The sequence below is a fragment of the Shewanella inventionis genome (genome assembly GCF_014641855.1).
Classification (GTDB): domain Bacteria; phylum Pseudomonadota; class Gammaproteobacteria; order Enterobacterales; family Shewanellaceae; genus Shewanella; species Shewanella inventionis.
Map to the genome: position 1 here is coordinate 1 of NZ_BMII01000014.1, position 115,343 is coordinate 115,343.

The window sequence follows — 115,343 nt, forward strand, 5'->3', positions numbered from 1 at the left end:
TTGTCTTGATACCTAGGTAAAACTGAGGGATCATCAAATTGATTATTATTCACTTCACTAGGCCTAATTGTTACTCATAACCGATTAGGGTTATTGAAGTATTTCAGCTAATTCAATGCTGCCGTCTTTAGTTGGCTTTTGGGGTTCAAAGGGGATTCCCCTTGCCCGAGTTTATCTCCCATCTTTTTGGAACAAAAAGTGGGAGATAAACGTACCGGGTTACGTACTGGTCCCACATAATTGTGGGCTGCTTTTTGCTTCGCAGTCACTGACTGCGAAGCTGTATTTTTTCGCACTCAACGAGTGCGAAGTTAAGGTCTGTTTAGGCTAAGTCTAAACATTATCACGTTGTAAAAAACAAATGGCCATGCGGGTTTTATACTCTCACCATATACGGTAATTTCATTTCAATACTAATGGGCTTCAAACATACATGTTGTTCAAACCTCAATTTATCAAATCGATATTTTGACTATTTCGCCTCATCCGTTTGCTCTATAAAACGACCACTGACATCTTTAATGCCGCCACTGGCAGCGTAAGTGCCATCTGTGGCAGCAGTGCTGCCAATTAGGGCTCGATAGCGCTATTGCCACAAACTACACTCCATAACTCGATACAAGCATAACCTCATGCCTAGCCGTTAATTTAAGTCTTACACTCTCAGCGATTAATAAAAAATCGGTCATCACTTTATAAAAGTAATGACCAATCCTCTGCTTAATTTGCGAGCAACTTATATTGTATTGACTCTAATCTGATAGAATACCGTTAACGCATCATTAAACGAATATTGAACGCGTGCTTTATCACATATCCAATGAGTCGTTAATCTGACTGTCTTTGCGTGTTAACGCGTTTTCAAGCTCCGTATCGCCCGTATTATTCGCAATTTTTATTAGTATTTTTCGGAGCTCAGCTGGCAAATCTGCACTAAACGCTTTAATGACATATTGCATGAACTCTGCAGCCCCCGATCTTCCTTTAAGTATCAATCGATTATTCATATGCTCTAACATTTTGTGCACTGGTAACAATGCCTGGGTTGTCATCACGCTAAGTCTGTCTAAAATTGATTGTTTTTCAGCTATAGCGTTATCTAATTCTGTGTGTTTTTGCTGTTTAAGCCAAATCGATGCATCTAATTTCTTTTCTTTCTCTACCTTTACGTTCAAACGCTCATCAACTTCTTGTTCAAGCAGCATTTTTTTACTGAGTCTACGCTGCTTTTGTTGAACAACTATCTCAATATCAGATAGTCTTTCTTCTTGCTGAATACATTGTTGTTCAAGTGCGTCATGTTTTATTGTCAAAGCGTCATAACTTTCACTCACGTTAATAATTTTGCTCTCTACATCGTCAAGCACTTGTTTTCGCTCAGAAATTTTATCATCAAAACTTTTAAGCTGAATTTCTAAACTGTTTACATTTTCAAGCAGTCGAGCATGATAGTTGAATGCTCTATCACGCTTAGCCAATTTCGCTTCTCTGCGCATTTGCTTTCGTTTTTCAGATTTACGAACCGATTCCGGATGAAATGCAGCATTGATGTTCTTCGGATGAAAGAGATGTTCGTTGACGAACTCATAGAACATCTCTTGCATATGCTTTGCCACATCGCCTGCCTGCTCATAATTCAAACGTCCAATTTCAGAAAATAAAGTCGCTGACATACCATCACGTTTGAATAGAAACTCATTCACTTTTTTAATTTGTGCGATACGTAAATCGTATTGATGCGTTAAAGCATTTTTCCCCGAAATAAAAGCATGCACATGACCGCCAGTTACTTCACCGGGTAGTCGTTCATCATGATGTAACACCATGAGTTTAATTGGATAATCAGGATAATAACGCTGTAAGAAACTTTTCATTGCGTGCATCATTTCTTCATTGCTCACAATGTCTGTACCTATCTGATTATTTATCGGGATTTTGAATAATAATTCTTCAAAATTGACAGAGTTAAGTGAATTAGGCTTATCTAACAATGTATTGTGGGCTTTGATATAATTCACCAATTGCTCAACTCGCTGAGCTTTACGCTTCATATCAAGCAAATTCAATCGATATGCAGCATGATGCACATTTATTAAGCTATCACTCGAGAAAATTTCATCGACTAACTCAATACCTTTCTTGCAAAAATGACCTGCCTTTATCCACTCTTTAAGTTTGTTTTTTGAGCGTGCTTTGTCTTGCCCCAATTTACGCGCATCAGCACTCTTCATTGTTTCGGGTTGCAAAATTTCGAACATCATTTGCTCTCTTTGCTCTTGTGAAAAGTTATCTAGAGGGACAATTCCATCAGGGGTATCAATCAAATTAGTGTGCGATAGCGAGCTATCCCATTCAATTTCGATCTCATTCTTTGAGCGCATCAGCTTCTGTGACTTAGTCAAATACTTTTGTTTAAGCGCCATTTCTTCTGTGAGACGTAATGAATGAAACAAGGTAGCTTTGCCAGCTCTGCGCCCCTTGTCATTAAATGCATAGTTAACAAATGCAAAGAAGAGAGTCGTTAATCTCATATCAACATCTCCCCAACATTCTGACTTAAAAGCATTTTTAGATGCTGTGTGATTAAATGAGGGTGACTAATGAGCAGTTGTGATAATTGTTGCTCTGAAAGCTGAATATCAGCTCCTGTTGGAGTATTTGAAGGTGCAGGTAATTCTGATGCGCAGGTATTTACTGTTGCTTGCTCAAATGCCTGTATTGGCGTAAATATCCCTTGAAACTGCTGCTCAACTTTATTAACAAAGTCTGGTGCATCTGCACACATCCACCTCGCGTAGTGAATATCAATCATGGCAGTGCTTTCGTGTCCCATTTGCCTTGCCAGCCATTCTTTTGAGATGCCTGATGTCAGGGCTTGACTTGCAAACGTATGTCGCAGCTGTCCGGCTCCGCGGTGCTTCACTTTTGCAGATGCTAAAAATGGTGTAAAAAACGTTTTGTTAAATTGTTTTGCGCTAATGAAAGGTTGATTCGTCTGAGTGTTGTAGAAAACGAGTGATAAATTTTCTATTTTTTTCGTTTTATTGTCGCGTTGAAGCACTGATATTTTTCTAGCTTTTCGATGTCCAGTTATCAGTTTTTGTTGTGTTAATATACTAATAGCAGAAGCACATAACTCAACTGTACGTTGAGAACCTGGGGTTTTTGGAGTTTTATATTGCTTATCAACTAACGCGATTTTGACTTTGAGTTTTGCATTAATAAAGTCAATATCTTCCCAGCTTATTGCCAACAACTCACTTATCCGAAGCCCAGTTAGGGCGCATAACTGAAAAGCATTTTTCCCTGACAAACAAAGCACTTCTGTTTGTGCTAACGCTGTTAATTCAGCTCGAGAGAAAGGATTAGGCTCTGCGTGACAAACCGATAGATTTTGAACACCATCCATTGGATTTCTAACGATTACTCCATCTCGAGACGCATTGTTAAATATTGCACGCAAAATGATATAAAACTCATTTATCGACTTGTTTGCATAGCTTTTATGCAATTTTTGACGCAGCTGAATGATGTCACTATGAGTGACAGAATCAATATAGCGCTGTCCAATCAATTTAATGATTTTTGATGCTTTACAACGCTCAGAACGTAAAGTCGATGGTGCGACTTCGTGTACTCTTGAAGATAAATATTGCTTCACATAATGTGAGACTGTTAAATCTTTCATTGCTTAACCTTGGCGAGTCTTTGCCCGCTTTTCTTAAGCGAAGATTAACATATCCTTGAACATATACAATACTAAAAAATATAAAAACTTTATATATTTCAATTGCTTATATACATCCAACATTTTAAAAAGTCAATATTACAACGTCATGAACAAAATAAAACATTACATAATCACAGTGTTAAATGTCATAGCGAACACGTTTAACATGACTGAAATCATCGACAAAATTTATATTATGAGTAAATTATTTTTTGAATATGTAGAAAAAAAGGCTGAGGAGGAGGAAGCATCAACGGTTCGTCATGACACAGTAATGTTGCCGACATTATTGAGCTATCATCGCATGCAGTAACTTAGTCAACTTTACAGTCATCACTTTCAATACAAACAAAGTATCGCTAAATGACATTGTGTGTTGATGGGCAAAAATTATATTTGGCAGCTTTACCCACCTTAGCCGTTTATCTTGTGCTTAAGTGGCTTTTGCAAGTTTGAATCATAAATAAAAAGCATTGATAATCGATATACCGCAAAATACTGTCATAGAGTTGTTCTAGACGTGCTTCGATAAGATTATTCTCGTAACTGCATTACGCAGCATATCGCCTCTTCTAAGGTTAAATAAACCTTCACTTTACTCAACAATCTTGTGTCTCAAGCTATTCAACCTCGAGTAAGATCGCTTTCTCGTCTGGGATTAAATCATGCACTGAGCATTCAAGAATCGCTGCAATAACATACACTTTCTCTAAGCTGATGCTTTTCTCACCGCGCTCTACGATACCAATATAGTTGAGGCTAAAGCCGCATTGCTGTGACAGGTCTTTCTGAAGTATGTCTTTTTCTTTTCTTTTTTCTGCGAGTTTTTTTCCAAACTCAATCGCAATCTTTTTTTTCATTCTTATCTTGTAGATTAAATTAAAACACACTATAGTGTGTTTTGTGGTGATTAATCACTTAGCTAATATCAGTTTGCCGCTGCCTTATTAGCTAAACGCTCGCCCAGGGATGCTAGCATCCCTGGGTTTATTTACTCACAACTCGAATCCTTCAAAATGACACAAGTTGATTTTATAGACATTATTAATAAACATTGCCCCGTCGTGTTTACTACGGAATATTTGTTACAAGCCCTTATCTATACGTATGAGACTGAAGATGCTGCCATTCTTCGAAAATGCATGCATAACCACTTGTATCAATTAGAAAAACACCGCTTTGTGAAACGGCTTTCTCCTAAAAGAAGTCGCAACGCACAATATGAACAACGATTCAGTCTACAAGCCCCAATTCATATGCAGCCCAAAAGGCCAGACGGTACTTTACATAAGCACACTGATAATCAGAGCATGGTAAAAAACCACTATAATGTACTTCAGCAACATATCAAGCAGTTAACACATAAACTCAATGCTTTTAAATTGCTTAGTCATAAGTTTCATTTATATAGCCCCATCATCAATGGCAAAATCAAGGTGTTAGATACCGAGCTATATGCAAAAGGCATTGAGCTCAATGCCGTCAATGAATTGATAGATGAAATCAAAAAGTGCAGTAGAGGTTGAACGTAAGTTAGCAAAAGTGATTATTGACTAAACTATACTATACTATTCGCACCGTAGGGGAAATCGTCATTAGGCTAACGGCATTTGCCGTTGAAAATGTTGGGTGGAATAGAGCTTGGTAATTAAAATTGTCGTCAAGGCGCTGTAAAGTCACCGGCGTTGTTACGCTGTCATGCCATAAGATAACTTAATTATCGTCGCATTAATCATGTCCAAACCGATAATGGTATCTAGCAGCGTTATCGGTTGTTGATTAGCAAACGCCTGGTTGGGTGTCTTTAGCCATAAAAGCATTCTATCTTGCGTACCAAAGTACTCTGTTCCTGCTTGAATAGTACTGATGAGCATCAACACACGCTCGGTCGCGATGGCTGGCAACAGCTTATCGTAAAGTCTTAATTTTACCCCTAATACTGTTTCTAATTCACGCCTAGATAAACCCGTAAACGTCATCGCATTAGCTAGCATGTCAGCGGTTACCCCCTGCCGAATAAGCTCTATATCGCTATATGAGTCACGATTAAGGTGCTCGATGCTTGTACCAACCAATACTGAAAACGCTTCATTTAACATATAGAGCAACTCCAACAGAAAATGGTATTTGATAGCAGTATAAGTGAAATTCAAAAGCCTGAAGACCTAATTTATTAATGCATCAATAAGGTTAAACTTCGTGTATTGCTTCAAACACATTTTTGGACAGAAATGCGTTAGATCTAATACCTAATTTAGGCCATTAAGAGGCTGTCACTGAGCTCATACAACAGCTTTGTCCTTCTTGAATTGGTGGACATTTAACTGTTCCATAGGAGCAAAATACACAACAGTCGCCCGTCAAGGGCTTTAGAAGAACTTTGCAAGATTCACATTCATAATACCACTGGCAAGCGTTGGTTGGCATTTTTTCAGTTTTACTGAAGCCGCATTCAGGGCAAGTAATGGTAGAATTTAACTCAATATTTTGCATGTTTGCTCCTTCAAAGGTTTAACAATGTCTAATACGGACATGACAATCATCAAACAAATACCTACATAGAATAAATAAGTGCTCCAATCGTATTGCCATAACGGATAGAGGGTTAACAAAACCGCTATAGGGCCAATAACTCCAAGAGTACCTCTCGTATGATTTTTGTTTTTATACCAGTTATACAAATTTGCCAACAATGCCAGTGTTGCAAATATAGGTAATACGGTATTTACAGCAATCCCCTCAAAGTGAGAGAGAAAGCCTAATCCCAATGCTGATGATAATGAGCCTAGAGCAGGAAAACACCCTGTGCAACTAAGGGCTGCAATCCAAACTCCACCTGAGCCAACTTTATCTAAAATCTTATTAATCATTTTTTGAACATCTAACTTTATTTGAATGATTTGAGTGTAAACTCCGTAGGTAGATACGGAGTCAATACTATTTTAGCGAATCTATTATTGGGCAGTGAGATTGGTCGTTATTGTTGCGGCATGAATTAGTCATTTCTTTTATGACGACTTCTAAACGTTGAAGGTCATCTATCTTACTTTGAATTATGCTCAATTTCTGCAAGCTTAGAGACTCAACTTTGGCACAATCGCCATCCATTGACATCAACGAAGCCACTTCTTTTAGAGTAAAGCCAAGTGCTTTGGCCTTACTAATGAATTGTAATTGTTTAGTGATCGAGTCGTCATACACACGATAACCATTTTGAGGTTTTTGAGGCTGATTTATCAAGCCTTCTCGCTCATAAAACCGTATAGTTTCTATGCCTAAATCAAGTTCTTTAGCCAACTTGCCTATTGTTCTCATCGTCTGACCACAAAATCAACTTTAATCATGACATGAGTATATCAATACGAATTATAATTGCTCGAATTACAATGAGTGCTTTCCGCTCAAAGCTGCCGTCAACATACACTATGCCTTAGTCAGACTTCACGTCAATTGTTTTGGAATAGATATGCAAAAGTGAGATCTGGCAGGAATTGCTACAAGATGAACGCTTTTGGGAGTTTCCTTTCATCGTTTCTTTGCGGCCACGCATGAGAAAATGTAGAACGAATTGAAGCGATATTTATCAGCCGAAAATCTCGCTAGCAAGGTTTGGGGCATAAACGTTTTAGCTGGTTTCATGCAGAATCCCTATATATCTCCCAAAATAGAGATACAGTTAAAACTACTTACTCACTCTTTTATACAAACTAATTTCGCTCTCAGTGAGAGCGAAAAGGTTTGTTTCGCACTACCCTATAGCTGATGAGTGCTGGGTTGCAGAGCATTTATGACAATCTATTAAAAAAGCAATGTTTGAAACGCTTGTTTGATTTATAAGTTTTTCTTCGCACTCACTGACTGCGAGCCATTTTCAATAACATTATATTTCGCTCTCTGCTGTAGCGAAATAATTACAGCTTTGGCAGTATTTGTGCCTCAACTGACACTGTTACTGCCAATCGAGACAGATTGTTAATTTAGGTTTAAAGTTTATTTATTAACCACACCCGATCATCAAATTTGATATTCAATTCTCTCAATATCCTTAAGCAATGCGGCAACGTTTATATCTTTGCCGTAACGACTGAAAGTGATGTTGGGATTAGCGTGGCCAACGATTTGCGCCACGATGTGCTCGCTGATATCTAATTGCTTCATTTCATCAATAAACGTGTGCCTAAGGCTGTATGCGGTTGGACGCTTATTCGCTTGCATGCCGATTTCGGTTTGAAGCTTAGCGAGCTGTTTACAGTAGGTTTTTGACCAATCTTCAATGATGCCAACAGGTTTATAGTCAAACAGCTGTATTTGTTGTGTTTTGCGTTGAGTCACAAAGGCCATAAAGCCTTGTTCGAGTAATGCACTATGAATTGGTACATAGCGCTTAGCATTGATGTTTTTTATTCGTTGCCCTGCACCGCTGTCATCAACGCTTATGCAGTCAACGCCATCTACTTGCTTGATATCACTTAATAACAGCTGGCACGCTTCAGATGGCCTTAAACCGCCATAAAGCATCATGAGTGTGACCCACTTAAAATCGTCGGTTGAGTCGTTAAATGCAGTCGAGCGTATTAATCGTTTTAATTCAGATGCAGTCCAGCGGTTGCGACCTTGATTCGCTTTGGCTTTCGGTTTTTGACCGACGGTGACACTTTCGAATGGGTTGTGATTTGAGTAGTTCATTAGCTGACACCATTTAAAGAACTGAAATATGGCGGCTAAGTATTCTTTATTGCTTTTGTAGCTTCGGCCTTGAGTCAGCAACTCATCGCGATAGGTCATCGCATCAGCGCTGGTGATATCGTGCACACATTTATCATCAGTTTTAAACTTGGTTTTAAGAGCGGATTTTGATGATACGGTATCAATAAAATGTCGAGTACGCTGCTCAAGCTGCTTAATAGATAGAGGTCTGATGGCTGATTTTTGTTTTGAAATAATAAATGCGCTTAATGCTTCGTTTAACCCAATAACAGGCTTTGCTTGCGCAACAGCTGTGGTTTCACGATATTCCGACAACTTAGTGTCTCTGATTGGAATGGAATGAGGTTTTTGCGTGGTGTTGAACGTAATATCAGAATCATCAGCATCAAACTGAGCTCTAAGATGGTTAATGACTTCATCGACGTAACGAATAAAGTCGTTAATACGTGTTTGATGGTCAATAGACTTGATGATTTTTTTGAGTGTTCCGGCAACATCAATGTTGCGGATAACCGCTTCTGCTCTGTCACGAGTCAGTAAGGAGACTTTTACGTCAAAGGGGAAGCCCTTGTCGCGTAAATATTTGGATAAACAGATACGTGTAAAGTATACGTTGTTGGGTGCTCGATAAAGATACATTGTCTGAGTCAATCCTTATGGAGAGCCCCTCAAACGCCAGAAACAAAAAAAGCCGTTGATAATCAACGGCTTTTCTCGTATTTAATGTGGCGGAGGGATAGGGATTTGAACCCTAGAACGGGGTAAACCGTTGCCGGTTTTCAAGACCGGTGCATTCGACCACTCTGCCATCCCTCCGAGCGGGCGAATAATATGACAATGACCGTTTTGTGTAAAGCGTAAATTGCAAATAACCTATCAACTGCTTAATAAACACTCAGCCATTTACCTTTGCTGCCCTAGAACTAATTATTGTTATCATCTGAAAAGTGAATGCGCTCCACTTCTTTAGGTGCCTTATTTGGGCAGTGTGTATGTAAAACACAGTAAATCACATAACCAACTGCGAGATAAAACAGCTGATAACCTAGACTCTGCTTGATTTGATTTCGCTTAATGATTACCTTTAACAGCAAGTATTTATAAACTATGCCAAGGATAGCGTAATGCTTTCAGAACAAGCATTCGAGATGATCGACATTGTTGCCAGAGTGGGTAGTTTTACCGCTGCGGCCAACAAAATGAATAAAGTTCCTTCTGCTGTTAGTTATGCCGTTAAACAAATTGAAGATGACCTTGGCGTTATCTTATTTGAACGTCATCATCGCAGTGTCAGTTTAACGCCTGCGGGTGAGCATTTTGTTGCGCAGTCACGTGAAATAATGACCAAGCTTAACAACATAAAACGTGACACCCAGAAAGTCGCTAATGGTTGGCGCCCTTCGTTGTCGATTGCCATTGATAACATGGTGCGTGCCGACAAAATCAGTGTGTTAATTGCCGACTTTTATCGCCACTTTACTGATATTGAATTAATCATTCGACTTGAAGTGTATAACGGGGTGTGGGAGTCGTTGTCGACAGGAAAGAGTGATATAGCCATTGGTGCAACGTCAACTATCCCTGTTGGTGGTGTGTTTAAATTTAGAGACATGGGTATGATCCCTTGGCGCTTTTTGGTGAGTAAAAACCATCCTTTAGCTAAAGCGGAACACTTACTCACTGATGCCGAGTTATTGCCCTACCCATCTATTTGCTTGCAAGATACTGCCAGTAATATTGCTCATAGACCCAATTGGCTGCTTAACAATCAACGCCGCATTGTGGTGCCTGATTGGATCCGCGCATTAAACTGTTTTCGTGAAGGTTTAGGTATTGGCTATATGCCTTACCATTTAGCTGATGTGTTTATTAAAGCAGGTGCATTAATTGAAAAACAATTAGACAAACCAAAACAAGATACCGCCTGTTGCTTAGCCTGGAATAGCGCCAATATGACACCGGCAATGCAATGGGTGTTGGATTATTTAGGTGATACGCCCAAGCTTAAAAAAGAATGGTTAAGCTAAAAGAAGCTATTGAAGATGATAAGGTTATATTAATCTTAACTTTATGGTAACGTAGCGCCATTAATCGATGTGATAAATTAATTTATATTTAATGTACATTGCTTACGCTGGATTTAATGTCAGAGTGAAAATAATAGGTTTTCACCTTGAACAAATCATTGAGTTAATCTCAGGAGACAATAATGAGCCAACAATCCGTTTTATCACCTAGTCTATCGACTACTGAAGTCAATAAACTGCTAAAAAACACTTATATGCTACTGTCTATGACATTGGCATTTGCCGCTGTAATGGCTGGTTTAAGCATGCTGTTTGAAATTGGTCGCTGGCCTTCACTCGGTTTATCCATTGGTGGTTTAGTATTGTTGTTTGTGACTTTGAAAAAAGCTGACACTGCCGCGGGTCTTTTTTGGGTATTTGCCTTTACCGGTATGGAAGGTGCGTCACTGGGTTATATTCTTAACCATTATGCTGGCATGGCTAACGGCCCAGGGCTTATTATGCAAGCGCTTGGTTTAACGTCGGTTATCTTTGTTGCCTTATCGGCTTATGCTCTCACCACCAAAAAAGATTTCTCGTTTATGGGCGGGTTCTTATTTGCAGGTATGCTGGTGATGATTGGCGCATTAGTGATTAATTTATTTGTGCAAAGCTCTGTGATGTTTATGGCGATGAACGCGGGTATTGCGCTATTGATGACCGGTTTTATTTTATACGACACTAGCCGTATCGTGAACGGCGGCGAAACCAATTACATCCGCGCAACTGTGTCGCTGTTTTTAGATTTCTTAAACTTATTTATGAGCCTTTTACATTTAATGGGTATGGGCAACGACGATTAATCGCCGATAGAGTTCAGCGTTAAATTACGATAAAATGGCCCTAATTTAGGGTCATTTTTTTTATCATGAGCAAATTCATTATTCAGGTTAACGGCAGTGTTTACGGTACCAGTGCCAGTTTTAGAGCATTGTCTTTTTGCCAACATGCACTCGCCAATGGCCATGACATTATCACGGTATTTTTTTACCAAGACGGCGTGACCAACAGCAATGCCCTTACCTGCCCAGCTTCTGACGAAATAGACATGCATGCAAAATGGCAAGCCTTTGCACAGCAATACAACATCACACTCACTAATTGCGTATCGGCCGCGCTTCGCCGTGGGGTTCTGTCGCAACAAGAAGCTGTTGAAAATGGTAAAAAGCATTGGAATAGTGATGAGACCTTTACCATGGGCGGCTTAGGTGAGTTAGTCGTTGGCATAGAAAAAGCCGATCGTTTAATCAGCTTTTAAAATCGATAGGATAAATAATGAAATCTGTGGCCATTGTATTTCGCCATGCCCCCTTTGGAGCCACTAGTGGCCGTGAAGGATTAGATTTAGCCATGCTTAGCGCCAGCTTTGAACAACAAGTCAGTCTCATTTTTACTGATGAAGCGGTGTTGCACCTTATTGGCGGACAAACCCCAGAGCAAGCTGGAGCAAAGGATTATTTATCCGCGCTAAAAGCACTGCCGTTATATGATATTGATACGGTTTTAGTGTGTAGCGATTCGATGCAGCTATTAGGGCTCAAAGCCAGCGAACTCAATATTGAGGCTGAAGTGGTGAGTGCCGATGTGATCACCAAAACACTGCAAGCGGTTGATGAGGTATTCGTATTTTGATTTTGCATCATATTCAAACGTCAGTAACAACCGACAACGCACTCGCTACCTGTTTACGCTTTATTCACCCTAGCGACAGCATTATACTGGCTGGCGATGCAGTTAACTGTTTATTGCAAATGCTATGGCAACAACGGTTAGCCTCGGTTAACGTATTTATACTGCAAGACGACGTGCACGCACGTGGCTTACAACAGCATATAGAAACAATTGCGACGCGTATGTCGCCTGAGCTTTTTCATATTATTGATTACTCATCATTTGTTGAGCAATCGCTTAAGCATAACAAGGTCATCACTTGGTAAACTCTTTTGAATTTAACGGTCAGCAAATTGAAGTTGATCATCAAGGTTATTTAAAAAATGTCGCGGATTGGCAAGAGTCGATGGCGCCAGTTATTGCGGCAACTGAAAACATTGAACTCACAGAACAACATTGGGAAGTGATTCGGTTTGTGCGCAATTTCTACTTAGAATACAAAACTAGCCCGGCTATCAGAGTATTAGTAAAAGCCATTGGCCAAAGCTTGGGCGCAGATAAAGGCAACTCTAAATACCTTTATACTTTATTTCCTGTCGGCCCTGCCAAACAAGCCACTAAAATTGCTGGACTGCCCAAACCGGCTAAGTGTTTATAGATAAAAAAGCCCAGTTAGCTTATGTTAACTGGGCTTTACGTTATGACTATGGAACCATATTATCTACAAAAATGAGTACAACTTGAGCAAGCAGTACCATTACTAAAATAACAAAAAACATTCCAATTGAAGACGATACAAATTTTCCGTTATTACGCTGACCATTAGCCACCGCGAGTTACCTTTTACAATACCCAACAACAAAACAAACTGAGATAAGTGCCTCAAGTATAGGTACTTAACTAAAGTGCTTAGCCAATAACACTCAAACCACCCATGTATGGACGCAATACTTCAGGTACAGTAATGGTGCCATCTTGGTTTTGGTAGTTTTCTAGCACGGCCACTAATGTGCGGCCAACTGCTAGGCCAGAGCCGTTTAGTGTGTGTAATAATGCTGGTTTATTGTCTACCTTGCTGCGGTATCTGGCTTGCATTCTACGCGCCTGGAAATCTTTCATGTTTGAACACGATGAAATTTCACGATACGTATTTTGTGCAGGTAACCACACTTCAATATCAAACGTTTTGCTCGAACCAAAACCCATGTCACCGGTGCACAACACCATTGTGCGGTGCGGTAAACCCAATAACTGCAATACTTTTTCAGCGTGAGCGGTAATTTCGTCTAGTGCTGCCATGGATTGATCTGGGTGAGCAATTTGCACTAGCTCCACTTTATCAAACTGATGCTGGCGAATTAAGCCACGGGTATCACGACCGTATGAACCTGCTTCGCTTCTGAAACATGAGGTTAATGCTGTCATTTTCATTGGCAATTCGCTTTCATCCACAATCATGTCGCGCACATAGTTAGTTAATGGCACTTCAGCGGTAGGAATAAGCGATAACCCTTGGCCTTCTTCAGTAGCCGGTTTAGTGTGAAATAAGTCTTCACCAAACTTAGGTAACTGGCCCGTGCCAAGTAAGCTGTCTTCGTTCACTAATAACGGCACGTAAGCTTCTGTGTAACCGTGTTCGTTAGTGTGAAGGTCTAGCATAAACTGACCTAGAGCACGGTTTAAACGGGCAATTTGGCCGCGCATAATAATAAAACGAGAGCCTGTAATTTTAACTGCACTTTTAAAATCTAATCCACCAAGCGCTTCGCCAAGGTCTAAATGATCTTTTACTTCAAAATCAAATACCTTAGGGGTGCCCCAACGTCGTACTTCAACGTTTTCGGTTTCATCTTTACCTACTGGCACAGACTCGTCTGGCAAGTTAGGTACGCTCATGGCGATTAAGTTGATTTGTTGTAAAAGCTCAGCAAGCTCGGCTTTTTTCGCGTCTAACTGAGCACCCAAATCCCCTACTTGCGCCATAATGGAGCTGGTGTCTTCGCCGCGTGCTTTAGCTTGGCCAATCGACTTAGAAATTGCGTTACGCGACGCTTGTAAGTCTTCGGTTTCTACTTGAAGCGATTTACGCTTTTCTTCAAGCTTGGTCAAATTATCAACATCAAGAATAAAACCACGAGTGGCTAAACGCTCGGCAGTGACTTCCAGTTCATTACGCAAAAATTTTGGATCTAGCATGTTGTCAGTTCTTTTTAGTTAAACGCGAGAAAATACAAGTTGTTGACCAATGTACACCATAAAAAGACACAAGGTGACATTCAACAACACATTTAAAACAGCCTTATGCCAGTGGCCTTCCTGGAGCAGCAATAAGGTTTCATTTGAGAAAGTCGAAAACGTAGTTAACGCACCTAACAGACCAACGCCAATTAGGGCTTTAATTTCTGGGCTTACATGACTCAGTTGCCCGAGCGCATATACCACACCCATTAAAAACGATCCCAATAAATTGACTAACAGTGTACCAAAAGGAAAACTGCTTCCAAATAGCTGGATCATAAATATTGACAGAAGATAGCGTAAAACTGCACCAATTGAGCCGCCTAACGCCACAAGCAACACATTAGTCATAACGCTTAACCTCACTTTGCCGATCAAGCTCATTAAGTTGGGCGAGTTTATCTTGAATGCGTTTCTCAAATCCACGATTAGTGGGTTGATAAAATTGGCTATCTTGCAAAGACTGTGGAAAGTAGTTTTCGCCCGCGGCAAAAGCGCCTGGTTCGTTATGGGCATAACGGTATTCTTTACCAAAGCCAATTTCTTTCATTAACTGAGTTGGGGCATTACGAAGGTGATTAGGTACCGGTTCGTGACCAGTTTGTTTCGCTAACTCACGGGCAGCGTTAAAAGCGATGTAAACTGCATTACTTTTAGGCGCGCTTGCCAGGTAAAGAATGGCTTGAGCAATGGCGCGCTCACCTTCTGCAGGTCCCACTCTGTGATAACAATCCCACGCATTAAGTGCAACAGTCATGGCCACTGGGTCGGCATTGCCTATGTCTTCAGATGCAATTGCCAGTAGGCGTCTTGCGACATACAGTGCATCACCGCCACCTTCTAATATGCGGCAAAACCAATATAAGGCCGCATCGGGCGCTGAGCCTCTAACAGATTTATGCACAGCAGAGATTAAATCGTAAAATTGATCACCATTTTTGTCGTAACCCGCCGCTTGATGGCCAGCCACTTGAGTGAGCATATCAGAGGTAAACTCGCCGCCGTCGCTCACCAAATCACTCATGAGTTCCAGCAAATTAAGGGCTTTACGAGCATCGCCTTCACTAATGTCTGCCAATTGCTTGGCAACTTGCTCAGGCAAGGTTAACTGGCGTTTACCATAGCCGCGTTCAATATCATTAAGTGCCTGGGCAACAATTAATTGGATTTCGTCGCTGGTTAAGCGGTTTATCAGATAAACCCGTGCTCGCGATAATAATGCATTGTTGATTTCAAATGAGGGATTTTCGGTTGTGGCACCAATAAAAATGACCGTACCGTCTTCAATAAACGGTAAAAAGGCATCTTGTTGGCTTTTATTAAAGCGGTGTACTTCATCGACAAAGAGTAAGGTGCGCTGGCCACGACTTTGAGCAATGGCTTTAGCTTGTTCAATGGCGGCGCGAATGTCTTTTACACCTGAGGTAACCGCTGAGATACGCTCAACATGAGCATTAGCGTAATGTGCTATCAGCTCTGCTAAGGTGGTTTTACCTGTACCTGGAGGCCCCCACAATAACATTGAGTGTGCCCGATTTGCCTCTAGCGCTTTTCGCAGCGGCTGGCCTTCACCAAGCAAATGCGCTTGGCCTATATATTCACTGATGTCCCTTGGTCGCATTCGTGCAGCCAAGGGCCTAAAATCAGGTGCAAAATCAAACCCTAAATTAGCCATTGACCGACTTACTTAACTTGCTTTAAACGTTGATCATCAATGTCGACATTGTCTGGCACTGCAAATTTAAACAACGACTTTTCTGCAGGAGTGACAGCACGTTGAGCTGACAATTGAAATTGGCTTAAATTGCCTTGCTCATCGGTCAGGTTAAACTGGGTTAACAGTGCGGCTTTAAAGCACACACTCACGGCCACTACACTGCTATTGAGTTTTTTTGGCTGAATATCAAAACAATTAGATTGTGCATCATTTTGACGTTTTATAACTGTGTATTTATTCCATGTTTCATCGTCGCGATGAACCAATAATGCCATAGGTGATGCATCAACGGCTTGCGATACATCCATTACGGTGACTTCTTCGGCAAAGGGATTATATACCCATAAATTTGCACCATCGGCAACAATCAATGACTCATCAGGCTCTGTTAAGTGCCAATAAAACTGATTGGGATAGGCCAATGCAAACACACCATTTCCACTTTGGATAGGCTTGTTATTGATGTCGGTCACTTGCTGAGAAAATGTAGCATGCAAATTGTCAACTTTAGCTAATTTAGCACGTAACTCTGAGGCATCATCGGCCCTTGCAGCAAGCGATAGCAGGCTTGTGGCTAATAATAGGCCTAACACTGTAATACGTTTGTTCATCATTATTCCTATTAGTTTCTTGGTGGTGGCGGAGCCAACACTTCTCGGTTACCGTTGTGACCTTGAGAGCTAACAATGCCCTGGCCTTCCATCATCTCTATAATGCGGGCGGCGCGGTTGTAACCAATTTTAAATTTACGTTGTACACTTGAAATAGAGCCTCGGCGAGTTTCGGTTACAAACGCCACGGCATCATCATAAAGCGCGTCATATTCTTCTTCGGTGTCTGAGGTTTCACCCGGCAGCAATACTTGCTCACCTTCTGACACCCCATTTAAAATTTCATCTATGTATTGAGGTTGGCCACGTTCACACCAGTCGGCGACCACTTTATGCACCTCGTGGTCGTCAATAAATGCGCCATGCACCCGGTTGGGTACGCTGGTGCCGGGCGGCAAATACAACATATCACCCATGCCTAACAAGGTTTCGGCGCCTTGTTGATCTAAAATGGTGCGCGAGTCGATACGTGACGACACCTGAAACGCAATGCGTGTTGGAATGTTGGCTTTAATCAAACCTGTGATCACATCAACCGATGGGCGCTGCGTTGCTAATATTAAATGAATACCTGCGGCACGGGCTTTTTGAGCAATACGGGCAATGAGCTCCTCAACCTTTTTACCCACAATCATGATCATGTCGGCAAACTCATCAACCACCACCACAATGGATGGCAATTTTTCTAATGCAGGCGCTTCATCTAACATGCTCTCAGATGATTTCCATAATGGATCGGGAATGTACTCACCTTTAGCTGCCGCGTCTTTAATTTTGTAGTTGTAACCTTTTAAGTTACGTACACCTAATGCCGACATTAATTTGTAGCGACGTTCCATTTCGCCCACACACCAACGAAGTGCATTGGCGGCTTCTTTCATGTCGGTGACCACTTCACACAATAAATGCGGAATGCCTTCATATACAGACAGTTCCAACATTTTAGGGTCAATCATGATAAAGCGTACATCATCAGGGCCCGATTTATACAGTAAGCTGGTGATCATTGCGTTGACCCCGACAGACTTACCAGAACCCGTGGTACCTGCAACTAATAAATGCGGCATTTTGCCCAAATCAACCACAACAGGTTCACCAGCAATGTCTTGACCTAGCACCATAGACAGAGTCGATTTACTGTCATTAAAAGCAGCGCTGTCAAGCACATCACGCATGTAGACTGTTTCACGGAATTTGTTAGGTAATTCAATACCCACATAGGCTTTACCTGGAATCACCTCTACGACTCGCACGTTTTCGGCAAGCAATGAACGGGCTAAATCTTTTGCAAGATTGGTGATTTTTGATGCTTTAACTCCAGGGGCCAGTTCAAGCTCAAAACGGGTAATGACAGGCCCTGGGAATACGCCAACCACATTGGCAATAATATTAAAGTCGGCCAACTTGGTTTCAACCAGCCTTGCAACTTGGTCGAGCTCTTCTTCGCTTATCGGGGTTTTCTTACGATCGGGTACATCAAGCAAAGTAATACTCGGCAAAGGATCCATTTTGCGTTTTTCTTGTGGAGCCTGGCCATCTATCACCACTAGTCCGTCTACAATTTTGGCTTCTTTTTTAGGTTGTTTTTGCGCTACCAAAGCACCGTTTGAGTGAGGCTTTTCAAATGCATCATCAAAAGTATCTGTTATATCAACATCGTCGCTAATATCGTCATTAGCGCTAAAGCCAATTTCATCATCGTTTTTAGTGGCTACCCATGGGGCAAATGTTGGTTCGTCATCTTCAAGGGTAATTGACGGCTCGAGGCGATCATCATAATCGATTTCATCATCGTCTATGGCAGTTGGTTCTATTGCCTCTGCCACTTTAGGTTTACGACTGAAGAAACTGCGTTTTTTCTCAATCACTGGCTCGATGTCATCAGTGTCTAGCTTGCTTGTTGCATTGTCTTTTAACGGTTGTGGGATGTCATTTTGCTCAAATGGCGATTGCTCGTCTAATTCATCGCGGCGTTGTTTAAATTTATCAACCAATGACATAAAGCCTTTGGTGTCTTCTGTTTCGCGTTCACGTTTAAATAAGCTCGGCAATGTCCAAATACGCTTAACACACCAAATTGCAGCAAAGCCTGTGAGCTCAATAATGGTAAGCCAGCTGATGCCTGTGGCTAAGGTAAAACCGGCACAAATAAAACACATTAACAGCAGCGTTGTGCCTAATGTATTAAAGTATGGCAGCATCGCCTGCCCTATTACATCTCCGGCTACACCTCCGGCCGAAAACACAAACATGTTTTCGGCATTCATGCTCACTAAAGCGGCTAGTGCCAGCAGCATTAACATAAAGCCTATGATACGAAGGCCCACTGAAAAATAATCGATCTCAAAAATTCGGTGAGCCCGATTGAAGATAAACCAACCCGTTGTGGCAATAATCACCGGGATTAAAAATGCAATAAAGCCAAAAAAGTAAAACAGCACATCTGCTGTCCAGGCGCCAACCGCACCTGTCCAATTATGTATTTCGCCTTGATAATGCGATTGACTCCACCCCGGATCGTTCGGGTTAAAACTCGATAGCGCCAATAGAATGTAGGTTGCAACCATGCAACAAATAATTAAACCACCTTCGAGCAAGCGTTGTAGGCCGCTGAGTGTTTTTAGACTATTTTCCTGAGTCAAACGAAAACATCCATAAAAGAGTGAAAAATAAGGGTTAAGATAACAGAATATCACTGTATTTGCAGTGATTATGCACCTTGATTTAATGAAGCTCAATGGATTGTTATCGGGAATTAATCCAGCCAATCAAAAGTCATGTACGTCTGTAAAATAATGGGTGTTTTATCGACAAAAACAACTCCTGATGAATCTATAAAATGAAGCAATAATCGCAATTTTATAGTCCATCAAGATTGCGTTAACCGTACTCTGATCTTTGTGTTTTACTCACGCTAACAGGTTTTACCACTTACAGAGGAAGATAAGGTTATCCTAGATTGTACAACGCCACTTTATTGGTTTGTTTTACCTCTTCCATCACCACATAAGTACGAGTATCTGACACTGAAGGTAATTTCAGTAGGGTTTCACCTAATAAACGGCGATATGCAGACATATCTGACACTCTAGTCTTCAATAAGTAGTCGAAATCACCAGAGACCAAATGACATTCTTGAATATCATCAAGCAGTTGTACCGCTCGATTAAAGCGATCAAATATGTCGGGTGTGTCGCGATTTAAGGTGATTTCTACAAAGACAAGTAATGATGCACCTAAATAATGAGGGTTAACGAGTGCAGTATAGCCATTTATAAACCCTTGTTTTTCTAAGCGTTTAACTCTTTCCAGACAAGGTGTCGGGCTCAAACCAACTCTTTTAGACAGTTCTACATTAGAGATGCGCCCGTCAATTTGTAGTTCGTGGAGGATGTTGCGATCAATACGGTCTAAATCTTTAATTGAAACGTTTTTATTACTTGCCATATATTTAACCTTGTTTTGTCCCTAAAACAATATTTAAACCTTTTTAAAGGAAATCTTCAGCAGCATAATCTGCTTAACCAGCACTATACTAGAGTTCCCTGAAATAAGCACGTTCAGGTCACAATTAATAACAACTATACCCACTAAAAGTGGGTTTTATGCAAATTGAGGCTCAAAAATGATTATTGGTGTACCAACAGAAATCAAAAACCACGAATACCGTGTTGGCATGGTTCCTTCCAGCGTGCGCGAATTGACCATCAAAGGTCATGAGGTTTTTGTGCAGTCTGATGCAGGTGTCGGTATCGGGTTTACTGATCAAGATTATATTGATGCTGGTGCTTCAATTTTAGCAACTGCTGCAGAGGTTTTTGCTAAAGCTGAAATGATTGTAAAAGTAAAAGAGCCGTTAGCTGTTGAACGCGCTATGTTGCGTAAAGATCAAATTTTATTCACCTATTTACACCTTGCGCCAGATTTAGCGCAAACCAATGACTTAATCGCCAGTGGTGCTGTGTGTATCGCTTACGAAACAGTCACTGATGACCGTGGTGGTTTACCACTACTTGCACCTATGTCTGAAGTTGCGGGCCGTATGTCTATTCAAGCCGGTGCGCGTGCACTTGAGAAATCACTTGGCGGACGCGGTATGTTATTAGGCGGCGTACCAGGAGTTGAACCGGCTAAAGTTGTTATTATTGGCGGCGGTATGGTAGGTACAAATGCAGCGCAAATGGCTGTCGGTATGGGTGCTGATGTGGTTGTGTTAGACCGTAGCATTGATGCATTACGTCGTTTAAATGTGCAATTTGGCTCAGCGGTTAAGGCTATTTACTCTACGGCTGATGCCATTGAGCGCCACGTGCTAGAAGCGGATTTAGTGATTGGTGGTGTGTTAGTACCGGGTGCAGCGGCGCCTAAACTCATTACTAAAGACATGGTTAAGCGTATGAAGCCTGGCAGTGCCATTGTGGATGTGGCAATCGACCAAGGCGGCTGTGTTGAAACGTCACACGCTACCACTCACCAAGACCCAACATATATTGTTGATGACGTAGTACATTACTGTGTTGCTAACATGCCTGGTGCTGTTGCTCGTACTTCTACGTTTGCACTAAACAATGCAACATTACCTTACATCATTAAGTTAGCTAATCAGGGTTACAAACAAGCTTTATTAAATGACAAGCATTTATTAAATGGCTTAAACGTTATCCATGGCAAATTGGTATGCAAAGAAGTCGCTGAAGCATTGAGCCTTGAATTTACTGATCCAAAAAGCATGCTTAACTAATCGCTGTTGAAATAGTAAGTTTGTTTAATAAAAATGCCGCATTAGATGCGGCATTTTTCTGTATCAACATAATAGGGTTAATTTAGTTTTGCTTGCTTGGCTAAGAGATCAACAAAGACATCTGCTGCCATAGGCTTATAGAAGAAGTAGCCCTGCACAGCTTCAATATCTTGCTGTTTTATAAAGTCCAATTCATATTGAGTTTCAACTCCTTCAGCTACAATCGATAAATCCAAAGCTCTACTCATACTGACAATCGCTTCAATGAGTGCTTCATGCCTGGCACCCATCGAAATCTTTTGGATAAACGATTTGTCTATTTTAACTTGATCCACAGGAAAATTAGCTAAATAAGACAGTGACGAATACCCAGTACCAAAATCGTCTACTGAAATCTGTACGCCACGTCGGCGAAGTTCAATAAGCAACTGGCTAATACTATCTTGTTGTTTCATCATTAATGATTCTGTGATTTCTAGGGTCAGTAGATGATAAGGCAATTGATTTGATTCAAACTCTGTTTGCTTATTATCGAAATACGCTAAAAACCGCTGTTGCAAATCATCGGTCCAAAATTCAATGGTCGACACATTGATTGATAAGGGGACTGCAAGTTGTTTATTTTGCAATCGCGTTAACATATTTAAGGCTTCAGTTCTTACCCATTCACCTATTTGCACAATAAAGCCAGACTCTTCTGCAATAGGAATAAACTCATCTGGAGAAATAAATTGGCCTTTATATTGCCAACGTAATAACACTTCAGCTTTAACAATTTTACCGCTGTTAGGATTGACAATCGGTTGATAATACAAGGCAAATTCATTTCGACTAATGGCTGACTTTACATGCAAATACAGCTCTGCATTACGTTCGGCATTCTTTTGTATTTGTTGGTTGAAAAATTGAAAACCATTACGACCACGCGATTTAGCATTATACATTGCTTGGGTAGCACAATTGAGCATCTGCTCCACTTTATCCGCATCGTCAGGATAACGCGCAATACCGGCACTGAGTGTTAATTTAAGGTGCTGACCTCCCACCGAAAAAGGATTATCGAGCACAGCAATAACATCGTTAACCATGTCGACTAATGACTCTGTTGTCATCTGGCCAGGTACGACTAAGGCAAACTCATCGGCGGCAATACGAGACAGCAACACATTTTCAGGGATTGTACTGGATAAACGTTTAGCAACCAGCTTTAACACTAAATCACCCTTATCATGACCTAAAGTATCGTTAATTTGTTTAAAGTGGTCTATATCTAACAAAATCAAATTAAACGCCTGCTCGACTTCATGATGAATGTCTTTTGCATCGACTAGGCTTTGAAGACTATGAAACAAATATTTACGGTTAGCTAAGCCCGTGAGTTGATCATAGTTTGTTTGAAAATGTATGGTGTTCTCTGCGGTTTTTCTAGAAGATATATCATTGATTAACCATGCAAAACAATTTTGTTGGGTGAAAGAATCACGGATAACAGCAACCGTTAACGATATATCAATAATATCATTGTCGGTTCTTAAGCCTCGTAATTCACCTTGCCAGGCATGACCTCGAGATAAATGCTCAAATAAATCGTCAACCACCTCTTTAGGTGAGTGGCTTAAAAAGCGCTGAACATCAAATAACTTAAGATTGGCATAATAAGTCGACGTTAACGCCCTAAATATAGGGTTGGCCAGTATGACCGAATTATCTTCACTGGTTATCACCAACGCTATAGGTAAACTATTGAAAATTTTACTGCTTAATCGCTGAACGTGCATTCCCCGACTACGTTCTATCGCTAAACTTGCTAGCCTAGCGGCTTCTTGGATTAAGATTAAATCTTGCTCTGTAGGGGATTTTATCGTGTCGTAATACATGGCGAAAGTGCCTAACACCTTACCATCACTGTCTTTAATCGGCTCTGACCAACATGCCTTCAACCCAGACTTAATAGGGATTTCTTTATATGCTTGCCAGTTAGGGTGACTGTCGATATCTTCAACAATAACGCGTTGGCACAAAAAAGCCGCCGCACCACAGGAGCCAACTTCTGGACCAATTTCAACTCCATTTATTACCTTGTTATAGGCATCTGGCAAATTAGGCGCGGCACCTGCAATAAGGCGTTTACCATCATCACTGAGTAATAAAACCGAGGCTCGAGTACCAATTTTTTGTGCTTCGATTAGCAACACTAACGCATTGAGCATTTCGCCTAACGGCAGACCTTGCAGCACCATGTTCAAAATAGTGCTGTAACGCTCCAGCCGAGAATCGTGATAGATATCTTGCGGGGATTTTTGCGATGGATTGTCGATATTCGGTCCTATATCCATGATGCTCCGTAATGATGTGAACTGGTTCACACAACAACAAACTATGTTAACAAGATTATGCATTTGTTGCGCGTTTATCAATGCTAAATTTGTATTTAATTTGCTAACGCTCTATAAAATCTAAATAATATTGTACAAATAAAAAAACAGCGCCTTAATAGGCACTGTTTAACATGAGTAAATATTTAAACATAGGTTATCGGGGTCAAATCTTAATTGGATATTTAACACCGCAAAGGACTATTCAGCAATCCGCTCCATTTTGGCAAGATAAAAACCGTCGAATCCACGTTCAGCAACTAAAATATTCTCATCTTCCAGTAGTTTGAACTGCGGGTTTTCAGCTAAAAAAGCATCCACTTGATGGCGGTTTTCTTCTGGCATAATTGAACAGGTCGCGTAAATCAACATCCCGCCCACTTTGACCATACGGCTGTAGCTTTGCAAAATATGTTTTTGCAATTCAATCAACACAGGTAAGCGATCTGGAGTATCTCGCCATTTTGAGTCTGGATTACGCTTTAACACACCTAAGCCTGAACAAGGCACATCGAGCAATACTCTATCTGCCGTGAGCTTTAATCGTTTAATGGTTTTTGAACTGGCAATAATACGGGTTTCAACGTTATGCGCACCCGCACGTTTTGCACGCGCTTTTAGGTTGTCGAGTTTCCATTGCTCAACATCCATGGCCAACAAACGCCCTTTACCTTGCATTTGTGCTGCAATATGTAGCGTTTTACCACCCGCGCCAGCACAGGCATCGACCACGCGCATGCCAGGTTTTGCACCAACTGCGTCAGCCACTAATTGCGAGCCTGCATCTTGTTGTTCAAACCAACCATCTTTAAACGCATCGGTACGAAATAATGCAGAATCTGAGGTCACTTCAACCGCAGTGCTTACATCAGGCAATGCAACGGCGGTTACCCCTTCTTTTTGTAATCGTGCAATCAGCTTATCGCGATCGCACTTTAGCTCATTAACTCGAAGGTAACGCTTAGGTTGCTCAGCTAATGCGGCGCGCTCTGCCGGCCATTTTTCGCCTAACTGGGTTTGGCCTAACTCGTTAAGCCATTCTGGGCAGCCATCCCATAACACAGGATCGGCTTTTGCTTTTTCAAGGTTGGCATCAAATGATGCTTGTTCAATTTTTAGGGAGTACTGCATTTTGGGCAAATCAAGGCCATGAAATACATGCCAGCCATTAAGCAGCTTTGATCCTTGACGGTCAAACTCATCTGGGGTGATATCAACTAAAAAACAATACAAATTAAGTCGACGTAAGATATCGCCAGTAACTTGGGTGATCCGCGCTTGTTCTGATGGGTTAAGTGATAAACCGGAAAAGTGCTCTGAATAAGCTCGGTCTAATGGTTTTCCTCGAGTTAACACCATCGTCAGTACGTTTAATACTAATTCAGATGAACTGCCAGACAGCGGATAAGTTAACATGGGCTCTCTCATAAAATAACAATCAGTGTAAAAACGTGCCGATCATAGGGATTAAGGGCGCTGATAGCAAGAAAAAGCGACCCGAAGGTCGCTTAGTGTGTGTGCCTGTAAACGGGTATCACAATTTACATTTTTGACCCTTTAGCGCCATAGAACAAAATAAAGCCATAACACACTACGGGTAATATAAAGGCAAGTTGTAAGCCCATGCTATCTGCCATAACACCTTGTAACAATGGCACAATCGCGCCGCCCACAATTGCTAGACATAAAATACCGCTACCCTGTGAGGTGTGAGGGCCTAAATCTCTCAGTGCTAAGCTAAAAATAGTGGGGAACATAATTGAGTTAAACAAGCCAACGGCCAAAATAGACCACATAGCAATAGCGCCACTGCTGTTCATTGCAATCAAAACTAATACCGCAGCCATTAAAGCATTGAACGCTAACATGGTGCCAGCAGGAATTTTTTGCATGACAGCAGAACCAATAAAGCGACCGACCATCGCCCCGCCCCAATAATAAGTAATGTATTTAGCGGCATCTGACTCTTGTAATCCAGCAATATGCTCTTCACCTAAAAAGTTAACTAAAAAGCTGCCGATAGACACTTCTGCGCCTACATACACAAAGATACCCACTGCACCTAATACCAAGTGAATACTTTGCCACGCACTGGTTTTACCGTTATGGGTAACAACACCATCGCTGTCTGACGATTCATTATGTTCAGCAATGGTGGGTAAGTTTAGTTTGGCAAAAATTAATGCTAAAAGCCCTAACATACCGGCCAAAATTAGGTATGGCAATTTAACCACTTCAGCCTCGGCTTGAGCATGGCTTAGGCCTTCAACTGCGCCAGTGGCTACAGATAAAATCAACACAGCACCAAAATATGGTGCAACCGTGGTGCCTAATGCATTAAAAGCCTGAGTTAAATTTAAGCGGCTCGATGCTGTTTCAACGCTGCCTAACGCATTTACATAGGGATTGGCAGCAACTTGTAAAATAGTGATACCAGATGCCAAAACAAATAATGCGCCCAAAAATAAGCCATAGGTTGCAAAGGCTGCTGCGGGGTAAAACAATAAACAGCCTAAACAGGCAATTAACAACCCACATACTATGCCTTTTTGATACCCCATCTTTTTAACCAATTTACCTGCAGGTAGTGACACCAAAAAGTAAGCGCCAAAAAAGCAAAATTGGATCAACATGGCTTCAGTGTAATTTAGCGAAAACACGGCCTTTAAATGTGGTATTAAAATGTCGTTTAAGCAGGTGATAAACCCCCACATAAAAAACAATGACGTTAAAGACACCAGAGCAAAACGATAATTACCGTTACCTCCGTCTGTTGCCGTGTGTTGTGTACTTTGCATTGTTGAAGCCATATTAGGTCTCTTCTCGTTAGTTATTGTTATATATTTTTCATACTGGCAGTTATCATAAGCACATTGACACTGGCCAATATAACCAAATTTACTCTCAGTCTAGTCATGTTATAGATCACGGGATAAAAAAAGCTGAAACACTCAATGTTTCAGCTTGTTAATATTAGCCAACTTTGCCATAAAAACTGGCATACCCAGGTAAAATTACCGAGGTAGAACCGCCTTGTGATTCAACATGGCCAGACTCGAGCCCATGCCCTTGCACAATGTCAGTTACGTTTAATTGACCTAAATCGAAACGGCATTGTTGTGCTGTAAAGTTAAACAGAACCAACATACGTTGTGCGCCTAATGTTCTAATAAATGCTAATACATTTTGGCCCGCATCGATAAAATTGATGTCCCCTTCAATTAACACATCTTGCTGTTTACGCCAGGCTAAAAAATGACGGTAACTGTTTAAAATTGAGTGGCTATCTGCCTCTTGAACATCTACTGCGCTGTTGATATGTTCAGGGGCAATGGGCAACCAAGGCTGAGTATGGCTAAAACCCGCATTGTCTGCTGACTGAATCCAAGGCATTGGCGTTCTGCAACCATCGCGGCCTTTAAACATTGGCCAAAAAGCGATTCCAAATGGATCTTGTAGTTGCTCAAAATCTATTACAGCTTCAGTTAACCCTAACTCTTCACCTTGATAACTACACACGCTGCCGCGTAATGAAAACAACATCGCGTTGAGCATTTTAATCATGGTCGGGTTAGCTTGCTCTTTACCCCAGCGAGTAGCAACACGTTGAACATCATGATTTCCAATAGCCCAACATGGCCAACCATCACCAATGCTGGCTTCTAACTCTTCTACCGTTTGGCGAATATAGGCGGCGCTAAAATCATCAGTTAATAACTCAAAGCTATAGGCCATGTGTAAGCGATCATCACCTTGGGTATATTCTGCCATGGTGGCAAGCGAGTCTTCAGACGACACTTCACCTAATGTTACCGCACCTGGGTAGCGGTTAATCAATGCACGTAACTCTTCAATAAAGCCCACGGTTTGTGGACGAGTATTATTGTAATAGTGATATTGATACGCATATGGATTGTCTTCGCTAAAACCACGACCTTGTCGTTGATCTTTCGGTTTAGCTGGGTTATCCCGTAGCTGTTCATCGTGATAACAAAAAGTAATGGCATCCAGACGAAAACCATCAACGCCTTTTTTAAGCCAAAACTCGACATTATTTAACACAGCTTGACGCACTTGTGGGCAATGAAAGTTTAAGTCAGGCTGACTTTTAAGAAAGTTATGTAAATAGTATTGCTGACGGCGAGGTTCCCATTCCCATGCGCAACCACCAAAGATAGCGAGCCAATTGTTTGGGGCGCTGCCATCGTCTTTAGGATCGGCCCACACATACCAGTCGGCTTTATCGTTATCACGACTTTGGCGGCTTTGCTCAAACCATGCATGTTGATCTGAGGTATGACTTAATACCTGGTCAATCACCACTTTGATATTACGAAGGTGTGCCTGCTCGATTAGCTGCTCAAAATCAGCCATGGTGCCAAACAAAGGATCAATTTCGAGATAGTCACTAATGTCGTAACCAAAATCTTTCATTGGCGATTTAAAAAACGGCGATATCCAAATGGCATCCACATTTAAGCTCGCAATATAGTCAAGCTTGGCGATAATGCCTTGCAAGTCACCCACACCGTCGCCATTAGAATCCATTAAACTGCGAGGATAGACTTGATATATTACCCCACCACGCCACCAGGTTACCTGACTCATTGCTTCCCCTTGAATTAGTTAACCCAATTTCGACCCGAGAGTTAACTTAATGTTGCGTTCGCGTAATAGAACGCTGTTGTTATTTATTGTCTGTGAGGATACGTGAATAAGGAAATCAGGTTCAATACACCTGCATACGTATGCAAAGAAAAACATTTACGCCAAACATAGGAGAAGAACATATTAAGCTCATAAAATCATAACGTTAATCAACAATTCAACATTTAAAAAGATGTTTAATAAATGTAATAATCCGTCACAGTTTCATCTTCGCAACCTTTGAATACGTATGCATAATATTGTCGGCAAAAGTGTACTGGGAGTAGTATCGTCACTGTTGTGCAACAATTTGGTCATAACTTCAGCACTTATGCAGTCACTTAAAACAGTAATTAAGCATGCTGGAGCATAAACACAATAAAGACTGTAACCAAAATTCAAAAGGACACTAACACTCGACCTAAATCAAGTTGTTAAGCGTTCACTAAAGGGGAAAGATGAATGTTGCTATTTAAACCGAGCTTACTCACGCTAGCATTAGTCGCAGCAGGTGCAAGCATTAGTGCTTACGCTGCAGATGATGTAAACACAACAGAAACTGCAGAAGAAAATATTGAAGTAATCCAAGTGACGGGTATCCGTCGCAGTTTACAAGAAGCTCAAGCAGTTAAAATGACTTCTTCGTCAGTAGTAGAAGCGATTTCTGCTGAAGACATTGGTAAGTTACCCGATGTATCAATCGCTGAATCACTTGCACGCCTTCCAGGTATTGCCGCGCAACGTCTAGATGGTCGTGCAAACGTTGTATCTATCCGTGGTTTAGGCCCAGATTTCTCGTTAGCAACGTTAAACGGTCGCGAGCAAGCGTCAATTAACGACAACCGTGGCGTTGAGTTTGACCAATACCCATCTGAATTGCTTAACTCAGTGGTGGTTTACAAAACACCTGATGCGGCTTTAATGACACAAGCTATTGCTGGTACGGTTGATATGCAAACCATCAGCCCACTAAAACACGGCGAGCAAACCTTTGTTGTTAACTTACGTGGAGAAACCAACTCACTTGGTGCCTTAAACGCTGGCAGTACCGATAAAGGCTACCGAGGCAGCATTTCTTATATCGATCAGTTTGCAGATGACACTATTGGTATCGCATTAGGTTACTCTCGCATGCAGTCACCTAACCAAGAAGAGCGCTGGCAAGCATGGGGTTACCCAGAAGATGCTAACGGCGATGCTATTTTAGGCGGTGCTAAGCCCTATGTACGTTCATCTGAACTTGAGCGTGATGGTGTAATGGCGGTTATAGAATTTCAACCGAATGAACAATTCCGCTCTGTAGTCGATGTGTTCTACACCAAGTTCTATGATGAACAAATTTTACGTGGTATCGAAATCCCTGGTCAATGGGGTGGCGGCTGGGCTAACAGCGGTAGCACCTCAACGACAGTTGAAAACGGTTTAGTGACTGAAGGTTCTTTCCAAGATGCAATGGTATTAGTGCGCAATGATATTAATACTCGTGATGCAGACTCTATCTCAGTAGGTTGGAACAACAACTATATCATCGATGATAACTGGGAAATCGAAGCTGATTTAGCTATGTCAAAGGTTAAGCGTACTGACATTGGTATCGAGACTTATGCTGGTACTGGCCGTGGTAATGGTGTTGGTGCAGTAGAACCTAACCTAGGATTTAAATACACTGGCGATGGCCGTTATTTATTCGACCCTTCATTAGATTACGCAGATCCTGAGTTAATCAAACTAGGCGGCGCATTCAGCTGGGGTCCGTCAATTGATGGCAACATGCAAGATGGTTTTATTAACAAGCCTGAAATTGAAGATGAATTAGCTACTTTACGTTTAAGCACCACTTACAATTTCGATGAAGGCTTTATGCGTAGCGTCGAGTTTGGTGTTAACTACACTAACCGCGAAAAGAATAAAGTAGACAATGGTGAATATTTAACCCTTAAAGGTTATGAAATCGGCAGTGGCGATAACTATATGTTAACCGTGCCAGATGAATACTTACAAAACCCTACATCGCTTGCTTTCTTCGGCATGGGTGACATGCTTTCTTACAATGCTTTAGCATTATATAACGCTGGCATATATAACTCATTAGATGCTTCTACCGTTCAACCTGAACGTTCAACTAACACCTGGCAAGTTGAAGAGAAGGTTTCTACTTTATATGTAAAAGCGGATTTTGAAACTGAAATTGGCGATATGCCATTAACCGGTAACTTTGGTGTTCAGGCGGTTCAAACAAACCAATCATCTAATGGTAAAGCTGTTGAAAATGTCAATGGAACTCTAGAAGTCGTTGATAGCTATGGTGAAGATGATTACCTAGAATGGTTACCAAGCATGAACATCGCACTTGGTTTAACTGACAGTCAACGTATCGTATTATCAGCTGCGCGTACCATGAGCCGTGCTCGAATGGACAAAATGAATGCTTCTGCAAGCTTTAATTATGATCCAAATGGTGCTGGTGGTATCTACTACTCTGGTAGCTCAGGTAACCCGACTCTTCGTCCTTGGATGGCAAATCAGGTTGACTTAAGTTATGAAAACTACTTTAGCGATCAAGGTTATTTCGCTATCGCAGCTTATTACAAAAAGTTAGAAAACCCTGTTTATAATGAAACCATCTTCCTAGATTTTGAAGACGTTATTCCAGGTGTTGAGCCTGGTAAAGGTCAAGGTTCATTTGAAGTTCCAGTGAACGGTGATGGTGGTCATATTGCAGGTATCGAAGCTTCACTCTCTGTTGACTTTGGTTATTTTGCTGATGCGTTAGAAGGTTTTGGTACAATCCTAAACGGTTCTTACAATGACTCTGAAGTAAGAGAAACGGCTGACCGCGACCCAATCGCTTTAGCTGGTCTTTCAGATAAAACCTTTAATGCCACTATTTACTATGAAAACTCAGGTTTCGAAGCTCGTGTCAGCTCTCGCTACCGTAGTGATTTCTTAGGTGAAGTGACTGCAATCAGCTTAAGCCGCGTAAATGTAAACGTTCAAGGTGAAACCGTGGTAGATGCGCAACTTGGTTATGACTTTACTGAAAGTGGTATTGATGCCCTATATGGTTTATCAGTGGTATTCCAAGTTAACAACTTAACTGATGAGCCATTTATCACTTACACAGGTGATGATGCTCGCCATGTTCGTGACTACCAAAACTATGGCCGTAACTTCATGTTAGGTGCTAACTACAAGTTCTAAACCAACTTGGCTAAAAAGAGCCCCTGTTAAACAGGGGCTTTTTTATATCAGAGGGAATGGAATGGATATAATAAATAAAATAGTCATTGTTGGAGGTGGTTCTTCAGGTTGGATGACAGCGGCCATGTTGTCTAGGCTTTACCCTTCGGTACTTGAAATCACGCTTATTGAATCAGATGAAATTGCTACTATTGGTGTCGGTGAAGCTACGATCCCTCCATTACAAGTATTTAACAATGTGTTGGGTATCAACGAAAAGGACTTTATCAATCAGACGCAAGCAAGTATTAAACTCGGGATTCAATTTGAAGGTTGGGGGCTAGCAGAAGACATTTACATGCATGCTTTTGGTGATATAGGGAAAAATATTGGTTACACCTCATTCCATCATTATTGGCTCGCAGACAACCCAATCAAGCCGAAAGATTTATGGAAATTCTCATTCAATTATCAAGCCGCAATGTCTAGCAAGTTTGAGCCTATATCTCGTATTCACAATAATCAATTGGCCGGTTTAACTCACGCATATCATTTTGATGCGGGTTTATATGCACAATTATTACATCAATACAGTATAAAAAAAGGGGTTAAACGCGTAGAAGGAAAAATAGTCGATGTTTCGTTAAATGAATCAGGCAACATTCAATCTGTTTTGTTAGCCAACGGGCAGCACATTAATGGCGATCTATTTATTGACTGCTCAGGCTTTAGTGCTTTGCTCATTGAAAAAACACTCGGAGTTGAATTTGAAAGTTACCAGAAATGGTTAAAATGCGACAGCGCTTGGGCGATACCTTGTGAAAAAACATCTCCAATAAAACCATTTACTCGCTCTATTGCCCATGAGTTTGGCTGGCAATGGCGTATACCACTTCAACACCGGACTGGTAATGGAATTGTATTTGCGAGTGAATATGTTGACAAGGAAACTGCCAAACAAACTTTATTAGATAATTTAGATGCTAAACCACTTGCTGAGCCAAAGTTAATTCGTTTTACCCCTGGTCGAAGAGTCAAGCAGTGGCACAAAAACTGTGTAGCTATTGGGTTAGCTTCAGGTTTTTTAGAACCGTTAGAATCCACCAGCTTACATTTGGTTCAAACGGCAATTATACGGTTAACAAAATTAATGCCTAATAGGCAGATTACTCCTGCAGCTGTCGATGAGTATAATCAACAATCAAAGATAGAGTTTGAACAAATCCGTGACTTTATTATTTTACATTATCACTTAAACCAACGAGACGAGCCACTTTGGCAATATTGTCAAACAATGGACATACCTAAGTCATTAGATCACAAAATTAATTTATTTGCTCAAACCGCCAATATTTTTAGGCAACAAGAAGAGCTATTTTCTCAAGAGGCATGGCTTCAAGTCTTTATCGGTCAAGGTTTGGTTCCTCAAGATGTTAACCCCTTAGCAAACACGCTTAGTGATAAAGACAGAAAGGAATTTCTAGCTAATTTACAGGCCATTTATCAGCATTATTTAACCCCCCTGAAAAGCCATGATAATTTTTTAACCGCATTACGATAGTTGAGGGATACATACAAAATGAACAAGAATACAAACATCTCGAGAAACACTCGCAAAACCATCACATTCGCAGTGGGTGTTGTCTTTTCAAGTATGTTTTGCCCTGTATTTAACGCATGTGCATTAACCTTAGATGCCGAGCCTAAATTTTGGTGGGCAGGCATGCAAAATAGTCAATTACAAATCCTAATTTATGGAGAAAATATTCGACATCATAAGATTGAATTAGCCAAAGCAGAGGGGATATCGCTTATCAATGTTGAAACAACTGATAGTAATAATCACTTGTTTATAAATCTGGATTTGAAAAATGCCAAGCCGCAAACTATCACTTTCAATCTTATTGATGATCAGAAAAACAGTACCAGTATTAATTACGACATACTCGCTCGCGAGCCTAACTCAAGAGAGCGTCAGGGCTTTAGCAATAAAGATGTGATTTACTTAATCACCCCAGACCGCTTTGTTAACGGAAATCCAGATAACGATAATCACCCAAGCATGCTAGAAAAAGCAGATCGCAGCTTTGATGGTGGCCGCCATGGTGGCGACATTATGGGGATCCGCAAAGCTCTACCCTACTTACACGATTTAGGTGTGACTCAGTTGTGGATTAACCCACTGCTTGAAAATAACCAAGAAAAGTATTCTTATCATGGTTACTCTACCACTGACTTTTATCAAATTGACCCACGTTTTGGCACTAACGAAGAGTATCTGGCACTTGTGCAAGAGGCGCGCAGTTTTGGTATTGGGGTGATTAAAGATGTCATCGTTAACCACATGGGTTCTGGGCATCGTTGGATGGCAAATTTTCCAAGCGCCACCTGGCTTAACGGCCAGCAAGCCTGGCAGCAAAACCCTAAAGATATAGTGTACACCAGTCACCGCCGCACCACAGTACAAGACCCATATGCCGTAGCCAGTGACACCGCTGATTTTGACAATGGCTGGTTTACCGACACCATGCCCGACATGAATCAAACCGATCTACACATGGCAACCTATCTCATTCAAAACAGTATTTGGTGGGTAGAGTATGCAGGCCTAAGTGGCATACGCGAAGACACCTACTCTTACGCCGACAAAGCCTTTTTAACCCGCTGGTCTAAAGCCATTATGGACGAATATCCTAACTTTAATATTGTTGGCGAAGAATGGACCAGCAACCCTATTACAGTAAGTTACTGGCAAGCAGGCAAACAAAATAACGATGGTTACACCTCATACACACCAAGCATGATGGACTTTCCACTGTACGACACCTTAATTGCCAGCTTAACCGAGCCAGAAGGTTGGGACACAGGCTTAATTAATTTGTACGAACGCTTAGCCGACGATGTGGTGTATGCCAAACCAACTGAATTAGTGTTATTTGAAGGCAATCACGACACCAACCGCCTATTTAGTTTAATGAAAAACGATATAGGCTTGTTTAAAATCGCAATGGCTTACGTGCTCACCAGCAACCGTATTCCACAGATTTTTTATGGCACAGAAGTGCTCATGCAAAGCCCAAGTGAAGGCAGAAACGATGGCGCTGTGCGCGGTGATTTCCCAGGTGGTTGGCCGCAAGATAAGGTAAACGCATTCACTAAAGAAGGCTTAAGTGTCACTCAAAAAGAAGCATTAGCATTTGTGCGCACACTTCTTAATTACCGTAAAAATTCATTGGCTATCCAGCAAGGTCAATTGCGTCATTTTGTACCAAAAGAGGGCGTTTACGTGCAAAGCCGTCATCATGGCGATGAAACCTTATTGATTATTTATAATAAAAATGACCAGAGTGTTGAGCTCGACTTACCCCGTTTTAGCAGCGTGTTTAATGGTAATACTCAAGGCGTTGATATCATCAATCAGCAATCTTATCAATTAGATGCCCCGCTTAAGCTTGAACAAAAAGGCGTGACGATTTTGTCATTAAAGCAGTAAATTTTTTCATGGCGAGGTTCATGCTCATAAATGAACCTCGCCATGATCTTGCATCAATTGTTCTCAGTGCCATACCAATAAAAAGAGCCATTATGTTATTATCTTTTAAACCATTTTTTATAAAAAAGAGCCCCCTAGCCTGTATAACTGCATTAGGATTGAGTTTAAGCCTCAGCGGATGCCAACAAGCCAATACAGACACTCAAAAGGCTCAACAACCGAGTCAAGCGGCGGCGCCAATGACTCAAACCCAGCAAGTATCAACAGCCGAAAAACCTGTTGTGTACCAGGTGTTTACTCGCTTATATGGCAACACCAATACCACCAACAAACCCTGGGGCACCATTGCCGACAATGGTATCGGTAAATTCAGTGACTTTACCGATACCGCCTTACAAGACATCAAATCCCTTGGTACCACTCACGTGTGGTATACCGGTGTGCCACATCATGCGGTGATTAACGATTACACCCATATTGGCATAAGCGACGACGATCCCGATGTCGTTAAAGGCCGTGCAGGCTCACCTTATGCAGTAAAAGATTATTACAACGTTAACCCAGACTTAGCGACCAATCCGGCAAATCGCCTGGCAGAATTTGAAGCCTTAATCGAACGTACCCACGCCAATGGCATGCAAGTGATAATTGACATAGTGCCCAATCATATTGCACGTAACTATCACTCAGTATCAGCTCCCAAAGGCGAAAAAGACTTTGGTGCCAATGACGACACGACTCAAATTTACAGTAAACATAACAACTTTTATTATGTGATCGGCGAAGATTTTGTCGTACCCGATGCGCCTAATGGCTACGCCCCGTTAGGCGGCGATGTTCATCCTCTGAGCGACGGCAAATTTACTGAATCTCCCGCAAAATGGACCGGTAATGGCTCACGCCTTGCCAAACCTGACGCCAACGACTGGTACGAAACCGTTAAAATAAATTATGGTGTAAAGCCAGACGGCAGCCACGACTTCCCTACTCTGCCAGCAGAGTATGCGACTAAAACAGCAGCAGAACACCTGGCGTTTTGGCAAGCCCAGCCCACAGATGATATTCCTGACTCATGGCGTAAGTTTGAACGTATTGCCCAATATTGGTTAGCAAAAGGAGTTGATGGGTTTAGATACGATATGGCCGAAATGGTACCGGTTGAATTTTGGAGTTACCTTAACAGCCACATTAAACACACAAACCCTAACGCGTTTATTCTTGCAGAAGTTTATAACCCTAACCTGTACCGCGATTATATTCACTTAGGCAAAATGGATTACCTATACGACAAAGTGGATTTATACGACAGCTTAAAAGCCATTATTCAAGGAAAAGCCAGCACAGCGGTTATTGCCAAAGTGCAAGCAAAAGTCAGCGACATTGAACAACACATGCTGCACTTTTTAGAAAACCACGACGAGCAACGTATTAACACTACCGATTTTGCCGGCAATGCATTTAATGCCCTGCCCGCAATGGTGGTGTCGACCACATTAAGCCGCTCACCCACACTGCTGTATTTTGGCCAAGATGTGGGCGAGCAAGGCGCGCAAATGGCCGGATTTGGCCAACCTACTCGCACCAGTATTTTTGACTATGTCGGCGTGCCTGCACACCAACGCTGGATGAATAACGGCAAATTTGATGGCGGGCAATCCACCCAAGATGAAAAGGCATTGCGCGCATATTACCAACGCTTATTAAACCTAAGTCACAAAGCCCCAGCATTAACGGGCGACTATATCGAATTAGACACCTTGCAGCGCCAACTTAATACACAGGGGTACGATGATGAAGTATTTGCCTTTAGCCGTTTTAATGCAGAGCAGCAATTGATTATTGTCAGTAACTTTAGCCGGCAACAAAGTAAAACGTTTAGCTTAGTGGTGCCACACAGTTTGCTAATGCAGTGGAATATCACTAAAAACACGGTATTAACAGACTTACTCAACTCGGATTCGTTAGTCACTCAATTAATATTACACAGCGACAACAACGCCACAATTGATGTGCAGCTTGCCCCGTTACAGTCAGTAGTTATGGCGCTGCAACGCTAAAGTACAATGCTTTAAGCTCTTTCAATAACACTGCAACGTCCTTAGCCAATTGGTAACTGGACGTTGTAGGTTTTATCAAGTCATCTTTTTCACATTGGTATGCAGGGTAAGCAAGTCAACCATTTACGTTTACCTTGCAACCTCTATTTTAATAGCACAACATTTTAGCGGTTCCGGTTGCCATGATCCCTTTAGTTGCAAAAAAAGGTTGTCTTAAATAATTAGACCATGTCCATTACCTATGCAGTGCTTTAACCCCCCATCAACCACAAGCGAACCCGATCATACTAAAGTATTGCTTTATAAATAAAAAAACATCACTTGTGAGTATTGAAAATAAATGACCCAGGTTTCATTATTTTCACGAAAATCCATCGGCTAAAGACACGCGATGAGGTTTTTTAACGTTCGTTTTAATCTTTTTATTGGAGTAGGTAAATGGAATTAACACAAAAATGGCGGCTTTCTATCATTGCGACCGCACTGTCTTTTGTTTTAACAGGTTGTGGATCGTCAGATGATGACGATGACGCAGCCAGCAATAATGTCGCACCGTTAATATCTTCTAGCGCAATTGTGACCGCTATTGAAGATACCCAATACACATATCAGCTAGCCGTTAACGACCCAGATGATGCCAATGATGGCATACAATTGACATACACATTAACAAATGCCCCAAATGGCATGACCATTAGCAATACAGGGCTTATTTCATGGACACCTATTGAAGGTGTATTAACATCTGGTGCAGTGACCGTTTCGGTTAGAGATGGCGGCGAAGATAATGCACAAAGTGCTTCACAAAGTTTTGAAGTACTCGTCACACCCGTCAATGATGCACCTGTGGTGTCTGCAATCGCGGCGCAAAGTGTTGATTCTGGCTCAACATTTACCTACCAAATCCAAGTCTCTGACGTAGACGATACTGACACGGCCAATGACATTCATTTTGAACTGGTATCTGGTCCGAGTGGCCTAACCATTAGCCCTTTGGGTTTAATCACTTACACCTCTGCTGTCGCTGAAACAACCGCAACTGACATTGCTGTGCAAGTTACCGACGGTGGTGAAGATGGCGCTGCACCGGTTCAAGTTACGTTCAATTTAAATGAAAAGTATTTTTATACTATTTCAGGCAGCCTAAATAACTATTTTAATGGTGAAGCTATCTCAGAAGGTGTAGTCAATTTGTCTAATGGTGAGGTCGTTGTTAGTACATCAACGTCTGATACCCAAGGCTTATTCTCAACCAAAGTACAAGATACGCTACTAAGCGACAGATTAACTCTTGTTGCTGATGCTACCGATTATTCTGAAGCAGCATTGAGTATTTCAAGAAATGAATTAACTCAATCGCACAATCTTTTATTACAACCAGTACATGCATCGATTAGTTTCGATGCCACTCAAGCCTCTGAGCTTGCTGTCGATGGTAATGTACTGGTCAACTTACCCGAAAACAGTCTTGTCGACTTAAACGGCAACCTTGTGTCATCTGCGGTTGTTGCTGAGCTAACGGTAATTAACCCTGCGATTGATATCGAAATGATGCCAGGAGATATGCTCACGACAAACAGCGCAAACGAAATTGTACCAATAGAATCTTTTGGGGGTATTACGGTTAGCTTTACCGATGACGCCGGCAACAAGCTGCAACTTGCAACAAACAAAGAAGCGCAAATTCAAATTCCTGTTGCAGGTTCTAACCCTCCCGCCACAATTCCGCTGTATTATTTTAATACTACATCAGGCTTGTGGGTTGAAGAAGGTGAAGCGCAATTAGTGACGATCAATGGCGAGTCATTCTATCAAGGCAATGTAAGTCATTTTACTACCTGGAATGCTGACATGATTTACGACACCATTCTGGTTAATGGTTGCGTACAAGACGAAGAAGGCAACTTATTAAATGGCGCTCGTGTTATTTCAGACGGCCGCGATTATTTAGGTCGTTCTCTGACCTTCTCCAACATGGACGGCACGTTTAGTATCCCGGTAAAGCGTAATTCAACCGTGTTACTCGGTGCAACTATTGGTTTCCAAAGCCGCACATCTATTATTAATACAGATGAAACAGATATCACCCTAGCAGAATGTTTAGTGCTATCTGAAGCGCTCACCAAAATAACCCTAAACTGGGGCGAGGCGCCTCGAGATTTAGACTCACACCTCTTTATTACTGATACTGAAGGTAACCAAAACCATGTTTATTACGGTAATTCTGAAGTAACAATCAATGATACGATTATTTATTTGGATGTTGATGATGTCACAAGCTACGGACCTGAAGTTATTTCAATCCCGCAATTTCCGGTCGAAGGCAGCTATCACTACTATGTCCATAACTACTCAGGCGCTCCTGATATTGATTCAGCGACCACTCGCGTTGAATTTATCTTTAGAAATGAACAACGTATATTTAGTCCGCCAACCGAAGGTGTAACAGAATGGTGGCATGTCGCTAAAATTGAAAAAGATGCCGAAGGACAATTGGTATTGACCTCTATTAACGAATGGGTTGATGAACCGGTAGCGGTTCAATCTGTATCAGCCCAAGCAAGACAAGATGTGCTATCTGTTGTCCCAATCAAACAGATCAACGCTATCGTAAAGGGACTCATTAACAGCAAGTATTACGATAAACAAGTTAACTAAACGCACAAGGGATTAAGCCTACACTTAATCCCTTTTTTATTTATCGCAGCAAAGTGATTAATGACCTATGGCGTGTTTAGTATCTGAAGTGATCGTTACGACATTGCTCATTTGCACTGACTCAGTGTTATTGAACACCGCAGCCATCTTTTATGTCTAATCGTTATCCGAACGACATTTAGTGGTTACAGATTTTATCTGCCGCGGTAGTGATACCGTTATCGCTTGCGATAAATTTGCCCTTGTTTTCTAAAAATGTAATCAACATATCAGCATCCATCTCACTTGCAGAGCAAGTATGGTAACGAGTATCTTCACCGAATGCGCAATGCATCATATTTTTAAGCTCATGTTTTGTAAGGGCGCTGCCGTGTTCTAGCATCATCTGCATCACTTGATGACCATGAATTGAGTCTGACATTGTATTTCCAGTTAAGATGTAAATTATTTATGCTTTATATCTTATTTTTGTCCACTGAACTCTGATCTCGCACACAACTTCAACAAAGCGGTGCCTAAAATGATATTGCTAAAAATAGAAGGCAATCAGGGTAAATAAGTGATCAGTGATTGCGTAGCAAAAATCGCTCAGAAAAAGGCTGAAATGACAGCGAGCTCGTTGTGCTAACTTTAACGTTTACAACGACGTTATAAGCGATGTTAACCAGTAACAACGCTCACATTCTTGGGCTGGCTGGCAAAATAGTCAGATTTAAATAGTTGAAGCGTCACATGTTACAAGTGAAATTAATCGCATTACAGTCAGCATGAAAACTGTGATAATAGGCAACATACTTTGTCATTATCCAAACCAAGCACTTAAACCAATCAAGTCACAGATTGTTGATGATTATTTCCAATAGGATGTACCAATGCGCGCATTTGTAGTTAGAGCCAGAGCAGCCCCCGTTGACAGTGAACAATTTTTAGCAGGTATTGGCCAATCAGCCCACACTGAAATATTAGCCCACACACTCATGAACACCATTTTTGTGGCTCAGTCACATCGCGACGACGTTGTGGTGTATTTAGTATTAGAAAGCACCACAGATTTTTCACGTACCATTTGTTTTCGGTCAAATGAGTTGGGGCATATTGGCGGGTTTCATGAGCAAAACCTCACACATAAAATAGCCAAAGCGCTAACGGTATCTATAGGTATGGCAAAAGAACAGTTACGTGAAGTCGAAGCCGGAATTACCATTCGTACCGTTAGCTTTGAAAAGCTAGTACAAGAGTTAGCCGAAGATTATCAACTGTATATGTTAGAGAAAAAAGGCACCCCAGTTCGCGATATTGAATTTGCCGCAAACCCATGCTTTTTACTAACCGACCACATCCCTATGCCTAAAAAGAGCTTTAACAGCTTAAAACGCCTAGGTACACAACACATTAATTTGGGCCCCAAAATGCTGTTTGCATCGCAATGTGTGGTGTTAATTCATAATGAATTAGACATGAGATTGTAGGTATTAGCGGTGTTAACCTCACTTGTTTTTATTGATTCGCGTACATCATTTATGCTGCACTCAAGTCTTTAGGGGAAAGTTAACACCGCCTTTTATTTTTGTTGTGGCTTAGTTCCGCCATTCACGTTCTGAATACGTATGCAGATCTTTGCGGTAAAATTGAAAAGCGTCATATATTACTTGTTGAAAACGATATAATAATAATCAACAAGGATACCGTATGACACCCTCATACCCACAGACAACGGCGTTGAGTCGTCACACTCAGACCAAAGCCAAGTTTAATAAGCAATTGATTGCTTTAACCTGCGCCGCCGCGCTATCAGGTTTGGTATTGACTAACACAGCGCACGCCAAAACCGTCAATGTCACATCACCAGACTCACACATTGACATCAGTTTATCTGATGATAACGGCCGCCCTGAATACCAAATACACTTTAACGGCAAACCCGTCATTAGCCCGAGTAAGTTAGGCTTAGTTTTTGTCCAGCTAGGTGAACTTGGCAGTGAATTTACCATTAAGAATGTCACCCGTAACAGTGTCGACCAAACCTGGCAACAACCCTGGGGCGAACGAGAAAACATACGCGATCATTACAACAGCATTGTCGCGACGTTATCTAACGGAAAACTTGATTTTGACATTGAATTTAAAGCCTTTAACGACGGGATCGGTTTTCGCTACGTGGTACCCAAACAAGCCGGCTTGACGAGCACTGCTAAACTGGATATTACCGACGAACTCACTGAGTTTGTGATCCCCAATCCTCAGCTCACCACAGCATGGTGGATCCCCGGGCGAGGCTGGAACCGCTACGAGTATTTATATCGCACCACGACGCTAGACAAAATTGATCGCGCCCACACACCAATGACATTCAGAACAGCTGATGGCGTGCACTTGAGTATCCATGAAGCCGCACTAACCGATTATGCCGCCATGGTATTAAACCAAGGCCGCGATGGCACATTACGCGCAGATTTAACTCCGTGGTCAGATGGTATTAGGGTAAAAACCCAACCGGGATTTTCAACACCTTGGCGCACCATTCAAATCGCTAACGATGCTCCTGGATTATTAAATTCAGATTTAATCCTTAATCTAAACGAACCAAACAAACTTGGCGATGTGTCTTGGGTACAACCGGGTAAATACGTGGGTATTTGGTGGGGTATGCACCTCAACGAAAACACCTGGGGTAGCGGGCCTAAACACGGCGCAACCACCAGCGAAACCAAACGCTACATGGACTTTGCAGCACAATATGGCTTTGATGGCGTATTAGTTGAAGGTTGGAATGAAGGCTGGGACGGCAGCTGGTTTCACAATGGCGATGTATTTAGCTTTACTCAAGCTTATCCTGACTTTGATATAAACGCGATTAGCCAATACGGCAAGAGTAAAAACGTTCGCTTAATTGGCCACCATGAAACATCAGGATCTGTCACTAACTACCGCAACCAAATGAGCGATGCTTACGACTTGTATAAAAAGCATGGCGTCACTCAAGTCAAAACCGGTTATGTGGCCGATGGAGGCGACATAAATCGCGTTGATGAAAACGGCATAATAAGACACGAATGGCATGACGGCCAGTTTATGGTTAATGAGTATTTACACAGCGTAACCGAAGCGGCAAAACGGGGGATTAGTATTAATACACATGAGCCGATTAAAGACACAGGTTTACGCCGCACCTACCCTAACTGGATTGCCCGCGAAGGCGCCAGAGGCCAGGAGTTTAATGCCTGGGGCAGCCCGCCAAATAATCCTGAGCACACCGCCATATTGCCCTTTACCCGGATGCTTGCGGGGCCAATGGACTTTACCCCGGGCATTTTCAACTTAGCCCCACAAGGGTTAGATGCCGAAAACCGTGTACAAACCACATTAACAAAACAATTGGCGCTTTATGTTGTGTTATACAGCCCAATCCAGATGGCGGCTGACTTGCCGCGTAATTATGTGCAAAGGCTCGATGCGTTTCAGTTTATACAAGATGTCCCAACCGATTGGAGCGACAGTATCGCTGTGGCTGGTGAAGTAGGTGATTATGTGGCGTTTGCCCGTAAACAACGTGGCGCAGAAGATTGGTATTTAGGTGCACTTACAGACGAAAAGCCACGTAAATTAACCGTTAAACTTGAATTTTTAACGCCAGAAAAACGTTATGAAGCACAAATATACCGTGATGGTAAAAACGCAGATTGGCTAACAAACCCGTATGATTATGTCATTGAAACCCAGGTTGTCACGGCGAAAGACAGCTTAAGTTTGTCACTTGCAGCCAGTGGCGGTACTGCAATCCGCTTTAAAGCACTATAAACGACTTTATGTTGCACAAATGTGCAGGTTAAGTTACCCAAATAGCATGAATACGTATGTAGTAAGTTGTACCAGTATCAGGCTCGAGGCTACTATAAAACCAGCTATTTCGTTCTGGACTAGAGGATGAGAAGGGCTAGGTCGTTTCTGGTGTGTTAACCTTTGTGACCACCAGCTTTAAAGTACCTCCATTGACTTTATCGATAGTTTATTCGGATAAATAAACCATAGATAAAGCTTAGGTCTTGGCGAATACTTGTCTTAGGGAGATGCGTATTCGCCATTTTTTTATCGACACCATTGTCTCAAGTTTGCATTACCACACTTGATCAGTGAACAACATCAGTAACCGTCGTATTAAAAAGTCAGCATAGCGACTGATAAAAAGGGATAAAACATGTCTGCGGATAATCATAATAATGTTACGCAACAGCCACAACTGAGCTTTTGGCAAATCTTTAATATGTGCTTTGGTTTTTTGGGGATTCAATTTGGTTTTGCTCTGCAAAATGCCAACGTCAGTCGTATTTTTCAAACCCTAGGCGCAGCCATCGACGACATTCCTATTTTATGGATTGCCGCACCACTGACAGGCCTAATCGTACAGCCCATTATTGGTTACATGAGTGACAACACCTGGAACGCCCTTGGCCGCCGCCGCCCCTACTTTTTAATTGGTGCCGTGCTAACCACATTGTCATTATTTATCATGCCTCACTCACCTACCCTGTGGATTGCCGCAGGTATGTTATGGATCATGGATGCGTCAATTAACATTGCCATGGAACCGTTTCGGGCTTTTGTGGGCGACAATTTACCTAAAAGCCAACGTACCCAAGGGTACGCCATGCAAAGCTTCTTTATCGGTGTTGGCGCCGTTGTTGCGTCTGCCATGCCTTATATATTAACCAATGTGTTTGATGTGGCAAATACCGCTGCAGCAGGTGAGATTGCCGACTCTGTACGCTATTCATTCTACTTTGGTGGCGCCGTGTTATTTGTCGCTGTGGGCTGGACGATTATTTCAAGTAAAGAGTATTCGCCACAAGAGTTAGCCTCGTTTGAGCAACACGCTAATCATATAAACACCTCAGAAAATACCAACAGCCGTACCAGTAAACAGTACCAAACCGGTGGCATCATTTGGATGCTAGTTGGCGCCATATTTACTGCGGCAATTTTAACGCAAGAGCTTGATAAACAGCTTTATATCCTTAGTATTGGCATTTTTGCTTTTGGGCCACTGCAATTGTTCTGTGCCCGCAAACTGACCCAAACAACCCAAGCAGCAAACAAACAACGTGGCAACAATGGCATGCTGTTTAATGTGGTTGACGATTTATTTCATATGCCAAAAGCCATGCAACAATTAGCCGTTGTGCAGTTTTTTGCCTGGTTTGCCCTCTTTGCCATGTGGATTTACACCACCGCGGCCGTGACCTCACACCATTACGCCACCAGCGATGTACTTAGCCAAGCGTATAACGACGGCGCCGATTGGGTCGGAATGTTATTTGCCTCATACAACGGTTTTGCCGCCATCGCCGCTATCATCATTCCGTTTTTAGCCAAAGCGGTCGGCATTAAGTTCACTCACACCATCAATATGTTTTTAGGTGGCATGGGGTTAATCAGCTTTATGTTTATTGAAGATCCTAATCAGTTATGGATCCCAATGATTGGAGTTGGTTTTGCCTGGGCCTCTATTTTATCTGTGCCTTACGCCATGTTGTCGTCTGCATTACCGGCAAAGAAGATGGGCGTGTATTTAGGTATTTTCAACTTTTTCATTGTTATCCCTCAGCTACTTGCCGCCAGCATTTTAGGCTTGCTGTTAAAAGTCTTTTTTGACAGTCAGCCAATTTATGCATTGGTATTAGGGGGTGTCTTTATGATGGTATCGGGCATTGCCGTACTTTTTGTAAAACAAGATAACTAAATCAATTAAATACAAAAATAACAGTGATCTGTCATCGTCACAGACAATATTTTGGGGATGTTTTATGTTAACACTACACACACAGCGCAGTGCACTTTCGAGTGCCATCACCGCAGGAATTTTAGGCCTGGTGCTAAGCGGATGCTCGCCAGCTGACTCAACAGGTAAGGTTGAAACAGATGCTGCGACATCGTTAAATAAAGTTGCACCCGGCGCACCCGGTGTTGAGCCTACATGGGCCTTTTCGGGCAAAACAGGCATTGGCACATCTTACGAGCCGTATCTCAATGGTCAATATCAAGACCAAGCGACTAATCCTGTCAGCAAAGTATGGTTTTCTGTTGCTCAAGGTATTCTCACCGAAACCATGTATGGTCTTATTCACAACGCCCAATTAAAAGAGCTGCAATTTATTATTAGCGGTAATGGCTTTGTTGATACAGAAAAAGACAACACCATTAGCAGCATTGAATATCTTGACACTGACAGCCAAGGCCGTCCACAGTCATTAGCCTATAAAATCATTAACAAAGATTTTGAAGGCAAATACCAAATCGAAAAGCATATTTTTACCGATCCAGACAGAAATAGTTTAATGATGAAGGTGGTATTTACCGCCTTTGAAGCCGGCATTACTCCTCATCTATACGTTAACCCGCATATTGATAACAGCGGTGCAAATGATATTGCTTTTGTTGACGGTCAAGCCCTTGTGGCACACACCAGTGATACAAACTCAACGGTTATGACCATTAAGGCTGACGTTGATTTTATTCACGCAAGTGCAGGTTTTGTCGGTACATCAGACGGCATTATCGACTTACAAGATAATGGTAAGCTGGACTCACACTATCAAACCACAAGCGACACTAACCAAGGCGGCAATGTTGCCTTAACGGCGCAATACCCAACCCTAACTAATGCCAATGACAGCCTAACGATTAATTTGGCTATTGGGTTCGGCCAAGATAAAGCCAGCAGTTTAGTTACGGCACAGGCTACATTAGATGCTGGTTACGATGCGGTAAAACAGGCCTATTTAGGTGATGACAAGCATGTAGGTTGGAAAGATTATCTCGCCTCACTTACGCCACTTGAAAGCATGAGCAACAACACCACAGACAATGGCAAACTGCTGTATGCCAGTGCATTAGTGTTAAAAGCACAAGAAGATAAAACCCATGCGGGTGCCTTAATCGCATCCTTATCAAACCCATGGGGTGATACCGTGTCTGCTAAAGTCGGCAGTACAGGCTATAAAGCGGTTTGGCCGCGGGATTTTTATCAATGTGCGATGGCATTTTTAGCCATGGGCGATACGCAAACACCTAAAGTAGCGTTTGAATATTTAAAGAAAGTTCAGGTTAATCAACAAACCCCAGGTTTTGCTGGCACACCCGGTTGGTTTTTACAAAAAACCCACGTTGACGGTGAAATTGAATGGGTTGGCGTACAGCTAGACCAAACTGCCATGCCCATTATGCTCGGCTGGAAACTGTGGCAGGCAGGCGTGTTAACAGATGCAGAGATCACAAACTGGTATCAGGACATGTTAAAACCTGCCGCCGACTTTCTAGTCACTGGTGGCAGAGTGAAGCTTGACTGGAATGAGACAAACATTACCCCGCCTAATACACAGCAAGAGCGTTGGGAAGAACAAGCAGGATTTTCTCCGTCGACTACAGCAGCAATTATTGCCGGTTTAGTCGCAGCCAGTGACATAGCGACACTGGCAAAAGATGCTGATGCCAGCACATACCTTGCGCTAGCTCAAACACTGCAAAGCCAGCTTGAAACAAGCATGGTCACCACTAGCGGTTTACTCAGTGCAACTGAGGCGGCACAAATAGAGGGTAACTCGGCGCCTTATTACGTTCGCATTAGTCCTAATGGCAACCCCAACACCGCAGACAAACTACTCGATAACAATGGAAAGCCAGGCTTAGATCAACGACTGATTTTAGACGGCGGCTTTTTAGAGCTAGTGCGTTATGGCGTAGTGGATGCACAAGACCCTGTCATTAAAAACAGCGTAATGCTCATCGATAATCAGCAACTTGAAGATAACTTACGGGTTAAGTACGAGTTTACCGCTAAAGATGGCAGTAAAGTACCGGGGTATCGCCGCTATGGTAACGATGGTTACGGTGAAGATACGGTCACAGGTTTTAGCTATGCTGAAAATGGCAATACCGAGGATCAACGTGGCCGAGTATGGCCCTTCTTTACTGGCGAGCGTGGCCATTACGAATTAGCGCTGGCAAAAGCCAATGGCAGCTTAACCCCAGACACTAAGCAAGGGTTAATAAATACCTATGTTCAGGGCATGGAAACCTTTGCCAACAAAGGGTTAATGTTACCAGAACAAGCGTGGGATGGTGTTGGTAACCCAACTCGCTATAATTACAAAATGGGTGACGGCACGAACTCAGCAACACCACTGGCGTGGACTCATGCTGAATACGTTAAATTGGTCCGTTCGATGACCGATGAGCAAGTATGGGACTTTTATCCTGTTGTCTCACAAAAATTGGCCAAATAACCGATTTGGCTTACTTGTCTCAGCCTATAATAGGCTGAGATTTTCATTAAAGGCCGTTGCTTTTTGCAGCGGTTTTTTTTGTCTAAAATATGAATAACCTCTTGTTAAATCAATAGCATCTTGTTACAACTACATCAGATTAAAAATAGTTAACGTTAAGGAACAACGAATGGATTGGTATAAATACCAACCAAATCTATTTACTGCACAATTCAGAACATCTCAAACTTTTCAATTCAAGGCGCATTAATGCAGGAATGGTTACTCCCTTTCAAATTGATGCAACACAGAAGTGGAATGTTTGAGAAGTTTCCACAGGACGGGTTTCAAATTGCCTTACTCAGCGTAAAAGCCTTTCGACGTAAATCGGCTATGCCTTCAAGACTTCTACTTGATTAAATCAATTTGAATTCCCGCTGAATGAACAGGTAATAGATACGATTGGTATCGAGTATTAAAGCAGTATTTTGATTTTAAAGGACGCGCTCGTCGTAAAGAATATTGGATGTTCGCATTAATAAGCGCAATTATCAGTATATTACTGACGTTAGTAGACATGGGAACAGGCCTGTACAGTGACATTTACGGCACAGGTTTATTAAGCTCGGTTTATTCGTTAGCGGTCATCATTCCTAGTATTGCAGTCAGTGTGCGCCGCTTACACGACACCGATCATTCGGGTTGGTGGTTATTGTTATTACTTATCCCGCTGCTTGGCGCGCTGATCATCTTGGTGGTAATGTGCTTTAACAGTAAAGACGACAACGAGTATGGCCCAAACCCAAAAGCCCAACCAAGCTTTACCGATAACGACAATTTAGCGCTTTAATTAATGCGGTAAAACAAAAAAGAGCAAGGTTAATAACCCTGCTCTTTTTTATATCACTCGTTTACGGCGATAATTTATATCATGCTTTAACGAGCGTTTTAATACTGCTGCGTTAGCTTTTTGAAGGCATCAATTTCATCACGCCATTCATTAATAGCACTGCTAAGCCACCGGCAACAACACCAAATACGGCATTAAGCACGCTTGGCGTTAACAGCCCTAAAACGCCACCTACAACATTAATTTGCTCAACCACCACGGCCGCATGTTCTATCCATTCAAACACAACATGGATGCCGTGAGTTAAAATGCCGCCGCCCACCATAAACATGGCAATGGTGCCAACAAAGGTGAGTATTTTCATTAAATAGGGCGCAGCAGAGACCAGCATTAAACCAATGTTGTGCCCTAACCCTTCAGCTTTACGCTTAGCAAGGTATAAGCCGACATCGTCAATTTTAACGATACCTGCCACTAAACCATAAACCCCTACCGTCATGACAAGTGCAATGACGGACAGGGTTAAAAACTGGCCCATTAAATCCATGTGGGCGGCCACACCAAGACTAATGGCAATAATTTCAGCAGACAGTACAAAATCGGTACGAATAGCACCCTTGATTTTATCTTTTTCATACTTGGCTAAATCATCTATATCTGCTTTGCCTTTGGCGACAATGGTTTCATCGTCAACTGGCGCGGACTTTTTATGCGTCATCGAGTGATAAACTTTTTCAAAGCCTTCATAACACAAAAACAACCCACCAAACATAAGCAACGGCGTAATCGCCCAGGGAATAAAAGCACTGATTAATAATGCCAGCGGCACTAAAATAAGCTTATTGCGAAACGAGCCCTTGGCAACGGCCCACACAACAGGTAACTCACGCTCAGATGCCACACCAGACACTTGCTGAGCGTTTAGCGCTAAATCATCACCTAATACCCCTGCTGTTTTGCGTGCAGCCACTTTACTCATTGCTGCCACGTCATCCAAAATCGTCGCAATGTCATCTAACAAGGTTAATAAACTGGCGCCTGCCATAATCGGTTTTATCCTGTAATCAGTTTGGTATTAGGTTATAAAATGATTTAACTGTATTTAAGGTTATTTAGTAAAACTAGGCTTTTTATAAATCGTCAGCCTTTGTGCCACAGGAGTTTCGCACCACCAAACTTGTTTTAATCAGTCGTTGGCTCACTTCTTGTCCACGAATGAGTTTAAGTACACTCTCTACTAATATTTCACCGGCAAACTGAGTATCTTGTTTAACGGTTGTCAGAGCCGGATTGGCAAAACTGGCAATAGGTATATCATCATAGCCCACAACAGCAACTTGCTCGGGCACGGTAACACCGCGTTTTTTTAATGCGCGCATCGCCCCAATCGCAATTAAATCGCTGCCGGTAAAAATGGCATCGAATAACACGCCTTTATCAAGCAACGCTATCGCGGCGTCATATCCTGATGCCTCTGTATTAATTGCATGATGTTGTAATTGCTTATCCGCTTGAATACCTGCCGCATTTAATGCTGCAACATGGCCTAAATAACGGTCACGAAACTCTGGGCTATGGCCAGATGCATCGCCTAAAAATGCAATTTTTTGACGACCGGCCCCCAATAAATGCTCGGTAGCAATATAGCCACCTTGGTGATTATCACAACCAATCGACAACACCGCTTTATTGTTATGTTCGGCTCCCCAAATCACAAAATGGGTATTCTTTTCAATCAGCTTATCTAGCTTATGAGCGTAATCCATGTAATCGCCATAACCCAATAAAATAATGCCATCGGCCTTATTACTGTCTTCATAATCGGCATGCCAATCACTAGAAAGCTGTTGAAACGAAACCAGTAAATCATAACCTTGGCGAGCAGTTGCACGAGTAATTGACCCTAACATAGACAAAAAAAACGGATTAATCATTGAATCGTCATTGGTGGGGTCTTCACAGATCAACAGCGCTAAAGTTTGACTATTTTGCATACGTAAATTACTGGCATTCTTATCAACTTTGTAATTTAGCTCTTTGGCAATAGCTTGAATGCGCTGGCGTGTCTCTAAGTTTACCAACGGGCTATTACGTAATGCACGAGACACAGTGGATTGAGACACACCAGCCTTGTAAGCAATATCAATAGAGGTCGCTTTAGATGTCATGTTCTGCATCGCCTTTTATCATTATTGTCGTTAACCTTTACTTACTATAAACCAAGCTCACTCAGTAAATCATCGGCATCATCAACCACAATCCCTTTTACATTTGGATCATTTAACACGTCTTTAGTTTGAGGAGATTTTTTATGGGTGATTTTACCATGAGCTTCAAGTAGTGCATCAGCATCAAATTCTTCATCCATCTCAAAATCTGCAGAACGAATAAACTCGGTTTGATCCATGGCAAACTCAAGATAAAAAATATGATTATTTTCAGTCTTAAACGAGACTCGTCTTGCAACGGCATTATCCAGATTGGTATCAACAGAAATCGTTAACTCTTTATTAATGGTTAACATTTTAGGCTGACTTTGGCTGATCGATGTTTGTAATTCTTTGGATATTTTGCCGATAAAATCACCCAATATTTGGTTCATCAATTCGCCCATCACGTTACTTACATCATCTGATGTGTGTGAAAAAGCCAATTCAGATTCTGGCATGCCCATATTGATCATATAGCGACGATAAATCTCAATGGCAGCATCGGCCGAAAAGTTAATCACGACTAAACCTGAAAAGCCGCCATCAAAGATTGAAAAACAGCCTAAATCGGGCTTCAAGCGGGTGCGTGAAATACTTTGTACCATACCAGCATGGCTAACCTGGCTTGCACTGGTACTCGACAAAACATGAGAAACCGAATGGCATAGCTTTAAAAGAATATCGTCATTATTAACAGTGTAACTAGAATTCATCGCGTTAATACCTTTTTGTTATTTAAGCTAATCTTGCGGGTAAAACATAAAAAAATCAAAATTAAAACAAACGATTAGACTATTTAATAGCCAAACACAGTAAAAGTTTGATTAACCGCATGATATACCTCTATTTTATATTCCGATTTACAGATAACTCAGAAATGTCAATAACTGCTGTTTGCTCACAAAAAATGGCAAAAACTGTTAATTTTTTCCTAAATGCCATTATAATTCAAACATTCAAAATGGATGTGAACCTCTGGACTATAAATGATTGATTTATTGAGACGTTTAACGATTTTAAAACGATTATTCATTATGTTGTTATTGGCTGCTATTGGCACGGTTGTGTTTGGCAGTTTTTCTGTTAAAGAACAATACAATCATTTGGTCGAAGAAAAACAAAAACAGCTGAGTGCTCAAGTCTCATTATTGAGCAACACCCTCAGCGCACTACAGCAACAGCAGCCGTTATCTGAAAATCACTTATTGTCTCTAATTAATCAGATAAATTGGCATGATAATGTAGGCTTACTTGTCGTTGACCAGCAACAGCAAATCGTCATTGACAGTCAATTTAATGCCCAAGGTAAATCATTTAACATGATTGTAAGCGGCAATAATCAAACCATAATTAAACAATTATTCATCGATGCACAACACACAGTCGCACAAACACAGTTAACCTTTAACGAGTCAAACAACTCACTGTCAGTTTTAGTTGCGGCAGTTTATTTACCTAGTCATCAGTGGACACTGATCACTCATGCCAATGTAAACGATATTCAACAAAGCATGAGCAGTATCGTTGTTGATTATTTGATCATCATGATGATTATTTCTGTGCCGATATTCACCTTCTTTTTATTGCTCAATCATTCTATTACCCAACCATTAAAAGCTGCAATCAATGCCATGGATAACATAGCCAAAGGCGAAGGTGATTTAACTCAGCGATTATCAACCCAAGGTAACGATGAAGTGGCACAAATGGCCCATGGTTTTAACCAATTTGTTATTAAAATTGCTCACATGGTCGCCCATTTACAACCTCTAGGGCACAGCTTACAAGATGAAGCAGACCATTTACTCAGTACGGTTACGCAATCTAATCAAAGTGCAAATCAAGTCAATAATGAAACCCAAAGCGTTGCCACAGCCATAAACCAAATGCTATCTACCAGCCAAGAGATGGCCCGCAACACGCAAGATGCGGCTCAAGGCGCTAGCAATGTCAAAGAGCAAGCCCAACAGAACCAACAGTTGATGCAACAAACCGTTGAGCATACACAAAGCCTAGTCAGTGAATTAAAACAATCTGAACAAGTGTCGTTAAGTTTAAGCCAATCCTCTGCTGAAATTGGCAGTATTTTGGATGTAATCGGTAGTATTGCAGATCAAACAAACTTGTTAGCTCTAAATGCTGCAATTGAAGCTGCACGCGCAGGGGAACACGGCCGAGGTTTTGCTGTTGTAGCAGACGAAGTGCGCGCGCTCGCCAATCGCACTCAATCATCGACCAATGAAATCAATAAAATTGTGAGCCAAATACAACAAGGCATCAGATCGGTAATTAATAGCAATACACACACCCAACAACAATCGTCACAACTGCAAGTCAAAGCAATTCAGTCTAGTGAGGCGATCGCTGAGATTTTAACTCATATCGATAATATCAGTAATATGACCGCACAATTAGCCAGCGCAACTGAAGAGCAAGCATTGGTCACAGAAGACATTAACCGAAATATCACCACCATTTCAGAGCTAACAGAGTTATCGCTTCGCGCTAACGAAACTCATGCTCTGGCAGCTCAGTCATTGCAAACGGTCAGTCAAGACATGAGCCAAACCTTAAGCCAATTCAAAATTTAACTTCTTCTTATATCAATCAGGATAAATAACTGATCAGAGATTGCGTAGTTAGAATAGGGCAAAAATTGCGAGAGCGAGCTGTTTTACTTTCAACATGTATAACGAAGTGATAAGCGATGTTAACCAGTAACAATGATCACATTCTTGCGCTGATTGGTGTTAAACATGCCAGCCATCTTTGATACTGGCATGGGTTCACTTCGTGATAACCTAGATTGCGGTTTGCATCACTTTTAGCTCTGTATACTTTAGGGTATATTAGGCGCTTCAGATTGAATACCTGAGTATTTCAACCTTGCTTATTACTGTGTATCGATGAGTTGACCACATTATAACCACCTGAAATATAGCGTTAAATGAGTATTTAGTTGTCATTCATTAATGAGTATTTTCTCTATGTATCAAAAAACTGTTACGATTGTTGCTCCACATGGTATTCATACTCGTCCTGCCGCATTATTAGTAAAAGAAGCAAAAGCATTTACATGCGACATTATGGTAGAGTGCAATGGCAAACAAGCCAGTGCGAAAAGTTTATTTAAGTTACAGACACTCGGTTTATACCAAGGTGTCTCTGTGACAGTATTTGCAACGGGAGAGCAAGCGCAAGCAGCAGTCGATAAAATTGCTTCTTTGTTAATAACACTCAGTTAACAGGATTGTATATGTCATTCAACGGAATTGTTGTTTCTGCAGGCATTGCATTTGGTAAAGCGTTAACCATTACCACACACATGCCGCCGCTGGATTTTAAATTGCTTTCTTCTGCGCAAATAAAACAACAGCAACAACAATTGACCCATGCGATTGAATTACTGATCAAGCATTTGCAGCATTGCCAACATCATTTATGTCCAGAGTGTGAAAACTTTCAGCTCATCGATGCAGACATTATGTTGCTTGAAGATGAAGAGCTTCAACAACAATTACATCAACATATTGCACAATTTAACGTCAGTGCAGCAGTCGCAATTGATCGCATATTCAATCAGCAAGCTGCCGAGTTAGCCGCTTTAGATGACCCATATCTGGCCAATCGCAGTGGTGATATTCTGTGTTTAGCAAAACGCTTAATCAGCGCAATTCATGGCCATTTAAAATGGGATTTATCCACGCTAACTGAAGACACCATTTTATTAGCCGATGACTTAACCCCGGCAGAATTTGCCATTTTACCGTTAAAACACATCACAGGTATCGTATTGGAATCTGGTGGACTTACTAGTCACACTGCTATTTTAGCTCGCGCAGCGGGTATCCCTGCATTACTTAACTATCCATTTTCCAAGCTTTCGGTAAAAATTAAAGATGGCGAGCAATTGGTCCTAGATGGGATGACGGGTGATTTGCATATTGCACCATCGGCAACAATATTGGCCCAGCTGAAACAACAGCAAACGCAAGAGTTGCAACGCCGCCAGGCGCTCACCGCATACAAAGATTTACCCAGTTCAACCCAAGATGGTCATAGCATCACCTTATTGGCAAACGTCGGAAATTTAAGTGAAATTTCACATGTTACTGATGTAGGAGCTAAGGGCATTGGTTTATTTAGAACCGAGTTTTTACTTATGAATGCCAAAGCGTTGCCAGATGAGCAGCAGCAGTACAAATTATATTGTGATGCATTACAAAGCTTAAATGGCGAGGTACTGTCAATTAGAACCTTTGACATTGGTGCCGATAAAGAAATCCCCTATCTTGAGCAATCACATGAAGATAATCCAGCACTTGGGATCCGCGGCATACGTTACAGCTTAAGCCACCCCGATACTTTTATCACCCAAGTAAAGGCCGTACTTCGCGCTGCTAATCACGGCCCAATCAGATTAATGTTCCCCATGGTGAACCAAATCGAAGAACTAGAACACGCCATGGTATTCATTGAGCAAGCAAAAGCTCAGTTAATCGAGCAAGAAAAAGGCTTTGGTGAAGTAAGCTTGGGGATTGTGGTTGAAACGCCAGCAGCAGTATTTAATCTCCCCAGTATGTTACCCTTGCTTGATTTTGTCAGTATTGGCACCAATGATTTGACCCAATATACCCTTGCAGCAGATAGAACCAATCCCAATTTAGCTAAACAATTTCCGGTATTATCACCTGCCGTTATTCAATTAATGTCCATGACCATTAGCCACTGCAAGCAAGCGGGCGTTAAAGTATCCTTATGTGGCGAGCTTGGAAGCGATCCGCGGGCATTAGGACTATTAGTTGGCCTTGGCTTAGATGAAATCAGTATCAATCCAAGCAATTTATTAGACGTGAAAGCCGCGCTGGTTAAGGGGCGTTATCAAGATTTTATTATCCATGCGCAGCAGGTTGCATCATTAACGCGCATCGAAGAGATCCACGCTGCGATTCAACAGTGTTAATTACAATTAAAGCTGGTAAAGTTGACAGAGCTGTTTACAATTAAACACATAAAAATATTAATAAAAGGGGCTTTTTCTTATGGGATTTTTAAGCCGCATTAGACGACTAATTTCAGGCCAACCTCAGTTAACTGGCGGTGTCGCTATTTTAGCGCCCGTGTCAGGTGAGATTGTTGCTATTGAAAAAGTACCCGATGTCGTTTTTGCAGAAAAAATTGTTGGTGACGGTATTGCCATCGATCCAAAAGGTGAGTTTATCGTCGCGCCCATTGATGGCACTATTGGTAAGATATTTGAAACCAACCATGCCTTTAGTATTGAATCTCCACAAGGCCTTGAGTTATTTGTTCACTTTGGGGTTGGCACTGTTGAGCTAAGAGGTAATGGCTTTAAACGGCTAGCCGAAGAAGGCCAACAGGTAAAAGCAGGTCAACCCATTTTGTCGTTTGACTTAGCCTTTTTACGCGACAATGTGGAAAGTTTACTAACGCCTGTAGTACTGGCGAATATGGAAGATGTCACCAAATTAGACAAAGCACAAGGCACTGTAATAGCCGGTAAAGATGTTATTTTTACAGTACAAATGTAGCTTAGCCTAAACATTAATACCCCACATTCAGAACGTTATTGACTAGGATGCAGGCAACATATGCTTGCATCTTATGAATTCTATTCAAATCACTCCTTTACCCTTGTCCAGGCTGCAACTCAATGCCACAATGATGCAATAAGTTTACGTTGCTGCTGCCTCATGTTGTTCAAACCACAGTTAATGTAACTGCCAGATGGTATATACAATCTCCATACACAACCGCTAAAAAGGAGCGCTCCTTTGACGTTATACGGCATTAAAAATTGCGACACAGTGCGTAAAGCACGCAAATGGCTAGAAGCAGAAAAGATTGATTACACTTTTCATGATTTTCGTGAAAATGGCTTAACCGCTGACACAGTCAGTCAATGGGTTAGCATGGTTGGCTGGGAAACTCTATTTAATAAACGCAGTACCAGTTTTCGTGAATTAAGCGATAGTGATAAATCTGACCTCACGCAAGATAAGGCGATTGCATTAATGGTGCAATTCCCCACCCTCGTAAAGCGCCCTGTTTTGGTCAAACAAAACAGCATTCTTATCGGTTTTAAAGCTGAACAATATCAAGCGTGGTTTGCATAATGAATGACGTTATTGAGTTAACCAAAGATTTAATTTCACGCCCGTCGGTAACGCCACTCGATGAAGGTTGCCAAACATTAATGGCCAACCGTTTAGCTGCTATAGGCTTTGACATTGAACCCATGGTCTTTGAAGACACCACCAACATGTGGGCTAGACGCGGAAAAGACCTGCCAGTATTTTGTTTTGCCGGTCATACCGATGTCGTGCCCACCGGAGACTTAAGCCGCTGGCATACTCCGCCTTTTGAACCCACCATCATCGACGACTATATTCATGGACGTGGCGCCGCTGACATGAAAGGCTCGTTAGCTGCTATGGTAATTGCAACTGAACGTTTTATAGCAAAACACCCAGACCATAAGGGGTCTATTGCGTACTTAATTACCAGCGATGAAGAAGGCCCATTTATTAATGGCACCACTCGCGTGATCGACACCTTAGAAGCACGCAATGAAAAAATCACCTGGGCATTAGTGGGCGAACCCTCTTCAACACACAAATTAGGCGATGTGGTCAAAAATGGTCGTCGTGGCAGCTTAACTGGCAACTTAACGGTTAATGGTATTCAAGGCCATGTGGCTTACCCTCACCTTGCTGACAACCCTATCCATAAAGCCTCGCCTGCACTAGCAGAACTTGCGCAAATGCATTGGGACAATGGTAACGAGTTTTTCCCGCCGACTAGTTTTCAAATTGCCAATATCAACGGCGGTACTGGCGCATCGAATGTGATACCGGGTGATCTTAAAGTCATGTTTAACTTCCGTTACTCTACTGAAGTGACCGCCGAAGAATTGATTAGCCGAGTGGTGAACATTCTTGATGCTCACGGACTCGATTACAATATTGATTGGGTATTTAATGGCTTACCATTTTTAACCGGCGACGGCCCACTGCTCGATGCAACCCGCGACGCTATTCGTGAAGTCACCGGCTATGACACAGATCCACAAACCTCTGGCGGAACCTCAGACGGTCGTTTTATCGCGCCTACTGGTGCGCAAGTGATTGAATTAGGTCCTGTTAATGCCACCATTCATAAAGTTAATGAATGCGTTAAAGTGTCTGATCTTGAAGTATTAGCCAATTGTTATGAGCGCATTTTGGAAAAACTATTGTGCAATTAACCGCGCCACTCTTGGTCGATATTCCCCAACAGCAATACAAATTGTACGGCTTAGATGCCCAACATTTAGTCGCTGTTGGTGAGTTTTTACTTGAAAAACACACCGCAGCGGCATTTTGCAACATGCAAACTAAAGCAGCAAAATATGGATTAGATTTAAAATTATGCTCTGCTTTTCGCCCCTTTGAGCGACAAGTGCATATTTGGAATGCTAAAGCATCGGGTAAACGACCGTTATTAGATGCCTCATCAAAACCGATTGATTATCAATCACTCACAGATCCACAATTAATCGACGCCATTTTGATTTGGTCAGCCCTTCCTGGTGCCTCTAGGCACCATTGGGGGACAGACATCGATGTATTTGACGCTAATCAAATCAGTAAAACCGCATTGCAATTGATCAGCTCAGAATATCAAGCAAACGGCCCTTGTTTTGCACTGTATCAATGGCTGGTTAAACACGCAGAGGAATTTGGTTTTTATTTTCCTTATCAAGCACAAAAAAGCGGTGTTAGCCCTGAGCCTTGGCATTTAAGTTTCTTTCCTGTTGCCCAAGATTATTTGCGTCAATTTAAGGCTGATGAGTTAGCAAAAGTGTTGTCTCACGCCGAAATATCATTACAATCGCAGCTCGTAGAGCGATTAACAGAGTTAGTTGACCACTATGTATTTTATGTCGCTCCCTCTCCGGCAGAAAGCCAATATGACACCTAAATAAAGAGTTAATCCTTATGCCAACCTTGTCACCTAGTATTATCATCGACGGACAACCACTGCACTATATCGATCAAGGCAAGGGTCCTGTAGTGGTATTTTGTCACGGTCTATTAGCAAACGCTCAAATGTGGCAGGCACAACTGGATGCTTTATCGGCACAGTATCGTTGTATCGCACTAGACTTTTGGGGCCATGGACAAACTAAAAACATACCGACAAACTGTGAAAACCTACAGGATGTGGCGGCTCACGTTCTCAGTTTACTTGATGCACTTAATATTAAAAATGTTGCACTTGTTGGTCATGGCAGTGGCGGAGCCATTGCAGCAGAAATGGCCTTAATTGCCCCTGCCCGAATAAAGGCATTGGTCATGTTAAATAGTTTTGTGGGGTTCGAACCACAAGTTAACTGTGTTAAGTATCAAGGCTTTATGGCACAAGTCGCGAATAATCAAGCCATTCCTGCCGAATTAGCCACAAGCATTACTGAGTTGTTTTTTAGTAAACACGCCAACGAGCTTAGCCAGCATAATACTGATTTAGCACTTGCCATCACACAGTTTAACCAGCAACTTAGCCAAATAAGTAGCGAGCAAATTGCACCTTTACTTAAGTTTGCCAATATGGCTATTTTTAAACGCGATACCCTAGAGTCTGTAGAAGCATTAACCTTACCCACATTGATAGCCGTTGGGCTTGACGGTTACCTTCGCACGGCATTAGAAAGCTACTTAATGCACGACAGTATTGATGGCAGCCAATTGTTACACATCGACAATGCAGGGCATTTAGCTAATATTGAAAAAGCCACGAATTTCAACCAGCATGTGATTGAATTTTTGAATAAAGTGAATTTTAATTAATCAGCCAAATGGATAGACCAGATCAATAAACATTGCTGATATACTCGTAACTTAATGACATATTGTTGGTTAATATCTACCAACATAATACTGAATAATCCGAGCACCAATGAAACTTCTTAAACCATTATTTGATAATAATCGCCGTTGGGCTGAGCGGATCAACAAAGAAGATCCTACGTTCTTTCAACAACTCGCTAAACAACAAAATCCAGAGTATCTATGGATTGGTTGTTCTGACAGTAGAGTACCTTCAAACCAAATTATTGACCTTTTACCCGGCGAAGTATTTGTACACCGAAATATTGCCAACATGGTCATCCACACCGATTTAAACTGCTTATCTGTACTGCAATACGCAGTTGATGTGTTAAAAGTTAAGCACATTATGGTTGTTGGTCATTATGGCTGCGGTGGCGTAAGAGCCGCTATGGGTAACGATCGTTTAGGGTTAATCGATAACTGGCTTGGCCACTTACGTGATGTACACCGAATCCATCAAGCCGATTTAGAACCCTTGACTGAACAACAACGTTTTGACCGTTTATGTGAACTCAATGTGATGGAACAAGTGTCAAATGTGGTTTCTACCACCATAGTGCAAGAAGCATGGGCACGTGGCCAGGATGTGGCTGTTCACGGTTGGATTTACGGCATAAACAATGGTTTATTAACCGATTTAGACGTCACAATCGATCGCGTTCATGGCCGCAATATCCCGTAAATAACTTATCAAGATTAAATTCTAATGGCCTGCTATATTCACTTAGCAGGCCTTTTTTATGCGCCAGCTAAGCAATAATATTAATTGTACTAATACCATACTTTTTAAAATCGTCAGTTTTTTAAACAAGCAAAGCGTGATAAACAGATGATTGAGTAAAATATGCAGATTAAAATATTACCTCGTATATAATAAAGCTCATCAGCTAACCCAAGTTGCGGTTAACTCACAACAAATTTAGTTATTGAGGTGCCTTTATCCTCAATAGATATTGTCTACAACCAGTAAGGCTAATTTAATGAACGTGACTCTCATCATTCCAGCACGATATGGCTCCAGCCGTTTTCCTGGCAAACCCCTCGCCCTCATTGCCGGTAAGCCGATGATCCAACGCGTGTACGAACGTGCAGCACTGGCAAAAGGTATCGACAATATTTACGTTGCAACCGATGATGACAGAATAAAAAATACGGTAGAAGGTTTTGGTGGTAAAGCGGTCATGACCGATCCTGATGCAGCATCTGGTACAGATCGTATCAACGATGCCATTGAGCGTTTAGGCTTAGGAGACGATGATTTAGTCATTAACCTTCAAGGTGATCAACCCTTAATCGACCCTAGCTCTATTGAGCAAATGGTAAATTTGTTTCAGCAACAGCCTGGTGAATTTGAAATGGCCACATTGGGCTTTCAAATTACCGAAGAGAAAGAATTAGACGACCCAATGCACGTTAAAGTGGTGTTTGATAACAATTACAACGCCCTGTATTTTTCACGTGCCCGCATCCCTTTTGGTCGCGACATTAAAGACTATCCCGTTTTCAAACATATTGGGGTTTATGCTTACACCAAACGTTTTATTAATGCCTTTGCTAAACTGCCTTTAGGTAGATTAGAAGACATCGAGAAACTTGAGCAATTACGTGCATTAGAAAACGGCTATAAAATCAAAGTGGTGATCAGTCAATACAACGCACCAGAAGTTGACGTACCAAGTGACATTGAGAAATGTGAACGCATATTAGCGACAAATTAACGCTAATCAAGTCATCACAAATGGAAATCAGGTGGCGTTAAGTCACCACATAGGGAGTCACACATGAGTTTAGAAGGCTATGAAGTTTGGCTAATTATCATATTGGTGCTCGGTGTCATCGCCAGTAACCTTGCCGTACTTAAGTACTCGGCTAAATTTAAAATGCCGCAATTTGGCGACCCTAAAGACAACAAAGCCAAGCCGCAAACAAACGATTCAGAGGAGTTAGCTTCAAGCAAGCACGCCGCTGATACAAAAGCAGATAACGACAAAAAGCCTGATGTTTATACCAATCAAGATAAATAAGTGATCAGAGATTGCGTAGAAAAATCGCTTAGAATAAAGCTGAAATTGCAGCTAGCGAGTTGTTCTAACTTCAAAATGTATAACGACGTTATCAGTGGTTTTAACCAGTAAGAATGATCACATTCTTGTGTTAATTGGTATTAACCCTTAAACGGAAAATAAAAACGCTAGCCTTTATTTGGCTAGCGTTTTTTTATCTAATAGGCATGATCATAGACGCTATTCGTTATCAAGTGCCACTTTAGGTGACGACGCATTAGGCCATGCGTTTATTACAGCTTTAACTAAAGAGGCTAAAGGTATCGCAAAAAAGACTCCCCACACGCCCCACAACCCACCAAACACTAACACCGCTGCGATAATCACCACAGGATGCAAATCAACAGCATCAGAAAACAGTAACGGCACTAACACGTTACCATCTAACGCCTGAATAATGCCGTACCCTAGCATTAAATAACCAAATTCAGCACTAAATCCCCACTGGAAAAAAGCCACAAGTGCAATGGGTAACGTTACTAGCGTGGCACCAACATAAGGAATTAATACTGATAACCCCGTTAACACTCCAAGTAATGCAGAATAACGTAATCCCATTACCGCAAAAAAGATATAACTTACCACGCCAACAATCACAATTTCGATGACCTTACCGCGGATGTAGTTGAAGATTTGTTGATCCATTTCAAACCAAACCGTGCGAGCAAGATCTCGATTAGCCGGGAAAAAACGTTTACTGCCAGACAGTAATTGGTCTTTATCTTTCAAAAAGAAAAACACCAACAAAGGCACTAAAATAGCGTATACCATCAACACTAATAACGACGCAGAATAGCCTAAAAGTTGTTTACCTAAGTCCAACAAATGCTGAGTGTCTAGCATCTTATTGACTTCTTCCATCATAGAATCTAGCTGCGATGCACTCACAAATTGTGGGTAATCGGCACTAAATTCTCTAACGATTAACATGCCTTTATCTATCATGGTTGGCAGATCAGTGACCAGTGACACACCTTGACGCCATATACTTGGCACCAAACCCAGCAACAATATCAACATCAACCCCAAAAAAACAACAAGCACAATTGTGGCCGCCGCCGTACGACTAATGCCTAAACGCGACATTTGCGCCACAGGCCATTCAAGTAAAAATGCTAACACCAACGCAACCAATAAAGGAGCAAGCAAACCCGCACCAAAGTACAGAGCAAGTCCAATACCGATAATAATAAACATCAAGGTAATGGCTTGGGGATCGCTAAAACGGGTTTTGTACCACTCTGTTAAAAATGCCAGCATTGAACAACCTTTATATATAAAACACTAATTAGTTTGTTTTGGTAATCAACATCGATAAACAATGCGGTTCATCGTTGACAATTTCAATACCAAAACCCATTTTTTTCATTAACAAGGGAACATCTCGACGAGAACCGTGGTCAGAGAGAAGAACATGTAACGTTTCACCCACTGCTAAATCCTTGAGTAAAAGTTTCACTTTCACTAAAGGATAAGGACAAGAATACGGTGTTAAATCAATAAAAATCATTATGAACTTGCTTTAATCATTCTAGGGCTATTATCCTAGCTTGAACAACAAACCACAAGCGATGTTGCAAAACCAACTTGTGCGTTAAGCCAAGAACTTACGACTCATTTAGCATTATAGGTTTCGCTTGCGTAAATTATCATTATCGACCTTTTCAAAAGCATTAACAGCCACTGCCATTAGCATTGTATTTGCCGGTAGTATTGCCCATAGTTTTGCCAATAACGATCTTCCCGATCTTGGCACCGCAGCTGTTAACACCTTCAGTTTAGAAAAAGAAAGTGTGTATGGTGACGCATACATGCGGGTGATCCGCTCATCTGCACCGGTATTAAATGACCCTGTGCTTTCGCAATATTTATCTGAGCTTGGTAATAAATTAGTTGCCAATGCAACTGGAGTAAAAACCCCTTTTTACTTCTTTTTACTGCGCAATGATGAAATTAACGCTTTTGCTTTTTTTGGTGGACATGTCGGTGTTCATACTGGGCTATTTTTAAATGCAGACAACGAAAGCGAATTAGCCTCAGTCCTGGCACACGAAGTCACCCACGTGACTCAACGACATTTAGCCCGCTCACTTGAGGCTCAGCAAAAAAGTTCAACAGCGACTATTGCAGGTATGTTAGGCGCGATTTTATTAACCATTGCCGCCCCACAAGCGGGGATGGCAGCATTAGCAACAACACAGGCCTTGGCAACTCAATCAAAAATAAACTATACCCGTCTACATGAAAAAGAAGCCGATAGAATAGGCATGCAAATCATGGTTGATGCGGGTTTTAATCCCAATGCTGCTGCAACATTTTTTGGCCAACTTGCAGCTCGTTACCGTTTTTCAACAACGCCACCACAAATGTTGTTAACTCACCCATTGCCTGAGTCTCGTATTACTGAAGCCCGAAACCGCGCGGCTCAATATCCAAATCGATTTGTGCCTGACAGCCTTAATTACCAACTCGCTAAAGCGCGTATTCAAGTCCGCTTTTCTAACTACAGTGACGATGGTGCATTATCGTTATTTGAACAACAACTCAATAAAAACAATTACACATTTGAAGATGCCGCTCTCTACGGTAAAGCATTAGCGTTATTCCGTTTAGAAAAGTTTGATCAAGCAGAAACTATTATCGATGCGTTACTCAAAAAAGATGATAATAATCTATTTTATCTCGACACTAAAACAGACCTGTTAGCCCAAAAGAAAGACTATGCTTCCGCCATTGCTTTACTTGAAGGGCAACGTAAGTTAAAACCAACATCGCAAGTCATTAACACCAACCTGGCCAATATTTATGTTGAAGCAGATCAACCCTTAAAAGCGATCCCGCTACTTGAAGAGCTTATCTTTTTTGACAAGAAAAACATGCTGCCATACCAAATAATGGCTGATGCATATCGTAAGCTCGATAACAAAGCGCTTGAATATTACAGTAATGCCGAAATTATGGCGTTAACAGCAAACTATCAAGGTGCGATTGACCAACTTAACTACGCTTATCGTTACTCAGAAGGCAAAACCTTGCAATTAGCCCGAATTGAAGCAAGGATCCGACAGTTTAGACAAGCTGACAGGGAAATGGACCAGTTTAAGTAGATATAACTGTATCTCTTTACGCGTAAATTTTTGATAGAATAATGGCAAACGTATTGTTTGCCATTTTTTATGACGGAATGTCCAATGACTAAAACTAAAACAACAATTTTACACAATCCTCGCTGCTCAAAAAGTCGTGAAACACTCGCATTACTAGAAGCGAACGGAGCTGACATCACTGTAGTTGAATACTTAAAGCAACCGCCTAGTGAAGCTGAAATTAATAATATTTTATCGTTACTCGGTGTGAGCGCTCGCCAAATGATGCGCACCAAAGAAGATGAATATAAAGCCCAAAATTTAGCCAACCCTGCACTCACTGAAGCACAATTGATTAGCGCAATGGTTGCTACACCAAAATTAATTGAACGTCCTATCGTATTGGCTAACAACAAAGCCGCCATTGGTCGTCCACCTGAAAATGTTTTATCTATTCTGTAACGAGCAACATAATGACCACACAAACCTTGTTCCAACTCAGCCGTATTGGTTACCTTGCATTACTCTTGCTGCTTAGCGGCTGGTTTATTCAACAGGGCTTAAATGGCACCTATTCGCTTGGTTTTAGTTTAATTTGGATTGTGCCTTTATTATTTCCCCTTAAAGGCATCATTACCGGTAACCCATATACTTATGCTTGGGCTAGCTTCATTTTGTGCGTGTATTTACTGCATGGATTAACCCTAGCTTATGTCACCAATGACGCGCTTGTCTTTGCCCTCATTGAATCAATATTGATTTGTATCTTGTTAGTTACGTTCCCTTTTTATGCCCGCAAACGCGGCCGCGAATTGGGCTTAGGATTAAAGAAAAAATCTGAACAACAGTAGAATTATGCCTGTTATATGTATGTTGCAAAAGCGCCTTTGGGCGCTTTTTTGTTTATTGCATTAAACAAACAATACGTGCTAGGTTAATACGCTAACAAGATGTTATATAAGTGTATTTTATAATTCTAAAAAATAAACATGGAGTCGTTTAATGAAAGCATCGCGTAATGTAAGCCTTTACAGTCTTATAGCCAGTGCCATATTAGTCAGTGCATGTGGAGGAGACTCTTCTGATGACAACTCAGGCGTACCATTCTCTTCAGCTTTTGAGATCTGCAGTGACGATTCAAGCACAAGCTTAATATCCACCGATTCTGAACTGGTTTTTATCGTTGAACAGGATTATGCAGCCAATAAACCTGGCAGTATTACTGCATCTATTGCCGATCAAGACAGTGCCGGTCGTACGTTTCTATGGCAACAAGTCTCAGGCCCTAGCCTTGAGTTAGCCTCAGTGAATAGCCCAGTATTAGCCTTTACACCCAATAGTAACGATAACTACAGTTTTAAAGTGACGGTAACAGGCGGTTCGAGCAATTATGAAGAGGTGGTGTCAATAACTGCTGACTCTACTGATAATATTTTACGGATTAACAATGACCATCAAATGGTGGCAAATATAGATGCTAGTTTAAGAATTCAAAATATAAATGGCCAGGTGCCCACAGAGATCAGCTGGTGCATGTACCCAAACATCGACAACGTAGGTTTTAATAGCGTCGATTTAACTGACCTTAATCGACCACTGTTTAACGCACCAGACGTAAACAGCGACAAACTTATTAGCCTAAAAGCCACAGCAACCTTTGACGGCCAAACAGTCAGTGATGATGTGCATTTACTTGTCACAAAAGAGCAAGCTATCCCATCAAAGCCATACTATAGCTACCCTCTCGCACGGGTACACCCCTACAAAGCAGATTCAGCTTATGCAGATAACCTTGTTAACTGTACTTACTCTAACCAGCAAATTGCCCCGTGTAATATCCTCAACGAGCTACCATTTATTAGCCAAGACAGTCAGCCAGACCCGATTGATACCATAATGGACAGAGTCGTGGTGTCCCACGACTGGATGGGACAGAATTTTGAAACTTTCCTTCGTGCACAAACAAACACTGACTTTGTTGAGCTATTACAATCAGTAACGGCTGTTATTATCAGTTACGATATCAGGCCAGCTTATTATTCGGGTTATATCGGAGCTATCTATATCGACCCTGAATATTTATGGCTGACGTCTGCCCAGCGTGACACCATTAACGAAACCCCAGACTTTCGCAGTAATTTTGGTGAAGACTTAAACTACTTATCTCCATACCGTTATGTTAAAGATAATGCGTATGCTGGCGAATATATCGAAAAAGGCAACCAAACGAACCGCAGCATGGATAATATGTCTTATAATTTAGCAGATCTCCTTTACCACGAACTGGCTCATGCCAATGACTATTACCCGCAAAGTATTCATGCCACGCTGCAAGGACCGAGCCTAAGAGAAGAGTTTGATCGTCGCTTTGCTTCAAATGACATGCCATCAAGCCAACTTCAACTGCGCTATCCATTACTCAGTGATGAAATGTATGGCCTTGCTAAGGTTCAATACGCAGGGGAATCTGCAAACAGTACTCAAAAAGCCTATACCCCTAGTGATGTCGCTGAATTTTTTGCTAATGATTTAGCAAATGATGATTATGCTTACTCGTCAAAACGTGAAGATGTTGCCATGTTGTTTGAAGAAATAATGATGAGCCATCGTTACGGTATTTTGCGTGATATCGCTATTACGGATAAACCCGAAGTACAAACAAGCTCAACCATTACCGTTGAATGGGGAGTGCGCGGCCGAGTTGGACAGGCTGAATTGCGCGATCGCGCCAGCTACGTTCTTGGCCAAATGCTGCCTGATATTAACACCCAACTCGTGATGGACGGTTTACCAGAGCCCGTTGCGTTAGTGAAAGGCCAAACCTGGGCGCAAAATTTAGTTTTAACAGCAGATCAATCTACATCGCCACAAAAAGTCGCTAGCCAAACTGAAATCACTGTCATTGATAATCAGCCTTTACAGTTTAGTGGCGACCAACATGCGCATTAGTCATACCAATCAGGATAAATAAGTAATCAACCTCAACTCTGGATAATAAATGCATTTCAAACAGCTCTTTGCACTGATCACGTTGTTAAATTCACTTGCAATAGACTAGCTATTGACGCGTAAATTTGCCTAGTTATCAGCGCAAATTTCAAGTTTGAATGTATCGTATGGAGTTATTGTTAGAATCAAGGTTATTTATTCATCTCTTAACCAGAGTTGAGGTTAATCAGATATTACGTAGGAAAAATCGCTTAGAATAAAGCAGAAATTGCAGCAAGCTAGTTGTTCTAACGTCAAAATTTCTAACGACGTTATAAGCGATGTTAACCACTAAGAATGATCACATTCTTTTGCTGATTGGTATCACTACCTTAGATAAACAAAAACGCCAAATGAATTCATTTGGCGTTTTTTATTGTCATTTTTAATGAGACTGCATGCTCGCGGCATGGATAAGCGTGTTTTATAACCTAAGCATTTCTTTAATAAATGGAATGGTCAGTTTACGCTGATGCACCATCGAAGCTTTATCAAGCTTATCGAGCACATCAAATAAGGTACGTAAATCACGTGCCATACGGGTGAGTAAAAAGCGCCCTACTTCATCAGATAACTGCAAACCGCGCATTGCGGCGCGCCGTTGTAATGCGGCAAGCTTTTCATCATCGGCCATGGGTTGAAGCTGATAAATTAATCCCCATTGCATACGTGAGACGAGGTCTGGCAGAGAGAATCCTACCTCTGAGGGCGATGCATTACCACTGACAATTAAACGACAATCTTGCTGCTCTGCAATACGATTATACAGATGAAAAATAGCTTCTTCCCACACAGGATGTCCGGCAATGGCTTCAACATCATCGATACAAATAAGTTCTAGTGATTCGAGTCCTTCAAATAAAGCAGGCGAAATACTGGCGTGGATCCCAAGTGGAATATATAAGGTACGTCGCTCTAAATCATTTGCGTGGGCACACGCCGCATGCATTAAATGAGTGCGACCTGACTTTTCAGGACCATAAACATACAAAGAGGACGTCAATTTACCTTCAGCACTGGCTTGGAGCTTTTGGATAAGCTCATCATTACCCGACGCCGGATAGTAACTTTGAAAGGTTTCATCGTCAGGTAAATAAACGGGTAAAGATAATTGTCTTGGTGAGTTTTGTGTCACTCAGATAAGTCTCAACATCATAAACGAACAAACGTTATTATACATGTAAGCGCCCTATAATTACAGAGCGCCACCTTTTACTGACTTATTGCCCTAACCATTGATAGATTAACTTTGGCTGCGATACGTCTGTTTTTTGTTGATAAAATGACTCGACACTGCCCATGGTGTCTAATTTAGATAATCGACTGTCAATATCCAGCAAACGTTGCAAGTCATCCACATTGCTATATAACACAAGGTTATAGGTGGCAGTGCTGCCTTTGAACGAATGTAAACTAATCGATTTAATTGCACTCAACTGACTCAAATAGGCTTCAATATTAACCACTTGGCTCATATTACTTAAGCCAGAAAAACTCACTTCTGTGGCTGCATTACTGCCTGTTGATGCTATGGCATATTGGCTAATGTGGTAATCAGCCAAAATACTCATCATGCGTTTTACTGCTTGTTGATTATCAGCCGCTTCGCCTTGCTGATTAACTAAAGGCTGTAACACACCATTGGTTCTTGTTTTATTGAACAATTTAATTGAAAACAACACACTGTTTGCCTGATTTTGAATATTGGCAATGGCAAAGTAATCAGATTGGTAACGCGCAGAGGCAACAAATACCACATCCGTAAACCCACCACGTACGTCATTTACCGTCACGCCCATCACGTCATCTAAATCCATAATCGGTAACATAACCGGTATGCCTTTATTGGCAGACTCTTGAGTTAAATCATTACGAATGTCAGACAAAGAAGCATCAGCTAAAATAGTGGGTTCGCTATTTTCATCAATCGTTATCCACATTAAGGTCAATGGACGTTGACTGCCCCACACAGGCAATCCCGCTTCGCGTAATTTGGCAACGACTCTTTGGTGATCAAAACTGGCTTTAAGCATTAACTCACCATTTTGCTCAAAATAGCCATACTGGGTCAAAATAACCTCAGGCTCATTTATTTGCGCTTTAATCAGTGGGTTTAACACCACACTCGGACTACCGGAATTTTTTAAAAACACCGCAGCCAGCGCTTCTTTTAACGCATTGTCTTTAACATCGTTTGCACGTGAACTTACCGCAATATCGGCTTCTTCTAGCTTACTGACTTCAGCAGCTTGAACGAGTGAAATTGAGATAAACACGACTAGCGGTAACGCAATGAGATTTATTAGTTTTTTCAGCATCTGATAAAATAAACGCGAAGAATATAAGTAGCAAAATTATATCATAATAAAAAATGGATAACGAAAACTCTTTTTCAGTGCAGGCCATTTTGACCAAGTATTGTAGCGATATCAAATAACTATAATCGCTACATAGGCCTAATACAGGTTATGAAAACACTGGTTTTTGTGTGACAATTCGCGCCGTTTAATCACACGCTAATTAATGATGGAGAATAATATGAAACGCGTGTTAATTCCGCTTCAAGGCGCACAAATGTTATTTGTCGCATTTGGGGCACTGGTGCTAATGCCATTATTAACTGGCCTAGACACTAGCGTTGCCCTGTTTACCGCTGGTTTTGGTACCCTGTTGTTTCAACTCGTCACCAAACGCCAAGTCCCTATCTTTTTAGCCTCATCATTTGCCTTTATTGCACCGATTTTATATGGCGTACAAACCTGGGGAATTCCAGCCACTATGGGCGGATTAATGGCCGCTGGTGTGGTATACATGTTACTGGGGTTATCAGTCAAATTACGTGGCACAGGTTTTATTCACCGCCTTTTACCGCCTGTAGTTGTTGGCCCTGTTATTATGATAATTGGTTTGGGCTTAGCCCCTGTTGCCGTTAATATGGCGCTTGGCAAAAGTGGTGATGGCAGCCTAGTGATTGTTGAACAAAACACCGCATTAATGATATCCCTTGCCGCATTAATCACCACCGTTTTAGTTGCCGTGTTTGCTAAGGGCTTAGTTCGTTTAATGCCAATCCTTGCCGGCATTTTAGTCGGCTACGGTGCAAGTTTAGCTTTTGGTATTGTCGACTTTACTCCTGTAACACAAGCTGCATGGTTAGCTATGCCAAACTTTGTTGCACCAGAGTTTAACTGGCATGCCATATTATTCATGATCCCAGTCGCCATTGCCCCTGCAGTTGAACACATTGGTGATATTTTGGCGATTTCAAATGTGACAGGAAAAGATTACCTTAAAAAGCCAGGCCTACACCGCACGTTAACAGGTGACGGTATTGCGACCATCGCGGCATCTGCTCTAGGCGGCCCGCCAAACACAACATACAGTGAAGTGACAGGCGCGGTCACATTAACCAAAAGTTTTGACCCACGAATTATGACCTGGACAGCCATTACCGCGATTACCCTAGCTTTTGTTGGCAAGCTTGGAGCCTTAATGCAAACCATACCTGTACCGGTTATGGGTGGCATTATGTGCTTATTGTTTGGCTCTATCGCTGCGGTAGGCCTTAATACCTTGATCCGTCATCAAGTGGATTTATCAGAACCACGTAATCTAAGTATTGTGGGTGTCACGTTAGTCTTTGGGATTGGCGGCATGGCATTTGGGATTGGTTCTTTTAGTTTAACGGGTATCAGTTTGTGCGGTATTGTGGCAATTATCATGAATTTGATTTTACCTGCAACAAAACAACATCATCACGAATAGGCATAACTAACCTGAACACAGAAAAATACTAATTAGGTAAATAAGTGATCAGAGATTACACAATAAAAATCGCTTAGGATAAGACAAAAACTGCAGCGAGCTAGTTGTTATACCGTTAAAATGTCTAACGACGTTATAAGCGATGTTAACCACTTAGAATCATCACATTCTTGTGCTTATTTTCCAAAGCACATTAAAAAGCCCCAACAGCATTCGCTTTGGGGCTTTTTTATAACACTAAAATCTGTTCAAGGTTTATGACTACTCAGCAGACTCTTCTTTACGGTACTTGTCGGCTGTTGCTTTAATGATAGGTTGAAGCTCACCTTTTTGATACATTTCAGTGATGATGTCACAACCACCAATTAACTCGCCTTCTACCCATAATTGAGGGAAAGTTGGCCAGTTAGCATATTTTGGTAATTCAGCACGGATATCCGGGTGCTGTAAAATATCTACGAATGCAAATTGTTCACCACAGTTGATCATCACTTGAGCCACTTGAGATGAAAATCCACAGCTTGGTAATTTAGGCGAGCCTTTCATATACACAATGATTGGGTTTTCGCTAATTTGCTGCTTAATCTTTTCTACAGTTTCCATTTGATTTCCTAAGTACGACGACTGAACACATTGTTGCTATTGTACGACACCTAAACAAATAACAAAATGCCACGATTTGTAAGGTTAATCTAAAATAGACCAAATCGATGGTTATAACATAGATAAAAATACCCTAAACAAAATCCGCACTTAAATAATAGCCACATAAACTTACATTATCATGTCCCAATTAACCTATTGAGCCTTAAAACGCTTAAATAAAATACATTAAAGACTAAAAAATGTAGCAAAAGCGATAGTTTAAGCACCATGAGTTGTTTGCTGTACGATTTTCCCGTTTCGCTGAGGTTAATTCCCTAAACAATGATTCACATCACAAAAATAATCAGTACAATAGCAGTAGAGCAATGTTACCTGATGGGTAAACAAAAACGATAACCTGAATCCATGGAGAGATATAATGGCTTTCGAACTACCAGCATTACCTTATGCAAAGAACGCACTTGAACCGCACATTTCACAAGAAACTATCGAATACCATTACGGTAAGCACCACAATACTTACGTGGTAAAACTAAATGGTTTAGTTGAAGGAACTGAATTTGCTGGCAAAACGCTAGAAGAAGTAGTTAAAACTTCAACAGGTGGCATGTTCAATAACGCAGCTCAAGTTTGGAACCACACTTTTTACTGGAACTGTTTAGCACCAAACGCTGGCGGCGAAGCCACTGGCGATATCGCTGCTGCGATTAACGCTTCTTTCGGTTCTTTTGAAGAATTCAAAGCTAAATTTACTGATTCTGCAGTAAACAACTTTGGTAGCGCGTGGACTTGGCTTGTGAAAAAAGCTGACGGTTCTCTAGCTATCGTTAACACTAGCAATGCTGCTACTCCGTTAACTGACGAAACGGTTACTCCACTATTAACTGTAGACGTATGGGAACATGCTTATTACGTTGATTACCGTAATGCTCGTCCTGAGTATTTAGCTCACTTCTGGCAACTTGTTAACTGGGAATTTGTTAACAAAAATTTTGCTGCTTAATCTTAATTAACAGTAAAACGTAAGGAGCCTATATGGCTCCTTTTTTATGTGCGTCATTAATTAAAAATAAAACTTTCTTACTACTTTTATTTTTGCAACTATTGCAAATGCTACTGTTTGTCATTGTTTTTATTTAATTTATTTTAAAATAAAATTTAGCTAACTCGCTCCCCCTGTCCTACACTTTAGTCGTAAAGCCTAATATAACGTGAATATCGCTATCACGTTAACCTACGGTCCGATATGTACCATTTAGGCTTTTAAGGTAGACAACTGCAAGGCTTTTAGGGGGTCATCATGGGCATTTTCGAGCATTATCAACAACGTTACGAGAAAAAACTCGACGAGGAATACACCTTAGAGCAATTTCTTGATATTTGTAAGCAAGACAAAAGCGCTTATGTGTCTGCTGCTGAGCGGTTATTAATGGCTATTGGTGAAGCCAAAATGATTGACACCGCCAAAAACCCAGTGCTTAGCCGAATATTTTCCAACCGACTCATTGCCAGTTATCCTGCATTTAAAGACTTTTATGGCATGGAAGACTCTATTGAGCAAATCGTGGCATATTTAAAACATTCAGCTCAAGGCTTAGAAGAATCAAAACAGATCCTCTATTTACTTGGCCCTGTGGGTGGCGGTAAATCATCTCTGGCAGAAAAACTCAAAGCATTAATGCAGCAAGTGCCCATTTACATTCTCAGTGCTGATGGTATGCGCAGCCCAGTTAATGACCATCCGTTTTGTTTATTTGATCCTGAAGAAGACAGCGAATTATTGCAAAACGAATACAAGATACCAGCTCGGTACCTTAAAACCATCATGTCGCCTTGGGCTGTCAAACGCCTGCATCAATATGGTGGTGACATTTCTAAATTTAGAGTGGTTAAAGTCTATCCATCAGTACTAGATCAAATCGGTATCGCCAAAACCGAGCCCGGTGATGAAAATAATCAGGATATTTCTGCCCTCGTCGGTAAAGTTGATATCCGCCAACTTGAACATTTCTCACAAGATGATGCCGATGCTTACGCTTATTCAGGCGCATTGTGTCGTGCTAATCAGGGCTTAATGGAGTTTGTTGAGATGTTTAAAGCCCCCATTAAAGTACTGCACCCATTGTTAACTGCCACTCAGGAAGGTAATTACAACGGTACCGAGGGTTTATCTGCACTGCCCTACAATGGAATTATTTTGGCTCACTCCAACGAGTCAGAATGGTCGACTTTTAGAAACAACAAAAACAACGAAGCCTTTTTAGACCGAGTTTATATTGTCAAAGTGCCTTATTGTCTACGCGTTTCAGAAGAAATGGCCATTTATCAAAAGCTGCTGGCAAACTCTGAGTTATCGAGGGCTCCTTGTGCGCCTGGCACACTAGAAACGTTAGCGCAATTTAGTGTGTTGTCGCGTTTAAAAGCCCCAGACAACTCATCTATTTACTCAAAAATGCGTGTGTACAATGGTGAGAGCTTAAAAGACACCGACCCTAAAGCAAAATCTTACCAAGAGTATCGTGATTACGCCGGTGTTGATGAAGGTATGCAAGGGTTATCGACCCGTTTTGCCTTTAAGATTTTATCGCGAGTATTTAACTTTGACAGTGCCGAGATTGCCGCTAATCCAGTGCATCTTTTTTATGTACTTGAAAAACAAATTGAGCAAGAGCAATTCCCGAGTGAAACCGGCGAGAAGTACCTTGAGTTTTTAAAAGGTTATCTTATCCCTAAGTATGTTGAATTTATTGGTAAAGAAATTCAAACCGCCTATCTTGAGTCTTATTCAGAATATGGCCAAAACATTTTTGACCGGTATGTCACCTACGCAGACTTTTGGATCCAAGATCAAGAATATCGCGATCCTGAAACTGGTCAGTTATTTGACCGAGGTGCATTAAATTCCGAGTTAGAAAAAATAGAAAAACCCGCTGGGATCAGTAATCCTAAAGATTTCCGTAACGAAATTGTTAACTTCGTTTTACGTGCCAGAGCCAACAACGAAGGTAATAATCCATTGTGGACCAGTTACGAAAAACTGCGCACTGTGATTGAAAAGAAAATGTTTTCCAATACAGAGGATTTATTACCTGTTATTTCGTTCAATGCCAAAACCTCAAATGATGATCAGCGTAAACACGATGATTTCGTCAATCGGATGATGGAGAAAGGCTATACCAAGAAACAAGTCCGATTATTGTCTGAATGGTATTTACGCGTTCGAAAATCATCGTAATCAACACCCAGCCCTGGCTGAGGCTTACTCAGCCAGATCGTTGACTTGGGGGGCGTATGGCAAACTTTATAGATAGACGACTCAACGCTAAAGGAAAAAGCACAGTTAATCGTCAGCGCTTCATTGAGCGCTATAAAAAACAAATCAAAAAAGCAGTCAGTGATGCCGTTACTCGTCGCAGTGTCACCGATATTGATAAAGGTGAAAAAATTAGTATCCCAACTCGTGACATAAGCGAGCCATTATTTAGACAAGGCCAAGGCGGTAAACGTAATCGTGTCCACCCGGGTAATGATCAGTTTACTCGTGGCGATCAAATTCAACGCCCTCAAGGAGGACAAGGTGGTACGGGCCAAGGTGACGCCTCAGACAGCGGTGAAGGTCAAGACGATTTTGTCTTTAATATCTCAAAAGATGAGTACCTTGAGCTGCTATTTGAAGACCTAGAGCTACCGAACCTACAAAACAATCGACTCAATAAACTAGTTGAATACCAAACATACCGTGCAGGTTTTACCAATGACGGCGTGCCAGCCAATATTAATATTGTTCGTTCACTGCGTTCATCTTTGGCGCGTCGTATTGCGATGTCTGGTAGTAAAAAACGCGCGCTTAAGGAGTTAGAAGCTGAGCTTGAACAGCTACAAGATATGCCAGGCTCACAAGCTGAAAAAATACTCGCGTTAAAAGAGCAAATTGAACAGCTTAAAAAACAAATCGCTAATGTGCCGTTTATCGACACGTTCGATTTACGTTACAACAACTATGCAAAGCGTGAAAAGCCGTCCAGTCAGGCTGTCATGTTTTGCTTGATGGATGTGTCAGGCTCGATGGATCAAGCCACCAAAGATATCGCCAAACGTTTCTATATATTGTTGTATTTGTTTTTAACCCGCAGCTATAAAAACCTAGAAGTTGTGTATATCCGTCACCATACACAAGCCAAAGAAGTCGACGAGCATGAGTTTTTTTACTCGCAAGAAACCGGCGGCACCATAGTATCTAGCGCATTAAAACTGATGAATGACATTGCGCAAGCTCGCTACCCTGAAAATGAGTGGAATATATACGCAGCCCAAGCATCTGATGGTGATAATTGGTCCGATGATTCGCCACACTGCCATGATTTATTGGCTAACCATATTTTACCTAAAGTGCGTTATTTCAGTTATATCGAAATCACCCACCGAGCCCACCAAACGCTCTGGGAACAGTATCAAAGTTTACAACAACAATTTGATAATATTGCCGTGCAACACATTCGTGAAGTCGAAGACATTTATCCAGTATTTCGCGAACTCTTTAAAAAACAAGCTGTATAGGGGGCAATCATGGTTAAAGCAACCCGTAAGCCGTTGGATGACGGACCCGAATGGACATTCGATTTACTGGAACAATACCAACACGAAATTGCCAACGCGGCTGAGTTTTTTAAACTAGACACCTACCAAAATCAAATAGAGATCATTACCGCTGAACAAATGATGGATGCCTATGCCGGTATTGGTATGCCCATTGGTTACACTCATTGGTCTTTTGGTAAACGTTTTATTGAAACCGAGCAAGGATATAAGCGCGGTCAAATGGGCCTTGCCTATGAGATTGTGATTAACTCAGATCCTTGTATTGCCTACTTAATGGAAGAAAACACCATCACCATGCAGGCACTTGTGATGGCCCATGCATGTTATGGGCATAACAGCTTTTTTAAAAATAACTATTTATTTAAAACCTGGACTGATGCCAGCTCGATTATTGATTACTTGGTGTTTGCCAAAAATTACATCAGAGAATGTGAAGAGAAATACGGTATTGAACAAGTGGAATTAACCCTCGACTCTTGTCATGCCTTAATGAACTATGGCGTAGACCGTTATAAACGCCCTGCCGAAGTATCATTTAAAGAAGAGCAGGCACGACAAAAAGAGCGTGAAGACTACCTGCAAACCCAAGTTAACGATTTGTGGCGAACCATTCCCACTCAACCACAACAAACAGAGCAAAAAAGCAACAAGGTATTCCCTAAAGAGCCGCAAGAAAACATCTTGTATTTCATCGAAAAAAACGCCCCTTTATTAGCCCCCTGGCAACGTGAGCTGGTTAGAATTGTGCGCAAAATGGCGCAATATTTTTACCCACAAAAACAAACCCAGGTCATGAACGAAGGTTGGGCCACATTTTGGCATTACACCATATTGAATCATCTGTACGACACAGGCAAAGTCAGCGACCGCTTTATATTGGAGTTTTTACAAAGCCATACTGCTGTTGTTGCTCAACCGGCTTACAACAGCCCTTATTACAATGGGATAAATCCCTATGCTCTTGGTTTTGCCATGTTTGTTGATATTAGGCAGATTTGCGAAAACCCAACGGATGAAGATCAAAAATGGTTTCCCGATATCGCCGGAAGTGATTGGTTAACCACGGTGCATTTTGCGATGCAAAACTTTAAAGATGAAAGTTTCATTAGCCAGTATTTATCCCCCAAAGTCATCAGAGACTTTAAGTTATTTGGCATATTAGACGATGAAAAGCGCAGTCACTTAGCAGTGTCGGCCATCCATGACGAACAAGGTTATCAAGAAATACGCAATATACTGTCGCAGCAGTATAATTTATCCAATATTGAACCCAATATTCAGGTACAACAGGTTGAAGTTAACGGTGATCGCTCTATCACCTTACGCTACATCCCGTTTGACAACATTCCGCTAGCAGACAGTCATCAAGAAGTACTCAAGCACTTACACCGCTTGTGGGGTTTTAATGTAAAATTAGAACAAATAGATGAATTAGGAATGGTAAAAGTCATTTCAACCTGCCCTAACATTGCTGAACAAGAAACACCTTTACAAGGCGGTATCGCCATCGCGTAAATATAAAAGCCAATCACTCAACGATTGGCTTTTTATTTCACTGAACAATGTCAAAATCAAAATCCATGATATAAGCTAAGTCTTTAGATTAAGTCTTTAGCTTAAGTCATGACCTATTTCAGCAGGCATGTCATCACGTAACTTTTGCCATAATTTACCGCTTTCTATGCCATTAGTTCGCATAAGCGAAGGTACATCGGCGTAATTTTTATCTTTAGCAAGTTGCTCAAGTTTAATGTAAAAACGCATGGTCAACTCGCGTGCTTCCTGGCTTGAAAAATAGAAACGGCCAACGCGGTTATAGAGCCCTTTGAACCCGTTTAAAATTAGCACATACAATGGATTGCCAGAGGCAAAAGCTAAGGTGTGATGTAGTTGGTAATCAAACTCTGCATACGCTTCAGCATCGTTTTCTAGGTTATGAATACCCGCTAATACCTCTACCACTTTGTCAGGATTATGACGAATAGATGCACGGAAATAAATATTGCTCACATTGCCACGAGCTGACATAAGTTGATCGACTAGTAATGGAAAGCCATCGGGATTTAAATCGGCAATCGTTTCAAGAATATTAAGCCCTGAGGTTTCCCAAAAATTATTCACTTGGGTTGGCTTACCATGTTGAATTTTCAACCAGCCATCACGGGCTAATCGCTGCAGCACTTCACGCAATGTGGTACGTGTGACTCCAATGAGTTCAGAAAGCTCACGTTCAGCAGGTAAAATTGATCCGGGTGGAAACTTGTTTTCCCAAATGGAACGAACAATATACTTCTCGGCAAAACTTGCTGGGCCTTTGGCGTTGATGATCATTAGCCTTCTTATCCTATTGCTAAACAATGGCGAAACTATTGTACTGATCATACCAGAGCGGTAGAAAATAAAAACCATTGTTTAACCACAACACATATAATGTTTATTTTTTAAACACAAATACATGTCTAGTATTTAATTTAATCAATAAACATCACAATATGTGACTATTATCATCAACATACCTAAATTTATGTCGCTTAAATCTAACAAGTTTAGTATATACTCATGTAGCTAGTTTGTTAGTGGTGTGTAGCATTTTTAGCTACAACCATAGCATTACAATTATTTTTGTTTACGCTACACTAGCCACGAAAATACAAAACCATATCGAGTTTGCCACAATCACATGTGCGCTAACACATTGTTTGCCAAGTCAATACAGGGTTATTTTCAACACAGTAAAAGGCAATGTTGTATTACTGAAATCAGTCATGGTTTGATGAAAATTAATGAAACATTGATTTTCATCAAGTTTTTGATCTGAACTTGCCTCTATCCTCCCAAACTTGTTGAAAATAATAGTGTGTTGTTTGCTATCAATAAATGGTACCAATACTGTCACAATAACAATATCGGAGAGGCTGCTATGCAGGCAACCAAAAGTCAGGCGCTATTTGTTAACTTTTTAGGTAATTCACCTAAGTGGTACAAATACGCAATTTTGGCATTTTTAATCATCAATCCCCTGCTGTTTTTTTACGTCAGTCCATTTGTGGCCGGATGGGTACTGGTCGTGGAGTTTATTTTTACCCTTGCGATGGCATTAAAATGCTATCCGTTACAACCCGGTGGATTGCTTGCTATCGAAGCGGTAATGATAGGCATGACATCGCCCACCCAAGTTCTACATGAAATAGAAGCTAACTTAGAAGTACTGTTATTATTAGTGTTCATGGTCGCTGGTATTTACTTTATGAAACAGCTGCTGCTGTTTGTATTTACCAAAATGATCACCAAAGTTAGGTCTAAAATTGTCGTGTCGTTGATGTTTTGTACTGCATCAGCATTCCTATCTGCATTCTTAGATGCATTAACGGTTATTGCAGTCATTATTGCGGTCGCGGTAGGTTTCTACTCTATCTATCATAAAGTGGCCTCAGGCAAGAGTTTTAGTGACAATGACGGCCATGACCATACATCAGAATCATCGGGCCAACTCAACAATGATGAACTTGAATCATTTAGAGCATTTTTACGTAACCTGCTAATGCACTCTGGTATAGGTACTGCTTTAGGTGGTGTTTGTACTATGGTGGGTGAGCCACAAAACTTGATCATTGCTGCGCAAGCACATTGGCAGTTTGGCGAGTTCTTTTTACGTATGTCACCCGTGACAATGCCAGTTCTGTCTGCGGGTATTTTAACGTGTTTTCTTGTTGAAAAATTCAAATGGTTTGGCTACGGCGCAAAACTTCCTGATGCGGTGCATCGTATTTTAACTGATTATGCTGCGCATGAAGACTCGCACAGAACCAACCAAGATAAAATGAAGTTAGTGATCCAGGCCATCATTGGTGTGTGGTTAATTGTTGGCCTAGCCCTGCATTTGGCATCTGTTGGCTTGATTGGCTTATCTGTCATCATTTTAGCCACTGCATTTAATGGCGTCACAGATGAACATGCATTAGGTAAAGCGTTTGAAGAAGCCTTACCCTTTACAGCATTATTAGCGGTATTTTTTGCGGTGGTCGGTGTCATTATTGACCAAGGTTTATTTGCGCCAGTTATCCAGTGGGCACTGAGCTATGAAGGTAATATGCAGTTAGTGATTTTCTATATTGCTAACGGTTTATTGTCTATGGTGAGTGATAATGTGTTTGTGGGTACGGTTTATATTAATGAAGTTAAATCGGCTTTATTAAGCGGGCAAATTACTCGCGATCAATTCGATCTGCTTGCTGTTGCTATTAACACAGGTACCAACCTGCCGTCGGTTGCCACACCTAATGGTCAAGCTGCGTTTTTGTTCTTACTAACGTCTGCAATTGCTCCTCTTATTCGTCTTTCTTATGGCCGAATGGTATGGATGGCGCTGCCTTATACAATCGTGTTATCAATTGTGGGTGTGCTAGCCATTGAAACCGGTTTTTTAACCGACATGACACAATTAATGTATGATTCGCATATGATTATTCACCATTCTGCCAAAGATTTAGGTGGCATGGTTAGCGGTCATTAATAATCAAGGTTATTGGACTTAATAGGTAAATTATTTTAAAGTCAAATCACCGATTTGAAACGCCCTCAATTGAGGGTGTTTTTTTAGCTAAAAAAAGTACTAGGAGCAGTATTTGTTAAGGTTACAGCACTTTTGTCATAGCCGTATTTCTTGGGGCTTGCTTGCATTATCTGGGGTTGGTTTAGAGCTTGCTGCACTGTATTTTCAATACATAATGGATTTAGCCCCATGCGTAATGTGCATTTATATACGGGTTGCCGTTTTAGGGCTGATATTGGCAGGACTCATTGGCATGCTACAACCTAAACGCTGGTTTATTCGTTTTGTAGGAATTAGCAGCTGGCTGGTTTCATCTATATGGGGGTTGCGATTAGCTTACGATCTTAATGATATGCAGGTAAACCCATCACCGTTTGCAACCTGCTCTTTTTACCCTGAGTTTCCTAGCTTTATGCCATTAGATGTTTGGCTTCCGTCAGTATTTTCCCCCACAGGTATGTGCAGTGATTCTGTGTGGACTTTTTTGTCTGTGAGCATGGCACAATGGATGATGGTGTGTTTTGCCGTTTATATATTGCTGGCTTTAATCGTGTTGTTTCCAGCGTTAACGCGTTCAAAAACCAGTAACAAATAAGCATATTGCTAATTAAAAAAGACCTTAAGTAAGGTCTTTTTTATTGCTGTTAATTAAGACGGTTATTCCACATCGAGCAGTGGCCACAATACAATACAGTCTTCTAAATATTTTACTTTCATTTCATTAACGGTTTTACCTTGCACAGAAATGCCCGCTGCATGCATGGCATCTTTACTGCCAGTTAACAGCGGATGCCAGCTAGGCAAGCCTTTACCTAAATATAAACGTCGATAAGCGCAGCTATTAGGTAACCAGGTTAATTGGCTAATATTCTCTGGTGTGATAGCTGTACATTCAGGCACATATTTAAAACGCTCAATGTAGCGTCGACAGCCACAACTCTCACTGTCTAATAAATGGCAGGCAGCATTAGTGTAATAAAGCTCGTCGGTTTCATCATCGATAATTTTGTTTAAACAACATTTTCCGCAGCCATCACATAGTGATTCCCATTGCTCTGGTGTCATTTTTTCAAGCGAGGTGGTTGTCCAAAACTGAGTCATCATTGTCAATCTAACTGGTTAATAATTTACGTCTGTCAGTATTTTACACCTAAAGCAAGGTGAGTTACTGCTTAATTTTTTCAGAAAGGTAAGTTAATGCCAACGAGTCATGAAACGATGAGGTAAATTGATGAAGTAAACGAAAATTATCATATACTAGATAATAACGACCTTGTGTACCATCTGGAGCAATGAGTGATACATTCATATCACTGCGAAGCGGAAGACTTGCCCCGTTAAAACGCCTAATGCCGTAGGCCTGCCACTGTGGAAAAGTATGAGTACTCTCCATGCCAAACAAATTAGGGTCTAACATCATGGTGGGTTTAACTTGTCGGCCCCAAGTTGCATCAAATTGCCACCCTTGTTGATGTAGCATGTTAGCAGCTGTAGCAAAAGCATCTTCAGTACTGTTCCAAATATCAATCTTGCCGTCTTGATCGTTATCAACAGCATAGCGTAACACTTGCGTTGGCATCATTTGCATTTGCCCCATGGCGCCTGTTGATGAGCTAAGAAGTGAAGATACAGGGATTTGCTTTTGCTCTATCAGTTTAAGCGCTGCAATAAACTCATTAACATAAAAAGATTGATTTTCACCTTTAAATGCCAAAGACGCTAACACAGACAAACTCGGATATTTACCAGATTGCTCACCAAAACCAGATGTCACTCCCCACAGCGCAATAATAAAACGTGGTTGAACCTGATAACGTTGGCTTAATTGACTCAGCAGCACATCATGCTGCTGTAACATCGTTCTGCCCGTGCTCACGGTAATCTCGGGGATCGCTTGCGGAATATATGTATCCAATGAGTGTTGTTCTCGATTAGCTGCATTGGCTTTTTTAAACGTTTTAATCTCTGAAATATGGCGCTTTGCAAGGTCTGCAGAAACACCAGCACTAATAGATTGTTGTTGTAAAGAAAGAAGAAAATCTTCAAATTGGTGATGGCTGTTTTTTGCTATCACCAAAGGTGAAAATAAGAAGTAAATTAGGGTGCTTAAGATGATTTTTAGAATCATATGAGTCTTGTTTACTCCTCAAAAGATTCAGTTTATTGCTTAAAACCTATCTCTTGTTTGTGTTGGTCGAGCAAATTAATGGCAGGGGGCGGTATTTGCAAATAAAACCCTTTTTCATCTAAAGCCGCTTTTACCTTCTCAATATCTGCAATCCCAAGATGATCTCGCTTAGATAATGGCACAACCATGACTAATGTCGGTGCGCCAAACATATCCATTAACGGTGCGGGAACATCATCAAAAACATCACGTTTTTTGACAAAAAGGTATGTATCGGCTTTTCTACTACTTTTATATACTGCACAAATCATTTTAGTGTAAATTTCCAAAGGTTCAAACTTGATAGTCAACTAAGCACACTATAACATGGTGACTCAAGAAAATAATTGTAAATCAGTTTCTAGCTGATGTTTTGGAGAACGATGCCGGGATGGCTAAACAACACCTCGAATTAAAAGCCACGTCTTTTACATTGTCAGTTCTGCACATAAATACGAGTGATCTCAACCTTATTGCTGCTGAGTTAGATAACAAGTTAGCCCAAGCTCCTCAATTTTTTTTGGGCGCGCCTTTGGTGTTGAATCTTGCTGCAATTAAACATTCCCAAATCGATTTTTATGCACTTAAGCAATTATTAACTGATCGAAATTTAATTATCGTAGGCATTACTGATGCAAGTGCAGAACAGATTGCGCACGCAAAAGAAATGGCCATCGCTGTCGTAAAATCAGGTAAACAAGCACCCAAAGCTGAGCTACCCAAACGAGCGACTAAAATTGTTAAACAAAATGTGCGTTCTGGACAACAAATATACGCACAAAATGCAGATTTAGTCATTTTTGGTGCGGTTGGTAATGGCGCTGAAGTCATTGCTGATGGTAGCATTCATATCTACGGTGCGCTTCGTGGCAAGGCTATGGCAGGTGCCGCGGGCGATAATCAAAGTGTGATTATTGCTAACTCGCTCGAAGCTGAATTAGTGTCGATTGCTGGGCAGTATTGGTTAACAGAACATTTACAACAATACGCTCTAAATCAAAGAGGTTGTGTCCGCCTTGAAGGCGAGTCTCTCACAGTTGAATCATTGCCTCAATAATTGGCAAATAAAAGGATATAAAACAAAATGGCGCAAATTATTGTTGTCACATCAGGTAAAGGTGGTGTGGGAAAAACAACATCCAGTGCAGCAATTGCCACGGGGTTGGCTTTAAAAGGTAAAAAAACGGTTGTTATCGACTTCGATATTGGTCTGCGTAACCTTGATTTAATTATGGGTTGTGAGCGTCGTGTCGTGTATGACTTCGTTAACGTCATTAACGGTGAAGCAAACCTTAATCAAGCGTTAATAAAAGATAAGCGTTGCGACAAACTGTTTGTCTTGCCGGCGTCACAAACTCGTGACAAAGATGCCTTAACCAAAGAAGGTGTTGGCAGAGTACTTGATGATCTCGCTAAAGACTTTGACTATATAGTTTGTGACTCTCCTGCAGGGATTGAACAAGGCGCTATGATGGCCTTGTATTTTGCAGATATAGCCATTGTTACAACTAACCCAGAAGTGAGCTCAGTACGCGACTCAGACCGAATTTTAGGGATGTTACAAAGTCGCTCTCGCCGTGCTGAACAGTCACTCGAGCCAATAAAAGAATATTTATTACTGACACGTTATTCACCTGCTAGAGTAAAAACAGGTGAAATGCTCAGTGTGGAAGATGTAAAAGAAATTTTAGCCATCGAACTGCTTGGGGTTATCCCTGAGTCTCAGTCGGTACTTAAAGCCTCAAACTCTGGTATACCAGTGATTATTGATCAAGAAAGTGATGCAGGCTTAGCCTACAGCGATACTGTCGCACGCTTATTAGGTGAAGATGTACCGGTTCGATTTATCACAGAAGAGAAAAAGGGATTCCTTAAACGGATTTTTGGTAGCTAACTATGTCGATACTTGATTATTTCAGAAGCAATAAAAAACCTAACACCGCATCGTTGGCAAAGGAAAGATTGCAAATTATTGTGGCACATCAACGTGGAGAACGCGGTGCGCCCGATTACTTTCCAAAGATGAAACAAGAAATCATTGAAGTGATCCGTAAATATGTTCAGATATCAGATGACCAAGTCTCTGTGCAACTGGATCAAAACGATGATAATTTGTCGGTGTTAGAGCTCAACGTTACCCTGCCTGATTCAAAATAACGCATTACGCGCATTTTGACGTCACAAAAAGATACTCACGCTAACTGAGTATCTTTTTGTTGTTTATTGCTGTTTAGCTAAAACGAATATCGCCAAGCAAATCACCAATAAGTTCCCCTCGCCAACCACACAATAATAATGGCGTTGCTGTTTGTTTAGTGTGATAAAGCCATAGCAAATATTCATGAATATGGCGCTTAGAACCGACAAATTCCAGTGGCACATTTTCTCGTTCGCACACTTCAGTTAAGCGATTTTTTATCTCTTTAAACGCTGACTTGTAGCCCGACTTAAGTGCAACAATGTCGACTTCTTCAGGCAGATTATTAAGATCTGCTGTCGCCATAACGGCGATTAAATCTTTGCCATGTACACGTTTTTCTTGCTCAGTTAATTCTGTTAATCGGCTTAATTCTGCAAGCGTACTAGGTTGCTTTTTTGCCAAAGCAATAAGTGCATGATCTTTAACCACAAAACCTAACGCCAAATTACGATTGACAGCCTTATTTAAACGCCACTTTGCCAATACTTTTAAATAGGCCAATTGCTTACCATTAAGCTGAAACGCATTTTTAACTTTAAGATAAATGGTATCACCGTCGGGCAATGACATCCGCCCTTCGGTCATACGCTGACCTTCTTCAAACAACCAGGCTTCACGCTGCTTTTCTGCAAGTTGTTGCTGAAGTTGTGGGTACAGTTGATATAAGTAATACACATCATTTGCTGCGTACTGCAACTGCGCTTCAGAAAGTGGCCGTTTCATCCAATCGGTACGTGACTCGCCTTTATCAATTTCAACCTGTAAACACGCCTCAACCAATTTGGCATAACCTAATCCGTGCCCCATACCTGCAAGGCTTGCCGCAATTTGACTGTCAAACAGTGGACTTGGCTGACATTCACCATAATGGGCAAATACTTCTAAATCTTCACTACATGAATGCACTAATTTAACAATATTTTCATTGGTTAATAGCTGCCAAAATGGGCTGAGATCAGTAATGGCAATAGGATCAATCAAGGCCAGTGTTTTGCCATCATAAGCCTGGATAAGGCCTAATTTGGCATAATAAGTTCGCGTACGAACAAACTCAGTGTCTAGCACTAATAATGTGCTTTGTTGGTATTGTTCAACTAATGATAAAAGGCTGGCATCATCACTGATATATTCAAACGTTAACAAAATAAGCCCCACTCTATATACATGTCGATAAATGGCGTAAAAAAATCAACCAATAAAAAACCGGCATTGTTGCCGGCTTATCATTTTATGCTTGCTTCACTTCGTCTCGAAGTTGTCGGCGTAAAATCTTACCCACATTCGTTTTTGGTAATTCGTCCCTAAATTCTACCAGCTTAGGCACTTTATATCCCGTTAAATGATGTTTACAGTGCTTAATTAGCTCTTCTTCGGTGAGCGATTTATCTTTGGCAACCACAAACACCTTCACCAATTCACCACTTGCTTCGTGAGGTACACCCACGGCGGCAACTTCGATGACTTTGGGATGCATAGCAACAACTTCTTCAACTTCGTTCGGGAATACATTAAAGCCAGACACTAAAATCATGTCTTTTTTACGATCCACAATAAAGAAAAAGCCCTTCTCGTCCATGTAACCTATGTCACCTGTGGCTAACCAGCCATCTTTGTCGATAACTTTTGATGTTTCTTCAGGACGTTGCCAATAACCCTGCATAATTTGCGGGCCTTTTGCGAACAACTCGCCGGTTTCACCTTGCGCTAATACATTACCATCATCGTCACGGACTTGAATAAGCGTTGACGGTGCAGGAAAACCAATAGAGCCATTATAACCGTCTAAATTATAAGGACAGCATGTTACAAGGGGCGATGCTTCTGTTAGACCGTAACCCTCAAGTAGACGCGTTTTGGTTATTTTCTGCCATTTGTCTGCAACTGCACGCTGAACAGCCATACCGCCACCAATTGAAAACTTTAACCGTGAAAAGTCTAATTGAGTAAATTCATCGTTGTTCACTAATGCATTAAATAATGTATTTACCCCTGTTAACGCGGTAAATGGATATTTATTTAACTCACTAACAAATGCGGGGATGTCACGCGGGTTGGTGATTAACAGGTTTTTACTGCCTTTGTGTAAAAACAATAAGCAGTTCACTGTTAGCGCAAAAATATGATAAAGCGGCAATGCTGTTACCACAAACTCAACACCGTCTTTGAGCGCTGGCGAGTATGCACCATTGGCTTGTAGTACGTTACTAACCACATTGTTGTGGCTTAACATAGCGCCTTTTGACACGCCAGTAGTGCCACCCGTGTATTGTAAAAAGGCCAAATCGTCACCATTGATGTCTGCTTTAATATATTGCAGACGACGGCCTTTACTTAACGCATCGCGAAATGATCTTGCATGAGGTAAATGGTATTTAGGTACCATTTTTTTGATATATTTTACAACGAAATTAACTAAAGTACGCTTAGGGGCGCTTAGCTGATCACCAAGGCTAGTAATGATGACAGACTCTACTGGAGTTTGATCAACGATTTCCTCTAGGGTGTTAGCAAAATTTGATACCACGACTATTGCTTTAGCACCAGAATCGATTAATTGATGTTTTAATTCGCGAGGGGTATAAAGTGGATTAACGTTAACCACGACCATACCGGCCCGTAAAATACCAAATAACGCAATGGGGTACTGTAATAAGTTGGGCATCATTATGGCAACTCGGTCACCTTTATTTAAATGCAATTCATATTGTAAATAAGCTGCAAATGCCCGACTACGCTCTTCAAGTTTGCGATACGTCATCGTCGCACCCATGTTGATAAATGCAGCTTGATCGGCATATTTAGCCACTGAATCTTCAAACATGTGTACTAAAGAACTAAATTGAGATGAGTCTATTTCGGCCGGAACATGTTCAGGCAGGTGATTAATCCAAGGCTGGTCCACAAGTGTCTCCTAATTATTCCACTGTGCTAAGACGTGCATTCCCCGTCAGTGGTAAAATTTATCGCAACTGCATATCATTAATTTTGTTTTTGCAGGCTTTTTTATTTATCTTGTAGTGACAAAAATCATACAAGCGTTTTAATTTTTGACCATAATCACATAAATGAATTCAAAATAACAGTGATTTCAGCAGTCATAGACACTATTTTAGAATAAATGCTCCAATCGTTTCTGCCACCTGCTTAGCATTACCCATATGTAAGTGATGATCGCCCGCTAATGTTACCATTTTAATGTCGCTAAACCAGGTATTTGCATGATGTTCTGTTTGGGTGAGTTGTTTGTAGCCATCCTGTGCTGCAATAAAGAGTGTCCGGGTATCACTGCATGACATTAATCCATCAACTTGTTCAAAAGTAAAACGATTTAACGAATCAAGTTTTAATCTAGGGTCACTTCTCCAGGCACATTTATCATCGACTAGTTGCATATTTCGTTGGGTGATTAACTCGCACCATGGCAAAGCAAGACCAGTGAGTTGATGCCGAGCTTGGACCGCGACATCAATTGAAGAATAGGTTGGTGTTGGCCTCGCTAACTGACGATTAAAACCTTGTTGTTGCAATAAGCCTTTACGCAGTCGATTTTTGGCGTGCTGGGCAGACTCAAATAAAGGTGCAAGTGCTTCGATAAGAATAAGTTTTGCTACATTTTCGCCCATACAGGCATTATAAGCTGAGGCGACAATGCCTCCTAAAGAATGGCCAATCAATATAATAGGTTGGTTTTCGACTGATATAGCCTGAATAACGGCATGCAAATCATAAATATAGTCAACCCAATGTAGTGGATATCGTCCGGGCCGATGATCAGACAAACCATGCCCTGGCCAATCAATGCAAATCAGCTGAAACGTGTTTAGTATGCCTTGTTGTTCAAACTCATCAGCCAAAGGAATAAAACTGTCTACGTTGTCTAACCAGCCGTGCAACGCCAAAATGATTGGTTTATCGATTTTGCCATAACGCTTTGCTGCAAGGGTGATATGCGCCAATGGGATTTGAAATTCGGTTGAGTTAAGTGTCAGCATGCTGGGCTCACTTTTTTACGGCAAAACGACATTGGATGGCGCTAAGAATAGGTAAAAGAGACTGCACTGATGTACTGCCTATAGACCAAACCAATGATCAATGAGAACGTCAGTCAATTATTAGGGACAACCCACAGCATAAATGCTGTAGATTATCCCTTAGCCGCTTATTTAGCCGCTATTTTGGTGAACTTAAGCGTCATACGATCGCTTTCACCAATATCAAGATACTTTTGCTTGTCTTGCTCACCCATTGCAAGTCGTGGTGGCAGTGTCCACACGCCTTTTGGATAATCTTTGGTGTCTTTTGGATTGGCGTTAATTTCTGATGTTGCGGCTAATTTAAAACCGTATTTTTTGGCTAATTCGACCATTTGATTTTGATCCATATAACCGCTTTCTGCAGCCATACCAATATTAGCCCTATGTTCAACCACACCAAGTGAACCACCTACTTTTAGAACATCATAAGCAGCTTTAAACACCCCTTCTAGCTCGCCTTTCATTGCCCAATTATGCAAATTACGGAATGTCAGCACGTGATCAGCGGAGTTATCTTTGCCTAAAGAAAACTTAGCCGGTGGATCTAGGGTCACAAATTGCACATTACCCACACTGGCTTTGTTATCACTTGCCCACTTTTCAAATTTTAATCCCGCTGACTGATAATAAGCACTTTGCTTTGTATCTGTGGCAGGTTTTGTTTCAAAATTGGCAGCAATATATTGACCTTTCTCTGCCAGATATGGCGCGATAATTTCTGCATACCAACCACCACCAGGCCATAGCTCAATCACAGTTTGATCAGGTTTAACATCAAAAAAAGCTAAGGTTTCTGCTGGGTGGCGGTATTGATCACGCAATTTATTTTCAGGTGTTCTGAATTCACTGGCCACGACTTTCGCTAACGCAGCATTCACTTGCGGCATAGCTACTTGCTTTGTCGGTGCTACATCGGCTGCAAATACACTTGTGGTTAATCCCAGGCTCGATAACCCCATTAATGCACCTAACATCATGTTACGTTTCATTTACTTACTCCTTTGTTGTAATCGACTTTTTGCCAACATAACCATAGCATTAACCCACTGAATAACAGCCAGGTCATCACCCATATCCATGCAGGTATCCAGGTCAGTTGCGCTAACATTACGGCATCGCCCTGACCACTTAGCCCAAATAATACCATTGGGCTTGCCATGGCATTCAAAACTATCATGAGTCCTAATATACGCAGTAAGGTGTTTAATGCACTACTGTTTTTTAATTTAAGTGGTAACAAAAAAAGTATTGCTAATACAAGCAAGATGGCAATCGTGAGAATATCGCGCGCCCAGAACACCAACGAGGCCGCAACTGTTAATCCAAGTAAACTGAGGGTAAAGCGGATGATGCTTTTTTTCGTAGCGAGTAAAAATATTAAATACCCCCACACTGCAGCGCCAAAATAACCTGCGTAGGCAATTAACAAACTATTGCCACCTTGACTGAAACACAGGCCAGCACCATTAGGAAATAATTGAATATGGCTGACCATACCACCCGTGACTAATGTTGCAATACCATGAGATAACTCATGGAAGTAACTTTCGAGCCATTTAAACGGAATGGAGATGTAAGGAAAACGAGTCAGTAAAAAAGCCACCAGCAGTTCAAGCATAAATCGACTACGGCTTGGCGTTGCAGATACCGCATTAGGCATATAAGTCGATACCGACCATTTGTTGAATTTCTTCTCGTTTAGCAGAGTGTTGGGTCGTTAAATACTGCGCGATAGCACCACGTTGGCTTGTCGTTTCACGATCATATTCTACGCGAGCTTGTTGTTTAGCTGATAACGTCACATCATCAACGATTGCCAAGGTATTGCTGTTTTCGGTTTGTTGTTCAGCAACAGCAACACCCGGATTGACAATAATAGGATCGCGAGCTGGCGCAATGGGCCTATTTCCAGCAACAGCTTGGCTCAGGCTCACCGAGCCTGATTGATTATTTGCCAAAGATAATGCTGAATTAATCGTCATATGCGTAACTGGCTATCTCAATATAATGTGAAGTGTTGATTAAATAATATGCCAATTTATCCACATTGGCTATTCTCGACCAGGAAGTTTTTGCCAGGTCACGGTATCACGTAGGTAAACTGGCGCCAATTCATCGACACTAGTATGTAGCCCATTTTGGTAACCATGCTGTGCAAGCAATAACATGTATTTTGCATCAGGATAAGTAGCCATGTCACACACCGTCATGTGAGATGATAATGTCAACAACTGCGGATATGCTTCAAAGCCTGTACCACATGCTTGAATTTGTTGAGCACTATCAAGTAGTAATTCAACCGAACCTGGCACACTTACATGCTCTTGACCGACTAACGTTGCAATGCCATCTTTGGCAACAAATTGCCCCCAGTAAACTTCATTCATGCGGGCATCGATACAACATAGCACTTGAGTTGCCCCTGTTTCAGTAATAACAGCTTGCGCCATTGCAGCAAGCGTTGAGATACCAATAACGGGCAAATCAAGACCAAGCGCTAAACCCTGCGTCATGCTGGTACAAATACGTATACCGGTAAAACTGCCAGGACCACGGCCATATGCAATTAAATCAACATCGGCTAATGTCACTTGGGCTTGTGCTAATACTTCATCAACCATAGGTAATAGGCGCTGGCTGTGTTCGCGAGGCGCATCAGCAATTTGGGCAAAAACCTTGCCATTGACAGTAAGCGCAGCAGAGCAGGTTTCGGTGCAGGTATCAAGAGCAAGGACGGTTAACAGCTGTGACATTATGAAAAAGTACCCAGTAAAAAACATCAAATAAGCCCAGCATGATAACTGATGCGTTAGGTTTTAAAAAGCTTAAGGGATATGTTTTAAAAATTGCAGCGCTTTGTCTAAATCACGTGTGCGTTGCATTGGCGGCAGTGAATTAATAAAAGCTTGGCCATAAGTGCGATTCACGATTCGATTGTCACATAAAATCAGCACGCCACGGTCTTTCTCATCGCGAATAAGCCGGCCAACACCTTGCTTTAAGCTAATCACCGCTTGTGGTAACGAAATCTGAGTAAAGGGATCTAACCCTTGTCGCTCGGCATTTGCGGCTCGGGCTTTATAAAGGGCATCATCAGGTGACACAAACGGTAATTTATCGATGATCACACAACTTAATAATTTACCGCGCACATCAACCCCTTCCCAAAAACTACTGGTACCAAGCAATACCGCATTGCCAAGTTGCCTAAACTTATTGAGCAAACTTTGCTTACTCGCCTGCCCTTGTATCAATAACGGATAAGCTGTGCGACCGTGCAAGGACGACGCAACTTGCTCTAGCATCTGATGGCTGGTGAACAAAATAAATGTTCTCCCTTGCGCCGCATTAATGGCTTGTACACACACATCAACTAATTGCTTTACTGAATGCTGCGATTGCCCCACTTTACCTAAATGCCTTGGTACACAAAACATTGCTTGATTAGGGTAGTCGAACGGGCTATCTAATATCACTTGTTTAGCCGAGGTTAAGCCTAACTCGGTGGCAAAGTGCGCTAAACTGCGATTGACCTGTAAGGTGGCTGACGTAAATATCCAGCGAGTATTGACATCAAATAATTGCTGACATTGTTTAGCCACATTGATTGGGCTAAGCCTTAACATAATAAACCTTGCACCTAACTCAACACTGTAAGCCGCTTGCATGTCTTTACATTCAAAATAGTCTTGAAGTTTTTGGCTAAGTTCGTGTAGCTGCTCAAAGGCTAAATCAAGTTGATCATCTCGCCCAAGATGATGCACCATTATACCAGCCAAATCCGCTAATGCTTGTTGTAGCGTCCAGGACACTGTTGCTAAGTGTTTATTGGCAAGCACTTTGCGCCAATCAGTTACCTGATGTTCAAACATCACATTATGCCATTCACTTAAGGCAATTAAGCCTCGCTGCGCCAATTGTTCTATTTGAATACTGTCGCGGATCACTTCTCGATGAAGTTTGATGATCCCGTTGAGTAAGGTGTCAATTTCGCGGCTTGAAATATGGCTGCCAAAGTAATTAATGCAAATATCGGGTACTAAATGGGCTTCATCAAAAATAACCACATCGGGATCGGGGAGTAACTCGGCAAATCCGGTATCTTTAAGTAATCTGTCGGCAAAAAACAAATGATGATTTACCACCACAAGTTTAGCATCCATGGCACGTAATCGTGCTTTACGAGTAAAACAGACATCGTAGTACTGGCACTTTTTACCTGTACAAGTTTCTTTAGTGCTGACCACACTCGGTAATACATCAGAATGCTCAGCAACCGAGGTTAAATTGCCGATATCACCGTCTTTGCTTAAATTTGCCCATTGATTAACTTTTAGTAAATCGTCAATGTAACTTTCACTAAAATGCGCAGCATTTTGCATTTGTTTTTCAAGACGTAATTGGCACAAATAATTATTACGCCCTTTCAGTAATGCAATGGGCACGTGCATATCTAACATCGAAAGCAATGCAGGTAAGTCTTTTAAAAACAACTGCTCTTGTAAATTTTTACTGCCCGTACTAATGACCACTTGCTTGCCACTGAGTAACGCTGGTAGCAAATACGCAAAAGTTTTTCCCACCCCCGTACCAGCCTCAATTAGCAGATTATGTTTTTGACTAATTGACTCACTCACCGCCATAGCCATATCGGTTTGGCTTTGTCGATTATGATAATTGTGCACGTTTTTGGCTAACGCACCATGCTCGCCAAAATGGTGAATAACGCTTTGAGTGAGTCTTGAGCTCAAAATACCCTCATTTGATATTATGTCTACAGGCAAAGATTGCTCGTATTATGCTGATAACAACAACATCTTCCAATCATTTATCGTAATTACACTCACTATGTCGCGAGTTTATTTCATCATATCGCTACACTATTTTAACAATACCCGCTTGACCGAACGTCGGCTCTATAGAATAGTTAGCGTCCTTGTAGACATTTAATAAAACAGCATTTCCTTTAAGGCAATATGAATACAATAGAGCTTGTTTTTGCTTTTTCATTGCAACTGTTAATCATCATTATTGCATCTCAAATAATGGGGTATTTAGCAAAATTTATAGGCCAACCTAAAGTGGTTGGAGAAATGATTGCAGGCGTAATGTTAGGCCCTTCTCTTTTAGGATTCATCTGGCCAGACTGGCAACAAGGCATATTTATTGAACAAACCCAATCTTGGCTTTACTTTGGCGCACAATTAGGTGTTGGCCTGTACATGTTTTTGGTTGGATTGGAATTCAATACCGACTTATTTAAAAAGCAGGCAAAATCAGCGCTGGCAGTATCATTAGCCGGCATGTTAGCTCCTTTTTGTGTTGCCATCTTGCTATGTATTTGGCTGGTAGATGTCCCTGGACTGTTCACCGAAAATATCAGTTTTACCCAAGCCGCATTATTTATGGGAGCTGCAATTGCAATTACTGCTTTTCCGATGCTGGCAAGAATCGTTTATGAACGTGGATTAGCAGGCACATCTTTAGGTACATTAGCCTTAGCCGCTGGCGCCATAGACGACGCTGCTGCATGGTTTATTCTGGCTATTGTTCTGGGCAGTTATGGCGGAGGTGCTTTGTTAGCATTAAAAGCCTTATGCGGTGGCGCTTTTTATGCTTATATTATGCTCACAAAAGCAACCACTTGGCTTCAACCGCTTGCGAATAAAGTGCAAAATACCGGTCAATTGGGCTTTGTTCCATTTATCGCGGTGTTAGGTTTATTCGCCTTATCAGCTTACGCGATGGAATGGGTTGGGTTGCATGCCGTTTTTGGCGGTTTTTTACTGGGCGTTGCTATGCCTAGAGGTAAACTGACTGACATACTTACCGCTAGACTACACACAATTACGTTAATGATTTTATTACCAATGTTTTTTACATATTCTGGTTTAAAAACTGAGTTAACCTTATTAGCTTCATGGCAATTACTCAGTATTACCGCAATAATTTTAGTGGCATCCATATTGGCCAAAGGCATTGCATGTTGGGCTGCTGCACGCTTAAGTGGTGCCGACAACCCAACCGCGATGGCCATTGGTGCCTTAATGAATGCCAGAGGATTAATGGAGCTCATTATTATCAATATTGCACTACAACACGGCATTATTGAGCAAGGATTATTTTCAATTATGGTAGTGATGGCAATTGTTACAACACTGATGGCCACACCGTTATTTGCACTAGTGTACGCAAGAAAACAGGCTAAGATAAACAATATCATTGCAGAAGGTAATTAATGAGATTAACAATACTCTGGCTGGTATTATTACTTCCAATCCCCTCTTGGGCTAAGCCTTGTGAAAAGATCTCAGACCTAGGCGCTTTAATAGGCACCTGGCAAAATGTGCAGCAAAAACGCATTATTCAAGAACAATGGCACCAAGTGAGTGACAACACCTTTGAAGGTAGTGGTGAAACCTACACAGACCAATGGCAGCACAACGAGTCATTACGCTTATTAAGCATGCCTGAAGGCATTTTTTATTTGGCAAAGGTTGCGCATAATCCATTACCCATCGCGTTTAAATTAACGCATTGTGACGGTAAAAGTGTGGTATTTGAAAACCTCGAACACGACTTTCCAAACAAAATTGAATATATATTTATTGATAAGCAGCATTTAACTGTTGCTGTTAGTGGCCAAAACAATAAAGGCTTTACCATTGAGTTTACTCGGCTGACCAAACCTAACAAAAAGGCTCATTAATGCAACGTAGACAATTTTTAAAAGTGGGTATGCTAACTTCTGTTGTTGGTATTAGCGCAGCGAGTGCGCTTTGGTTAAGCCAAGGTGGTGATGCTAAATCGCTAACGCTCGAAGCATTATTGTCTAAACTAGAAATGCTTGGCGCATTGCCAACTGAAGTGCTAACAAAAATGAGTTTAGGCCAATGGAATAGCGCTCAAGTATTTACTCATTGCGCCCAAAGTGTCGAATTTTCAATGAGTGGGTTTCCTCAGCATAAATCAGCTGTTTTCAAACGCACAATTGGCACCATTGCGTTTTCAGCCTTTGCCATAAAAGGGGCAATGACGCATAACCTTGCTGAGGCCATTCCAGCTGCTCCCGAACTGGACCCCAGTATAGACGCTCATCAAGCATTGGCTCGGTTGATAAATTCGCTGCAAGAATTTAAACAATATCAAGGTAAACTCGCCCCGCATTTTGCCTACGGGAAACTCAATAAGCAAGATTACGAGTTAGCACACGTACTGCACTTTTATAACCATCTGGACAACTTCAAATCATTCAGCATTAGCTAGCCCCGTTGCCTGCCCTACAAGATTTGAGAGTCGCTAAGCGTAATGCCCAATTTCCCTGGTGTTGCTGTTTACAAGCAGCTTCAGTATCAAACTGCACATGCTGAGTCATATTGTTAAGGACAATGCCATCTTTAGCTAAAGTGTGTTTAATCAGATTTATGAGCTCAAGCTTAGCCCCATTATGACTAAATTGAGCTAGCTGGAATTCGGTTTCAAACACGCACACAATCAGTAAACTTTTAGGAAACGCACCATAATCTGCGGTATGAGTGATCCACTCAAAGCCCGGATAAAGCTCAAGAGCATGTTCGCACACATTCGTTAACACCAGTCTCAGTTGATTATCTATTTTTTTATCACTTTTACGCATGATATAGCTCTCTAATACTCGATGATTATGCCTATACAAACTTCTACCCACATAAATAACAATGAATACGCTTGTAGCAATTAAGCTAACTGGCACAAATTATTGCAATTGCTTATGCATCATAATAACGTTATACCGATCAGGATAAATAACTGATCATTCTTGTGCTGATTGGTATTAAATGTCTTATATGCTATTAACAGCTTAAATGTGAATTGTGCTTAAGGAAAAGCAAAATGAAATGGTTAATTGTGGTGTTCCTCAGTTGGTGCATTGGCTTTATAAGCTACCCACTTATTTGGCAAAATGATGCTGATAATCCCCAAGGCCAGCAACCACTCACCACTGATACCGCAATATTTCAGTCCAAAGGAATGACAGTCTCATCCAAGACAACTATGAGTACATCACCACAGGACGATAACACAGGCCATGATAGTGAAGCGATAAAAGCACCAATATTACAAGATGCCACGCCATACATGTCAATATTTAAGATCATGCAACTCGCTGAACAAGATCCTTTAGAAGCCTTACTTATTGCTCAAGAAACTCAACACGAGGACTTATACGGCTTTATCTTAGAAATAGCCGGCAAAAAACAAATTTCGAATGTTATTTCTTGGCTTGAACAACAAAAACAGACTGAACAATACGAATCGTTACTCGACAGCTATTTGCGAGGCTTAGCTTCAGTTAATCCCCAGCAAGCGTTAAGCGAAGTTGACATACTCACCACCGAGCCAATGAAAAGCTCTGTCATTATGTCGATTGTTGACTCATGGGCCAGTACAGATGCTATGGCAGCATTTCAGTGGCTAAAGCAACAACCCGAAACGCCCTCAACGCTTAAAATGTACTTAAATACCATGTACTACTATATTGAGCAATCACCCACAGAAGCAGCAAGTCTCATATCATCACTCCCCCTAAATGAGTCTACTAATTATCTTATTACGTCCATGGTATATCAATTAGTTGAAAAAAATATTCAAGAAGCCATTGACTGGCTAGACAGCATTGCAATCGATCAACGCGCAAATGGTGTTTTTATTATTTCCCGTAAAATGGCAGAAACCGATCCGGAAGCAGCTTTGGCCTTTTTAAACAACCAAAAACAAACGTACGAATTAAATCTCGATTATTACAACAGCGCCGTTGCAGAGATTGCCAGCGTAGATCCCGACATGATGTTGGATAGAATTGAAAATTACGACGCCAATGTGCAACGCGATATTATCATTAATGCCAGTTACGCCCTTGCAGACTATTCTGAATCCCAATTTTTACAAGTTGTTGCCATGCTCTCTGAAGACAATCAAGATATTGCCTATCGCCAAAGAGCAAGCCAATTAACTCAAACCGATCCGCAACAAGCCTTTAATATTGCTGAGCGGATCAGCGACACCAGCGTCCGTTTAGAATCCATTATTAGTACAGTTAATGTGTGGAGTGGTTTTGATAAAAAAAATGCCCTAATTGCCATTGAGAACTCAAACCAATTAACCGCCAGCCAAAAAGCGGATATCAGTAGTCAAATGCAACTTCAGCTCACTTCCTCCAATATGATTTATCCATAACCCCAAAAGGAGACTAAATTAAGGTAAGCATCATGAGTAAAAATCATCATGAGCTCTTAATGCATAACTTATGCAAAAAATTTGGTAATAAAATGACAGAAATGCTTTGTTCACTATTGCAAACAAGCATAAATGCGGTTAAGTTAACTGCAAGTCGTTTTACACAGTAACAAATGAGTGAATAATTCCTCATTTAAAGTGATTTTTTAAGACAACCACAAGAGAACAAACATGAACATCCAAGTGACTACAATCCATCATCATCACCATATGCGGTAGCCTTCGGATGCTTACTGCCGGAGGACGTTATCCTTCTGGTGGTGAACACATTTTCACATAAACCCCTGGAAGGAATTTCAGGGGTTTTTTGTTTTCTGCTCTTTGTTTTTAGAAATAATATTTTAATTTACAACATTTTATAGTTAACACATAAGGAAGTATCACATGAGCCAGTCAAAGCGTTTACGCATCGCCATTCAAAAATCGGGGCGATTATCAAAAGAGTCACAACAGCTACTTAAAAGCTGTGGTGTGAAATTTAACGTTAATGAACAACGTCTTATTGCTCACGCTGATAACATGCCAATTGATTTATTACGTGTGCGTGATGATGACATTCCTGGTCTAGTTATGGACGGAGTGGTCGACCTAGGCATCATTGGCGAAAACGTACTAGAAGAAGAACAAATCGAACGTCAAACACTCAATAAACCATCAGCTTGTACCAAGTTACGTGAATTAGATTTTGGCTCTTGTCGTTTATCTCTTGCTGTACCAAATGAGTTTGAATACAAGGATGCCACCTCACTTGAAGGCTTACGTATAGCCACCTCTTACCCAAATCTACTGCGCCGCTTTATGCAAGAAAAAGGCATTAACTACAGTGACTGTATGCTAAAAGGTTCAGTTGAAGTCGCCCCAAGAGCCGGCTTGTCTGACGGGATCTGTGACTTGGTCTCTACCGGTGCCACACTCGAAGCTAACGGCTTATATGAAACCGAAGTGATTTACCGTTCAATGGCCTGCGTTATTCAATCAAACGAAGATCAAACGCCAGAAAAACAAGCGCTCATCGACAAAATTTTATCCCGCATGAATGGCGTTATCCGCGCTCGTGAAAGCAAATACATCTTATTGCACGCCCCAACCGAAACATTAGACCAAATTGTAGCGCTACTACCCGGTGCTGAAAACCCAACGGTATTGCCATTAAACGATGACACTAACCGTGTGGCAATCCATGCAGTAAGCAGCGAAGATTTGTTCTGGGATACCATGGAAGAATTAACCGCCCTAGGCGCAAGCTCAATTCTTGTTATGCCAATTGAAAAAATGATGGGGTAACACAGATGCAAATTCTCGATTGGGCCTCTTTGACAACGGCTGAGCAGCAGCAAACCTTAGCACGTTCACCACTGATTGGTGATGCCAGTGTTGAGCAAGGCGTACGCGATATTATTGAACAGGTTAGTAGTCAAGGTGATGCGGCGCTAATTAACTTTAACAAGCGTTTTGATGGTGTTGAACTCACCAAACTGGCATTAACGGCTGAGCAAATTAATGCTGCATGCGAACGTGTTAGTGTCGATGTTAAGCAAGCTATAGCACAAGCTGTTGCAAACATTGAAACATTTCACAAAGCACAAGTGTTTAATGGTGTTGATATTGAGACCCAAGCGGGAATTCGTTGTGAGTTAAGAAGTGAGCCAATTGAACGCGTTGGTTTATATATTCCAGGTGGTACAGCGCCACTTATCTCTACTGTGATGATGCTGGCTTTACCTGCAAAGATCGCCGGCTGTGAAAAACGTGTATTAGTGAGCCCACCACCGATTAACGATGCCATTGTGTATGCTGCTAATGTGTGTGGCATTACCGACATATTCCAAGTGGGCGGAGCTCAGGCCATAGCAGCATTAGCATTTGGTACTGAGTCTGTACCTAATGTAGACAAAATTTTTGGCCCAGGTAATCGCTACGTTACTGAAGCAAAACGTTTAGTGTCGCAAGACAGTCGAGTAAGCGTATCAATTGATATGCCCGCAGGCCCATCAGAAGTATTGGTGATTGCCGACAAAGACGCAAACCCAGCATTTGTGGCCTCAGATTTACTGTCACAAGCAGAGCATGGCGTTGATTCACAAGTGATGTTAGTCACTGACTCAGTTGACTTAGCGCAAGCTGTAAATCAAGCGTTAGTTGAACAACTCGCACAATTGAGCCGTAAAGACATTGCAGCAAAAGCACTAGAATGCAGCCGCAGTATTATTGTGAGCGACATGATTGAAGCCGCTAAAGTATCTAACTTATATGGCCCAGAACACTTGATAATTCAAACCAGCTCGCCACGTGATGTGCTTAAAAAAATACGCGGTGCGGGCTCAGTATTTCTAGGCGCATATACGCCAGAGTCTGTCGGTGATTACGCCAGTGGCACTAACCATGTATTACCAACTTATGGTTACAGCCGCTCGGTTTCAAGTTTGTCGCTCGCTGATTTCAGCCGCCGCTTTACTGTTCAAGAGTTGAGTGTACAAGGCTTACAAAGCCTAGGTCAAAGTGTCATGGTACTGGCCGAAAATGAACTGCTAGATGCCCATAAAAATGCCATCGCAATTCGCCTAGCCAGCCTACAACAATGATAGTTTAGTGAAATAGAGAACATAGCCATGAGCCAAAACACAGCAGCGCTTTTTGATCCAAAACAGTTGGCCAGACCAGAATTACTCAAATTAACCCCATATCAAAGTGCAAGACGCATTGGCGGGCGGGGAGATATTTGGATCAATGCTAACGAATCACCGTTTAACAACAGTGATTTAGATAAAGTAAACCGCTACCCAGAATGCCAACCTCCAGAGCTTATCAATGCATACAGCAATTACTCTGGTGTTAAGGCCAGTAACATTATTGCCAGTCGCGGCGCTGATGAAGCGATTGAATTGTTAATCCGCACTTTTTGCGTACCAGGTGTCGACAGTATCGCTTGTTTTGGGCCCACATACGGCATGTACGCCATTAGTGCTGCCACGTTTAATGTTGGAGTTACGGCGCTCAGTTTAACTGATAATTACCAACTACCTGATGCATGGCCGAATCAAATTGGCGACGCTAAAATTGTGTTTATTTGTAACCCAAATAACCCAACGGGTACTGTGATATCAAAAGAGAACATTGAGCAAGCCATTCAAGCTGCGCCAAATGCCATTGTTGTCGTTGACGAAGCCTATATTGAGTTTTGCCCAGAGTATAGCGTGGCAGATTTACTCAGCACCTACCCTAACCTTGTGGTGCTGCGCACATTATCAAAAGCATTTGCATTGGCCGGCGCGCGTTGTGGCTTTATGTTAGCCAATGATGCCATTATCGATTTAGTCATGTTAGTGATTGCGCCTTATCCAGTGCCACTCCCTGTATCAGAATTAGCCACTAAAGCCTTGAGCGCGCAAGGTCTTGACACCATGCAAACTCAGGTGGCCACATTAGTAGAACAAGGCCTGCGATTAAGTGCGGCACTAAGTGCTTTTGGCGCTCAAGTACTGCCAGCAAACGGTAACTACGTGTTAGCTAAATTTGACGATGTTGCCAGTGTAGCTGAGCGCTTACGTGAGGCAGGCATTGTTGCCCGTGCATATAAAGACCCTCGTTTAGCCGATGCTATCCGTTTTAGTTTTACTAACGAGCTACAAACCAATGCCATAATTGCATTGTTTAACGGCTCTGCGGCTTAAACCCAATTGACATTTGTAAAAATTAACTAAAAAAATTACACCCTATTGTTAAGGTAGTCACATGAAACAGAACATATTATTCATCGACCGCGATGGCACATTAGTAGAAGAGCCAGCAATCGATAAGCAATTAGACCGCTTAGAAAAACTGGTTTTTGAGCCGCAAGTTATCCCAGCATTACTCAAGTTACAAAAAGCCGGTTTTCGCTTAGTGATGGTGAGTAATCAAGACGGTTTAGGCACCCCTTCATTTCCAAAAGAAGACTTTGACGCCCCGCACAATATGATGATGCAAATCTTTTCTAGCCAAGGTGTTAAATTTGACGATGTGGTCATTTGCCCACACTTTAATGACGAAAACTGCAGCTGTCGCAAACCCAAACTTGGCTTGGTTAAAGACTACTTAACTCAAGGTAAAATCGATTTTACCACCTCAGCCGTGATTGGCGATCGTGACACTGACGTCGAGCTTGCCAATGCCATGGGCATTAAAAGCTTTAAATACGACCGTACAACGCTTAACTGGGATGACATCGCCAATGCCCTATTAAGCAAAGGCCGTATCGCCACGGTAGTACGTACCACCAAAGAAACCGACATTAAAGTGACCATAGACTTAGACAGCCAAGCCAAAGGGGTAATTGAAACAGGCATCGGCTTTTTTGACCACATGCTTGATCAAATTCAAACCCACGGTAATTTCAAAATGGACGTCCACGTCGACGGCGATTTAGAAATTGACGACCACCACAGCGTTGAAGACACCGCCCTAGCCATTGGTGATGCGATTCGCCAAGCATTAGGCGACAAACGTGGTATTGCGCGTTTTGGTTTTAGCTTACCGATGGATGAAGCCAGCGGCGAGTGTTTAATGGATATCTCAGGGCGTCCATTTATTAAATTCAATGCAGATTTTGACCGTGAAATGGTCGGCGAAATGGCCACCGAGATGGTCCCGCATTTCTTCCGCTCATTTGCTGATGGCCTTCGTTGTACATTACACATTGGCTCAACAGGCGATAACGATCACCACAAAGTAGAAGCACTGTTTAAAGTCTTAGGTCGCACACTTCGCCAAGCGGTGAAAGTCGAAGGCGACATACTGCCATCAAGCAAAGGCGTTCTGTAAGGAGTTAACGTGACACAAGAATCTGTTTCTTCAATCAATGCCAATGACTTAACTGTAATTATCGACACGGGTTGCGCCAATTTAAGCTCTGTGCGTTTTGCGTTTGAGCGCCTAAAAGCCAATGTCGTTGTCAGTGCAGACTTTGATGTTATTCGCAGCGCCGCTCGCGTTGTTTTGCCAGGTGTTGGCACAGCAGGTGCGGCAATGGATGCGTTAAAGCAAAAAAACTTAATCGAGTTGATTAAAAGTTTAACTCAACCAGTGATGGGCGTGTGTCTTGGCATGCAAATGCTCGCCAATTTATCTAATGAACATGGCGGACGCAGTGAGCAAGATATTACCTGCTTAGGGCTTGTGCCTACAGATATTGGCGACCTTGACAGCAAAGGCTTGCCTTTACCCCACATGGGCTGGAACCAAATAGAGGTTAGCGACCATCCGCTATTTAGCGGGATTGAAAATGGCAGCTATGTGTATTTTGTTCACAGCTACCGCGCGCCCATTAGTGAATACACCTTAGCCAGCAGCACTTATGGCGAATCATTTAGTGCGGCCATTGGTAAAGATAACTTTTTCGGGGTGCAATTCCACCCTGAAAAAAGCGCCAAAGTCGGTGCGCAGATTTTACAGAACTTTTTACAGATGGGATTAAACATGGGGACATCACAGTGATTATTCCAGCCATTGATTTAATTGACGGCCAAGTGGTGCGTTTATACCAAGGTGACTACGACAAACAAACCACCTTCGACTTAAGCCCGCTGGCACAACTGCAATCTTATCAAGCACAAGGTGCCAAACTGCTGCATATTGTTGACCTCACGGGGGCAAAAGATCCCGCTAAACGTCAAACCCAACTGATCAGCGAGTTAGCCGCAGGGCTTGAGGTTGATATTCAAGTGGGCGGCGGTATTCGCAGTGAAGAGCAAGTTGCAGAGCTGCTCAATATTGGGGTTAAACGTGTGGTGATTGGCTCACTGGCCGTTAAAGAACCTGAACTGGTAAAAAGCTGGTTTGTAAAATACGGTAGCGACGCTATTTGTTTAGCCCTTGATGTCAACATTAATGAGGCTGGCGAAAAAATAGTGGCGGTTTCTGGCTGGCAATCAGGTGGCGGTAAGTCATTAGAATCGTTAGTCGCCGAGTTTGAAAGCGTTGGCCTTAAACATGCTTTAGTTACCGACATCAGCCGTGATGGCACTCTGACAGGCGCTAATACTGAGCTTTATACTGAGCTTGCATCGGTTTACCCAAACATTTTGTGGCAAGCATCGGGCGGTATCGCCACCCTAGATAACGTAGCCGCAGTGCGTGACAGTAAAGCCTCAGGCATTATTATTGGTAAAGCCTTGCTTATTAATCAATTTACCGTTGAGGAGGCAATACAATGCTGGCCAAACGTATAGTTCCGTGTCTTGACGTTCGTGAAGGTAAAGTGGTTAAAGGCGTGCAATTTCGCAACCATGAAATTGTCGGCGACATCGTTCCACTCGCCGCCCGATATGCCGAAGAAGGCGCAGATGAGCTGGTGTTTTATGACATTACCGCCAGTGCCCACGACCGGGTTATCGATAAGTCCTGGGTGAGCCGTGTTGCTGAACAAATTGATATTCCCTTTTGTGTGGCCGGTGGCATTAAAACCATTGAGCAAGCGCGCGAGAAACTGGCTTTTGGTGCCGATAAAATCTCGATTAACTCGCCAGCATTAACCGACCCAAGCTTAATATCGCGCTTGCAAGATGAGTTTGGTCGCCAATGTATTGTGATTGGGATTGACTCATACTACGACGCTGCAACTGACAGCTACAAAGTGAAACAGTTTACCGGCGATGAAGCCGCCACCAAAGACACCCAATGGTATGCGCAAGATTGGGTTGAAGAAGTACAAAAACGCGGTTGTGGTGAAATTGTGCTTAACGTTATGAACCAGGACGGCGTGCGTGGCGGTTACGACATAAAACAATTAAGCATGATCCGCGCTATTTGTGACGTGCCATTAATTGCTTCAGGTGGTGCGGGCACCATGGAACACTTTAAAGAGGTGTTTGAACAGGCTAAAGTCGACGCTGCATTGGCTGCTAGTGTATTCCACAAAGGCATTATTGATATTGGCGAATTAAAGCAATATTTACACGCCAATCACATTGCCATTCGTTTATAACCTTGCCGAAAAAGAGAACACCAATGACTGATATCGTATTTGACAGCACAAGCGTAGATTGGGACAAACAACAGGGGCTTATCCCTGCAGTTGTTCAACATCACCTAACCGGCAAAGTGCTGATGCTAGGCTACATGGACCAAGCTGCATTAGAAAAAACCTTAACCACTAAACAAGTCACTTTTTTTAGCCGCTCAAAACAGCGTTTATGGACCAAAGGTGAAACCTCTGGTAATACCCTTGATTTAATCGCTATTGATAAAGATTGCGACAACGACAGTTTTTTAGTGCAAGTGATCCCAAGCGGCCCAACCTGCCACACTGGCACAGAAAGCTGCTGGAAAGACGGTAACGCGCACCCTTTTATTGATAATCTGACCAACTTGATTATTTCACGTAAAGGCCAAAGCGCCGACTCAAGCTATACCGCGTCATTATTTGAGCGTGGCACTAAACGTATTGCCCAAAAAGTCGGTGAAGAAGGTTTAGAAACCGCCCTTGCCGCAGCCACTCATGACAAAGAAGAGCTGGTCAATGAAGCCTCAGATCTGATGTACCACTTAATCGTGCTACTAGAAGATCAAGGGTTATCAATGGCTGATATTAATAAAAACTTATTAGACCGCCACACCAAAGCCAGCAAATAGCCTAAATATCACCATGCTTGAGTATGGCTACATAAACAATAAAAAAGACGCCGCGGCGTCTTTTTTATTAAAAGGTAAACGTGAGTTTAGTTTTTATCACTTCGGGTAATAGTGAGATTACCATCCACATGCAAATCACGTTGCGGGTAAGCGATCACGACGTTATGCTCGTTGAACAACTCATAAATTCTAAATCTTATTTCACTCCTGCGGCGACGAATGTCGGTTTCAGACACCGCATTAACCCAAAAAACGGTATCGAATGTTAATGCGTTATCGCCAAAATCTTCAAATAATACCAATGGTTTAGGCTTATCGTTAATGTCATCCCGCTCTGCTAATACTTGAAATAACAGTTTTTGAACTAACACAACATCTGAGCCGTATGCCACACCGACACGCACAAAAGTACGTGCGTTTTTATCAATCAATGTCCAGTTGGTCACGGTGTTTTCAAGTAACTGGCTGTTAGGCACCAACATATGCACACCGTCGTTACGACGAATAAGCGTAGAGCGAGTATTAATACATTCAACCACACCACGAGCATCGCCTACTTCTAAAAAGTCGCCAATACGAATTGGGCGCTCCCACATCAAAATCCAACCACTGATAAAGTTGTTAATGATGTTTTGCGCGCCAAAACCCACACCAATCGCAATCGCACCCGAGACAAAAGCAAATGCCGTTAATGGGATATTTAAAATATCCATACTGGTAATAGCCAAAATGGCGATGGTGAGGACTAAATACATACGAGAAAATAAGTGCACGGCATCTGCACTTACGTTGCGTCTGCGTAATGCACTAACAATGATTTTTCCAACTCGGCTAACGATAAACCAGGCAAGAAAAATATAAAGTGGCACTTGGATTATTTGTAATAAAGTAATTGGGCTATTGTCATAAGTGAACACCACAAACGACAGGGCAGATAGCAATTCGTTAAAATCCATATACACCTCTTATTATTGTTTAAACATCTTAAATGCCACGACCCTGTTTTAGTAAAACCTCTGCTCGCCTGGTGGTCGGGTTTTGAGTAATCTTAAAAACCACATGTATTGTTCTGGATAGGCAGTAATCACCTGCTCTACAACTTTGTTTAATGCCAAGGCTTCGTTTTCTTTACCCACCATATCTTGGGGGGCAATTGCAGGCATTACTGTCATAATAAATTGCCTATCTTGTTCATTATAACCAATTTTAACAGGCATCACTTGAGCATTACCGGCTTGAGCAAGACGACCAACCACAGGCAATGTTGCTTTAACTGTGCCTAAAAACGGCGTAAATACGCTTTTATCTGGCCCTAAATCTTCATCGGGTAAATAAAAGAAGCTGTTGTCTTTTTTAAGCTCTGCTAATAACGCACGGATCCCAGCTTCACGCATGTACACTCGGCCATTTTGGCTGCTACGCATACGATTGCTAAACCAGTTAAATAAGTCATTACGATGAGCCTTAGCCATGGTCACTAACGGAATTTCCATATTGACACGTAGCCCTGCGTACTCCATTGGCCACACATGAGGCATGATAAAAATGATTGGCTGACCGGCATCTCTGGCCGCTTTAACATGTTCAAAACCATTCATTTGAATGCGACGCTTTAAATGTGCGGTAGATCTAAACAGTAATTCGGCTTGCGACAATAAGACCAACACAAACATTTTTACGTTTTGCTCAACTAACGCTTCAACTTCTGTTTCCGACATTTCTGGAAAACAATGACTGATGTTAATTCTGGCTATCCTGATTGGTTTTTTGGCTATTTTCATCACAATAACCGCTAAACGCCTGGCAATAGGATCGCGAACACTGGCGGGTAAAATACCAAACAAAAACAACACAGCAATGGCTAACCATGTTGGCCAAAAACGCGGGTGTAACAACGCCATTTTAAAACGGGTATCAAAATGTTTTGCTTCTCGAGACAAAAGAACACTCCAAATAAACGTATACGAACAAAAACATCTCAATGTTAATATTCGGTGAAATATTATTATACCATTGTGCGTGAATAAGTAATGACTTAGCGAGAGTTTAAAGGCTTAAACAAGGCACATGACTAAAGAAATCGTTATTCTTTTTCAAAATCATGCAGCACATTGTAAGCCATTTTAAAAATCGCCTAAAAGGTATGCTCCAGCGGTTTGTGGTAATTAAAAGGGAACAACCATTGCGGCATGCATCACTTTAATCAAAAACCGTTGGACGCATTCTGAGTAATCACTTAGTCATTCGGTTCGTATTATACCAAGGTTTGCTAAACTCAAAAACAAAAGAGCCACTCAATTAAGAGTGGCTCTTAGTCATACAGATCCAAAATTTGGATTGGCGTATTAACCAGTGATTTATTTTTTACCCGAGTTTGCAGCTTCAACGCGTGATTTTAACTTCTGTCCAGGACGGAAGGTAACGACACGACGTGCAGAAATGGGAATATCTTCACCAGTTTTCGGGTTCCTTCCCGGTCTTTGATTCTTGTCCCTAAGGTCAAAGTTGCCAAAGCCAGATAACTTGACCTGCTCACCATTTTCGAGTGCTTCACGAATTTCTTCAAAAAAAGACTCAACCATCTCTTTGGCTACACGTTTATTAATGCCTAACGTTTCAAAAAGATGCTCTGCCATTTCGGCTTTGGTAAGTGCCATACTTTAATCCCTCAACGATGCGTTGAACTCGGTCTTAAGAGCCGATAAGACTGAATCCATAGTTTCAGTGATATCTTTTTCTTCAAGTGTACGAGTAGTGTCTTGTAATGTAAGTGCGATAGCGAGGCTCTTTTTGCCAGGCTCAACACCTTTACCTTGGTATACATCGAACAAGTTTAAGCCAACCAACTGATTTTCGCCAACTTTTCTTATCAAATTCATAACATCAGTGGCAGAAACTGCTTCATCTACTACAAGCGCAATATCGCGACGGTTAGCAGGAAACTTAGATACAGCTTGGGCTAGCGGCAAACGGGCGTGCAATAATGCATCCAGTTCTAACTCAAAAACAATTGTTTTGCCATTGAGTCCAAACGGCTTTTCCAAACTAGGATGGATAGCGCCGATGTAACCAATGACTCGATTATTTCTTAATATTTCAGCACATTGTCCTGGATGCAGCGCAGGATGTGTTGCCCCTTTAAAACTAAATTCAGAAGAGGCAACTGTCAAGCCAAGAATTGCTTCTAAATCACCTTTTAAATCAAAGAAGTCGACAGTTTTTGACTCCATTGACCAATGTTCTTCGTTTTGCACACCTGAAATAACCGCGCCCAGCATGGCTTGCTGGCGAACGCCAGAATCTGCTTGTGCATCAGGAACAAAGCGCAAACCGGTTTCAAATAATCTTACTCGACCTTGTTGACGGCTCTGGTTGTAACCCACAGCGGTTAATAATCCAGTAAACATAGACAAACGCATTGCCGACATTTCGATTGAAATAGGATTTGGTAACACCATGGCTTCTTGGCCTGGGTGCACTAAATTTTGCATTTTAGGGTCAACAAAGCTGTAAGTTACTGCCTCTTGGAAACCACGAGCAACAAAAATGCTACGCACACGCTTAAGCGAAATGTCTGCTTCTTTGTGATCTGGCATGGTAAGCGATGCTTGTGGGGCGGTATTAGGGATGTTGTTGTAACCATAAATACGTGCCACTTCTTCGATTAAATCTTCTTCAATCGCCATGTCAAAACGGTAAGTTGCAGTTGTAACCTGCCATGCATCATTTGCTGTTTCAACGCTAAAGCCTAAACGCTGTAAAATCTCTACTACGTCAGCATCAGGAATATGATGACCTAAGGTTTTATCTAACTTACTGCGACGTAATGTGATCTTTGCCGCTTTTGGTAAATGCTCAGCAGATACCGCTTCAATCACTTGCCCTGCTTCACCACCACAAATATCAAGCACAAGACGTGTAGCACGGTCCATTACTTTGTGTTGTAGCTCAGGGTCAACGCCGCGTTCAAAACGGTGTGACGCGTCTGTGTGCAAGCCTAAACGACGCGACTTACCCATAATGGCAAGAGGGGCAAAAAATGCGCACTCTAACAAGATGTCTTGGGTGTTTTCATTAACGCCAGTGCTTTCGCCGCCAAACACACCTGCAAGTGCAACGGCTTGTTTGTCGTCGGCAATCACTAAGGTGTCGTTTGGCACGGTAATTTCGTTACCATCAAGCAAGGTTAACTTTTCAACGCCATCGGCTAAACGCACGGTAATACCGCCGTTTAGGGTGTTTAAGTCAAACGCGTGCATTGGTTGACCAAATTCAATCAACACATAATTGGTAATGTCGACAATCGGGTCGATTGAACGAATACCGCTTCGACGCAGCTTTTCTTGCATCCATAACGGCGTGGCAGCATTAACATTGATATTTTTAACCACACGACCTAAATATCGTGGGCATAAATCTGGCGCAACCACGTTGATGCTAAATGGTGCATCAATTGTGGCATCAACTGCTTGCCATGTTGGCTCCGTTACTGCTTGACGGTTTAATACGCCCACTTCGCGCGCAAGACCTGCCATGCCTAAACAGTCGGCACGGTTAGCAGTTAAATCAACATCAATGATGGCATCATCAAGTTGTAAAAATTCACGTACATTCACACCTAATGGTGCATCTTGTGGCAGCTCAATAATGCCATCGCTTTCGATGTCGATGCCAAGCTCACCGTATGAGCACAACATGCCCATTGAAGGTTGGCCACGTAATTTGGCTTTTTTGATTTTAAAGTCGCCAGGTAATACTGCGCCAACCATAGCAACAGCCACTTTTAAACCTAAACGACAGTTTGGCGCACCACAAACGATATCAATTAGCTCGTCGCCACCCACATTGATTTTGGTTACACGTAATTTGTCAGCATCAGGGTGCTGGCCACATTCAACCACTTCGCCAATGATCACGCCGCTAAAATCAGCCGCTACAGGGTCTACGCCGTCGACTTCAAGGCCGGCCATGGTAATTTGGTGTGATAACTCGTCACGACTTACAGATGGGTTAACCCACTCACGAAGCCAAGATTCACTGAATTTCATCTAATTATTGCTCCGTTATTTGAATTGCTTAAGAAAACGTAAATCGTTTTCGAAGAAGGCACGTAAATCATTTACGCCGTAGCGCAACATGGTTAAACGCTCTACGCCCATACCAAAAGCAAAACCAGAGTATTTTTCAGGGTCAATGCCCACACTGCGCAGTACATTTGGGTGCACCATACCGCAGCCTAAAACCTCTAACCATTTACCGTTTTTACCCATTACGTCTACTTCAGCTGAAGGCTCAGTGAATGGGAAGTAAGATGGACGGAAACGCACTTCTAAATCTTCTTCAAAGAAGTTGCGTAAAAAGTCATGCAAAATGCCTTTTAGCTCTGCAAAATTAACATTTTCTGCCACCATCAAACCTTCAACTTGGAGAAATAATACGCAAAGGCGGTTTTTCGTGTTCCATTGTGCGAATTTGCACGCCCGAAGTTTGGGTACGCAACATCACTTTTGGATTAAAGTAAAAGGTATCGTGATCGGCACGTGCAGGGTGATGTTCAGAAATATTTAATGCATCAAAGTTGTGAAAATCATCTTCGATTTCAGGCCCTTGCTTAACAACAAAGCCTAATTCACCAAAAAAGGTTTCTATCCGTTCGATAGTGCGAGTCACCGGATGTAAGCCACCGTTCTCTAAGGTACGCCCTGGTAAAGTCACATCGATTTTTTCAGCAATTAATTTTGCTTCAAGTTCCGATGCTTTTAATCCGTCGATACGCTCAGACAGCTTTTGCTGTACCGCTTGCTTAGCTTGGTTGACGGCTTGTCCAAAAGCAGGTTTTTCTTCTGCGCTTAAGGATCCCATCATTTTCATCATGTCCGTGATTTTACCTTTTTTACCAAGGTAATCGACACGGATATCATCCAATGTCTTTAGATCACTGGCCTTGTCAATGACCTCTAAGGCTTGTTCTACGATCTCGGTTAACTGCTGCATGTTATCATCCACTGCATTTGTGCATATCAATGCGATTGGGCGTCTGCTTCGACTATCAAATAAATCAACTAATTTGATAGTGCCGACGCGATAGTTTAACTCGTGTTATTTGCACAACGAGCCAAAGCTAGGGTTAAAATAAAAGAGTGAAATTTTACGTGAGCGACCGCAAATTTGCTAGTCATAATTGGACTTTTTAGTGGCAAATAGCTGTATTTAACTGCTATTTCGTTTCGTTGGCTTATCAGACATGGCCCTCGTGCTCAATTCACTACAAGGACACTGTTATATTTACTGTGTTATATATTAGCCATCACCACAAGAATGTGGTCTTTGTTACTGTTTAACATCGCTTATAACGCCGTTAGAAATGTTGAGAGTAGCACAATGGGCTCACTGCAATTTCTGGCTTATTCTTAGGTTTTTTTGCTACGCAATCTCTGATCACTTATTTATCCCGATTGGTATCATTCATTAACGACAAAAAAGGTGCATTGAGCACCTTTTTATCCGTAATGATTGTCATTTTAAATAGTGACCGTAGAGGTCATCATGTTAAAAATTAACACTGGTTTTGCCTTTCTCTCCGTCATTATCGACTACAGTTAGCTCAACGCTTTTTTCACGACGACTTAAGCTGTAGGTAACTATTCCAGATGCTTTTCGACCACTATTAAATAACCATTGATGCTGTTTAATCACCCCATCTTGATCATAACTGGTTGAAATAAACAACTTGATAAACCACAGATTAATTTGGCTAATTTGTGCTGTAGGCGCCACATTTTCGGCCTCAAGAACCACATTAACGGTTTGTGATGTGGTTGCCACCTCACCTTTGTCGTCGGTTACAGTTAATTGCACCAGGTATTCACCCGACTCTGCGTATTGATGTGATGCACTCGCGCCGACAGCCGTGGCGCCATCTCCAAAGTCCCACTGCAATTGAACAATGTCTCCATCACTGTCAGCAGATGTCGACAATACCTGTAATAGACTTCCGGTTAATTGCTGTTCAAAACTGGCTAAAGGAGCAAGGTTTACCGGGGTAAATTGCAGTGACACAATCACAGGATCATGATCTGATGAGCGAAACGCATTATCTTGATAGAGTGATTGTTGTTGCAGATCAGACTTATACTCTAGGTTATAATCAAGCACAATCGGTTCATCCGCATTGATGTGCCATTCCGTTATCCCTACCACATCATCAAGCAGTGCATTGTTAGCCAATGCATGATCAAGTTGTCCAGACTCGCCCGCAAACACATATGAATAAGGCGTTTGAACACCAAGGTGATGGCTTAATTCGTGGTAACCATGGCTTGCTAACATGCTCAACGGATCTTCTTTGGCATAGGCATTTAAATCGCCTATAACCAATACCTTGCTGTTTGGATACTGATCGGCTAACCATTGCCCTATCGCATCTGTGGCTCGCGTACGTGTGATATTACAATTACCTTGACCATCAAGGGTGTCTGGATCATTTGCGCTATTGCAATCACTGCCTTTTGACTTAAGATGATTGACTGCTACTACCACAGTTTCATCGCTGCCATTCACAGTAAAAGCTTGGGTTAACATCGGCCTATTTTTGCTGTCATCAAATAATATTAATCCACTATCATCAACGGGTGAATTGCTTGATGACAAAATACGTGCAGCACCAGAAAGTGACAACTTATCGGTACGATAAATCATGCCAACACTAATGGCATCACTACCAATTTGCGCCACATTTGGCATAACAACATCATAGAGGCTTGCTCCAATGGCAGCATTTAATCCTGTCACTAAGTCGTAAATTGCAGAGGTGCTGTCATAGCCATCGTTTTCAATTTCCATTAATCCAAAAACATCGGCATTAATGGTGTGCATTGCACTGATAATTTTTGTACGTTGGCGCTCAAACTCAGCGGCAGAATCGGCACCACGCTCCGTTGGAAAACCGCCACCGCTCCCATCACCATTAAAGTAGTTAAGTACGTTAAAACTGGCAATACGTAAATCACTATCACTGACCAGCTCTGGAGAGGTTTGGCGAGGATTAGTTTGCACCACATTGACAACATGGGTAGGCAAAATACGATATTGACTAAAGCCATAATGCATCACACCTTCAAGCTCTGTAATACTGTCGCCCACTCGTAATGAATTGTCTGCCGACAAACCTGGAGCTGGATATGGGATAACAGCAGGGTTTTGACTAGTAGAACCGTCATCTAAAATAATGCTGTCTTTGGTGTTTGCTTCAGTAACCGCAAGTGCATCTGCACCGGGCGTCGCAACTTGTGTACCAATAAAGTGACGTTGAGAGCCGAGTAATACCTCGCCGTATCGCCCTAAACTGTATACATCATTA

100 protein-coding genes, 1 tRNA gene, 2 pseudogenes and 1 other annotated feature (1 of these 104 running past the window's edge) are annotated in these 115,343 nt (G+C 41.7%); of the genes and pseudogenes, 56 read left to right on the forward strand and 47 right to left on the reverse strand.

The annotated features are described in order from the left end of the window. Positions 1–809 precede the first annotated feature (809 nt). Both IEW93_RS09360 and IEW93_RS09365 read right to left on the reverse strand, forming a co-directional pair. Positions 810–2,423: a hypothetical protein gene (locus tag IEW93_RS09360; RefSeq protein WP_188739073.1), complete on the reverse strand. Its 1,614-nt coding sequence runs from the start codon at positions 2,421–2,423 to the stop codon at positions 810–812. A gap of 104 nt (positions 2,424–2,527) precedes the next feature. Further along, the gene (locus tag IEW93_RS09365; RefSeq protein WP_188739074.1) at positions 2,528–3,688 is read right to left on the reverse strand and encodes a tyrosine-type recombinase/integrase; all 1,161 of its coding nucleotides are present in this window, start codon (positions 3,686–3,688) and stop codon (positions 2,528–2,530) included. A gap of 208 nt (positions 3,689–3,896) precedes the next feature. Between IEW93_RS09365 and IEW93_RS09370 the strand changes: the two genes are divergently transcribed. Continuing rightward, entirely contained in the window at positions 3,897–4,043 is a 147-nt protein-coding gene (locus tag IEW93_RS09370) for a hypothetical protein (protein WP_188739075.1), read from the forward strand. A gap of 307 nt (positions 4,044–4,350) precedes the next feature. Here the strand turns inward: IEW93_RS09370 and IEW93_RS09375 are convergent, their stop codons facing one another. Beyond that, positions 4,351–4,590 (reverse strand): helix-turn-helix domain-containing protein, encoded by a 240-nt coding sequence (locus tag IEW93_RS09375; RefSeq protein WP_188739076.1) that lies wholly within the window; start codon positions 4,588–4,590, stop codon positions 4,351–4,353. 156 nt (positions 4,591–4,746) lie between these two features. Between IEW93_RS09375 and IEW93_RS09380 the strand changes: the two genes are divergently transcribed. Next, positions 4,747–5,256: a hypothetical protein gene (locus IEW93_RS09380; RefSeq protein WP_188739077.1), complete on the forward strand. Its 510-nt coding sequence runs from the start codon at positions 4,747–4,749 to the stop codon at positions 5,254–5,256. A gap of 162 nt (positions 5,257–5,418) precedes the next feature. On the opposite strand, the gene IEW93_RS09385 is transcribed toward IEW93_RS09380, so the two are convergent. The 6 genes from IEW93_RS09385 to IEW93_RS09405 form a co-directional block, all read right to left on the reverse strand. Then, positions 5,419–5,829, reverse strand: a complete 411-nt coding sequence (locus tag IEW93_RS09385; protein WP_188739078.1) for an Xre family toxin-antitoxin system antitoxin — start codon at positions 5,827–5,829, stop codon at positions 5,419–5,421. Positions 5,830–5,992: 163 nt separating this feature from the next. Beyond that, complete coding sequence (locus tag IEW93_RS22000) at positions 5,993–6,223, reverse strand: GDCCVxC domain-containing (seleno)protein (protein ID WP_223418315.1); 231 nt, start codon at positions 6,221–6,223, stop codon at positions 5,993–5,995. Next, positions 6,205–6,600, reverse strand: a complete 396-nt coding sequence (gene merC / locus IEW93_RS09390) for an organomercurial transporter MerC (protein ID WP_188739079.1) — start codon at positions 6,598–6,600, stop codon at positions 6,205–6,207. Before merC ends, IEW93_RS22000 begins: the two co-directional genes overlap by 19 nt. A gap of 67 nt (positions 6,601–6,667) precedes the next feature. Further along, complete coding sequence (locus IEW93_RS09395; protein ID WP_188739080.1) at positions 6,668–7,045, reverse strand: MerR family transcriptional regulator; 378 nt, start codon at positions 7,043–7,045, stop codon at positions 6,668–6,670. A 699-nt stretch (positions 7,046–7,744) separates the two neighbouring features. Then, a complete protein-coding gene (locus IEW93_RS09400) occupies positions 7,745–9,076 on the reverse strand; it encodes a tyrosine-type recombinase/integrase (protein WP_188739081.1) in 1,332 nt (443 codons plus the stop codon). An 87-nt stretch (positions 9,077–9,163) separates the two neighbouring features. Next, positions 9,164–9,253 (reverse strand) — tRNA-Ser (locus IEW93_RS09405). A 308-nt stretch (positions 9,254–9,561) separates the two neighbouring features. On the opposite strand from IEW93_RS09405, the gene punR reads away from it, so the two are divergent. From punR to IEW93_RS09435, 6 genes are all read left to right on the forward strand, one after another. Next, positions 9,562–10,464, forward strand: coding sequence for a DNA-binding transcriptional activator PunR (gene punR, locus IEW93_RS09410; protein WP_188739082.1), 903 nt, complete (start codon positions 9,562–9,564; stop codon positions 10,462–10,464). Between the two features lie 182 nt (positions 10,465–10,646). Next, positions 10,647–11,306 (forward strand): Bax inhibitor-1/YccA family protein, encoded by a 660-nt coding sequence (locus IEW93_RS09415; RefSeq protein WP_188739083.1) that lies wholly within the window; start codon positions 10,647–10,649, stop codon positions 11,304–11,306. A gap of 65 nt (positions 11,307–11,371) precedes the next feature. After that, complete coding sequence (gene tusD, locus IEW93_RS09420; RefSeq protein WP_188739084.1) at positions 11,372–11,761, forward strand: sulfurtransferase complex subunit TusD; 390 nt, start codon at positions 11,372–11,374, stop codon at positions 11,759–11,761. 17 nt (positions 11,762–11,778) lie between these two features. Continuing rightward, positions 11,779–12,135, forward strand: coding sequence for a sulfurtransferase complex subunit TusC (tusC, locus tag IEW93_RS09425; RefSeq protein WP_188739085.1), 357 nt, complete (start codon positions 11,779–11,781; stop codon positions 12,133–12,135). Beyond that, complete coding sequence (gene tusB / locus IEW93_RS09430) at positions 12,132–12,440, forward strand: sulfurtransferase complex subunit TusB (RefSeq protein ID WP_188739086.1); 309 nt, start codon at positions 12,132–12,134, stop codon at positions 12,438–12,440. Before tusC ends, tusB begins: the two co-directional genes overlap by 4 nt. Next, entirely contained in the window at positions 12,434–12,772 is a 339-nt protein-coding gene (locus tag IEW93_RS09435) for a TusE/DsrC/DsvC family sulfur relay protein (protein ID WP_188739087.1), read from the forward strand. Before tusB ends, IEW93_RS09435 begins: the two co-directional genes overlap by 7 nt. A gap of 251 nt (positions 12,773–13,023) precedes the next feature. On the opposite strand, the gene serS is transcribed toward IEW93_RS09435, so the two are convergent. The 6 genes from serS to lrp form a co-directional block, all read right to left on the reverse strand. Continuing rightward, positions 13,024–14,310 carry a serine--tRNA ligase gene (gene serS, locus IEW93_RS09440; RefSeq protein WP_188739088.1) on the reverse strand — a complete coding sequence of 429 codons (1,287 nt, stop codon included), beginning with the start codon at positions 14,308–14,310 and terminating at the stop codon, positions 13,024–13,026. Between the two features lie 18 nt (positions 14,311–14,328). Further along, positions 14,329–14,703 carry a fluoride efflux transporter CrcB gene (gene crcB / locus IEW93_RS09445; RefSeq protein ID WP_188739089.1) on the reverse strand — a complete coding sequence of 125 codons (375 nt, stop codon included), beginning with the start codon at positions 14,701–14,703 and terminating at the stop codon, positions 14,329–14,331. Next, positions 14,696–16,027, reverse strand: a complete 1,332-nt coding sequence (locus IEW93_RS09450; protein WP_188739090.1) for a replication-associated recombination protein A — start codon at positions 16,025–16,027, stop codon at positions 14,696–14,698. The genes crcB and IEW93_RS09450 overlap by 8 nt, the downstream gene beginning before the upstream one ends. 8 nt (positions 16,028–16,035) lie before the next feature. Next, entirely contained in the window at positions 16,036–16,680 is a 645-nt protein-coding gene (gene lolA / locus IEW93_RS09455) for an outer membrane lipoprotein periplasmic chaperone LolA (RefSeq protein ID WP_188739180.1), read from the reverse strand. 11 nt (positions 16,681–16,691) lie between these two features. After that, positions 16,692–19,322 (reverse strand): DNA translocase FtsK, encoded by a 2,631-nt coding sequence (locus tag IEW93_RS09460; RefSeq protein WP_188739091.1) that lies wholly within the window; start codon positions 19,320–19,322, stop codon positions 16,692–16,694. A gap of 307 nt (positions 19,323–19,629) precedes the next feature. Further along, positions 19,630–20,127, reverse strand: coding sequence for a leucine-responsive transcriptional regulator Lrp (gene lrp, locus IEW93_RS09465; protein ID WP_188739092.1), 498 nt, complete (start codon positions 20,125–20,127; stop codon positions 19,630–19,632). A gap of 178 nt (positions 20,128–20,305) precedes the next feature. On the opposite strand from lrp, the gene ald reads away from it, so the two are divergent. Continuing rightward, positions 20,306–21,421 carry an alanine dehydrogenase gene (ald, locus tag IEW93_RS09470; protein WP_188739093.1) on the forward strand — a complete coding sequence of 372 codons (1,116 nt, stop codon included), beginning with the start codon at positions 20,306–20,308 and terminating at the stop codon, positions 21,419–21,421. A 77-nt stretch (positions 21,422–21,498) separates the two neighbouring features. Here the strand turns inward: ald and IEW93_RS09475 are convergent, their stop codons facing one another. From IEW93_RS09475 to IEW93_RS09490, 4 genes are all read right to left on the reverse strand, one after another. Then, complete coding sequence (locus IEW93_RS09475; protein ID WP_188739094.1) at positions 21,499–23,757, reverse strand: bifunctional diguanylate cyclase/phosphodiesterase; 2,259 nt, start codon at positions 23,755–23,757, stop codon at positions 21,499–21,501. Between the two features lie 240 nt (positions 23,758–23,997). Next, a complete protein-coding gene (locus IEW93_RS09480; protein ID WP_188739095.1) occupies positions 23,998–25,212 on the reverse strand; it encodes an RsmB/NOP family class I SAM-dependent RNA methyltransferase in 1,215 nt (404 codons plus the stop codon). Between the two features lie 125 nt (positions 25,213–25,337). Beyond that, the gene (locus IEW93_RS09485; protein ID WP_188739096.1) at positions 25,338–26,606 is read right to left on the reverse strand and encodes a sugar MFS transporter; all 1,269 of its coding nucleotides are present in this window, start codon (positions 26,604–26,606) and stop codon (positions 25,338–25,340) included. Positions 26,607–26,769: 163 nt separating this feature from the next. Beyond that, a complete protein-coding gene (locus IEW93_RS09490; protein WP_188739097.1) occupies positions 26,770–28,404 on the reverse strand; it encodes an alpha-glucosidase family protein in 1,635 nt (544 codons plus the stop codon). 501 nt (positions 28,405–28,905) lie between these two features. On the opposite strand from IEW93_RS09490, the gene IEW93_RS09495 reads away from it, so the two are divergent. From IEW93_RS09495 to IEW93_RS09515, 5 genes are all read left to right on the forward strand, one after another. Continuing rightward, positions 28,906–31,644, forward strand: a complete 2,739-nt coding sequence (locus IEW93_RS09495; protein ID WP_188739098.1) for a TonB-dependent receptor — start codon at positions 28,906–28,908, stop codon at positions 31,642–31,644. A gap of 61 nt (positions 31,645–31,705) precedes the next feature. Beyond that, on the forward strand, positions 31,706–33,184 hold the full coding sequence (locus IEW93_RS09500; protein WP_188739099.1) for a tryptophan halogenase family protein: 1,479 nt from the start codon (positions 31,706–31,708) through the stop codon (positions 33,182–33,184). Between the two features lie 18 nt (positions 33,185–33,202). Then, complete coding sequence (locus tag IEW93_RS09505) at positions 33,203–35,116, forward strand: glycoside hydrolase family 13 protein (protein WP_188739100.1); 1,914 nt, start codon at positions 33,203–33,205, stop codon at positions 35,114–35,116. Between the two features lie 92 nt (positions 35,117–35,208). Next, a complete protein-coding gene (locus IEW93_RS09510) occupies positions 35,209–37,173 on the forward strand; it encodes an alpha-amylase family protein (RefSeq protein WP_188739101.1) in 1,965 nt (654 codons plus the stop codon). A gap of 438 nt (positions 37,174–37,611) precedes the next feature. Beyond that, positions 37,612–39,831: a putative Ig domain-containing protein gene (locus tag IEW93_RS09515; RefSeq protein ID WP_188739102.1), complete on the forward strand. Its 2,220-nt coding sequence runs from the start codon at positions 37,612–37,614 to the stop codon at positions 39,829–39,831. Positions 39,832–40,009: 178 nt separating this feature from the next. On the opposite strand, the gene IEW93_RS09520 is transcribed toward IEW93_RS09515, so the two are convergent. After that, on the reverse strand, positions 40,010–40,252 hold the full coding sequence (locus IEW93_RS09520) for a YecH family metal-binding protein (protein ID WP_188739103.1): 243 nt from the start codon (positions 40,250–40,252) through the stop codon (positions 40,010–40,012). Positions 40,253–40,703: 451 nt separating this feature from the next. Here IEW93_RS09520 and trmY point away from each other — a divergent pair, with 451 nt between their 5' ends. The 5 genes and pseudogenes from trmY to IEW93_RS09545 all read left to right on the forward strand — a co-directional run. Beyond that, positions 40,704–41,300 carry a tRNA (pseudouridine(54)-N(1))-methyltransferase TrmY gene (trmY, locus tag IEW93_RS09525; RefSeq protein ID WP_188739104.1) on the forward strand — a complete coding sequence of 199 codons (597 nt, stop codon included), beginning with the start codon at positions 40,704–40,706 and terminating at the stop codon, positions 41,298–41,300. 220 nt (positions 41,301–41,520) lie between these two features. Further along, entirely contained in the window at positions 41,521–43,629 is a 2,109-nt protein-coding gene (locus IEW93_RS09530) for a glycoside hydrolase family 97 protein (RefSeq protein WP_188739105.1), read from the forward strand. A gap of 397 nt (positions 43,630–44,026) precedes the next feature. Further along, on the forward strand, positions 44,027–45,568 hold the full coding sequence (locus tag IEW93_RS09535; RefSeq protein ID WP_188739106.1) for an MFS transporter: 1,542 nt from the start codon (positions 44,027–44,029) through the stop codon (positions 45,566–45,568). Between the two features lie 64 nt (positions 45,569–45,632). Then, the gene (locus IEW93_RS09540) at positions 45,633–48,110 is read left to right on the forward strand and encodes a glucan 1,4-alpha-glucosidase (protein WP_188739107.1); all 2,478 of its coding nucleotides are present in this window, start codon (positions 45,633–45,635) and stop codon (positions 48,108–48,110) included. Positions 48,111–48,549: 439 nt separating this feature from the next. Beyond that, positions 48,550–48,939 (forward strand): annotated as a pseudogene (locus IEW93_RS09545) (DUF805 domain-containing protein); the annotation flags it as partial. Positions 48,940–49,051: 112 nt separating this feature from the next. Here the strand turns inward: IEW93_RS09545 and IEW93_RS09550 are convergent. From IEW93_RS09550 to IEW93_RS09560, 3 genes are all read right to left on the reverse strand, one after another. Continuing rightward, complete coding sequence (locus tag IEW93_RS09550; protein ID WP_188739109.1) at positions 49,052–49,984, reverse strand: DUF808 domain-containing protein; 933 nt, start codon at positions 49,982–49,984, stop codon at positions 49,052–49,054. Positions 49,985–50,069: 85 nt separating this feature from the next. Further along, the gene (locus IEW93_RS09555; RefSeq protein WP_188739110.1) at positions 50,070–51,107 is read right to left on the reverse strand and encodes a LacI family DNA-binding transcriptional regulator; all 1,038 of its coding nucleotides are present in this window, start codon (positions 51,105–51,107) and stop codon (positions 50,070–50,072) included. Between the two features lie 44 nt (positions 51,108–51,151). After that, on the reverse strand, positions 51,152–51,862 hold the full coding sequence (locus IEW93_RS09560; RefSeq protein WP_188739111.1) for a DUF3334 family protein: 711 nt from the start codon (positions 51,860–51,862) through the stop codon (positions 51,152–51,154). 273 nt (positions 51,863–52,135) lie between these two features. Here IEW93_RS09560 and IEW93_RS09565 point away from each other — a divergent pair, with 273 nt between their 5' ends. The 11 genes from IEW93_RS09565 to IEW93_RS09615 all read left to right on the forward strand — a co-directional run bounded on the left by IEW93_RS09565 (position 52,136) and on the right by IEW93_RS09615 (position 62,064). Continuing rightward, positions 52,136–53,740 carry a methyl-accepting chemotaxis protein gene (locus tag IEW93_RS09565; protein WP_188739112.1) on the forward strand — a complete coding sequence of 535 codons (1,605 nt, stop codon included), beginning with the start codon at positions 52,136–52,138 and terminating at the stop codon, positions 53,738–53,740. Positions 53,741–54,136: 396 nt separating this feature from the next. Next, positions 54,137–54,394, forward strand: a complete 258-nt coding sequence (locus tag IEW93_RS09570) for an HPr family phosphocarrier protein (RefSeq protein WP_188739113.1) — start codon at positions 54,137–54,139, stop codon at positions 54,392–54,394. Positions 54,395–54,405: 11 nt separating this feature from the next. Further along, on the forward strand, positions 54,406–56,112 hold the full coding sequence (gene ptsP, locus IEW93_RS09575; RefSeq protein ID WP_188739114.1) for a phosphoenolpyruvate--protein phosphotransferase: 1,707 nt from the start codon (positions 54,406–54,408) through the stop codon (positions 56,110–56,112). A gap of 79 nt (positions 56,113–56,191) precedes the next feature. Next, positions 56,192–56,701: a PTS glucose transporter subunit IIA gene (crr, locus tag IEW93_RS09580; protein WP_188739115.1), complete on the forward strand. Its 510-nt coding sequence runs from the start codon at positions 56,192–56,194 to the stop codon at positions 56,699–56,701. 243 nt (positions 56,702–56,944) lie between these two features. Next, positions 56,945–57,286: an ArsC family reductase gene (locus IEW93_RS09585; protein WP_188739116.1), complete on the forward strand. Its 342-nt coding sequence runs from the start codon at positions 56,945–56,947 to the stop codon at positions 57,284–57,286. After that, the gene (gene dapE / locus IEW93_RS09590) at positions 57,286–58,416 is read left to right on the forward strand and encodes a succinyl-diaminopimelate desuccinylase (RefSeq protein ID WP_188739117.1); all 1,131 of its coding nucleotides are present in this window, start codon (positions 57,286–57,288) and stop codon (positions 58,414–58,416) included. Before IEW93_RS09585 ends, dapE begins: the two co-directional genes overlap by 1 nt. Beyond that, positions 58,407–59,132: a M15 family metallopeptidase gene (locus tag IEW93_RS09595; protein WP_188739118.1), complete on the forward strand. Its 726-nt coding sequence runs from the start codon at positions 58,407–58,409 to the stop codon at positions 59,130–59,132. The genes dapE and IEW93_RS09595 overlap by 10 nt, the downstream gene beginning before the upstream one ends. Before the next feature lie 17 nt (positions 59,133–59,149). Further along, positions 59,150–59,998 (forward strand): alpha/beta fold hydrolase, encoded by an 849-nt coding sequence (locus tag IEW93_RS09600; protein ID WP_188739119.1) that lies wholly within the window; start codon positions 59,150–59,152, stop codon positions 59,996–59,998. A gap of 109 nt (positions 59,999–60,107) precedes the next feature. Beyond that, positions 60,108–60,722 (forward strand): carbonate dehydratase, encoded by a 615-nt coding sequence (can, locus tag IEW93_RS09605; protein ID WP_188739120.1) that lies wholly within the window; start codon positions 60,108–60,110, stop codon positions 60,720–60,722. 298 nt (positions 60,723–61,020) lie between these two features. Then, complete coding sequence (kdsB, locus tag IEW93_RS09610; RefSeq protein ID WP_188739121.1) at positions 61,021–61,758, forward strand: 3-deoxy-manno-octulosonate cytidylyltransferase; 738 nt, start codon at positions 61,021–61,023, stop codon at positions 61,756–61,758. Between the two features lie 63 nt (positions 61,759–61,821). Beyond that, complete coding sequence (locus IEW93_RS09615; RefSeq protein ID WP_188739122.1) at positions 61,822–62,064, forward strand: DUF2897 family protein; 243 nt, start codon at positions 61,822–61,824, stop codon at positions 62,062–62,064. A gap of 219 nt (positions 62,065–62,283) precedes the next feature. On the opposite strand, the gene IEW93_RS09620 is transcribed toward IEW93_RS09615, so the two are convergent. Continuing rightward, positions 62,284–63,363 carry an AI-2E family transporter gene (locus IEW93_RS09620; protein WP_188739123.1) on the reverse strand — a complete coding sequence of 360 codons (1,080 nt, stop codon included), beginning with the start codon at positions 63,361–63,363 and terminating at the stop codon, positions 62,284–62,286. 28 nt (positions 63,364–63,391) lie between these two features. Then, complete coding sequence (locus IEW93_RS09625) at positions 63,392–63,613, reverse strand: sulfurtransferase TusA family protein (RefSeq protein WP_188739124.1); 222 nt, start codon at positions 63,611–63,613, stop codon at positions 63,392–63,394. 127 nt (positions 63,614–63,740) lie between these two features. Here IEW93_RS09625 and bepA point away from each other — a divergent pair, with 127 nt between their 5' ends. The 4 genes from bepA to IEW93_RS09645 all read left to right on the forward strand — a co-directional run bounded on the left by bepA (position 63,741) and on the right by IEW93_RS09645 (position 68,138). Continuing rightward, the gene (gene bepA, locus IEW93_RS09630) at positions 63,741–65,210 is read left to right on the forward strand and encodes a beta-barrel assembly-enhancing protease (RefSeq protein ID WP_188739125.1); all 1,470 of its coding nucleotides are present in this window, start codon (positions 63,741–63,743) and stop codon (positions 65,208–65,210) included. An 84-nt stretch (positions 65,211–65,294) separates the two neighbouring features. Next, positions 65,295–65,651, forward strand: coding sequence for an arsenate reductase (glutaredoxin) (gene arsC / locus IEW93_RS09635; protein ID WP_188739126.1), 357 nt, complete (start codon positions 65,295–65,297; stop codon positions 65,649–65,651). Between the two features lie 11 nt (positions 65,652–65,662). Next, entirely contained in the window at positions 65,663–66,040 is a 378-nt protein-coding gene (locus tag IEW93_RS09640; protein ID WP_188739127.1) for a DUF2069 domain-containing protein, read from the forward strand. A gap of 151 nt (positions 66,041–66,191) precedes the next feature. After that, positions 66,192–68,138 carry a PKD domain-containing protein gene (locus tag IEW93_RS09645; RefSeq protein WP_188739128.1) on the forward strand — a complete coding sequence of 649 codons (1,947 nt, stop codon included), beginning with the start codon at positions 66,192–66,194 and terminating at the stop codon, positions 68,136–68,138. Between the two features lie 463 nt (positions 68,139–68,601). On the opposite strand, the gene hda is transcribed toward IEW93_RS09645, so the two are convergent. Continuing rightward, positions 68,602–69,312, reverse strand: coding sequence for a DnaA inactivator Hda (gene hda / locus IEW93_RS09650; protein WP_188739129.1), 711 nt, complete (start codon positions 69,310–69,312; stop codon positions 68,602–68,604). Between the two features lie 85 nt (positions 69,313–69,397). Continuing rightward, positions 69,398–70,495 (reverse strand): DUF2066 domain-containing protein, encoded by a 1,098-nt coding sequence (locus tag IEW93_RS09655; RefSeq protein ID WP_188739130.1) that lies wholly within the window; start codon positions 70,493–70,495, stop codon positions 69,398–69,400. 220 nt (positions 70,496–70,715) lie between these two features. Between IEW93_RS09655 and IEW93_RS09660 the strand changes: the two genes are divergently transcribed. Further along, positions 70,716–71,942: a uracil-xanthine permease family protein gene (locus IEW93_RS09660; RefSeq protein WP_188739131.1), complete on the forward strand. Its 1,227-nt coding sequence runs from the start codon at positions 70,716–70,718 to the stop codon at positions 71,940–71,942. Between the two features lie 261 nt (positions 71,943–72,203). Here IEW93_RS09660 and IEW93_RS09665 read toward each other — a convergent pair whose 3' ends face one another. After that, complete coding sequence (locus IEW93_RS09665) at positions 72,204–72,545, reverse strand: Grx4 family monothiol glutaredoxin (RefSeq protein ID WP_188739132.1); 342 nt, start codon at positions 72,543–72,545, stop codon at positions 72,204–72,206. Between the two features lie 421 nt (positions 72,546–72,966). Between IEW93_RS09665 and sodB the strand changes: the two genes are divergently transcribed. The 4 genes from sodB to IEW93_RS09685 all read left to right on the forward strand — a co-directional run bounded on the left by sodB (position 72,967) and on the right by IEW93_RS09685 (position 78,662). Further along, complete coding sequence (gene sodB, locus IEW93_RS09670) at positions 72,967–73,551, forward strand: superoxide dismutase [Fe] (protein WP_188739133.1); 585 nt, start codon at positions 72,967–72,969, stop codon at positions 73,549–73,551. Positions 73,552–73,848: 297 nt separating this feature from the next. Then, positions 73,849–75,783: a PrkA family serine protein kinase gene (locus IEW93_RS09675; protein WP_188739134.1), complete on the forward strand. Its 1,935-nt coding sequence runs from the start codon at positions 73,849–73,851 to the stop codon at positions 75,781–75,783. A 56-nt stretch (positions 75,784–75,839) separates the two neighbouring features. Then, entirely contained in the window at positions 75,840–77,105 is a 1,266-nt protein-coding gene (locus IEW93_RS09680; RefSeq protein WP_188739135.1) for a YeaH/YhbH family protein, read from the forward strand. A gap of 9 nt (positions 77,106–77,114) precedes the next feature. Next, positions 77,115–78,662 carry a SpoVR family protein gene (locus IEW93_RS09685; RefSeq protein ID WP_188739136.1) on the forward strand — a complete coding sequence of 516 codons (1,548 nt, stop codon included), beginning with the start codon at positions 77,115–77,117 and terminating at the stop codon, positions 78,660–78,662. 96 nt (positions 78,663–78,758) lie between these two features. Here IEW93_RS09685 and fadR read toward each other — a convergent pair whose 3' ends face one another. Further along, complete coding sequence (fadR, locus tag IEW93_RS09690) at positions 78,759–79,478, reverse strand: fatty acid metabolism transcriptional regulator FadR (protein WP_188739137.1); 720 nt, start codon at positions 79,476–79,478, stop codon at positions 78,759–78,761. A gap of 589 nt (positions 79,479–80,067) precedes the next feature. On the opposite strand from fadR, the gene nhaB reads away from it, so the two are divergent. Together nhaB and dsbB are read left to right on the forward strand one after the other, a co-directional pair. Beyond that, positions 80,068–81,660, forward strand: coding sequence for a sodium/proton antiporter NhaB (nhaB, locus tag IEW93_RS09695; protein WP_188739138.1), 1,593 nt, complete (start codon positions 80,068–80,070; stop codon positions 81,658–81,660). Between the two features lie 112 nt (positions 81,661–81,772). Further along, positions 81,773–82,294 carry a disulfide bond formation protein DsbB gene (gene dsbB, locus IEW93_RS09700; protein ID WP_188739139.1) on the forward strand — a complete coding sequence of 174 codons (522 nt, stop codon included), beginning with the start codon at positions 81,773–81,775 and terminating at the stop codon, positions 82,292–82,294. Between the two features lie 62 nt (positions 82,295–82,356). Here dsbB and IEW93_RS09705 read toward each other — a convergent pair whose 3' ends face one another. The 3 genes from IEW93_RS09705 to IEW93_RS09715 all read right to left on the reverse strand — a co-directional run bounded on the left by IEW93_RS09705 (position 82,357) and on the right by IEW93_RS09715 (position 84,138). Then, positions 82,357–82,803, reverse strand: coding sequence for a YcgN family cysteine cluster protein (locus IEW93_RS09705; RefSeq protein ID WP_188739140.1), 447 nt, complete (start codon positions 82,801–82,803; stop codon positions 82,357–82,359). A 61-nt stretch (positions 82,804–82,864) separates the two neighbouring features. After that, complete coding sequence (locus tag IEW93_RS09710) at positions 82,865–83,827, reverse strand: lytic murein transglycosylase (protein WP_188739141.1); 963 nt, start codon at positions 83,825–83,827, stop codon at positions 82,865–82,867. A 32-nt stretch (positions 83,828–83,859) separates the two neighbouring features. Then, positions 83,860–84,138: a YcgL domain-containing protein gene (locus IEW93_RS09715; protein WP_188739142.1), complete on the reverse strand. Its 279-nt coding sequence runs from the start codon at positions 84,136–84,138 to the stop codon at positions 83,860–83,862. Between the two features lie 119 nt (positions 84,139–84,257). On the opposite strand from IEW93_RS09715, the gene minC reads away from it, so the two are divergent. Genes minC through minE form a run of 3 tightly spaced genes read left to right on the forward strand, consistent with a single transcriptional unit; the run spans position 84,258 to position 86,023 of the window. Then, positions 84,258–84,923, forward strand: a complete 666-nt coding sequence (gene minC, locus IEW93_RS09720) for a septum site-determining protein MinC (protein ID WP_188739143.1) — start codon at positions 84,258–84,260, stop codon at positions 84,921–84,923. A 27-nt stretch (positions 84,924–84,950) separates the two neighbouring features. After that, the gene (minD, locus tag IEW93_RS09725) at positions 84,951–85,760 is read left to right on the forward strand and encodes a septum site-determining protein MinD (RefSeq protein WP_188739144.1); all 810 of its coding nucleotides are present in this window, start codon (positions 84,951–84,953) and stop codon (positions 85,758–85,760) included. Between the two features lie 2 nt (positions 85,761–85,762). Beyond that, positions 85,763–86,023, forward strand: a complete 261-nt coding sequence (gene minE / locus IEW93_RS09730) for a cell division topological specificity factor MinE (protein ID WP_160052275.1) — start codon at positions 85,763–85,765, stop codon at positions 86,021–86,023. A 73-nt stretch (positions 86,024–86,096) separates the two neighbouring features. On the opposite strand, the gene rnd is transcribed toward minE, so the two are convergent. From rnd to yoaA, 8 genes are all read right to left on the reverse strand, one after another. After that, the gene (gene rnd / locus IEW93_RS09735; RefSeq protein WP_188739145.1) at positions 86,097–87,209 is read right to left on the reverse strand and encodes a ribonuclease D; all 1,113 of its coding nucleotides are present in this window, start codon (positions 87,207–87,209) and stop codon (positions 86,097–86,099) included. Between the two features lie 85 nt (positions 87,210–87,294). Next, on the reverse strand, positions 87,295–88,968 hold the full coding sequence (gene fadD / locus IEW93_RS09740; protein ID WP_188739146.1) for a long-chain-fatty-acid--CoA ligase FadD: 1,674 nt from the start codon (positions 88,966–88,968) through the stop codon (positions 87,295–87,297). Between the two features lie 202 nt (positions 88,969–89,170). Beyond that, on the reverse strand, positions 89,171–90,058 hold the full coding sequence (locus IEW93_RS09745) for an alpha/beta fold hydrolase (protein WP_188739147.1): 888 nt from the start codon (positions 90,056–90,058) through the stop codon (positions 89,171–89,173). 167 nt (positions 90,059–90,225) lie between these two features. After that, positions 90,226–90,987 carry a class I SAM-dependent methyltransferase gene (locus IEW93_RS09750; protein WP_223420080.1) on the reverse strand — a complete coding sequence of 254 codons (762 nt, stop codon included), beginning with the start codon at positions 90,985–90,987 and terminating at the stop codon, positions 90,226–90,228. 98 nt (positions 90,988–91,085) lie between these two features. After that, on the reverse strand, positions 91,086–91,760 hold the full coding sequence (locus tag IEW93_RS09755) for a M50 family metallopeptidase (protein ID WP_188739149.1): 675 nt from the start codon (positions 91,758–91,760) through the stop codon (positions 91,086–91,088). Next, complete coding sequence (locus IEW93_RS09760; RefSeq protein ID WP_188739150.1) at positions 91,753–92,082, reverse strand: hypothetical protein; 330 nt, start codon at positions 92,080–92,082, stop codon at positions 91,753–91,755. The genes IEW93_RS09755 and IEW93_RS09760 overlap by 8 nt, the downstream gene beginning before the upstream one ends. A gap of 69 nt (positions 92,083–92,151) precedes the next feature. Next, positions 92,152–92,853 carry a tRNA (adenosine(37)-N6)-threonylcarbamoyltransferase complex dimerization subunit type 1 TsaB gene (gene tsaB / locus IEW93_RS09765; protein ID WP_188739151.1) on the reverse strand — a complete coding sequence of 234 codons (702 nt, stop codon included), beginning with the start codon at positions 92,851–92,853 and terminating at the stop codon, positions 92,152–92,154. Positions 92,854–92,925: 72 nt separating this feature from the next. Then, positions 92,926–94,851 carry a DNA repair helicase YoaA gene (gene yoaA / locus IEW93_RS09770; protein ID WP_188739152.1) on the reverse strand — a complete coding sequence of 642 codons (1,926 nt, stop codon included), beginning with the start codon at positions 94,849–94,851 and terminating at the stop codon, positions 92,926–92,928. A gap of 225 nt (positions 94,852–95,076) precedes the next feature. On the opposite strand from yoaA, the gene IEW93_RS09775 reads away from it, so the two are divergent. From IEW93_RS09775 to IEW93_RS09785, 3 genes are read left to right on the forward strand one after another with little or no spacing between them, the layout of a single operon-like run. After that, positions 95,077–96,339, forward strand: coding sequence for a cation:proton antiporter (locus IEW93_RS09775; RefSeq protein WP_188739153.1), 1,263 nt, complete (start codon positions 95,077–95,079; stop codon positions 96,337–96,339). Further along, positions 96,339–96,809: a DUF6265 family protein gene (locus IEW93_RS09780; RefSeq protein ID WP_188739154.1), complete on the forward strand. Its 471-nt coding sequence runs from the start codon at positions 96,339–96,341 to the stop codon at positions 96,807–96,809. The genes IEW93_RS09775 and IEW93_RS09780 overlap by 1 nt, the downstream gene beginning before the upstream one ends. Next, entirely contained in the window at positions 96,809–97,366 is a 558-nt protein-coding gene (locus tag IEW93_RS09785; RefSeq protein ID WP_188739155.1) for a DUF1569 domain-containing protein, read from the forward strand. The genes IEW93_RS09780 and IEW93_RS09785 overlap by 1 nt, the downstream gene beginning before the upstream one ends. Here the strand turns inward: IEW93_RS09785 and IEW93_RS09790 are convergent. Continuing rightward, positions 97,359–97,736 (reverse strand): Fis family transcriptional regulator, encoded by a 378-nt coding sequence (locus tag IEW93_RS09790; RefSeq protein ID WP_188739156.1) that lies wholly within the window; start codon positions 97,734–97,736, stop codon positions 97,359–97,361. The two genes, IEW93_RS09785 and IEW93_RS09790, sit on opposite strands and share 8 nt — an antisense overlap. Before the next feature lie 236 nt (positions 97,737–97,972). Between IEW93_RS09790 and IEW93_RS09795 the strand changes: the two genes are divergently transcribed. From IEW93_RS09795 to hisIE, 9 genes are all read left to right on the forward strand, one after another. Further along, positions 97,973–99,316, forward strand: coding sequence for a hypothetical protein (locus IEW93_RS09795; RefSeq protein ID WP_188739157.1), 1,344 nt, complete (start codon positions 97,973–97,975; stop codon positions 99,314–99,316). A gap of 254 nt (positions 99,317–99,570) precedes the next feature. After that, positions 99,571–99,689: a sequence feature (His leader region), on the forward strand. 71 nt (positions 99,690–99,760) lie between these two features. After that, positions 99,761–100,660 carry an ATP phosphoribosyltransferase gene (hisG, locus tag IEW93_RS09800; RefSeq protein ID WP_188739158.1) on the forward strand — a complete coding sequence of 300 codons (900 nt, stop codon included), beginning with the start codon at positions 99,761–99,763 and terminating at the stop codon, positions 100,658–100,660. A 5-nt stretch (positions 100,661–100,665) separates the two neighbouring features. Beyond that, positions 100,666–101,958 (forward strand): histidinol dehydrogenase, encoded by a 1,293-nt coding sequence (gene hisD, locus IEW93_RS09805; RefSeq protein ID WP_188739159.1) that lies wholly within the window; start codon positions 100,666–100,668, stop codon positions 101,956–101,958. 27 nt (positions 101,959–101,985) lie between these two features. Continuing rightward, positions 101,986–103,047, forward strand: a complete 1,062-nt coding sequence (hisC, locus tag IEW93_RS09810) for a histidinol-phosphate transaminase (RefSeq protein ID WP_188739160.1) — start codon at positions 101,986–101,988, stop codon at positions 103,045–103,047. 61 nt (positions 103,048–103,108) lie between these two features. After that, on the forward strand, positions 103,109–104,176 hold the full coding sequence (gene hisB / locus IEW93_RS09815) for a bifunctional histidinol-phosphatase/imidazoleglycerol-phosphate dehydratase HisB (protein ID WP_188739161.1): 1,068 nt from the start codon (positions 103,109–103,111) through the stop codon (positions 104,174–104,176). 9 nt (positions 104,177–104,185) lie between these two features. Next, positions 104,186–104,848 carry an imidazole glycerol phosphate synthase subunit HisH gene (gene hisH / locus IEW93_RS09820; RefSeq protein WP_188739162.1) on the forward strand — a complete coding sequence of 221 codons (663 nt, stop codon included), beginning with the start codon at positions 104,186–104,188 and terminating at the stop codon, positions 104,846–104,848. Next, a complete protein-coding gene (gene hisA / locus IEW93_RS09825) occupies positions 104,845–105,582 on the forward strand; it encodes a 1-(5-phosphoribosyl)-5-[(5-phosphoribosylamino)methylideneamino]imidazole-4-carboxamide isomerase (RefSeq protein ID WP_188739163.1) in 738 nt (245 codons plus the stop codon). The genes hisH and hisA overlap by 4 nt, the downstream gene beginning before the upstream one ends. Continuing rightward, positions 105,564–106,337, forward strand: coding sequence for an imidazole glycerol phosphate synthase subunit HisF (gene hisF, locus IEW93_RS09830; protein ID WP_188739164.1), 774 nt, complete (start codon positions 105,564–105,566; stop codon positions 106,335–106,337). Before hisA ends, hisF begins: the two co-directional genes overlap by 19 nt. 23 nt (positions 106,338–106,360) lie before the next feature. Continuing rightward, positions 106,361–106,984, forward strand: a complete 624-nt coding sequence (gene hisIE, locus IEW93_RS09835) for a bifunctional phosphoribosyl-AMP cyclohydrolase/phosphoribosyl-ATP diphosphatase HisIE (protein ID WP_188739165.1) — start codon at positions 106,361–106,363, stop codon at positions 106,982–106,984. A gap of 86 nt (positions 106,985–107,070) precedes the next feature. Here hisIE and IEW93_RS09840 read toward each other — a convergent pair whose 3' ends face one another. The 6 genes and pseudogenes from IEW93_RS09840 to IEW93_RS09865 form a co-directional block, all read right to left on the reverse strand. After that, entirely contained in the window at positions 107,071–107,940 is an 870-nt protein-coding gene (locus tag IEW93_RS09840; RefSeq protein WP_188739166.1) for a mechanosensitive ion channel family protein, read from the reverse strand. 48 nt (positions 107,941–107,988) lie between these two features. Continuing rightward, positions 107,989–108,924 (reverse strand): lauroyl-Kdo(2)-lipid IV(A) myristoyltransferase, encoded by a 936-nt coding sequence (gene lpxM, locus IEW93_RS09845; RefSeq protein WP_188739167.1) that lies wholly within the window; start codon positions 108,922–108,924, stop codon positions 107,989–107,991. A gap of 417 nt (positions 108,925–109,341) precedes the next feature. Continuing rightward, positions 109,342–109,641: an integration host factor subunit alpha gene (gene ihfA / locus IEW93_RS09850; RefSeq protein WP_160052251.1), complete on the reverse strand. Its 300-nt coding sequence runs from the start codon at positions 109,639–109,641 to the stop codon at positions 109,342–109,344. Between the two features lie 3 nt (positions 109,642–109,644). Then, positions 109,645–112,032: a phenylalanine--tRNA ligase subunit beta gene (gene pheT, locus IEW93_RS09855; protein WP_188739168.1), complete on the reverse strand. Its 2,388-nt coding sequence runs from the start codon at positions 112,030–112,032 to the stop codon at positions 109,645–109,647. A gap of 15 nt (positions 112,033–112,047) precedes the next feature. Beyond that, positions 112,048–112,978 (reverse strand): annotated as a pseudogene (pheS, locus tag IEW93_RS09860) (phenylalanine--tRNA ligase subunit alpha). Positions 112,979–113,533: 555 nt separating this feature from the next. Beyond that, on the reverse strand, positions 113,534–115,343 hold the 3' portion of the coding sequence (locus tag IEW93_RS09865; protein WP_188739169.1) for an ExeM/NucH family extracellular endonuclease. It continues 1,034 nt past the right edge of the window; 1,810 of the gene's 2,844 nt are visible here — the last part of the coding sequence; the start codon falls outside the window, past its right edge; it ends in the stop codon at positions 113,534–113,536.

Bases quoted from the DNA above. Each gene is read 5' to 3' on its own strand.
- lolA (WP_188739180.1), bottom strand. From the start codon at position 16,680: ATGAACAAACGTATTACAGTGTTAGGCCTATTATTAGCCACAAGCCTG.
- IEW93_RS09515 (WP_188739102.1), top strand. From the start codon at position 37,612: ATGGAATTAACACAAAAATGGCGGCTTTCTATCATTGCGACCGCACTG.
- IEW93_RS09520 (WP_188739103.1), bottom strand. From the start codon at position 40,252: ATGTCAGACTCAATTCATGGTCATCAAGTGATGCAGATGATGCTAGAA.
- crr (WP_188739115.1), top strand. From the start codon at position 56,192: ATGGGATTTTTAAGCCGCATTAGACGACTAATTTCAGGCCAACCTCAG.
- hisB (WP_188739161.1), top strand. From the start codon at position 103,109: ATGAAACAGAACATATTATTCATCGACCGCGATGGCACATTAGTAGAA.
- IEW93_RS09380 (WP_188739077.1), top strand. From the start codon at position 4,747: ATGACACAAGTTGATTTTATAGACATTATTAATAAACATTGCCCCGTC.
- tsaB (WP_188739151.1), bottom strand. From the start codon at position 92,853: ATGTCACAGCTGTTAACCGTCCTTGCTCTTGATACCTGCACCGAAACC.
- minE (WP_160052275.1), top strand. From the start codon at position 85,763: ATGTCGATACTTGATTATTTCAGAAGCAATAAAAAACCTAACACCGCA.
- IEW93_RS09600 (WP_188739119.1), top strand. From the start codon at position 59,150: ATGCCAACCTTGTCACCTAGTATTATCATCGACGGACAACCACTGCAC.
- IEW93_RS09495 (WP_188739098.1), top strand. From the start codon at position 28,906: ATGTTGCTATTTAAACCGAGCTTACTCACGCTAGCATTAGTCGCAGCA.
- IEW93_RS09840 (WP_188739166.1), bottom strand. From the start codon at position 107,940: ATGGATTTTAACGAATTGCTATCTGCCCTGTCGTTTGTGGTGTTCACT.
- ald (WP_188739093.1), top strand. From the start codon at position 20,306: ATGATTATTGGTGTACCAACAGAAATCAAAAACCACGAATACCGTGTT.
- IEW93_RS09400 (WP_188739081.1), bottom strand. From the start codon at position 9,076: ATGTATCTTTATCGAGCACCCAACAACGTATACTTTACACGTATCTGT.
- nhaB (WP_188739138.1), top strand. From the start codon at position 80,068: ATGCAGGCAACCAAAAGTCAGGCGCTATTTGTTAACTTTTTAGGTAAT.
- IEW93_RS09555 (WP_188739110.1), bottom strand. From the start codon at position 51,107: ATGACATCTAAAGCGACCTCTATTGATATTGCTTACAAGGCTGGTGTG.
- IEW93_RS09565 (WP_188739112.1), top strand. From the start codon at position 52,136: ATGATTGATTTATTGAGACGTTTAACGATTTTAAAACGATTATTCATT.
- hisD (WP_188739159.1), top strand. From the start codon at position 100,666: ATGCAAATTCTCGATTGGGCCTCTTTGACAACGGCTGAGCAGCAGCAA.
- IEW93_RS09550 (WP_188739109.1), bottom strand. From the start codon at position 49,984: ATGGCAGGCGCCAGTTTATTAACCTTGTTAGATGACATTGCGACGATT.
- IEW93_RS09665 (WP_188739132.1), bottom strand. From the start codon at position 72,545: ATGGAAACTGTAGAAAAGATTAAGCAGCAAATTAGCGAAAACCCAATC.
- tusD (WP_188739084.1), top strand. From the start codon at position 11,372: ATGAGCAAATTCATTATTCAGGTTAACGGCAGTGTTTACGGTACCAGT.
- IEW93_RS09755 (WP_188739149.1), bottom strand. From the start codon at position 91,760: ATGCCTAATGCGGTATCTGCAACGCCAAGCCGTAGTCGATTTATGCTT.
- ptsP (WP_188739114.1), top strand. From the start codon at position 54,406: ATGTCATTCAACGGAATTGTTGTTTCTGCAGGCATTGCATTTGGTAAA.
- IEW93_RS09510 (WP_188739101.1), top strand. From the start codon at position 35,209: ATGTTATTATCTTTTAAACCATTTTTTATAAAAAAGAGCCCCCTAGCC.
- IEW93_RS09570 (WP_188739113.1), top strand. From the start codon at position 54,137: ATGTATCAAAAAACTGTTACGATTGTTGCTCCACATGGTATTCATACT.
- IEW93_RS09485 (WP_188739096.1), bottom strand. From the start codon at position 26,606: ATGGCTTCAACAATGCAAAGTACACAACACACGGCAACAGACGGAGGT.
- IEW93_RS09395 (WP_188739080.1), bottom strand. From the start codon at position 7,045: ATGAGAACAATAGGCAAGTTGGCTAAAGAACTTGATTTAGGCATAGAA.
- IEW93_RS09660 (WP_188739131.1), top strand. From the start codon at position 70,716: ATGAAACGCGTGTTAATTCCGCTTCAAGGCGCACAAATGTTATTTGTC.
- IEW93_RS09615 (WP_188739122.1), top strand. From the start codon at position 61,822: ATGAGTTTAGAAGGCTATGAAGTTTGGCTAATTATCATATTGGTGCTC.
- IEW93_RS09745 (WP_188739147.1), bottom strand. From the start codon at position 90,058: ATGCTGACACTTAACTCAACCGAATTTCAAATCCCATTGGCGCATATC.
- IEW93_RS09360 (WP_188739073.1), bottom strand. From the start codon at position 2,423: ATGGCGCTTAAACAAAAGTATTTGACTAAGTCACAGAAGCTGATGCGC.
- arsC (WP_188739126.1), top strand. From the start codon at position 65,295: ATGACTAAAACTAAAACAACAATTTTACACAATCCTCGCTGCTCAAAA.
- IEW93_RS09490 (WP_188739097.1), bottom strand. From the start codon at position 28,404: ATGAGTCAGGTAACCTGGTGGCGTGGTGGGGTAATATATCAAGTCTAT.
- IEW93_RS09560 (WP_188739111.1), bottom strand. From the start codon at position 51,862: ATGAATTCTAGTTACACTGTTAATAATGACGATATTCTTTTAAAGCTA.
- IEW93_RS09535 (WP_188739106.1), top strand. From the start codon at position 44,027: ATGTCTGCGGATAATCATAATAATGTTACGCAACAGCCACAACTGAGC.
- fadR (WP_188739137.1), bottom strand. From the start codon at position 79,478: ATGATCATCAACGCCAAAGGCCCAGCAAGTTTTGCCGAGAAGTATATT.
- IEW93_RS09625 (WP_188739124.1), bottom strand. From the start codon at position 63,613: ATGATTTTTATTGATTTAACACCGTATTCTTGTCCTTATCCTTTAGTG.
- IEW93_RS09385 (WP_188739078.1), bottom strand. From the start codon at position 5,829: ATGTTAAATGAAGCGTTTTCAGTATTGGTTGGTACAAGCATCGAGCAC.
- crcB (WP_188739089.1), bottom strand. From the start codon at position 14,703: ATGACTAATGTGTTGCTTGTGGCGTTAGGCGGCTCAATTGGTGCAGTT.
- IEW93_RS09705 (WP_188739140.1), bottom strand. From the start codon at position 82,803: ATGATGACTCAGTTTTGGACAACCACCTCGCTTGAAAAAATGACACCA.
- hisC (WP_188739160.1), top strand. From the start codon at position 101,986: ATGAGCCAAAACACAGCAGCGCTTTTTGATCCAAAACAGTTGGCCAGA.
- ihfA (WP_160052251.1), bottom strand. From the start codon at position 109,641: ATGGCACTTACCAAAGCCGAAATGGCAGAGCATCTTTTTGAAACGTTA.
- IEW93_RS09710 (WP_188739141.1), bottom strand. From the start codon at position 83,827: ATGATTCTAAAAATCATCTTAAGCACCCTAATTTACTTCTTATTTTCA.
- IEW93_RS09365 (WP_188739074.1), bottom strand. From the start codon at position 3,688: ATGAAAGATTTAACAGTCTCACATTATGTGAAGCAATATTTATCTTCA.
- sodB (WP_188739133.1), top strand. From the start codon at position 72,967: ATGGCTTTCGAACTACCAGCATTACCTTATGCAAAGAACGCACTTGAA.
- IEW93_RS09750 (WP_223420080.1), bottom strand. From the start codon at position 90,987: ATGCCGCAAGTGAATGCTGCGTTAGCGAAAGTCGTGGCCAGTGAATTC.
- hisG (WP_188739158.1), top strand. From the start codon at position 99,761: ATGAGCCAGTCAAAGCGTTTACGCATCGCCATTCAAAAATCGGGGCGA.
- IEW93_RS09655 (WP_188739130.1), bottom strand. From the start codon at position 70,495: ATGCTGAAAAAACTAATAAATCTCATTGCGTTACCGCTAGTCGTGTTT.
- IEW93_RS09450 (WP_188739090.1), bottom strand. From the start codon at position 16,027: ATGGCTAATTTAGGGTTTGATTTTGCACCTGATTTTAGGCCCTTGGCT.
- IEW93_RS09715 (WP_188739142.1), bottom strand. From the start codon at position 84,138: ATGATTTGTGCAGTATATAAAAGTAGTAGAAAAGCCGATACATACCTT.
- IEW93_RS09680 (WP_188739135.1), top strand. From the start codon at position 75,840: ATGGCAAACTTTATAGATAGACGACTCAACGCTAAAGGAAAAAGCACA.
- IEW93_RS09675 (WP_188739134.1), top strand. From the start codon at position 73,849: ATGGGCATTTTCGAGCATTATCAACAACGTTACGAGAAAAAACTCGAC.
- IEW93_RS22000 (WP_223418315.1), bottom strand. From the start codon at position 6,223: ATGCAAAATATTGAGTTAAATTCTACCATTACTTGCCCTGAATGCGGC.
- IEW93_RS09480 (WP_188739095.1), bottom strand. From the start codon at position 25,212: ATGTTAACTTATCCGCTGTCTGGCAGTTCATCTGAATTAGTATTAAAC.
- IEW93_RS09790 (WP_188739156.1), bottom strand. From the start codon at position 97,736: ATGCGTAAAAGTGATAAAAAAATAGATAATCAACTGAGACTGGTGTTA.
- IEW93_RS09530 (WP_188739105.1), top strand. From the start codon at position 41,521: ATGACACCCTCATACCCACAGACAACGGCGTTGAGTCGTCACACTCAG.
- merC (WP_188739079.1), bottom strand. From the start codon at position 6,600: ATGATTAATAAGATTTTAGATAAAGTTGGCTCAGGTGGAGTTTGGATT.
- can (WP_188739120.1), top strand. From the start codon at position 60,108: ATGAAACTTCTTAAACCATTATTTGATAATAATCGCCGTTGGGCTGAG.
- dapE (WP_188739117.1), top strand. From the start codon at position 57,286: ATGAATGACGTTATTGAGTTAACCAAAGATTTAATTTCACGCCCGTCG.
- IEW93_RS09775 (WP_188739153.1), top strand. From the start codon at position 95,077: ATGAATACAATAGAGCTTGTTTTTGCTTTTTCATTGCAACTGTTAATC.
- serS (WP_188739088.1), bottom strand. From the start codon at position 14,310: ATGCTAGATCCAAAATTTTTGCGTAATGAACTGGAAGTCACTGCCGAG.
- hisF (WP_188739164.1), top strand. From the start codon at position 105,564: ATGCTGGCCAAACGTATAGTTCCGTGTCTTGACGTTCGTGAAGGTAAA.
- IEW93_RS09620 (WP_188739123.1), bottom strand. From the start codon at position 63,363: ATGCTGGCATTTTTAACAGAGTGGTACAAAACCCGTTTTAGCGATCCC.
- kdsB (WP_188739121.1), top strand. From the start codon at position 61,021: ATGAACGTGACTCTCATCATTCCAGCACGATATGGCTCCAGCCGTTTT.
- IEW93_RS09415 (WP_188739083.1), top strand. From the start codon at position 10,647: ATGAGCCAACAATCCGTTTTATCACCTAGTCTATCGACTACTGAAGTC.
- minC (WP_188739143.1), top strand. From the start codon at position 84,258: ATGGCTAAACAACACCTCGAATTAAAAGCCACGTCTTTTACATTGTCA.
- IEW93_RS09795 (WP_188739157.1), top strand. From the start codon at position 97,973: ATGAAATGGTTAATTGTGGTGTTCCTCAGTTGGTGCATTGGCTTTATA.
- pheT (WP_188739168.1), bottom strand. From the start codon at position 112,032: ATGAAATTCAGTGAATCTTGGCTTCGTGAGTGGGTTAACCCATCTGTA.
- trmY (WP_188739104.1), top strand. From the start codon at position 40,704: ATGCGCGCATTTGTAGTTAGAGCCAGAGCAGCCCCCGTTGACAGTGAA.
- IEW93_RS09475 (WP_188739094.1), bottom strand. From the start codon at position 23,757: ATGGATATAGGACCGAATATCGACAATCCATCGCAAAAATCCCCGCAA.
- IEW93_RS09640 (WP_188739127.1), top strand. From the start codon at position 65,663: ATGACCACACAAACCTTGTTCCAACTCAGCCGTATTGGTTACCTTGCA.
- tusC (WP_188739085.1), top strand. From the start codon at position 11,779: ATGAAATCTGTGGCCATTGTATTTCGCCATGCCCCCTTTGGAGCCACT.
- IEW93_RS09540 (WP_188739107.1), top strand. From the start codon at position 45,633: ATGTTAACACTACACACACAGCGCAGTGCACTTTCGAGTGCCATCACC.
- IEW93_RS09785 (WP_188739155.1), top strand. From the start codon at position 96,809: ATGCAACGTAGACAATTTTTAAAAGTGGGTATGCTAACTTCTGTTGTT.
- hisIE (WP_188739165.1), top strand. From the start codon at position 106,361: ATGACTGATATCGTATTTGACAGCACAAGCGTAGATTGGGACAAACAA.
- IEW93_RS09645 (WP_188739128.1), top strand. From the start codon at position 66,192: ATGAAAGCATCGCGTAATGTAAGCCTTTACAGTCTTATAGCCAGTGCC.
- minD (WP_188739144.1), top strand. From the start codon at position 84,951: ATGGCGCAAATTATTGTTGTCACATCAGGTAAAGGTGGTGTGGGAAAA.
- IEW93_RS09505 (WP_188739100.1), top strand. From the start codon at position 33,203: ATGAACAAGAATACAAACATCTCGAGAAACACTCGCAAAACCATCACA.
- IEW93_RS09375 (WP_188739076.1), bottom strand. From the start codon at position 4,590: ATGAAAAAAAAGATTGCGATTGAGTTTGGAAAAAAACTCGCAGAAAAA.
- IEW93_RS09370 (WP_188739075.1), top strand. From the start codon at position 3,897: ATGACTGAAATCATCGACAAAATTTATATTATGAGTAAATTATTTTTT.
- IEW93_RS09685 (WP_188739136.1), top strand. From the start codon at position 77,115: ATGGTTAAAGCAACCCGTAAGCCGTTGGATGACGGACCCGAATGGACA.
- IEW93_RS09500 (WP_188739099.1), top strand. From the start codon at position 31,706: ATGGATATAATAAATAAAATAGTCATTGTTGGAGGTGGTTCTTCAGGT.
- IEW93_RS09760 (WP_188739150.1), bottom strand. From the start codon at position 92,082: ATGACGATTAATTCAGCATTATCTTTGGCAAATAATCAATCAGGCTCG.
- punR (WP_188739082.1), top strand. From the start codon at position 9,562: ATGCTTTCAGAACAAGCATTCGAGATGATCGACATTGTTGCCAGAGTG.
- IEW93_RS09780 (WP_188739154.1), top strand. From the start codon at position 96,339: ATGAGATTAACAATACTCTGGCTGGTATTATTACTTCCAATCCCCTCT.
- lrp (WP_188739092.1), bottom strand. From the start codon at position 20,127: ATGGCAAGTAATAAAAACGTTTCAATTAAAGATTTAGACCGTATTGAT.